Origin of the sequence: Sediminibacterium goheungense (genome assembly GCF_004361915.1) — a bacterium.
Taxonomy (GTDB): Bacteria; Bacteroidota; Bacteroidia; order Chitinophagales; family Chitinophagaceae; genus Sediminibacterium; species Sediminibacterium goheungense.
In genome coordinates, this window is the sequence record NZ_SNWP01000010.1 from 1 (window position 1) to 115,343 (window position 115,343).

102 protein-coding genes, 2 tRNA genes and 1 other RNA gene (1 of these 105 running past the window's edge) are annotated in these 115,343 nt (G+C 41.4%); 52 read left to right on the plus strand and 53 right to left on the minus strand.

What is annotated here, in order from left to right:
- Positions 1–164 precede the first annotated feature (164 nt).
- Positions 165–572, minus strand: coding sequence for a Dabb family protein (locus tag BC659_RS00010; protein ID WP_133472535.1), 408 nt, complete (start codon positions 570–572; stop codon positions 165–167).
- Positions 573–712: 140 nt separating this feature from the next.
- Between BC659_RS00010 and BC659_RS00015 the strand changes: the two genes are divergently transcribed.
- From BC659_RS00015 to BC659_RS00045, 7 genes are all read left to right on the plus strand, one after another.
- Positions 713–1,408 (plus strand): response regulator transcription factor, encoded by a 696-nt coding sequence (locus tag BC659_RS00015; RefSeq protein WP_133472536.1) that lies wholly within the window; start codon positions 713–715, stop codon positions 1,406–1,408.
- Positions 1,408–2,799 (plus strand): sensor histidine kinase, encoded by a 1,392-nt coding sequence (locus BC659_RS00020; protein WP_133472537.1) that lies wholly within the window; start codon positions 1,408–1,410, stop codon positions 2,797–2,799. The genes BC659_RS00015 and BC659_RS00020 overlap by 1 nt, the downstream gene beginning before the upstream one ends.
- A gap of 262 nt (positions 2,800–3,061) precedes the next feature.
- Positions 3,062–4,444 carry an HAD-IB family phosphatase gene (locus BC659_RS00025; protein ID WP_133472538.1) on the plus strand — a complete coding sequence of 461 codons (1,383 nt, stop codon included), beginning with the start codon at positions 3,062–3,064 and terminating at the stop codon, positions 4,442–4,444.
- 71 nt (positions 4,445–4,515) lie between these two features.
- Complete coding sequence (locus tag BC659_RS00030; protein WP_133472539.1) at positions 4,516–5,385, plus strand: universal stress protein; 870 nt, start codon at positions 4,516–4,518, stop codon at positions 5,383–5,385.
- 10 nt (positions 5,386–5,395) lie between these two features.
- Complete coding sequence (locus tag BC659_RS00035; RefSeq protein WP_133472540.1) at positions 5,396–7,027, plus strand: tetratricopeptide repeat protein; 1,632 nt, start codon at positions 5,396–5,398, stop codon at positions 7,025–7,027.
- An 81-nt stretch (positions 7,028–7,108) separates the two neighbouring features.
- Positions 7,109–7,582: a 23S rRNA (pseudouridine(1915)-N(3))-methyltransferase RlmH gene (locus BC659_RS00040; RefSeq protein WP_133472541.1), complete on the plus strand. Its 474-nt coding sequence runs from the start codon at positions 7,109–7,111 to the stop codon at positions 7,580–7,582.
- A gap of 196 nt (positions 7,583–7,778) precedes the next feature.
- Positions 7,779–8,417, plus strand: coding sequence for a rhomboid family intramembrane serine protease (locus tag BC659_RS00045; protein WP_133472542.1), 639 nt, complete (start codon positions 7,779–7,781; stop codon positions 8,415–8,417).
- Here BC659_RS00045 and tilS read toward each other — a convergent pair.
- The 3 genes from tilS to hutH form a co-directional block, all read right to left on the minus strand.
- Positions 8,405–9,760, minus strand: a complete 1,356-nt coding sequence (gene tilS / locus BC659_RS00050; protein WP_133472543.1) for a tRNA lysidine(34) synthetase TilS — start codon at positions 9,758–9,760, stop codon at positions 8,405–8,407. The two genes, BC659_RS00045 and tilS, sit on opposite strands and share 13 nt — an antisense overlap.
- Positions 9,761–9,888: 128 nt before the next feature.
- Positions 9,889–11,550: a glutamine--tRNA ligase/YqeY domain fusion protein gene (locus BC659_RS00055; protein ID WP_133472544.1), complete on the minus strand. Its 1,662-nt coding sequence runs from the start codon at positions 11,548–11,550 to the stop codon at positions 9,889–9,891.
- A gap of 130 nt (positions 11,551–11,680) precedes the next feature.
- Positions 11,681–13,174, minus strand: coding sequence for a histidine ammonia-lyase (hutH, locus tag BC659_RS00060; RefSeq protein ID WP_133472545.1), 1,494 nt, complete (start codon positions 13,172–13,174; stop codon positions 11,681–11,683).
- 160 nt (positions 13,175–13,334) lie between these two features.
- Here hutH and BC659_RS00065 point away from each other — a divergent pair.
- The 7 genes from BC659_RS00065 to BC659_RS00095 all read left to right on the plus strand — a co-directional run bounded on the left by BC659_RS00065 (position 13,335) and on the right by BC659_RS00095 (position 21,442).
- Positions 13,335–13,408: transfer RNA gene (locus tag BC659_RS00065), tRNA-Arg, on the plus strand.
- Positions 13,409–14,305: 897 nt separating this feature from the next.
- Positions 14,306–14,794: an asparaginase domain-containing protein gene (locus BC659_RS00070; protein WP_133472546.1), complete on the plus strand. Its 489-nt coding sequence runs from the start codon at positions 14,306–14,308 to the stop codon at positions 14,792–14,794.
- A gap of 230 nt (positions 14,795–15,024) precedes the next feature.
- Positions 15,025–16,743 carry a sensor histidine kinase gene (locus BC659_RS00075; RefSeq protein WP_133472547.1) on the plus strand — a complete coding sequence of 573 codons (1,719 nt, stop codon included), beginning with the start codon at positions 15,025–15,027 and terminating at the stop codon, positions 16,741–16,743.
- Positions 16,740–17,480, plus strand: coding sequence for a LytR/AlgR family response regulator transcription factor (locus BC659_RS00080; protein ID WP_246027052.1), 741 nt, complete (start codon positions 16,740–16,742; stop codon positions 17,478–17,480). Before BC659_RS00075 ends, BC659_RS00080 begins: the two co-directional genes overlap by 4 nt.
- Positions 17,481–17,689: 209 nt before the next feature.
- On the plus strand, positions 17,690–19,870 hold the full coding sequence (locus BC659_RS00085) for a T9SS type B sorting domain-containing protein (RefSeq protein WP_133472548.1): 2,181 nt from the start codon (positions 17,690–17,692) through the stop codon (positions 19,868–19,870).
- A 123-nt stretch (positions 19,871–19,993) separates the two neighbouring features.
- On the plus strand, positions 19,994–20,674 hold the full coding sequence (ung, locus tag BC659_RS00090) for a uracil-DNA glycosylase (RefSeq protein WP_133472549.1): 681 nt from the start codon (positions 19,994–19,996) through the stop codon (positions 20,672–20,674).
- Between the two features lie 9 nt (positions 20,675–20,683).
- Positions 20,684–21,442, plus strand: coding sequence for a lysophospholipid acyltransferase family protein (locus BC659_RS00095; protein WP_133472550.1), 759 nt, complete (start codon positions 20,684–20,686; stop codon positions 21,440–21,442).
- A gap of 198 nt (positions 21,443–21,640) precedes the next feature.
- Here the strand turns inward: BC659_RS00095 and BC659_RS00100 are convergent, their stop codons facing one another.
- On the minus strand, positions 21,641–24,304 hold the full coding sequence (locus tag BC659_RS00100) for a putative LPS assembly protein LptD (RefSeq protein WP_246027053.1): 2,664 nt from the start codon (positions 24,302–24,304) through the stop codon (positions 21,641–21,643).
- Between the two features lie 103 nt (positions 24,305–24,407).
- Between BC659_RS00100 and BC659_RS00105 the strand changes: the two genes are divergently transcribed.
- The 4 genes from BC659_RS00105 to nhaA are packed head-to-tail and all read left to right on the plus strand — an operon-like array spanning position 24,408 to position 29,299.
- Positions 24,408–25,346: an N-acetylmuramoyl-L-alanine amidase family protein gene (locus tag BC659_RS00105; RefSeq protein ID WP_133472552.1), complete on the plus strand. Its 939-nt coding sequence runs from the start codon at positions 24,408–24,410 to the stop codon at positions 25,344–25,346.
- A gap of 56 nt (positions 25,347–25,402) precedes the next feature.
- A complete protein-coding gene (locus BC659_RS00110; RefSeq protein ID WP_133472553.1) occupies positions 25,403–26,404 on the plus strand; it encodes an MlaD family protein in 1,002 nt (333 codons plus the stop codon).
- Entirely contained in the window at positions 26,404–28,056 is a 1,653-nt protein-coding gene (locus BC659_RS00115; RefSeq protein WP_133472554.1) for an OstA-like protein, read from the plus strand. The genes BC659_RS00110 and BC659_RS00115 overlap by 1 nt, the downstream gene beginning before the upstream one ends.
- A gap of 31 nt (positions 28,057–28,087) precedes the next feature.
- Positions 28,088–29,299 carry a Na+/H+ antiporter NhaA gene (nhaA, locus tag BC659_RS00120; protein ID WP_133472555.1) on the plus strand — a complete coding sequence of 404 codons (1,212 nt, stop codon included), beginning with the start codon at positions 28,088–28,090 and terminating at the stop codon, positions 29,297–29,299.
- A 243-nt stretch (positions 29,300–29,542) separates the two neighbouring features.
- On the opposite strand, the gene prfB is transcribed toward nhaA, so the two are convergent.
- From prfB to BC659_RS00145, 5 genes are all read right to left on the minus strand, one after another.
- Positions 29,543–30,641 (minus strand): peptide chain release factor 2 gene (gene prfB / locus BC659_RS00125; protein WP_425470272.1). Its coding sequence is split into 2 segments (ribosomal slippage): positions 29,543–30,580 and positions 30,582–30,641, totalling 1,098 coding nucleotides; the frame shifts between segments, so codons are not numbered across the junction.
- 93 nt (positions 30,642–30,734) lie between these two features.
- An RNA gene (gene rnpB, locus BC659_RS00130) (RNase P RNA component class A) lies at positions 30,735–31,119 on the minus strand.
- A gap of 119 nt (positions 31,120–31,238) precedes the next feature.
- Positions 31,239–32,267, minus strand: coding sequence for a Smr/MutS family protein (locus BC659_RS00135; RefSeq protein WP_133472557.1), 1,029 nt, complete (start codon positions 32,265–32,267; stop codon positions 31,239–31,241).
- Positions 32,268–32,406: 139 nt separating this feature from the next.
- Positions 32,407–34,116 (minus strand): amino acid permease, encoded by a 1,710-nt coding sequence (locus BC659_RS00140; RefSeq protein WP_133472558.1) that lies wholly within the window; start codon positions 34,114–34,116, stop codon positions 32,407–32,409.
- Positions 34,117–34,186: 70 nt separating this feature from the next.
- Positions 34,187–35,152, minus strand: coding sequence for a polyprenyl synthetase family protein (locus BC659_RS00145; RefSeq protein WP_133472559.1), 966 nt, complete (start codon positions 35,150–35,152; stop codon positions 34,187–34,189).
- Between the two features lie 104 nt (positions 35,153–35,256).
- Between BC659_RS00145 and BC659_RS00150 the strand changes: the two genes are divergently transcribed.
- Positions 35,257–35,733, plus strand: a complete 477-nt coding sequence (locus BC659_RS00150; RefSeq protein ID WP_133472560.1) for a hypothetical protein — start codon at positions 35,257–35,259, stop codon at positions 35,731–35,733.
- 74 nt (positions 35,734–35,807) lie between these two features.
- Here BC659_RS00150 and ftsY read toward each other — a convergent pair whose 3' ends face one another.
- The 7 genes from ftsY to BC659_RS00185 form a co-directional block, all read right to left on the minus strand.
- Complete coding sequence (gene ftsY / locus BC659_RS00155; RefSeq protein ID WP_133472561.1) at positions 35,808–36,773, minus strand: signal recognition particle-docking protein FtsY; 966 nt, start codon at positions 36,771–36,773, stop codon at positions 35,808–35,810.
- 84 nt (positions 36,774–36,857) lie between these two features.
- Positions 36,858–37,031 carry a DUF4295 family protein gene (locus BC659_RS00160; RefSeq protein ID WP_133472562.1) on the minus strand — a complete coding sequence of 58 codons (174 nt, stop codon included), beginning with the start codon at positions 37,029–37,031 and terminating at the stop codon, positions 36,858–36,860.
- Positions 37,032–37,033: 2 nt separating this feature from the next.
- A complete protein-coding gene (rpmG, locus tag BC659_RS00165) occupies positions 37,034–37,216 on the minus strand; it encodes a 50S ribosomal protein L33 (RefSeq protein WP_133472563.1) in 183 nt (60 codons plus the stop codon).
- A gap of 30 nt (positions 37,217–37,246) precedes the next feature.
- Complete coding sequence (gene rpmB / locus BC659_RS00170) at positions 37,247–37,483, minus strand: 50S ribosomal protein L28 (RefSeq protein ID WP_133472564.1); 237 nt, start codon at positions 37,481–37,483, stop codon at positions 37,247–37,249.
- A 325-nt stretch (positions 37,484–37,808) separates the two neighbouring features.
- On the minus strand, positions 37,809–40,367 hold the full coding sequence (locus BC659_RS00175; RefSeq protein ID WP_133472565.1) for a M14 family metallopeptidase: 2,559 nt from the start codon (positions 40,365–40,367) through the stop codon (positions 37,809–37,811).
- 87 nt (positions 40,368–40,454) lie between these two features.
- Positions 40,455–40,832, minus strand: a complete 378-nt coding sequence (locus BC659_RS00180) for a retropepsin-like aspartic protease (protein ID WP_133472566.1) — start codon at positions 40,830–40,832, stop codon at positions 40,455–40,457.
- Positions 40,833–40,934: 102 nt separating this feature from the next.
- Positions 40,935–42,560 carry an ABC-F family ATP-binding cassette domain-containing protein gene (locus BC659_RS00185; RefSeq protein ID WP_133472567.1) on the minus strand — a complete coding sequence of 542 codons (1,626 nt, stop codon included), beginning with the start codon at positions 42,558–42,560 and terminating at the stop codon, positions 40,935–40,937.
- Positions 42,561–42,919: 359 nt separating this feature from the next.
- On the opposite strand from BC659_RS00185, the gene BC659_RS00190 reads away from it, so the two are divergent.
- Positions 42,920–43,696 carry a LytR/AlgR family response regulator transcription factor gene (locus BC659_RS00190; RefSeq protein ID WP_133472568.1) on the plus strand — a complete coding sequence of 259 codons (777 nt, stop codon included), beginning with the start codon at positions 42,920–42,922 and terminating at the stop codon, positions 43,694–43,696.
- A 1-nt stretch (position 43,697) separates the two neighbouring features.
- Here BC659_RS00190 and BC659_RS00195 read toward each other — a convergent pair whose 3' ends face one another.
- From BC659_RS00195 to BC659_RS00205, 3 genes are all read right to left on the minus strand, one after another.
- Entirely contained in the window at positions 43,698–45,800 is a 2,103-nt protein-coding gene (locus BC659_RS00195; protein WP_162847304.1) for a tetratricopeptide repeat-containing sensor histidine kinase, read from the minus strand.
- Positions 45,801–46,142: 342 nt separating this feature from the next.
- Positions 46,143–47,087, minus strand: a complete 945-nt coding sequence (tsaD, locus tag BC659_RS00200) for a tRNA (adenosine(37)-N6)-threonylcarbamoyltransferase complex transferase subunit TsaD (protein ID WP_246027092.1) — start codon at positions 47,085–47,087, stop codon at positions 46,143–46,145.
- 125 nt (positions 47,088–47,212) lie between these two features.
- Positions 47,213–48,463, minus strand: coding sequence for an ABC transporter permease (locus BC659_RS00205; RefSeq protein WP_133472571.1), 1,251 nt, complete (start codon positions 48,461–48,463; stop codon positions 47,213–47,215).
- Positions 48,464–48,784: 321 nt separating this feature from the next.
- Here BC659_RS00205 and BC659_RS00210 point away from each other — a divergent pair, with 321 nt between their 5' ends.
- From BC659_RS00210 to BC659_RS00225, 4 genes are all read left to right on the plus strand, one after another.
- On the plus strand, positions 48,785–49,450 hold the full coding sequence (locus BC659_RS00210; protein WP_133472572.1) for a succinate dehydrogenase cytochrome b subunit: 666 nt from the start codon (positions 48,785–48,787) through the stop codon (positions 49,448–49,450).
- Between the two features lie 111 nt (positions 49,451–49,561).
- Entirely contained in the window at positions 49,562–51,535 is a 1,974-nt protein-coding gene (locus BC659_RS00215) for a fumarate reductase/succinate dehydrogenase flavoprotein subunit (RefSeq protein ID WP_133472573.1), read from the plus strand.
- Positions 51,536–51,675: 140 nt separating this feature from the next.
- Positions 51,676–52,026, plus strand: a complete 351-nt coding sequence (locus tag BC659_RS00220) for a four helix bundle protein (RefSeq protein ID WP_133472574.1) — start codon at positions 51,676–51,678, stop codon at positions 52,024–52,026.
- A 64-nt stretch (positions 52,027–52,090) separates the two neighbouring features.
- Positions 52,091–52,837, plus strand: a complete 747-nt coding sequence (locus BC659_RS00225) for a succinate dehydrogenase/fumarate reductase iron-sulfur subunit (protein WP_246027054.1) — start codon at positions 52,091–52,093, stop codon at positions 52,835–52,837.
- 126 nt (positions 52,838–52,963) lie between these two features.
- On the opposite strand, the gene BC659_RS00230 is transcribed toward BC659_RS00225, so the two are convergent.
- The gene (locus BC659_RS00230; RefSeq protein ID WP_133472576.1) at positions 52,964–53,476 is read right to left on the minus strand and encodes a DUF4199 domain-containing protein; all 513 of its coding nucleotides are present in this window, start codon (positions 53,474–53,476) and stop codon (positions 52,964–52,966) included.
- A 121-nt stretch (positions 53,477–53,597) separates the two neighbouring features.
- Positions 53,598–54,059 (minus strand): response regulator transcription factor, encoded by a 462-nt coding sequence (locus BC659_RS00235; RefSeq protein ID WP_133472577.1) that lies wholly within the window; start codon positions 54,057–54,059, stop codon positions 53,598–53,600.
- Between the two features lie 60 nt (positions 54,060–54,119).
- On the opposite strand from BC659_RS00235, the gene BC659_RS00240 reads away from it, so the two are divergent.
- Positions 54,120–54,839, plus strand: a complete 720-nt coding sequence (locus tag BC659_RS00240) for a tRNA1(Val) (adenine(37)-N6)-methyltransferase (RefSeq protein ID WP_133472578.1) — start codon at positions 54,120–54,122, stop codon at positions 54,837–54,839.
- 76 nt (positions 54,840–54,915) lie between these two features.
- Here BC659_RS00240 and BC659_RS00245 read toward each other — a convergent pair whose 3' ends face one another.
- Positions 54,916–56,115: an NAD(P)-dependent oxidoreductase gene (locus tag BC659_RS00245; protein ID WP_133472579.1), complete on the minus strand. Its 1,200-nt coding sequence runs from the start codon at positions 56,113–56,115 to the stop codon at positions 54,916–54,918.
- A gap of 149 nt (positions 56,116–56,264) precedes the next feature.
- Here BC659_RS00245 and hscB point away from each other — a divergent pair, with 149 nt between their 5' ends.
- Complete coding sequence (gene hscB, locus BC659_RS00250; protein ID WP_133472580.1) at positions 56,265–56,756, plus strand: Fe-S protein assembly co-chaperone HscB; 492 nt, start codon at positions 56,265–56,267, stop codon at positions 56,754–56,756.
- Between the two features lie 84 nt (positions 56,757–56,840).
- Here hscB and BC659_RS00255 read toward each other — a convergent pair.
- Positions 56,841–56,924, minus strand: a tRNA-Leu gene (locus tag BC659_RS00255).
- A 165-nt stretch (positions 56,925–57,089) separates the two neighbouring features.
- Here BC659_RS00255 and BC659_RS00260 point away from each other — a divergent pair.
- The 3 genes from BC659_RS00260 (at position 57,090) to BC659_RS17170 (ending at position 59,254) form a co-directional block, all read left to right on the plus strand.
- Positions 57,090–58,358, plus strand: a complete 1,269-nt coding sequence (locus BC659_RS00260; RefSeq protein WP_133472581.1) for an aminotransferase class V-fold PLP-dependent enzyme — start codon at positions 57,090–57,092, stop codon at positions 58,356–58,358.
- A 94-nt stretch (positions 58,359–58,452) separates the two neighbouring features.
- Positions 58,453–59,007, plus strand: a complete 555-nt coding sequence (locus tag BC659_RS00265; protein ID WP_162847305.1) for a sigma-70 family RNA polymerase sigma factor — start codon at positions 58,453–58,455, stop codon at positions 59,005–59,007.
- A gap of 13 nt (positions 59,008–59,020) precedes the next feature.
- Positions 59,021–59,254, plus strand: coding sequence for an anti-sigma factor family protein (locus BC659_RS17170; RefSeq protein ID WP_484346117.1), 234 nt, complete (start codon positions 59,021–59,023; stop codon positions 59,252–59,254).
- Between the two features lie 157 nt (positions 59,255–59,411).
- Here BC659_RS17170 and BC659_RS00275 read toward each other — a convergent pair whose 3' ends face one another.
- The 6 genes from BC659_RS00275 to rpsO all read right to left on the minus strand — a co-directional run bounded on the left by BC659_RS00275 (position 59,412) and on the right by rpsO (position 65,752).
- Positions 59,412–60,074: a YdeI/OmpD-associated family protein gene (locus tag BC659_RS00275; RefSeq protein WP_133472583.1), complete on the minus strand. Its 663-nt coding sequence runs from the start codon at positions 60,072–60,074 to the stop codon at positions 59,412–59,414.
- 279 nt (positions 60,075–60,353) lie between these two features.
- Entirely contained in the window at positions 60,354–61,157 is an 804-nt protein-coding gene (locus tag BC659_RS00280; RefSeq protein ID WP_133472584.1) for a M48 family metallopeptidase, read from the minus strand.
- Positions 61,158–61,474: 317 nt separating this feature from the next.
- Positions 61,475–62,134 carry a glycerol-3-phosphate 1-O-acyltransferase PlsY gene (gene plsY, locus BC659_RS00285; RefSeq protein ID WP_133472585.1) on the minus strand — a complete coding sequence of 220 codons (660 nt, stop codon included), beginning with the start codon at positions 62,132–62,134 and terminating at the stop codon, positions 61,475–61,477.
- Positions 62,135–62,214: 80 nt separating this feature from the next.
- Complete coding sequence (gene prmA, locus BC659_RS00290) at positions 62,215–63,027, minus strand: 50S ribosomal protein L11 methyltransferase (protein WP_133472586.1); 813 nt, start codon at positions 63,025–63,027, stop codon at positions 62,215–62,217.
- A gap of 149 nt (positions 63,028–63,176) precedes the next feature.
- The gene (pnp, locus tag BC659_RS00295; RefSeq protein WP_133472587.1) at positions 63,177–65,324 is read right to left on the minus strand and encodes a polyribonucleotide nucleotidyltransferase; all 2,148 of its coding nucleotides are present in this window, start codon (positions 65,322–65,324) and stop codon (positions 63,177–63,179) included.
- A 155-nt stretch (positions 65,325–65,479) separates the two neighbouring features.
- Positions 65,480–65,752 (minus strand): 30S ribosomal protein S15, encoded by a 273-nt coding sequence (gene rpsO, locus BC659_RS00300; protein WP_133472588.1) that lies wholly within the window; start codon positions 65,750–65,752, stop codon positions 65,480–65,482.
- Between the two features lie 269 nt (positions 65,753–66,021).
- Between rpsO and BC659_RS00305 the strand changes: the two genes are divergently transcribed.
- Positions 66,022–66,927, plus strand: coding sequence for a ribonuclease Z (locus BC659_RS00305; protein WP_246027055.1), 906 nt, complete (start codon positions 66,022–66,024; stop codon positions 66,925–66,927).
- A gap of 101 nt (positions 66,928–67,028) precedes the next feature.
- Here the strand turns inward: BC659_RS00305 and BC659_RS00310 are convergent, their stop codons facing one another.
- From BC659_RS00310 to BC659_RS00335, 6 genes are all read right to left on the minus strand, one after another.
- Positions 67,029–68,165, minus strand: coding sequence for an alpha/beta hydrolase (locus BC659_RS00310; protein WP_133472589.1), 1,137 nt, complete (start codon positions 68,163–68,165; stop codon positions 67,029–67,031).
- Positions 68,166–68,352: 187 nt separating this feature from the next.
- On the minus strand, positions 68,353–68,982 hold the full coding sequence (gene lolA1, locus BC659_RS00315) for an outer membrane lipoprotein periplasmic chaperone LolA1 (protein WP_162847306.1): 630 nt from the start codon (positions 68,980–68,982) through the stop codon (positions 68,353–68,355).
- Between the two features lie 117 nt (positions 68,983–69,099).
- Positions 69,100–71,691 (minus strand): FtsK/SpoIIIE family DNA translocase, encoded by a 2,592-nt coding sequence (locus BC659_RS00320; protein ID WP_133472591.1) that lies wholly within the window; start codon positions 71,689–71,691, stop codon positions 69,100–69,102.
- A gap of 91 nt (positions 71,692–71,782) precedes the next feature.
- Positions 71,783–72,172, minus strand: a complete 390-nt coding sequence (locus BC659_RS00325) for a DUF423 domain-containing protein (RefSeq protein ID WP_133472592.1) — start codon at positions 72,170–72,172, stop codon at positions 71,783–71,785.
- On the minus strand, positions 72,165–72,671 hold the full coding sequence (locus tag BC659_RS00330) for a shikimate kinase (protein WP_133472593.1): 507 nt from the start codon (positions 72,669–72,671) through the stop codon (positions 72,165–72,167). The genes BC659_RS00325 and BC659_RS00330 overlap by 8 nt, the downstream gene beginning before the upstream one ends.
- Positions 72,672–72,777: 106 nt before the next feature.
- On the minus strand, positions 72,778–73,962 hold the full coding sequence (locus BC659_RS00335) for an acyl-CoA dehydrogenase family protein (protein WP_211340679.1): 1,185 nt from the start codon (positions 73,960–73,962) through the stop codon (positions 72,778–72,780).
- Positions 73,963–74,201: 239 nt separating this feature from the next.
- On the opposite strand from BC659_RS00335, the gene BC659_RS00340 reads away from it, so the two are divergent.
- The 5 genes from BC659_RS00340 to BC659_RS00360 all read left to right on the plus strand — a co-directional run bounded on the left by BC659_RS00340 (position 74,202) and on the right by BC659_RS00360 (position 79,052).
- Positions 74,202–75,122, plus strand: coding sequence for a DUF4097 family beta strand repeat-containing protein (locus BC659_RS00340; RefSeq protein ID WP_133472595.1), 921 nt, complete (start codon positions 74,202–74,204; stop codon positions 75,120–75,122).
- 160 nt (positions 75,123–75,282) lie between these two features.
- Positions 75,283–75,699, plus strand: coding sequence for a YciI family protein (locus BC659_RS00345; RefSeq protein ID WP_133472596.1), 417 nt, complete (start codon positions 75,283–75,285; stop codon positions 75,697–75,699).
- A 35-nt stretch (positions 75,700–75,734) separates the two neighbouring features.
- Positions 75,735–76,949: a cation:dicarboxylate symporter family transporter gene (locus BC659_RS00350; RefSeq protein WP_211340680.1), complete on the plus strand. Its 1,215-nt coding sequence runs from the start codon at positions 75,735–75,737 to the stop codon at positions 76,947–76,949.
- A gap of 149 nt (positions 76,950–77,098) precedes the next feature.
- Complete coding sequence (locus BC659_RS00355) at positions 77,099–78,073, plus strand: glycoside hydrolase family 43 protein (protein ID WP_133472598.1); 975 nt, start codon at positions 77,099–77,101, stop codon at positions 78,071–78,073.
- 76 nt (positions 78,074–78,149) lie between these two features.
- Entirely contained in the window at positions 78,150–79,052 is a 903-nt protein-coding gene (locus BC659_RS00360; protein ID WP_133472599.1) for a pirin family protein, read from the plus strand.
- 88 nt (positions 79,053–79,140) lie between these two features.
- Here the strand turns inward: BC659_RS00360 and BC659_RS00365 are convergent, their stop codons facing one another.
- The 5 genes from BC659_RS00365 to BC659_RS00385 all read right to left on the minus strand — a co-directional run bounded on the left by BC659_RS00365 (position 79,141) and on the right by BC659_RS00385 (position 85,218).
- Positions 79,141–79,791, minus strand: coding sequence for a hypothetical protein (locus BC659_RS00365; protein WP_133472600.1), 651 nt, complete (start codon positions 79,789–79,791; stop codon positions 79,141–79,143).
- Positions 79,792–79,886: 95 nt separating this feature from the next.
- The gene (locus tag BC659_RS00370) at positions 79,887–80,606 is read right to left on the minus strand and encodes a VIT1/CCC1 transporter family protein (protein WP_133472601.1); all 720 of its coding nucleotides are present in this window, start codon (positions 80,604–80,606) and stop codon (positions 79,887–79,889) included.
- Between the two features lie 260 nt (positions 80,607–80,866).
- Positions 80,867–81,820, minus strand: coding sequence for an alpha/beta hydrolase (locus BC659_RS00375; RefSeq protein ID WP_133472602.1), 954 nt, complete (start codon positions 81,818–81,820; stop codon positions 80,867–80,869).
- A gap of 329 nt (positions 81,821–82,149) precedes the next feature.
- Positions 82,150–82,512, minus strand: coding sequence for a hypothetical protein (locus tag BC659_RS00380; RefSeq protein WP_133472603.1), 363 nt, complete (start codon positions 82,510–82,512; stop codon positions 82,150–82,152).
- 171 nt (positions 82,513–82,683) lie between these two features.
- Positions 82,684–85,218 (minus strand): S9 family peptidase, encoded by a 2,535-nt coding sequence (locus tag BC659_RS00385; RefSeq protein ID WP_133472604.1) that lies wholly within the window; start codon positions 85,216–85,218, stop codon positions 82,684–82,686.
- 244 nt (positions 85,219–85,462) lie between these two features.
- Between BC659_RS00385 and kynU the strand changes: the two genes are divergently transcribed.
- Positions 85,463–86,740, plus strand: coding sequence for a kynureninase (gene kynU / locus BC659_RS00390; protein ID WP_246027056.1), 1,278 nt, complete (start codon positions 85,463–85,465; stop codon positions 86,738–86,740).
- Positions 86,741–86,939: 199 nt separating this feature from the next.
- On the opposite strand, the gene BC659_RS00395 is transcribed toward kynU, so the two are convergent.
- Positions 86,940–87,311 carry a GxxExxY protein gene (locus tag BC659_RS00395; protein ID WP_133472605.1) on the minus strand — a complete coding sequence of 124 codons (372 nt, stop codon included), beginning with the start codon at positions 87,309–87,311 and terminating at the stop codon, positions 86,940–86,942.
- A 207-nt stretch (positions 87,312–87,518) separates the two neighbouring features.
- Between BC659_RS00395 and BC659_RS00400 the strand changes: the two genes are divergently transcribed.
- Positions 87,519–88,127 (plus strand): SGNH/GDSL hydrolase family protein, encoded by a 609-nt coding sequence (locus BC659_RS00400; RefSeq protein ID WP_133472606.1) that lies wholly within the window; start codon positions 87,519–87,521, stop codon positions 88,125–88,127.
- 75 nt (positions 88,128–88,202) lie between these two features.
- On the opposite strand, the gene BC659_RS00405 is transcribed toward BC659_RS00400, so the two are convergent.
- Positions 88,203–89,141: a metallophosphoesterase family protein gene (locus BC659_RS00405; protein WP_133472607.1), complete on the minus strand. Its 939-nt coding sequence runs from the start codon at positions 89,139–89,141 to the stop codon at positions 88,203–88,205.
- 82 nt (positions 89,142–89,223) lie between these two features.
- On the minus strand, positions 89,224–90,036 hold the full coding sequence (gene pyrF / locus BC659_RS00410) for an orotidine-5'-phosphate decarboxylase (protein WP_133472608.1): 813 nt from the start codon (positions 90,034–90,036) through the stop codon (positions 89,224–89,226).
- Between the two features lie 159 nt (positions 90,037–90,195).
- On the opposite strand from pyrF, the gene BC659_RS00415 reads away from it, so the two are divergent.
- Complete coding sequence (locus BC659_RS00415; protein ID WP_133472609.1) at positions 90,196–91,275, plus strand: tryptophan 2,3-dioxygenase family protein; 1,080 nt, start codon at positions 90,196–90,198, stop codon at positions 91,273–91,275.
- Between the two features lie 254 nt (positions 91,276–91,529).
- Positions 91,530–94,334 carry a M16 family metallopeptidase gene (locus BC659_RS00420; RefSeq protein WP_133472610.1) on the plus strand — a complete coding sequence of 935 codons (2,805 nt, stop codon included), beginning with the start codon at positions 91,530–91,532 and terminating at the stop codon, positions 94,332–94,334.
- 103 nt (positions 94,335–94,437) lie between these two features.
- Here BC659_RS00420 and BC659_RS00425 read toward each other — a convergent pair whose 3' ends face one another.
- The gene (locus tag BC659_RS00425; RefSeq protein WP_133472611.1) at positions 94,438–95,310 is read right to left on the minus strand and encodes a sulfurtransferase; all 873 of its coding nucleotides are present in this window, start codon (positions 95,308–95,310) and stop codon (positions 94,438–94,440) included.
- 283 nt (positions 95,311–95,593) lie between these two features.
- Between BC659_RS00425 and BC659_RS00430 the strand changes: the two genes are divergently transcribed.
- Positions 95,594–96,310, plus strand: coding sequence for a hypothetical protein (locus BC659_RS00430; protein WP_133472612.1), 717 nt, complete (start codon positions 95,594–95,596; stop codon positions 96,308–96,310).
- 105 nt (positions 96,311–96,415) lie between these two features.
- Here BC659_RS00430 and BC659_RS00435 read toward each other — a convergent pair whose 3' ends face one another.
- Positions 96,416–97,051 carry a hypothetical protein gene (locus BC659_RS00435; RefSeq protein WP_133472613.1) on the minus strand — a complete coding sequence of 212 codons (636 nt, stop codon included), beginning with the start codon at positions 97,049–97,051 and terminating at the stop codon, positions 96,416–96,418.
- A 344-nt stretch (positions 97,052–97,395) separates the two neighbouring features.
- Positions 97,396–98,307 (minus strand): alpha/beta fold hydrolase, encoded by a 912-nt coding sequence (locus BC659_RS00440; protein ID WP_133472614.1) that lies wholly within the window; start codon positions 98,305–98,307, stop codon positions 97,396–97,398.
- A gap of 291 nt (positions 98,308–98,598) precedes the next feature.
- On the opposite strand from BC659_RS00440, the gene pruA reads away from it, so the two are divergent.
- Positions 98,599–100,230 carry an L-glutamate gamma-semialdehyde dehydrogenase gene (pruA, locus tag BC659_RS00445; RefSeq protein ID WP_133472615.1) on the plus strand — a complete coding sequence of 544 codons (1,632 nt, stop codon included), beginning with the start codon at positions 98,599–98,601 and terminating at the stop codon, positions 100,228–100,230.
- Between the two features lie 256 nt (positions 100,231–100,486).
- On the opposite strand, the gene BC659_RS00450 is transcribed toward pruA, so the two are convergent.
- Positions 100,487–100,999, minus strand: a complete 513-nt coding sequence (locus tag BC659_RS00450; RefSeq protein WP_211340681.1) for a fasciclin domain-containing protein — start codon at positions 100,997–100,999, stop codon at positions 100,487–100,489.
- 212 nt (positions 101,000–101,211) lie between these two features.
- On the opposite strand from BC659_RS00450, the gene BC659_RS00455 reads away from it, so the two are divergent.
- The 8 genes from BC659_RS00455 to BC659_RS00490 all read left to right on the plus strand — a co-directional run bounded on the left by BC659_RS00455 (position 101,212) and on the right by BC659_RS00490 (position 106,979).
- Positions 101,212–101,682 (plus strand): hypothetical protein, encoded by a 471-nt coding sequence (locus BC659_RS00455; RefSeq protein WP_133472616.1) that lies wholly within the window; start codon positions 101,212–101,214, stop codon positions 101,680–101,682.
- Between the two features lie 173 nt (positions 101,683–101,855).
- The gene (pdhA, locus tag BC659_RS00460) at positions 101,856–102,851 is read left to right on the plus strand and encodes a pyruvate dehydrogenase (acetyl-transferring) E1 component subunit alpha (protein ID WP_133472617.1); all 996 of its coding nucleotides are present in this window, start codon (positions 101,856–101,858) and stop codon (positions 102,849–102,851) included.
- Between the two features lie 39 nt (positions 102,852–102,890).
- The gene (locus tag BC659_RS00465) at positions 102,891–103,580 is read left to right on the plus strand and encodes a YfgM family protein (protein ID WP_133472618.1); all 690 of its coding nucleotides are present in this window, start codon (positions 102,891–102,893) and stop codon (positions 103,578–103,580) included.
- Positions 103,580–104,071: a 6,7-dimethyl-8-ribityllumazine synthase gene (gene ribH, locus BC659_RS00470; RefSeq protein WP_133472619.1), complete on the plus strand. Its 492-nt coding sequence runs from the start codon at positions 103,580–103,582 to the stop codon at positions 104,069–104,071. The genes BC659_RS00465 and ribH overlap by 1 nt, the downstream gene beginning before the upstream one ends.
- 12 nt (positions 104,072–104,083) lie before the next feature.
- Complete coding sequence (locus BC659_RS00475; protein ID WP_133472620.1) at positions 104,084–104,800, plus strand: (Fe-S)-binding protein; 717 nt, start codon at positions 104,084–104,086, stop codon at positions 104,798–104,800.
- An 18-nt stretch (positions 104,801–104,818) separates the two neighbouring features.
- The gene (locus BC659_RS00480; RefSeq protein ID WP_133472621.1) at positions 104,819–105,229 is read left to right on the plus strand and encodes an EVE domain-containing protein; all 411 of its coding nucleotides are present in this window, start codon (positions 104,819–104,821) and stop codon (positions 105,227–105,229) included.
- Between the two features lie 203 nt (positions 105,230–105,432).
- Positions 105,433–106,305, plus strand: a complete 873-nt coding sequence (locus tag BC659_RS00485) for a DUF4349 domain-containing protein (protein ID WP_133472622.1) — start codon at positions 105,433–105,435, stop codon at positions 106,303–106,305.
- On the plus strand, positions 106,272–106,979 hold the full coding sequence (locus BC659_RS00490) for an SIR2 family NAD-dependent protein deacylase (RefSeq protein ID WP_133472623.1): 708 nt from the start codon (positions 106,272–106,274) through the stop codon (positions 106,977–106,979). The genes BC659_RS00485 and BC659_RS00490 overlap by 34 nt, the downstream gene beginning before the upstream one ends.
- Before the next feature lie 31 nt (positions 106,980–107,010).
- Here the strand turns inward: BC659_RS00490 and BC659_RS00495 are convergent, their stop codons facing one another.
- On the minus strand, positions 107,011–108,243 hold the full coding sequence (locus BC659_RS00495; RefSeq protein ID WP_133472624.1) for a nucleoside recognition domain-containing protein: 1,233 nt from the start codon (positions 108,241–108,243) through the stop codon (positions 107,011–107,013).
- 167 nt (positions 108,244–108,410) lie between these two features.
- Between BC659_RS00495 and ychF the strand changes: the two genes are divergently transcribed.
- The 3 genes from ychF to BC659_RS00510 all read left to right on the plus strand — a co-directional run bounded on the left by ychF (position 108,411) and on the right by BC659_RS00510 (position 111,813).
- Positions 108,411–109,514 (plus strand): redox-regulated ATPase YchF, encoded by a 1,104-nt coding sequence (gene ychF, locus BC659_RS00500; RefSeq protein WP_133472625.1) that lies wholly within the window; start codon positions 108,411–108,413, stop codon positions 109,512–109,514.
- Between the two features lie 176 nt (positions 109,515–109,690).
- Positions 109,691–110,824, plus strand: a complete 1,134-nt coding sequence (locus BC659_RS00505) for an NAD(P)/FAD-dependent oxidoreductase (RefSeq protein WP_133472626.1) — start codon at positions 109,691–109,693, stop codon at positions 110,822–110,824.
- Between the two features lie 170 nt (positions 110,825–110,994).
- Positions 110,995–111,813: a glutaminyl-peptide cyclotransferase gene (locus BC659_RS00510; protein ID WP_133472627.1), complete on the plus strand. Its 819-nt coding sequence runs from the start codon at positions 110,995–110,997 to the stop codon at positions 111,811–111,813.
- Here BC659_RS00510 and BC659_RS00515 read toward each other — a convergent pair.
- The 4 genes in view from BC659_RS00515 to BC659_RS00530 are tightly spaced (at most 13 nt apart) and all read right to left on the minus strand, a layout consistent with a single transcriptional unit that may run on beyond the window.
- Positions 111,800–112,702: a class I SAM-dependent methyltransferase gene (locus BC659_RS00515; RefSeq protein WP_133472628.1), complete on the minus strand. Its 903-nt coding sequence runs from the start codon at positions 112,700–112,702 to the stop codon at positions 111,800–111,802. The genes BC659_RS00510 and BC659_RS00515 overlap by 14 nt on opposite strands.
- A 13-nt stretch (positions 112,703–112,715) precedes the next feature.
- Positions 112,716–113,234: a hypothetical protein gene (locus tag BC659_RS00520; RefSeq protein WP_133472629.1), complete on the minus strand. Its 519-nt coding sequence runs from the start codon at positions 113,232–113,234 to the stop codon at positions 112,716–112,718.
- A 9-nt stretch (positions 113,235–113,243) separates the two neighbouring features.
- The gene (locus tag BC659_RS00525; protein WP_133472630.1) at positions 113,244–115,001 is read right to left on the minus strand and encodes a hypothetical protein; all 1,758 of its coding nucleotides are present in this window, start codon (positions 114,999–115,001) and stop codon (positions 113,244–113,246) included.
- A gap of 10 nt (positions 115,002–115,011) precedes the next feature.
- Positions 115,012–115,343, minus strand: partial view of a tetratricopeptide repeat protein gene (locus BC659_RS00530; RefSeq protein ID WP_133472631.1) — the final stretch only. It continues 2,710 nt past the right edge of the window; 332 of the gene's 3,042 nt are visible here — the last part of the coding sequence; its start codon lies off the right edge, out of view; it ends in the stop codon at positions 115,012–115,014.

Here is a 115,343-nt window from a genome sequence, read left to right on the forward strand (position 1 = left end):
GTCAATGGTCAATGGTCAATGGTCAATGGTCAATGGTCAATGGTCAATGGTCAATGGTCAATGGTCAATGGTCAATGGTCAATGGTCAATGGTCAATAAATGAAACTCGAGCCTGACGATCAATATTGTGCAAACACAATATTTTTTTCATTCACCATTCACCCTCAGATATCCATCGCATCGTACACGACTACTTTCGCCCATAAATGACTGTAGTTCTGCACAAATGCCTGATGAATGGGATGATCCTGATAAACTTTTTGTCCGGCCGTATCTTCAAAAAACATGACTTCCGATACATCCCAGCTATTATCAATTACCTCTCTTTTCTCTGTACTGGCCGGATAGCCAATATGAAACTGTCTAATAGTTGGTATGGCTTTCAGGCTTTGTAATCCTTCCGCTAATTTTTTTCGGTCCTCGACCGAACCTGGCTTTTTAAGCCAGAAAAAAACATGGTGTATCAGCATTCTTTGTTCCATTTCTTTAGGGAGAATATTGGCTGAAGCAAGTGTACCCAAACCTGCTAAAGCAGTTTTTTCTAAAAAGTTACGTCTTGATGTATCTGTCATTTCAGAATGATTCATTCATTTTCAGTAAATTTAAAGAATCTGTATGATGAACGAAGGTTTTCTCATTTAATATTAGAAATACATTAGAAAATCGGCCGGTCAGCAGTATTCAGTAAATTGCCTGCTGTAAGTATAGAATTATGACAGATGAACGCAAATTATTAATCGTTGAAGATGAGAAAAAAATTGCAACCACTTTAAAGAAAGGGTTGTCCGAAAACGGCTATCATGTAGATGTTGCTTTTGATGGACTAATCGGTAAGCGTCTTTTTGACTCCAATGATTATGACCTGGTGATTCTCGACATTAATTTACCAGGCATGAATGGTTTTGATCTATGTAAAGTCATTAGAAACAGTAATCAGCAGATACCCATTATCATGCTCACTGCCATGAATACCACGGAAGACAAAATCGAGGGCTTCGATACAGGTACAGATGATTACATGATTAAGCCATTTGAATTCAAGGAACTGCTGGTAAGAATAAGGGCTTTATTAAAACGAACCATGAATCAGCAGCTACCAACAGGTAATATCCTGAAAGTTGCAGATTTAGAAATGAATTTGGATACCAAAGAGGTGGCTAGAGCAGGCCAACCGATCACACTTACAGCCAAAGAATTTCAACTGCTGGAATATTTTATGCGCAACAGAAATCGGGTACTATCAAGATCCGACATTGCTGAAAGGGTTTGGGAAATAGATTTTGACACACAAACCAATGTAATTGATGTGTATGTAAACTACCTGCGGAATAAAATTGATAAAAAATTCGATACACGCCTCATACATACACAGGTAGGTATGGGCTATATCATGAAAGAACCTTCCTGATGAAAATCAAATACCGGATAGCTATATTGTTTACTGCACTGGTTACATTGATACTACTCTTTGTGTGCATATCTATATATTATTTTTCGAACCTCAACCGGGAATTAGATTTCAGACGCCGTATACGAAACAGGGCATTATCAACTATCAGCCTCCTGGTAAAAGTAGAAGGCATGGATAAAGCACTTTTAAAAAGAATCGATGAGAATACGCTCATCTCTTTAAAAGAAAAAAGCGTTGTGGTTTATGACAATAATAACCGGGAAATTTACCACTTCAGAGATGAAGGAGTAGGTTATGAAAGACCCGGTATTGATATTCTTAATAAAGCCCGGGAAAGCGGTGAATATATTTACAGTACTGGACATAGGGATGCCATTGCTATATCCTATAAATCTGGTACTCAACAATATGTGGCAGTTGCGGCATCATATGATGAAATGGGATTAGAAAAATTGGCACAATTAAAATTTATACTTCTATTAAGTTTTGTGAGTGGGTCATTAATTACTTTTTTATCTGGTCTTATTTTCTCATCCAGACTTGTACGACCGATTAAAAAAATAACCAATGAGGTGAATGAGATTTCTTCCCAGAATCTATCCAGAAGAATCATGCTTGGAGAAACCAAAGATGAATTGTATGAGCTTTCTTATACCTTTAATCAGTTGCTGACGAGGTTACAGGAATCTTTTGAAATTCAACGAAGGTTTATTGCCAATGCCTCACATGAATTATCCACCCCTCTCACATCGATTTCAAGTCAGTTAGAGATTACTTTACAAAATCAAAGAAATGCAGAGGAATACCAGCAAATTATTCAGTCGGTATATGATGATGTAAAAAATCTGAACCGATTAACACGGAGCCTGCTTGAACTGGCTAAGGCGAGCGGCACTTCAGACGGTATGGAGCTTACCCTAGTAAGAATGGATGAAATGCTGATGAAATTACCTGTAGATCTGCACAAAACAAGCGACCGATATAAGGTAGAATTAGATTTTGAAACTTTTCCTGACAATGAAGACAGCCTGCTGGCTTTTGGCAATGGCGACCTACTGGAAAGTGCCATTAAAAACGTGGTGTTGAACGCCTGTAAATATTCAAATAATAATACTGCAAATGTAGCATTGAAATTCTCTGATAACCAACTGCATATTATCGTTTCAGACAATGGTCCGGGCATACTAAAAGAACACCAGTCTCTGATTTTCCAACCATTTTTCAGAAGCGAAAAGAGTAACTCACCTGAAGGTTTTGGCCTTGGCTTATCCCTGGCATACAGAATCATCAAATTACACAAAGGAAATATCAGTTTTGAGGAAGCCAGCCCCAACGGCAGCATCTTTACCATTACCCTACCAATCGCCCGCAACTTCCACTTGATTTAAATGAAAACCCCTTTAGGCTAAGCTGATCGAAAATTTTCAAGAGGTCTTTTCTAATTTTATTTTAATCTGTTACTAATCTACCCTTAATAAACTGTATACATATTGCAGTCAAAATATTTAACACTGTTATTATTTGCTCAGGGTTTAGTTTAAAGCCGCTCTTTTCTAAGAGTGGCTTTGTTTTTACACCTCCATTCAATTATAATACCCTTCTAATTTCCCCCTAATTCCATTTTAAGGGTAAGGATTCATTTTTGTTGGCATGATAACGATTATAATACCGGCTTTAAATGAAGAGAAGACCATTGCTAAAGTGGTAAACTATTGTTGGTCGAAACCATTGGTATCCGAAATAATAGTGGTAGACGATCAGTCGTTCGATAAAACCGTACAATATGCCACAGAAGCCGGTGCGAGGGTTATTACCAGTACCAGAATCGGCAAGGGAGCTTCTATGAAGGACGGTATGTTATGTGCCCAAAACGAAATCATTGTTTTTCTGGACGGGGATATTGACCCTTATCCTGATAAAATGATAGAACAGATGACAGCCCCCCTTATTCATAATGAATATGATTTCATTAAGGCCACATTTTCACGCAACAGCGGCCGTGTAACAGAATTGGTAGCAAAGCCGCTATTATCCATGTTTTTCCCCGCCCTCTCCCATTATTCACAGCCACTGAGTGGTATGATAGCCGGCAGAAAATCTTTTTTTGAAAAACTGGAATTCTTTAATGACTATGGAGTAGACGTTGGTATACTCATCGATATGCACAATCAGGGCGCACGCATAACCGAAATTAACATCGGATACATTGAAAATGATAGTAAACCATTGCACGAACTGGGTAAAATGAGTAAGGAAGTAGCAAGCGCCATTATTAAAAAAGCCTTCTCTCAAAATAACAAAGCCGTTTCAATAGAAGAATTTCAGTCTATCAATATCATACGCGATCAGATGGAAATAGCCTTTTCAGAACAGTTAAAAGATGCCAAAAAAATGGTAGTTTTTGACATGGATGACACTATATTGAAAGGACGCTTTGTAGACTGTTATGCCAATCAGTTCGGCTTAACAGAAACCTTACTGGATATCAGAAAAAAAATCACCGATAGTACGCTTCGAACCAAAGCCATTGCACAGCTTTTTAAAGGCAGGCATTTTGGAGAATTGATAGAAATCATCAATTCAATAGCATTGATTCCTGATGTGCAGGAAGTAATCACAAAACTACATGAGCGGGGTTATGTTGTAGGTATAATTACCGATAGCTATGACTTTGTAGCCAATCATATAAAAAATAAAATAGGGGCCGATTTTTTTCTGGCCAATGAGCTGGAGTTTTCTAATAGTAATGCAACCGGAGAAGTAAAGATTCCTTCATTTTTCTTTCACCATGACAACAGCTCCTGCCTGCATACACTTTGCAAATCGAATGCATTGGATCATATTTTACAAAAATACGATATCGAGCATGGCAATTGCATGGCAATTGGTGACAGTGAAAATGACATCTGCATGGTTAAAAAAGCTGGCTTCGGGGTGGCTTTCCGTTCAAAAAATGAATACCTGAAACAAACAGCGGATTTATTAATTGAGTCGGAATCATTCAGTCCTGTACTTGCATATGCTCTACACTAACATTCTAATATGCTTCTAATATGAGTTTAATAAGTGGTTAATCACGTAACAGTAGGTTTGAATATTCATTAATGGCAACATTCAAAAACATATTAATACCGGTTGACTCACTTTATAATGCGCAGATCGCTGCTGAAAAAGCACTCGAACTGGCAGATTCAGCAGATACCACCTTATTTCTTGTTGCCACCATTCGTTTTGATTCTTTGTCACAAAAACTACTTTATACAAGCATCCCATTTCAGAAAAAAACTTATCTGGAAAGAAAGGAAGCTTTTATCCTGAAGAAACTGGAAGCACTCAAGGAAAGAATACATAGGATTTCATCCCTAACAAAAACAGAAACGATGATTATCACTGAAACAACCATCAGCGATAATCTTTTACTGTACGCACAGGATAAAAATATTGATCTGGTAATTGCAACTAAGGAAAAATATCGGCAGGGCTTTTCTTTTTTTAGAAAAGACATAGCTGAAGATCTCGCCAGAAAAGCTAATCTGGCAGTACTCACTGTAACAAAAGGCTGTTTGAATCATCCCATTAAAACAATCGTACTACCCGTTACCTCTTTTGTTCCTGAAAGAAAGATCGAGATGGCACTGGCTTTTGCCAGGCAATTTAATGCGCATATTCACCTTATCACAATGCTCGACAACAATGATATTAGCACCAAAATCAGGATCGATGCATTTTACCTGACTTACAAAATATTAGCCGAATCAGGCCACTCACCACAATACAAAATACTACATGGAAGCGATTCTGATTCAGCACTGGTAAGGTATGCGAATCAGGTAAAAGCAGATATGATACTGGTAAATCCGGAAAAAAAGAAAATACTTCCGGTTTTTTTCCACGGAAAAATAACAGATATGATTCAGCCTTTTTCGGCACTACATATACTCACTTTGAAACCTTATTTGAGAAGAAGTATTTAAAGCAAATTTTATGAAACGGCTCCTCATTATGGCTATACTCCTGTTAGCCACAGGAATTTTGTTTGCTCAGTCAGCCGATCAGGCCGAGGCAGGAAAAAAATTATATGTCTATGAAAGGTATACCAGTGCAGCTCAGCTACTCCATAACGCTGTGACCGAAAACCCATCAGATATCAATGCATGGTTCTGGCTCATAAAAACACATCTTGCAGCGGGGCATACAGACAGTGCCTTAGTTACCAAAGAACAAATACCTATGGCAGTGGCAGCTCTACCACTGGGTAAAATATTGCAGGGTGAAGTATTATTACATAAAGGCGATTCTGCAAATGCCATCGCATTGTTTACAGAAGCGATTGGCACAAAAAGGAAAAAAGATCCCTTCCTGCAATGGGCAGCCGCAAGGGCCATTATTGATGCCCCAAAAGGCAACCTCCTACAGGCTATTACATTGTTAGAAAACGCAGCTGACAGAGACAAAAAAAATGCAGATATATATATTGCCATTGGAGACGCCTACAGAAAGTTATACGACGGATCATCGGCCGTAAAAGCATATCAGGAAGCTATTGAGGCAGATAATAAAAATGCTTACGCGTATTATATGACCGGGAAAATATACCAGACACAAAATAATGTAGAGGTATTTACCGAATACTACAACAAAGCTATTCAGGCTGATCCGGATTTTGCACCGGTATATTACCCGCTTTATTATTATTACTATTTCAGAGATGTAAACAAAGCACTTGAATATCTTCGATCCTATATTACCAAATCAGACTACAGCATTGAGCACGACTACATGCTAACAGACCTATATTTTGTTTCAAAAAAATATAAAGAAGCTATCCAGACAGCTGAGCAGATTTTTACCAAAAAGGAAAGCCCTATCAAACCACGTCTTTACAAACTAATGGCATATAGTTACGATGGGCTGGAAGACTATAATAATGCAGAGAAATGGATGAAAGACTATTTTGACAAAGAGGCTGATAGTAACTATGTATCCAAAGACTTTGAATTGATGGGAAAGATAGCTGCTAAAAACAAAGCAGTAACAGACGCCGCGGTATGGTATGAAAAAGCTTTTCAGCTAGAGAAGGATTCCACCCTAAAACTGGATTACGCAAAAAAAATCACAACTTTTTATAAAGAACAAAAAAATTATGCGCAACAGGCAGCATGGACGGCACAGCAATACAAAATAAACAAGGGCTTTAACAATGTTGATCTTTTTAACTGGGGCGTCGCCTATTATAACGCCAAAGAATATACCATGGCAGATAGTGTATTTGGCATGTACGCAACCAAATACCCTGATCAGACATTTGGTTATTACTGGCGCGCAAGGTGCAATGCAGCCATAGATACTGCCATGGAAATGGGTATTGCCATACCACATTATGAAGACATGATTGAGGTTGCCCTGAAAGACACTGCCAATGCCAATAACAAAAAATGGTTGATACAGGCATATGGATATATTGCTGCGTATCGGGTTAATGCAGAAAAAAAATATGATGAAGCGCTGGCGCTGTACGATAAAATACTGGCACTTGACCCAGCCAATGACGATGCAGAAAAGTACAAGGAAATACTGGAAAAAATGAAAGCCAGCCAACCGGATGGTACCAAATAATTGGGTTTACTAAGGTTTATATATAAGGCCGGAACATATTGTTCCGGCTTTTTTGTTACAGGAGTCCCCTAACTTTATCGCATGAAAATTCAACTCTGGTCTGTTGGAAAAGTACATGAGTCATATGTAAAAGAAGGCATTGATGATTTTACCAGAAGAATTGCCAATTACTTTCCTGTACAGTGGCAGATCATACCCGTTCCCAAGCAGGCAGCAACCCTCTCAGAGTCTGCCTTAAAGAAAGCAGAAGCCGCAGCCATATTATCGCAGCTGGAAAAAGACGACTATCTGGTATTACTCGATGAAAGAGGCAAACAATTCAGTTCCCCTGAACTGGCAGATTTTTTACAGAAAAGAGCCAATGAAAGCACCCGTACCATTGTTTTTTTAATTGGCGGAGCCTTCGGTGTTGATGAAATGGTTGCAAAAAGAGCCAACACCGTCTGGTGCCTGGCTAAACTGGTTTTCCCGCATATGCTCGTCAGATTAATCCTGGCCGAACAATTATACAGGGCCTGCAGCATTTTGCGGAATGAAAAATATCACCATAGCTGAGAGCTATGAGCTCTGAACTGCCAGCTTCTAGCTTTTAGATAAACTTAAAAATACTGTTTTCGATGTGTAAGCTGTTATGTTTTAAAATACTCCAAGCCGAAAGCTAGTAGCTAATGGCTAACTGCTATTAGCTGCCTCAAATAAGTAAATTACAAAACACAGTCCTGAGTTCAAAAGAATTATCTAATTTAGAAATATGTTTAGCATCACCGTACTGATACTTATCATCACCTGTGTCATTTCATTTACTGCTTTCTCTAACCAGAAAGTAATGGATGACCTGATTTTTTACCCCCCTTCTATTACAAATAGAAATCAATGGTACCGGTTTGTAACGAATGGATTTATTCATGCTGATATTACACATCTGGCTTTCAATATGCTTTCTTTTTATATGTTTGGAGAGTATGTCGAAAAATATTTCAACGACCTTTTTGAAGACAAAGGACGGATACTGTTTATGGCTATGTACCTGACAGGATTGATTATTTGCCTCATCCCTACCTATCTGCAGAATAAAAACAATTATCATTACCGAAGTCTGGGTGCTTCCGGGGCTGTATCAGCAGTTGTATTTGCAGGTATTTTTCTGGAACCCAACATTAAAATCGGCCTGTTTATTCTTCCGCCGATTATTCCGGGTTTTATTTTCGGACCATTGTATCTGGGCTTATCTGCTTATATGGCCAAAAGAGGGGGCGATAATGTTAATCACTCCGCACACTTCTGGGGTGCCGTATGGGGTGTTGTATTTGTGATCGTAAGTTGTTTTTTGCTTAGCAGCTTCAACCCTATCCTTAACTTTATTGAAAGTATCAAAGCTTATTTCTCGTAGGTTAACTTTAGTTTTTGTTGGGTATGATCAGTTATTCTGAATCGATGATCAATCCGCATGCCCAGCACCCAGATTATTTTTTTGCCGGACTCAAGTACCCATACTTTTTCTTTTTCGGTTTTCGACAACTTAAGGTCACTCAAAAACCGGCTGATTTTCTTTTTCCCGGGCATACCCAATGGATAAAAATAATCCCCCTGTTTCCATGGACGCAGCAATAATGGATATACCAGCTCATCTGCATTAATAAGTGCGAGATGACTGGCATCAGGTATTTGTGTTGAGGTAGTATGCGATATTTGCAATGAGCCTGCAGCAAATTCAATAGATACATCGCCAGGTTCAATAGGAATTAGCATCTGCTGGTGATCGTTAGCCTGTGGCGCAATAATCATCCAGTTACGGTTACGTATCACTCGATGGGTTTGCGATGATATATAACTGCTATTATCTGCATCCAGTAATTTAATGATTTCAAAAGTCTGCGATGAAGTAAAACCGAATGGTTTTAACAGCTCATAGCTAATCGTGACCAAAGGCTTTACCTGTTTCCATAAAAGCACCGGAATATGATATTCATCGCCTTTTTTTTCCAGTAAGGAAGCTATGGACGCGTTAACAGCAGCTTTGTATATAAGTTCCGCTTCCTTTAACCTGTTGATGGTATGCAGGAGATTATTCTCGGCTGAAGGAAATACTTTTTGAATCCCCGGGATCAATTCATTTCTAAAATAATTTCTTGTATAATCATTCGAGGAATTGGAAGAATCTTCGATATATTTCAACTGATGCAGTTCTGCATAGATTTTGAGTTCCTCTTTTCGGAAAGAAAGCAGCGGTCTCACAATTTTATCCCGGAAGGGTTCCATACCGGTAAGTCCATGTAAACCCGTACCCCTGAAAAGATTCATTAATACAGTTTCAATATTATCATCTGCATGGTGTGCCACAGCTATATACACCCGCTGATCATTTTTATTAATCTGAACCCTGGCCCTGGTTTCTTCAAACCATGCATACCTTAATTCACGTGCCACTTCCTGAACGGAAGCTTTTTTTTCTTCTACAATAGTTGCGGTATCAAACCTTACCACATACAGTTCTTTGCCATATTGTGCAGCCAAAGACCTAACAAACTGTTCATCTCTTTCACTCTCCGCCCCTCTTAATTTGAAATTGCAATGTAAAACAGAAAAATCAATCCCGGACTTAGCCACCAGATCCATCAATACAACACTATCCACACCTCCACTCACAGCCAGCAGCAGATGCAGCTGCGAAGGCAACTGATGCGAAAAATGCTGTTTCCACCATTGTTGTATGAAGTTTGGTGATAGTTGCATATGATGTTAGCCCTTGGTAACTAGCTTTTAGCTTTTAGCAAGAGGTTGGTGATATAATATTGTTTTATTGGAAGCGACCATTTCTTCAAGGTACTTCCCCTTTAAATCTAAAGGCTAAAAGCTAATAGCTAACTCTTCTTCTGTTCTTTAGCCCAGGTATCTTTCAAGGTAACGGTTCGGTTGAATACAAGTTTCTCGGGTGTACTATCTTTATCTAAACAGAAATAACCCTTACGCAGGAACTGATAACGATCTTCCGCTGAATCCATCGCCAATGCTGGCTCTGCAAAAGCATTCGGTATTACTTCCAATGAATCGGTATTAATATGATCTTTAAAATCCCCTTCTGCATTCCCTACATCTTCCACTTTAAACAAGCGGTCGTACAGGCGTACTTCTGCATGAACTGCATGCTTGGCACTCACCCAATGAAGGGTTCCTTTCACATTGATTCCGGATGTATCGGATCCGCTTTTACTTTCAGGAATATAAGTACAATGCAGTTCTGTAATATTACCAACAGCATCCTTCACTACTTCATCACAACGGATAATATAGGCACTTTTTAAACGAACCATTTGTCCCGGTGCCAACCTGAAATATTTCTTTGAAGGCACTTCCATGAAATCATCTTTTTCTATGAATAGTTCATTACTGAATGGGATGTCACGGTTGCCTGCATTCAGATCTTCCGGATTGTTTTCGCTGCTCAGCATTTCTGTTTCGCCGTTATGGTTGGTGATGATCACTTTTAAAGGATCAAATACCACCATCCTGCGCACAGCAATTTTATTAAGGTGCTCGCGAACACAGAATTCCAGCAATCCTACATCGATCAGGTTATCTCTTTTGGCAATACCGATACGATCGCAGAACTCACGAATGGCAGGAGCTGTATAGCCTCTCCGGCGCATACCACTGATGGTAGACATACGGGGATCATCCCAGCCATTTACAAAACCTTCGTTTACCAGTTGCAGCAACTTACGCTTACTCATAACTGTATATGTCATGTTCAAACGTGCAAACTCGTATTGTTTCGACGGAAATATACCTAGTTGTTCAATAAACCATTCGTATAAAGCCCTGTGCGGAATGAATTCGAGGGTACATACGGAGTGGGTAATATTTTCAATCGCATCGCTCTGTCCGTGCGCAAAATCATACATCGGGTACACACACCATGTATCGCCTGTGCGGTGATGGTGTGCATGTTTGATACGGTAGATGATGGGATCACGCATATGCATATTCACATGACCCATATCGATTTTAGCACGTAATACTTTCTCCCCGTCTTTGTATTTGCCATCACGCATTTCGGCAAACAAGGTCATATTTTCTTCGACAGACCGATCACGAAACGGACTATTGGTACCAGGCTGTGTAGGTGTACCTTTCTGCATGGCTATTTCTTCACTTGTACTATCATCCACATAAGCCAGCCCTTTTTGAATCAGTTGCACGGCAAACCCATACAACTGCTCAAAATAATCTGAAGCATAACGTTCTTCGGCCCACTCGAAACCCAGCCAGCGAACATCATCTTTGATACTGTCTACATATTCTGTATCTTCTGTAACAGGATTCGTATCATCGAAGCGGAGATTGGTTTTACCACCATACTTCAAAGCCAGTCCGAAATTGAGACAAATGCTCTTGGCATGACCAATATGGAGGTATCCGTTGGGTTCTGGAGGGAAACGGGTAACGATGGAACTGTATTTTCCGGATTTCAGATCTGCTTCTACGATCTCTTCAATAAAATTCAGGCTCTTTTCTTCTGACATACGACGCTATTAGGGGCACAAAGTTAAGCTTTGTATAGCATCCCTGTTTCTGATCCAGAAATGATTTAGCCACAGATTCACAGATTATGTATCGAAAATCTGTGAATCTGTGGCTAAAATCCGGTTTACGTTATAGTTGGTAACGATTTACAAAATCAATGGCTTTTTTCATATCGTCATGCAACACCCTGTCCTGCTCATTAAAACTCACAAGGGCCCGAAACTCCTGAACAATTTTTTCTACAGCTTTCCCGCTTTGCTGCGGCCTTCTGAAATCCAGCGCCTGTGCAGCACTCAGTAATTCTATAGCGAGTAGTTTCTCTACATTCTGTATTACCCGGTAACATTTGGTAGCGGCATTGGCACCCATGCTCACATGGTCTTCCTGGTTATTGGAGGAAGAGATGCTATCTACCGAAGCAGGTGTACAAAGCTGTTTATTTTCACTCACAATACCTGCGGCCGTATACTGAGGAATCATAAAACCGGAATGTAGCCCCGGATTTTTTACCAGAAACAGGGGTAATCCCCGCTGCCCGCTGATCAACTGATAAGTGCGGCGTTCAGCAATATTGCCAATCTCGCTCATGGCAATCGACAGATAATCCAGTGTAATTGCCAGTGGCTGCCCGTGGAAATTACCTCCGCTAACAATCATATCATCCTCGGGGAAAACATTGGGGTTATCGGTAACAGAATTGATTTCACGTATAAAAACAGAGAGTACATGTGCAAATGCATCTTTGGAAGCCCCATGTACCTGGGGAATACAACGGAAAGAGTATGGGTCCTGCACCTGTTCTTTTTTCTTTTGTGCTATCTCACTATCAGACAGGTAACCGCGTAAAATTTTTGCTGTATTTACCTGTCCTTCATGGGCCCTGATGGCATGAATATGTTCATCAAAAGGTTCGGTAGTACAATCAAATGCATCAAAGGAAACGGCGCTTATCAGGTCGGCCATAGCCAGCAGGTGTTCAGCTTTTTTCAGGCAGTATAAACCATAAGCACTCATAAACTGTGTTCCGTTTATCAGGGCCAGGCCTTCTTTACTCTGCAACTGAACCGGCTGCCAGCCCAGTTCTTTAAATGCATATGCTGAAGACATGCGTTTACCCTGGTAATAGACTTCACCTAAACCTATCAGTGGCAGGCTCAGGTGACTCAAAGGCGCCAGATCGCCGGATGCTCCCAGTGAGCCCTGCGTATAAATAACGGGTAATACATCATGGTTGTACATTTCCATCAAACGTTTCACCGTTTCTATCTGTACACCGCTATGACCATAACTGAGCGATTTTATTTTAAGCATCAGCATCAGTTTCACAATATCGCGGGGCACTTCTTCACCCAATCCGCAGGCATGAGAAACCAGCAGGTTATATTGCAGCTGACCGATCTGGTCATTGTCGATTTTTACATTCTGGAGAAAGCCAAAACCGGTATTGATACCATAATAGGTACGGTCTTTTTCAGCCATTTTGCGGTCCAGATAGTCCCTGCAGGCCAGAATGCGTTCATGGGCATCAAAAGTGATGGAAATATGCTGATCAAAGTCCAGCAGATTCTTCACCTGGCTAAAATGCAGCCATTTACGGTCTAAGGGCAGGTAATTATAACTCATGAAGCAATCCTTTGCCGCAAAGTAAGGGGGTTTTGCCGGAAGGAAAAGAGAAAGGCAAATCATTTGACAAAGTGGCAATTTTTCCCTTATTTTGCGCCTCTGAAATGGAGCCAGTAGCTCAGTCCGCCTTAGGCGGAAGCAACTAGCAAACAAAAGCACTGGACCGGTAGCTCAGCTGGATAGAGCAACTGCCTTCTAAGCAGTAGGTCATTGGTTCGAATCCAATCCGGTTCACGAAAGCCTCACAGATTGTGGGGCTTTTTTATTTACGGTAGCTCAGATGGATAGAGCAATCCGCCTTAGGCGGATAGGTCATTGGTTCTCCCGCCTTAGGCGGGACAATCCGGTTCACAAAGCCTCACAGATATGTGGGCTTTTTTATTTACGGTAGCTCAGATGGATAGAGCAATCCGCCTTAGGCGGATAGGTCATTGGTTCTCCCGCCTTAGGCGGGACAATCCGGTTCACGAAAGCCTCACAGATTGTGGGGCTTTTTTATTTACGGTAGCTCAGATGGATAGAGCAATCCGCCTTAGGCGGATAGGTCATTGGTTCTCCCGCCTTAGGCGGGACAATCCGGTTCACAAAGCCTCACAGATATGTGGGGCTTTTTTATTTACGGTAGCTCAAATGGATAGAGCAATCCGCCTTAGGCGGATAGGTCATTGGTTCTCCCGCCTTAGGCGGGACAATCCGGTTCACGAAAGCCTCACAAAAAATGTGGGGCTTTTCTTTTTGTGGTAGCTCAGTCCGCTGTGGTGAAAGTATACCGATTCACCAAGGTATTCAGAATTGCTATTTTATTGCCAGCAACACAGCTTAAAAGCCTTACTATTTTATGGATTATGATAAAACAACCCCCACAATATTGACCATCAAGATCATTTGTAAATCTCCCAAATTTTTCGTATCTTAAAAGATAGCTGACAAGCTTTCGGAGCCTTTCCGAGCAGTTGTTGTGTCACTCACTTCAACGTCCTGTTCTTTACTGTATATAATTTCCCGAACAAATCATTTCGCAGGTACAAATACCCTTATCCTCCAGATAAATAAGTCTTTAAGGCAGGCTACTTCGGTTTTATGTTACACTGAAAAAAGAATACTTAATTTCGCAACTCAATCTTCATTGCTATGATCCGCATTTTTGCCACCGGTGGTACATTCGACAAGGAATACAATATGCTTACAGGTGAACTCTTTTTTAAAGATACCCACCTGGATGAATTGTTACAAAAAGGCCGCTGTATGGCTCCCGCCACCATTGAGACACTGATGATGATCGATAGCCTCGAAATGAATAACCAGCACCGCAATACCATCGCAGAACATTGCAGGAACTGTGAAGAAGATAAAATCATCATTACACATGGTACCGATACCATGACAGAAACCGCCAGCTTTCTGGCAGAAAGATTTACCAATAAAACCATTGTACTAACAGGCGCCATGATTCCCATTAAGTTTGGTAGTTCCGACGGACTCTTCAACCTGGGCTGTGCCATTGCTTTTGTACAAACGCTTACACCGGGTGTGTATGTTGCTATGAATGGAAGGATATTTAAAGCGGGAACGGTTTGGAAGAATAAAGAATCGGGGTTATTCGAAGAGAGACTGGGATAGGCAGGATGAAACGATGGACTTTGATGTGTTTACGATTTACAACTCTTGTTTCACTCAGATAATTACCCTTGTTGTACAAGGGGCTAATACCTTTAGGTGGTTATAACTTGCAATTAAAAAATACTGAATACTGCTAAGGGATTCCAAATTCTAAGTTGATATTACCAGATACTCATCTCCTGATGTAAAGAAGTTATATTTATACAGTTTTGTTGTCTAAACAATCTGGTATGAAATATTTACTTAGTTGCGGGATATTACTCCTTTTTTCCTTCACAGCTAATTCGCAGGTTAGCGACACTGTGCGTAAACCTATCTTCCCTTTTAATAATAACTGGGAAAAAATGATGGAAACGGATCCTGCAGATAAATGGTTCAGGTTTTCTTCTGCCAATCAGTCTTTTCAATTATTTGAACGTCTGGCTAAACCACTTAATAAATCTGCTGCTGTAACGGGTTATCATGGTAATGCAATATTATCATGGTTAAACGGACAGGATTTTTTTGAACTGGCCGCAGCAGGTATTACCAAAGCTAACGCAGACTCCTTCTTATACCATGTTGTTGTGAATGATAGCTTCGAAATTGTTCCCTGGCAACATCCATCCACCTTTCATAGCAATAAGAATGGAACTTATGCTTATCTCGGGAAATTCACTTCCATCAATAAGCTGATCAAACTGGAAATATACCATACCGGACAGTACTATGATAAAAAGATGCTTTATTTCAATAATCTCTATACACCGAAGCCTGAAATCGCACACGCTACGCTGTTCTATAACGACAGGTATTTATCCAGGCCTCACCAACAACACTATATACCAAGGAGTAAACAATCAGAACTGTATGGATATACAGTAACCATACCCAAGAATCTTACGGGTAAAGAAAAACTAAGCAAACTGGAAATCAATCATCAGTCTTTTGAATGGTCAGACAGTATCAACCATATTAAGGTATCCATGAAACCTACCCTGTTAAATGAAATGTACCATGTTTACCTTCGACACTTCAGCAATCAGCAATCAGACACCATACTCATTTCCAATAAATGGAACCTTTCTTCCTATAGTAAAAACCCGGAATTGATGATCAATGCTGCTGACTTTAAAAGACCCGGCAATTATGAGGTAATTATCAGAGCGGAAGTGCCGGAAGAGTTTAAACACAATACTTTGAATGCACAAGCCAGTTTTTTCTTTACCGTAAAGCCATCGGCTATCGTTCAATTCAGTCCCAAACAGGCAATCATGTACACAGCTTTTCTGGCTTTTATCGGCGGAACGGGTTTCTTTTATTATCGTGGCAGAAGCAGGCGTCAACTCGAAAAGAAAAAACAGGAAAAACAAATCGTTTCACTGCAGTTGCAGGCTGTTAGATCGCAACTCAATCCTCATTTTATGTTCAACTCCTTATCAGGTATACAAAACCTGATGCATAAAAATGAAACTACCAAAGCAGGCAATTATCTATCCCGTTTTGCACGTATTACAAGACATATTTTAAAAGCGTCGGATAAGGAAATGACGGGTTTGGAAGAGGAAATCAATTTAATGAATGATTATTTACTCATGGAGCAATTGAGGTTTGGGTTTCAGTACACCATTACTGTAGATGATACGATCGACAGATTACATACCGATATTCCTGCCATGTTATTACAACCACTGGTTGAAAATGCAGTAAAACATGCAGTTTCCGCACTCGGTGCTGAGGGAAACATTGAAATTGGTTTTACAAGAAAAGAACAGCACTTAGTAATCTATGTAAAAGACAATGGCAAAGGGTTTACCCAGGCTTCAGTTACAGAAGGCCATGGCCTGAAACTCACCAGAGACCGTATTCATTTATTGAATACTTTGTATCCGGAGAACCCTATTCATTTCGATATTGTTCTCAGTAAAGATGGCTGTATTTGTAAAACAGAACTCAATAACTGGCTATGAGTATCCGATCCTTTATTGTGGATGACGAAAACCACAATATTGAAAACCTTTCTTACTTACTAAAAACGCACTGCCCGGAAATTGAAGTAGTGGGTGCTTCCATGCAGGTAAAAGATGCGATCATTTCTATTCAGACACTACATCCGGAACTTCTATTTTTAGACATCCGGCTGAACCAGGAAAGCGGGTTCAATTTATTGCAACAGCTGACGGATTATGAAATAGAAGTGATATTTATAACCGCTTATGATGAATATGGTGTACAGGCCATTAAATATGCTGCTCTTGATTATTTACTCAAGCCACTTGATTCAACAGAGTTGATCCTTGCGGTTCAGAAAGCCATCAGAAAACTATCTTATAAAAAGCAAAATGAACAGTTACGCTTTCTCATACAGGAATTATCATCTTCCAAAGTAAAAAAGATTGCCCTGCCCATGCAGCAGGAAATCAGGTATGTGGAAATAGATGCGATCATTCGTTGCGAAGCCAGTAATAATTACACCCAGTTTTTCCTCAGCAATGGTGAAAAAATACTGATGGCAAAAACATTGAAGGAATATGCAGATATGCTCCCCCCTGCCGATTTCTTTCGCACCCATCAGTCGCATCTGGTCAACCGCCACTACATTAAAAGCTGGCTCAAAGAAGACGGCGGCATCCTTTTACTCACCGATGGCACTACCATTCCGGTTTCCAGGATGAACAGAGAAAGGGTCAAAAAACAGCTATTTTAACTCGTAGCTGCAAGTCTAGGCAGCAATTTTACCCCTGTGGAACATTTTCTACTCCAATCATCCTCATTTGGTGAATGATATTCGTTTTTTTCGTAATTTTCATATTCAGTCTGTTGGATTCTGAAACCCTGCCCCGAAAATCCACCCTATGCATCCAATCAGCAGTATTTACTGTCTGTTGTGTTGAATTCTTGTTAAGCAGCTAATTCATGAAAGGATTGAATGGTTTTACTGGCATCTTATGGAGACAAACGGTAGCTATACTGATTGTCGTATTTTGCATGAGCCTCACAACCGTTCAGGCACAATGCCCTCCAAATATTGGTTTTGAAAAAGGAAGTTTTGAGAACTGGGAAACCCTGGCTGGCAAAATTGACAGAGACGGTAAAATCAACCTTAGCCTGGTATCTCCCGACCCAACCAACCACCGGATTTTTAGTGCTGCCACCAATGCAAAAGAAACTGATCAATATGGTGAATTCCCGGTTGTTTGCCCAAATGGCAGCGGTTACTCTGTAAAACTGGGCATGGAAGCAGGAGGATCAGATGCTTTTGGGCTTTATTATACATTCACAGTTCCACAAACAAATGCAGATTACAGTCTGATATACAATTATGCCGTGGTGCTGGAGAATCCAACCCATCAGCCACATGAGCAACCGCTATTTGCTGTAAAAATTTTCAACGTTACCGACAATAAATATGAGGATTGTGGATCCTTTCAATTTATTGCATCCGGCAATCTGCCGGGTTTTAAGCTTTCCAACGGGTCGAGGCCAAATGTTTTTTATAAAGACTGGGCGCCGATTACACTCAAATTGCTCAACTACGCGGGCAAAACACTGAGACTCGAATTCACTGTGAATGATTGTACACTCGGTGGGCATTTTGGTTACGCATATATTGACATCAATGAGAATTGCACCACTCCTATTACAGGAAATGTATTGTGTAATAATGTACCTAAACTTACCCTTACCGCACCCTATGGTTTTATGGGTTACAGATGGTTTACAGAAGATTTCTCCAAAGAACTTGGTAAATCCAACACATTAAAAGTTAGTCCTGCTCCTGCTCCCGGCACAAGACTGGCACTGGAGATTGTACCCTATCCCAATCAGGGTTGTCTGGACACACTTTATACTACGGTTATGAAGTCGGATGACCCTTTCGATTTCGTACTCAAAGCAAATATGGAAGCCTGTGAAACGCCCGGGCTGGATATTACTGCACCATCGCTCACGCAAGGCAGCACACCCGGTATGGTTTTCAGTTATTTTATGGATGATGATGAATCGATTTTTGTATCCAATCCTAAAAAAATTGTTACACCGGGTACTTATTATATCAAAGCGGTAAATACAGCAGGTTGTACCGATACGAAACCTTTTGACGCGCTTGTGAGAAAAAATCCGGTCATCAAAGTAAAAAGCGAACTGGCTGAATGTATACCCAATACCATTAATCTTACACTTCCTGCTATTACACAGGGTAGCGACCCTGGTACTATATTTAGTTATTGGGAAGATGAGAAAGCCACAAAAACATTTGCCAATCCTTCTGTGATCAGTAAATCCAGTACCGTATTTCTGAAAGGAACCAATCAGTATGGTTGTACCAATACACAAGCTGTATATGTTTCTGTAACCGCACCGCCTGTGCTGGTTACAAGAGATTTTACCGCCTGTGGGCAGTTATTGTTTTCGTCTGTGAATCCCATAGCAGGAAGTGATGTCAGCGCCACAGCCAGTTATTGGAGTGATGCTGCTTTAACTCAATCGATCTCATCAGATTATCTCTTTACACAAACCACCGACTATTATATAAAACTGAAATCGGTAGCAGGTTGTGCCGTTTCAAAAGCTGCCAAAGTAACCATTAACCCCATTCCGGAATTTACGGTTACACCGCCGGCTTCTGTTCGCATACCACAAACCATTAATCTTGCCAATACGGTACCGTCAAGTACCAACTGGACTTATACTTACTGGGAAGACAGTGCCGCAACAAAGCCCCTGTTAAATCCGCAACGGATTATTAAATCGGGTACTTATTATATTAAGAGTACCAATGTGTATGCCTGTTCAGCTACCTACCCTGTTCAGGTAGAGATACAGGATGCCCTTATTCTTCCCTCGAATATCTTCTCACCCAATGGAGATGGCATTAATGATACCTGGTTAATTCCTTTGATTGAATATTACCCGGATTCGCAGATTGAAATATTTACCCGTAATGGTCAGTCTGTTTATAAGTCGAAAGGTTATGCACCTGTATGGGATGGTCGCTCAAATGATGGCAGGGTTGTTCCTGTTGGCGTTTATTATTATGTGATCAAACAGAATGCAAAACAGAAACCAGTTTCGGGCACTGTTACCGTAATTTATTAGTTACCCTGCATTGTATCTATTCATCTGATAAGTTTTGTTCGGGTAATAAACTTGCTTTCTTCCCTTCTCTCTGCGAAAAACCTTCTATTGTTTCTGTATTTTCGCCAACAATCTGTATCTGCCATGGATGTTAAGATAGAAGCTTCCTGGAAAGAAGTGCTGAAAAATGAATTCACCAAACCCTACTTTTTACAGGTAGCCACCCACCTGAAAACAGAAAGGGCAACAGGTGCTGTAATTTATCCGCCAGGGCAACTTATTTTCAATGCTTTTACCCTTACTCCATTCGATAAAATAAAAGTGGTGATACTGGGTCAGGATCCCTATCATGGGCCAGGACAGGCACATGGACTGAGTTTTTCTGTGCCTGAGGGTATCAAGCCCCCTCCTTCGCTGGGCAATATTTATAAGGAATTACAACAGGATATTGGTATGCCGATACCTGCTTCTGGCAATCTGACCAAATGGGCTGAACAAGGGGTTTTATTACTCAATGCAGTACTCACGGTAAGAGCCAATGAACCCGCAAGCCATGGTAAAATTGGCTGGATGGATTTTACCGATGCGGTGATCAGAAAAATATCTGATCAGAAAAAAGGCATTGTTTTTTTACTATGGGGCAGATTTGCACACGAAAAACAGGTGCTGATTGATGAAACCAAACACCATGTATTAAAAGCAGCACACCCATCTCCTTTTAGTGCGGATAAAGGCTTTTTTGGATGCAAACATTTTAGCCGAACCAATGATTTATTAATGAAACAGGGACTTTCTCCCATAGACTGGAACATTTCAAAAGATTAAAAAAATGCAATGAGCCTGAAACAACCTGCAAAAACAGCTTTATGGAAATTGATTATCGGACGAATCTTTGCCGTTTGGGCATTGGTACTTTTTATAGCAACCATGATTCCGTCCATTGTATTTTACCTGCCCTGCTTCCTGCTCAATGATCCTGCAAAAGCTTACTGGCACAGGCATGTATCAAGGGTATGGATGTGGATTTACCTGCATCTTATAGGTTGTCCATTATCCATAAAAGGAAAGGAAAATTTTGTACAGCATACAAACTATGTGGTCATCTGTAACCATAACAGCCTGATGGATGTTCCGGTAAGCACCCCGTTCATGCCACGCGCCAATAAAACCATCGCTAAAAAAAGTTTTGCCAAAATACCTGTATTCGGATGGATCTATACTTTCGGGAGTGTATTGGTTGACCGTAAAAGTGATGAGAGCAGGCGCCGCAGTTATGATGAAATGAAAAAAATGTTAGCCATCGGACTGGATATGGTGATTTATCCGGAAGGTACCCGCAACCGTACAAACGATCCGCTTAAAAGCTTTTATGATGGTGCATTCAAACTAGCAACCGATACAGGCAAACCCATTTTACCGGTGGTATTGTTTCATACTAAAAAAGTATTACCTGCAAATATTTTTTTCTACCTCATGCCTCACTCACTCGAAATGCATTTCCTCCCCGCAGTTGCATCAGAAGGTAAAACGGCCACCGCTCTGAAAGAGGAATTGTTTGAGCTCATGTGGAAGTACTATGAAGACCATAGCTGATCGCGGATGGATGATGGCGGATAGCATATGGTAAATGGTGTATGGCTTATAGCATATAGTTTATAGCTTATGGATCATAATTAACTGGTTACTGGTACTGTACAATCCATATAGCAAAACATCCTATTATCTATCAGCCATATGCCATAACCCTATCAGCTATCGGCTATTTGCTATAGGCCATCAGCTATACGCTAATTAAAACCTCGAGTTAGAAAAAGTTCTGCTTCTGTTAATACGTAAATCACGCAGGATACCTGACTTCGGATTGATGGTAATATTAAAGGAACGGTAGAGACCAATGGGTGTAACGTTTATAGACAATTGCCAGCAATGCATTTCACGCGTAATAAACATGCTTAACTGCTCCAGTTTCCTGTTCTTGACATCCAGTCCGCCAGTACCCCCCAATTTCCATTTTTCAGTCAGGCTGAAATCTCCGTTAAAGCTTACAGAAGAAAAAGTCTGTGTTTCAAAACCCGAATAATCCGGTTTTAAAACCCTGCTGAAATTGAGTGAATAAGAAAGCGAAAGTGTCCAGGGAATATTAAAATCAGTAAACTCTGCCGGATTGGCCCTGGCGAACTGTAATTGTCTTTGCTGCTCATCAGGTGTCATAAACGGATCAATGGGTATGTCTTTTTCTTTCCCATCAGAGCCATCTTTGGATTTACTGGAGAAGGAAGTTGAAATAGCCAGGTTACCACTGGTGATACGACCAAAACGTAGCTTTTTAAAATCAACAGCAAGTTGCTTTAAACGATCCCCTTTTGCACTTACATCATAGGGGTCAATATTCATACCCGCTGTAATATTGATGGTGTTGAATAGGGTACTACGGGCATAGAAGTTAAAATTACCCAGTGCAAAACTATCTGCCAGTAAATTGTAGGATGAGTTAAATCCAAAACCATCAATTAACTTGATCTTCCTGGTGGCCTTGCCGGAACTGTCAGATTTATCTTTCAGTTTCATCTCCAAAAGGTTATCGATACCAAATCCAATACCACCAAATGCGCCTTCAGAAAATCCGGGTATGATTCCACCGTCGAACTGTGAGAACCGAAGTTTACGGCCGGTACTGTCTACCTGTGTATCATAAAAATATTTCGCAGCCATATCTGGGCGATAACTCAGCGATAGACTGGGGCGAACTTCATGTCTGATAATCTTTGTATCCTTCGATTTCAACGTATAAGTACCAAACACACGTGTATTCAGACTGATACCAAATGCCATTTGTCTGGCTGTGTAAAAACCCCGCTGAATAGAAGTATCTACTTTTTTAGCCGTATTGTTCCAGTTCCTGAAAATGCGTTGTCCGTACCAACGTTCCTCAAAAGATACACTGGGTGCTACCGTTATAGGGCCGAGTGAAGGAAGGGAAAGCGTAATGGGAATATTATGCTGTGCACCCCACTGAAGCGTATCCAGCATTCTGCGGATATTAAAAGCAGTATCATAAAATGACAACTGATTCTGAATATTACCGCTATAGCCAATGCCTATTTTTTCGTACCATTTTCCTGACCCCACCTGGTCTTTTTTCTGGAAGGGGTAAAAAGTCACCACATTAAAGTTAACCGTTGGCAAATTCAGGTTTACCAAACGGGTATTATTGTTCTGGTTATGATTGGCATTTACAGACAGGTTATACTTACCTCTCCAGTCTTTTGTATAGTTGATAGACGAGCTCAGCTGGTTCTGAAAATTCTGGTAAGGATTATTCAGTAATAACTGATTAAAACGTGTGCTACCAAAATTCACATTGGCAGAGAAACTGGTTCCGGGTCTGGCCCTGCTATCCCTGCTGTGTGACCAGTTGATCATGAATGAACGTGTTCTCGTAAACTCATCTTTTGAAAACCCACTCCTGTTTAATAGTCTGGAATTCTGAATGGTGAGGTTCAGGTTACTGGTAAACTTATATCTTTTTAAAAAGCGGGAGTTGAAGTTAACCATATACCCGCCATAGGAATACAGATTGGCCCGGGTTGTGAGATCCAGGTAATTATTAAACATGAAATAATATCCGATGCCTTCAAGTCCCAATCCAAAATCTTCGCTCGCTGTAAATGCTGGTGCAATAAAACCTGATTGGGGACCTTTGTATAATGGAAATATACCGAAGGGAATACCAATGGGCATGGGTACCCCTTCAAATTCAGGGAAAGCTGCACTGGAAATACCCATTTTGTTATTGATAATTTTCATCCTGCTGGTTCTGAAAGCAAAATGCGGCGTATCGAGGTTGCAGGTGGTAAAACGGGCCTTACTGGCAAATGCTTCATCGGCACTTATTTTTTTCAGTACCTGTGCATTTACATAGATCTCCCCTTCCTGAAAAAAGGTATTTACGGTTCGGCCTTTGTTTGTTCGCATATCATAGGATATGGAATCGCTTACCGATTTGAGTTCACCCTGGATAAACTGGGGCTTGCTTAAAGGGTTACCGCTGGTATCGAGTGAACCATAGGCTTTTACCATCTGCGACTGCTGATCGTAACGGATGGTAGCGGCTTCCATCTGCAGGTCTTTATAAGTGGTTTTCGCCTTCCCATATAAAAGGAACTCACGGGTATCAATAATCAGTACACCAGAATCGGTAGCGGAATAATTGATCGGTGCGTCGATAGAATCTTTAGAAATACGGAGGGTATCTGTTTTAGCCACCAATGAATCTGTTGTCTTTTTTTGTACCAGGCTGTCTTTTTTTCTGGTGCTGGAATCTTTCAGGTTCTTAACGGGGATGGTATCTTTTGCTGCGAAACGCACTGTTTGCTGATAAAAAACAGCGGAGGCATTGGCTTCCTTAAGAAATGTTAATATGAGCAAATATCCACACGCAACAATAGGAAGCATGGTTTTTACGTTAATTTTACAGCGTTTGCGCATATTCACCTGACAAAAATAGTGTTTGAAGCGTGTAAACCGAACTCTGGCTATAATCCTTTAACGAATTGATATGATGCGTGTTAAATATGCTGCTTTTGTTTTGTTAAGTTTTGGGATTACTTTTTTGTGTTCTTTCAGTACAGAAAAGGGTAAACCCCAGCAAAAACAGGTGCTCAGGAGGATTATTGTGGATGCCGGACACGGTGGTGAAGATGTGGGTGCCCGTGGCAGGTATTCTACAGAAAGCCAGATTTCACTGGAGGTAGCTTTAAAACTGGAAAAAATGCTCCAGGAAGCCCTGCCCGATGTAGAAATCGTGATGACCCGAAGAACCGATGTGTTTCATTCGGTAATCCAGAAGGCTGATATTGCCAATCAGGCCAAAGGCGATTTATTTGTTTGTATCCACGTAAACTCAGCAGCTGCCTCCAAACGCAGAGAATTCATAGGCTATAAAACCATTACCGTAAAAAGAAAGGGGAAAACCGTAAAGCAAAGGGTGAAAGACTATCGCACATGGACCATACCCAATCCTGCCATGGGTACGGAAACTTATATTTATGGGATTGATAAAACCGATGAAAGAAAGGCAGTAGCCAGTGAAGGACTCGATGAATACCTCGACAGCGTTTCCATGAAAATACTGGAAGCCCGCAGAAAAACAGATGCCAACGACCCTACCAAGACGATGTTGGCCAATATACTTACCCAACAATATTTCCAACGTAGTGCCAAACTCGCCATGACCATTGAAGAAGAATTTCAAACCGTGGGGCGTATCAGCCGAAAGGCACAGCAGCGAAAAAAAGGTATCTGGGTTTTGCAGGCTGTAAATATGCCCGCAGTACTGGTAGAAACCGGCTTTATCTCTAATCCGGACGAAGAGGATTATCTGAATAGCGAAAAAGGACAGATGGAAATTTGTCAGGTAATAACCAAATCGATCCGTATTTATAAAAACTCACTGGAAAACCAGGCTGGTATCACGGGGGCCGGCAGTAGAAAATAAACCGGTTTAACAGCCTTTACAGAATCCTTACACCCAAGAAACCTTAGTTTTGTGATATGAAGATATCGAACGAAACAAAAGTGGGCGCATTGACGGCAATAGCCATCACTTTGCTGATCCTCGGATTTAATTTCCTGAAAGGAAAAACCTTATTCAAAACCGGCAATTTCATTTATGCCAAATACACCGATACCAAAGGTATCATGGTTTCAAATGGCGTATTCATCAATGGCTTTCAGGTAGGTTCCGTATACGATATTGAAAATGCAGATGCTAACCTTTCTGCCATTGTGGTAGCTATTAAGCTGAAAGACAATTACAATATCCCCAGTAATTCTGTGGCATCCATCAAGGAAAATCCATTGGGTAATGCCAGCATAACCATTAGTCTGGGTGATGCACCTACCTATGTGAAGTCGGGCGATACCATTCTCACTTCTTCTTCTGCCGGTTTATTAGGTGATGTCATGAACAAACTTGGGCCTGTTGGTGATCAGATTAAAGCCACTGTTGGTTCCTTAGACAGTGTACTTAAAAACATCAATACCATTTTTGATCCGGCTACCAAAAACAACCTACAGGAAGTTATTGCGAATATCAATAAAACAACCGCAAGTCTGGTGGTATCCTCAGCCTCCATACAGTCCATGCTGAACCAGCAAACAGGTGCCATTACTGCGTCCATGAATAATGTAAACAGCTTCACAAAGAACCTGGCCGACAATAATGAAAAAGTAACCCGCATGCTCAGCAATGTGGAGAAGACTACCGAGAACTTATCGAAAGCGGATATCGATGGAACGGTTGCACAATTGAAAAATTCCATAGAAACACTGAATAGCATATTAGCAAAAGCTTCTTCAACAGATGGTTCATTGGGTAAGCTCCTCAACGACAAAACACTGTATGATAACCTTAGCAATACCGTAAGAAGCGCCAATATTCTCATGGACGATCTTCGCGTACATCCAAAACGATACGTAAATATTTCTGTGTTTGGAAAGAAAGACAAAACAGGTCCGTTAATGGCTCCCTTAGACTCTACGAAGCTTAAATAATGATACGCAAACGAATCGGTTATTTTTTATTATTAGGCTTTTTGGCAGGCAGTTCTCTTATGGGTAGTGCACAAACTGCCAATGCTCCTGTTACAGATACCACCAAGGCTGTAACGGGTAGTTTATTGGAAATACTGCATGCAGACAGCTACAATATCAAAAAACTTGATTCGTTGAACCAGTTCATTTCTTATACAGGTAAAGTGATTATGAAACAGGATAAAACCCTGTTTTATGCCGACAGTGCGGTTTTAAATTTGATCACAAGTGTGTTTGAGGCTTTTGGCAATGTACATATCAATGATGCAGATAGTGTACATACCTATGCGCAATACCTTAAATACCTGGCAAAAGAAAAAAAAGCATTCCTGAAAAAAAGGGTCAGGCTTACCGATGGCAAAAGCACACTTACCACAGATGAACTGGAGTATGATGTTACCGTAAAAATCGGCACCTACCTCAAAAATGGTAAAGTAGTCAATGAAAAAACAACGTTAACCAGCACGGAAGGCTATTATTATGGCGACACAAAGGATATTTATTTTAAGCGGAAAGTTGTATTGATTAACCCTGATTATCGCATTAATACAGACACCCTTCAGTATAACACGGAAACAGAAATAGCCACTTTCACCAGTCCAACCACTATCCGAAACGACAAAAAACTGGTCATCAAGACCAAGGATGGTTTTTATGACCTGAAAAAGAAACGAGCTGAGTTATATAAGCGTTCGATCATAGACGATAGTACGTATACCATGACAGCCGATGAAATGGCTATTGACAGCATCAGTGGCTTGGGAGAATTCAGGGGCAATGCGGTGTACAGGGGCAAAGATTCAGCTAAAGGGTTTGACCTGATTGCCAATAATATCAAGACCAATAACAAACGCAATTCCTTACTGGCTACGCAAAGCCCATTGTTACTTTTAAAGCAGGATCGTGATTCTATTTACATTGCAGCAGATACCTTTTATTCAGCCAAACTATCTGACCTGCTTAAAATAAAATCGGTTCCAAGGGTGAGAGATAGTGTAGATTTTATTTTTTCTGAAGACAGTACCAAAGAAGATAGTACCGATAAATATTTTGAAGCTTATTATCATGTAAAAATATACTCCGACTCTATGCAAAGTGTGGGCGATAGTTTGTTTTACGCTTTGAAAGACTCTGTATTTCGTTTATTTAAAGAACCGGTGGTTTGGGCTCAGGAAAACCAGATCAGTGGAGATACCATTTACATGTACCTGAAAAATACCAAACCGGAGCGATTACAGGTATTTGAAAATGCGCTGGCTTTGAGTAAGGTAGACAGTTCTGTTTACTTTAACCAGGTAAAAGGAAATTCGATCAATGCTTATTTTGATACAACCGGGCAGATTCATTTTCTTCGTTCCAAGGGTAATTCAGAAAATGTATACTACGGCGTTGATGAGCAGAAAAATTTTATCGGAGTCAACAAAAACAGTTCCGATGTTATCGAAATAAAATTCGATAATGGTAAACCAAAACGCGTGGTATTTATCAATGCAGTAGATGGAACCATGTATCCGATGCGACAGGTTAATCACGATGAAATAAAATTGCGTAACTTTAGGTGGTTAGACAACCGTAGACCAAAAAGTAAATTCGACATTCTTTCCGGTCAGTAAACTTCCCCTGATAAAACTGTAAATTAGAAGTATGATCTTACCCAAGTTTGTACATACCCGTTTATTGCATCCATTAAAACAGTTTATTCATGACAGCAGGGCCATTGGTATCATTCTGCTGACCTGTACAGCTGTTTCATTGATAGCTGCCAATCTGGGCGACTGGGGTGAGGTTTACAGAAACATGTGGAACATTTCATTTGACGGAACCACCGGACATCATCTTCATCTTGGATTTTTATCCTTACCCAACTCCCCTCTGCTGGTCATTAATGATGCACTGATGGCATTGTTCTTTTTTCTGGCAGGCATGGAAATTAAAAGAGAACTGGTTACCGGTGAACTTGCGTCACTTAAAAAATCAGCTTTACCGGTTGCCGGTGCCATTGGAGGCATGCTTGCTCCGGCTTTGTTATTTGGTCTTTTCAATAAAGGAACAGCTTATATGCATGGTTGGGCAGTACCAACCGCTACAGATATTGCATTCACCTTAGGTATTGCATCTCTTTTGGGTAAACGTGTACCGGTAGCTTTAAAGATATTCCTCACAGCACTGGCAATCATTGACGATCTGGGAGCCATTGTTGTGATCGCCCTGTTTTACGGTAGTGAAATAGCAATAGGCTATCTGTTGGGTGCTATTGCAGTCGTTGGTTTGTTATGGTTCATGAACAAAAGAAAAATGACTTTTGGTATCTGGCACTGGTTATTGGGTATTGCACTCTGGTATTGTATGTTCAACTCAGGTATACACGCCACAGTTGCCGGGGTTATTTTTGCATTTATGGTTCCGGTTTCAAAACTGGAAGATTTTGAATTAAAATTTCATACTCCGGTATATTTTATTGTGATGCCCATTTTTGCGCTGGCCAATACAGCTATTGGCTTACCTGAAAACAGTTTACATGCTTTAAACAGTAGTTTGAGTTGGGGTATTATCGTCGGACTTTGTATCGGCAAACCACTGGGTATTACGACTGCCTGTTACCTGCTTGTATCCAGAAAACTGGCTGAGCTTCCCTCCGGCACCAACTGGTATAAAATGATCGGAGGCGGGTTGTTGGCTGGTATTGGTTTTACCATGAGTATTTTTATCTCAACCCTTGCATTTGTGAGTCCGGCCGAACAGGATATCGCAAAAATTTCTGTATTACTCGCATCATTGATTGCGATGCTGAGTGGCTATATATGGCTGAAGAAACAGAGAAACAAGGAACATGAAATAAGGAATCAGGAAGTATAAACCTGCTTTCACTTCTTACGATGAGTATTATTTATAGCTGAGGAAACAGAGGAACAGGAGAACAGAGAAATAAGGAATACGAAATATGGAATCAGGAAGTATAAACTTGCTTTCTTTTCTTACGATGAGCACTATATATGGCTGAGGGAACAGAGGAACGGGAGAACAGAGAAATGAGGAATATGAAATAAGGAATGAGAAAATATCATCACTTTCTTATTCCTTATTTCATATTTCTTATTTCTAATTTCCCTCCCCTCCTTCTTTCTCCATCATCAGATAGGCTTTGATAAAGCCATCAATCTCGCCATCCATTACCGGGCCTACATTGCCTACTTCATAATCGGTGCGGTGATCCTTGATCATTTTATACGGATGGAAGACATAGCTTCTGATCTGACTGCCCCATTCTATTTTTTTCTTATTGGCATTGGTTGCATTCATGGCTTCCTGGCGCTTGCGTAACTCCTCTTCATACAAACGACTTTTCAGCATTTTAAGGGCCAATTCACGGTTTTCGCCTTGTGTGCGTGCCTGCTGACATTCCACAATAAAACCACTTGGTATGTGTTTCAGCCTTACAGCCGTTTCTACTTTGTTTACGTTTTGTCCACCACTACCTCCACTTCTGTAAAAAGCCCATTCCAGATCTCCGGGATTCACGTTGATTTCAATACTATCATCTATTAATGGATATACAAATACAGATGCGAAAGAAGTATGTCTGCGCGCATTACTATCAAAGGGTGAAATACGAACCAGTCGATGTACACCACTTTCTGCTTTTAAAAACCCATATGCAAAATCACCATCAAATTGTAGTGTGGCACTTTTAATACCTGCACCATCACCTTCCTGGAAGTCAAGCTCTGTTACTTTCCATCCTTGCTTATCTCCATACATTCTGTACATACGGAGCAGCATTTCAGCCCAGTCCTGACTTTCTGTGCCACCTGCGCCGGAATTAATCTGGACAATTGCAGGCAGTTCATCTTCGGGTTTATTAAGTGTACTTTTGAATTCGGCGTCTTCGATTTGCGTTAATGCATGCTCATATGCCAGTTTGGTTTCTTCTTCTGAAGCATCGCCTCCTTTCCAGAAATCAAACAATACAGCAAAATCTTCAACGGCTGTTTCTACCTGTTTATACAGGCGAAGCCAGTATTCATTTACTTTAATTTCTTTCATGATAGCCGTAGCACGGGCATTATCATCCCAGAAGCCGGGTGAAAGAGAGAGTTGACGGTCGGTTTCTACTTTGTAATTTCTGTTATCGACGTCAAAGAAACCTCCTCAGGACAACTACACGGTCCCTTAAAATTTTAATTTGTTCTGCTGTCATAGTATAATCTTTGATTGCATGATTTTTTGATCTTTGATTTTTTAAGATGAATCATTTATTCAAATCAAAAAATCAAAGATCAAAAATCAAAAATAAACCATAAGTCTCGTAAGCCGGATTCTGTTCCTACACCATCATTTATCTTGTCACAACATTACTGTTGTGATCTTGCTGCCTACCCTGGAACCCTCTCGCCTAAGGCGAGATCGAACGAGCCGCTCTCAAAGATTCCTATACATGGCATTACAGCACCCAAGGTTTACCCTTCCGTCCTGTTACCAGAACGGAACGTGAGCTCTTACCTCACATTTTCACCCTTACCCCATCTCGCCTGAAGCGAGACAAGACGGTTATTTTCTGTGGCACTTTCTCGCCCCCACAGTACTGTGGGGGGCCGGCTATTCACCGGTGGGTCGCCCTATGCTGTCCGGACTTTCCTCCCCCGCAATACTGTGGGGGCGATGGTTCGAACCTATGGAAATACAAAGTTAACTGAAAAAAAGGAGGAGTAAAAGAATTCAAAAATCAAAAGGCAAAATTCAAAAAATACATCTCCTGCTTTTTGAATTTTGCCTTTTGATTTTTGGATTTGTATCATTAATACTGAAAAAAGATCTCCGTAGCCCCATAGCCAAAACGGGGATCATACTGATTAATAAAATTTTTCACCTCTCTTTTGGTTTTGAGAATATCATGTATTTCTTCCCGAAGCCTGCCTGTACCTACACCATGAATTACAATCAAAGAAGGCTGCCGGTGTGCAATCGCCAGATCGAACCATTTTTCAAATTCAGACAACTGGATACCAACGATTTCGATATTACTGAGCTTTTCATAGTTATCAGTCAGTTTTTCAATATGAAGATCAATGACTGAGCGTGCAGGTGGCAGATGCTGACGTACTTTAGATGCATCATATATCTTATAGCCCTTACCAGATAATTTAGAGAGGTCTACATAATCTTCTTCCACCTTGTCAGGATACACATCAAATAACTGATAGGAAATAGTAGGTTCATTGTTTTCCTTCATGGCTTCTATACGCTGAAACAGTTGCTTGGGCTTTAGTTTCAGTTGAGCCTCGAAATGAGCTGCTTTCTTTTTTTCGGGTTGGATTAATGAAAAATCAATGGAAAAAGAAGGGCTATCATTCACCGCTTCAAATGCAATATCATGCAGGTAAAAATCGTGAAAACCCTGTACCTGATTGGTTAATTCGAAATTTAATTCCTGTGCAAATAATTGCTTATATATAAACTGATAAGATTGTGGTGTTTTATTAACAAGATGCACTTTTAATACATCAACCACTTCATCATTGAAGTCGTCCAGTGAAAATTTAGGTATCAGGGATAGCCAGACACCATCTGCCACTTTAATCTGGTTGGGTTTGGGTTTCTCTTTGGGAATCTGGTCTATGTACTGCTTAGGTGCCGTCTTTTTTTCTTCTGTCTGTTTCTTTTTGGTGAACCTGTAGAAATAGGGAAAATCAATCTGATCCATGTATGCTGGAAACTTCACGCCCCTAACCTCAATCATCACCATTTTATCGTTGATGAGTTCTATGACCCTTCCCTCCTCATTGCTATGTAATACAATGATTTCGTCACCTACCTGATATTTCATACTGCAAAAATACGAATTAGCTTATGTAATCTCTAAACAATCGGGAATTCATAATGATCAAGAAAACCACAGATACTCAGATTATATTCATCCTAATCTGTGTATCTGTGGCTGATTATTCTTCCTGGATCCAACCAGACTAAGCTTTTTCAGGACTATTTAACACACTGTTTTTACGTCCATAAAAGAAATAGATCAGTAAGCCGAGTGTCATCCACATAAAAAACCAGGCCCAGCTTACAGCGGGTATTTCAATCATCAGGTATGCGCAGGTAAACACACCCATGATGGGTATAAAAGAGTAGTTACGAAGAAAGGTTAGTACACTCAGTACAATCGCAATGATGATAAATACAATAAAAAGTATCTCCTGGTAACCTTCAGTTGAAAGGTTATTGATGGCCAGTTGTAATCTTTCTTTGGTAAGAAAAATAAATATGAGTGTTAGTGCAGGAACAATCCATTTCCCGTTGATATACGGAAGATTAAATTTACCAGGTTCTTTTTTTACCGGTGGCAGTAACAATACGCCACCTGATACCAGCACAAATGCAAATAAAGTTCCGATACTGGTAAGATCTGTCATAATACCTGATTCAATAAACAATGCGCCTGTTGCTACAATGATTCCTGTTACGATTGAGGCAAAAACAGGCGTATTGTATTTTGGATGGATTTTCTGGAAACGTTTGGGTAATAATCCATCGCGGCTCATGCTCATCCAGATACGGGGTTGTCCGAGTTGAAACACCAGCATTACAGATGTTGTGGCCACCACCGCACTTATCGAAACAATTTTTTCAATCCATGGCGCCCTGTTCTCAAATACAAAAGCCAGCGGATCATTCACATCTTTGAAATTGGCATAGTTTTCCATACCGGTAAGTACCAATGCAATTAATATGTACAAAACTGTACAAATCACCAGTGAATAGATCATCCCTCTTGGCAGATCACGTTGCGGGTCTTTACATTCTTCGGCTGTGGTAGATATGGCGTCAAAGCCGATATAGGCATAAAAAACAGCAGATACCCCTTTTAATACGCCTGTGAATCCATTAGGCATAAAAGGTCGCCAGTTATTGGTATCAACAAAGAAGGCCCCGGCAATAATTACAAAAATAATCACCGCCACTTTGAAGATGACCATGGCATTGGCTGTTTTTTTACTCTCTTTAATACCGATAATCGTGATCCAGGTAATCAGTACCACCACCATAAAAGCGGGAAGATTAAAAAAGATATGCTTTCCTGCAACCACTGGCGCACTGTTGTAAGCATCAATGGCAAAACGATAAGATTCCAGTTGTACAGGATCCGTAATATTACCTGCAGCCATGGCATTGGTCGCTGTGGTAAATGCATTCGAAGCAGTAAGTGGGTCTACCAGTAACCAGTCTGGCAGGTGTATATTAAAAATATGTACCAGCAGGTTATTAAAATATCCACTCCATGAAATGGCCACTACAATATTTCCAATGGCATACTCTAATATCAGAGCCCATCCAATGATCCATGCGATCAGTTCACCAAAAGTTACATAAGAGTAAGTATAAGCACTACCTGCTACAGGCACACGGCTGGCAAATTCAGCATAACAAAGTGCTGAAAATCCGCAGGTAACAGCTGTGATGATAAAAAGTAAAGATATCCCCGGGCCTCCGTCATAAGCAGCGCCACCTATAGTAGAGAATACACCGGCACCTACTACTGCGGCAATACCCAGATAGGTAAGATCACGAACGCCTAATACCTTTTTTAAGCCTGTACCATGTCCATCTGAATGGCCTGCAGCTGCTTCCCGGGTAATTTTATCAATTGATTTTCTTCTGAAAAGAGAACCTGACATAGGGTTGGGTTTTGGTGTTGGTTGAATCTTTGGTTATATTATTGAACAGGTACAAGATAGTCCAATCCTGTTAATATTCTCTTTGAATCAGGAAATTGGCAAGTTCCTGTAAGGGCTCTTTGCGTACAGATCTTACGGCAATCGCATCCAGATGAGCAAGTGCTGTCTGCAGATATTTATCCTTTAATGATTTAGCCCATTCATCGATATTACAATCACGGAATATAGCAAGTATTCTTTCTACTTTATCAGCCGGATTTTGCTGCATCAGCTTTTCCAGTTCTTTACGCTGATCAGGTGTGGCTACTTCCAATGCATGTAAAAGAAGGAATGTTTTTTTATTCTGACGGATATCGCCACCCACATCTTTACCAAATTTCTCAGGATCACCGAAAGCATCAAGGTAATCATCCTGTACCTGGAATGCGATACCCAGATTTTTACCGAAATCGTACAGGTGTCTGCAATTACCCTCACTCGCCCCGCCGATAATGGCACCCATTTCAAGACTGGCAGCCAGTAATACCGAAGTTTTCAGGCTGATCATCTGTATATAGGCATCCAGTGATACTGATTCCATTTTTTCAAAATCCATATCCAGTTGCTGTCCTTCACAAACTTCTCTTGCCGTTGTATTAAAGAGGCTGAGAATACGATGCAGATATTGCGGGTTGATTTTATTAAGGTATTCATAGGCCCTGATCAGCATTACATCACCCGCCAGTAAAGCCGTACTTTCTCCATACCTGATATGCACGGTTTCCATTCCCCTCCGCAAGGGAGCCTGATCCATGATATCATCATGTATCAACGTAAAATTATGAAACAGTTCTATGGCGGTGGCCAGTTGCCAGGTATCCGCATGTATCTCATCAAACAATTCATTACCCATTAAACACATCACCGGACGAATACGCTTACCGCCCCAGGACAGAAAATATTCATTGGGTTCATACAGACTTGAGGGTTGTTCGGGAAAATGTCTGACTGCAAAATGATTCCCGAAATCTGTTACTAAATCTTTAAAACTGCGCATAATACAAACCTAAATATAAAAGCAAAAGCAACCTTAACTATTCCTTGAAGAATGTGAGGATTATTTTTGGCACGATTTTATCTAATAAGACAAAAAACACTGTTATGAAAAGAATAGTTCTGTTTACCCTGATTGTTTTTACCGCTTCTGTTGCCATGGCACAGAGCACGGGTTCAACCTACAAAACCGCTTTGGGTGTGAAAGTATACCCAGGTGCTATTAGCGTGAAACATTTCGTGAAAACTAATGCAGCCGTTGAAGGGCTTGGCTATATTTCCAATGATGGTTTTCGCCTGACAGGTCTTTATGAGTACCATGGTGATTTTACCGGTGTTGAAGGACTGAAATGGTATGTGGGTGGTGGTGCACACTTAGGTGTTTGGAGCGATAACTGGCGCAACCGTTATCCTACCAGAAATGATGGACTTGCCATTGGTGTGGATGGGGTTTTAGGTATCGACTACAAAATAAAAGGAGCTCCCTTAAACCTTAGCTTCGACTGGCAACCCTCTTTCAACTTCATCGGCTACAACTATTTTGAAGGTGGCTGGGGAGGAATTGGAATAAGATATACTTTTTAAAATAAGAAACAGAGGAATAAGGAATAAGAAATGAGAAAGTGCTATTTCCTTTCTCATTTCTTATTCCTTATTTCTTATTTATCGGTTATTCTAAACAGGCTGTCTACAAACTCATGTTTATTAAAGATGATCAGGTCATCTATTTTTTCTCCTACGCCTATGTACTTTACAGGGATTTTGAACTGATTGGCAATGGCCAATACTACGCCGCCTTTTGCAGTACCGTCTAATTTAGTTATAGATAAGGCTGTTACTTCTGTAGTAGCAGTAAACTGACGGGCCTGTTCCAATGCATTTTGTCCGGTTGATCCATCTAATACCAGCATTACTTCATGAGGGGCATCCGGGATTACTTTCTGTATAACACGTTTAATTTTACCCAGTTCATCCATTAGATGAAGCTTGTTGTGTAAACGACCTGCTGTATCAATAATTACTACATCAGCATCACGTGCTACAGCACTCTTTACCGTATCAAATGCTACGGCGCTCGGGTCTGATCCCATAGCCTGTTTTACAATGGGTACACCTACCCGTTCGCTCCAGATGGTTAGCTGATCAACCGCTGCTGCACGAAAGGTATCAGCAGCCCCAAGTATCACTTCCTTACCTGCTTTTTTATAGTTGTGTGCTAGTTTACCGATGGTAGTTGTTTTACCTACCCCATTCACCCCTACCACTAAAATTACATAGGGCTTCTTTCCTTCGGGTATCTCAAAATCTTTGTACGAAAAATCAGGAGCCTCAACTAGCATATCCTGAATTTCCTGTTGCAGTAGCTGATTGAGTTCTGTCGTATTTACATACTTATCCTGCTTAACCCTTTTTTCAATTCTTTCGATGATGGCCAGTGTTGTATCAATACCCACATCTGCTCCTACTAATGCTTCTTCGAGCTGATCCAGTACTTCATCATCCACAGTGCTTTTTCCAGCAATGGCCTTGGTTATTTTTGAAAGAAAACCCTCCTTGGTTTTTTGTAAACCCTGGTCCAGACTTTCCTTTTCTTTCTTCCCGAATAATTTATCAAAGAATCCCATAGGAGATGGTTTTATAGCTTCGATTAAATACAAAAAGCCTTCCCGTTGCAGAGAAAGCTTTTAATATGATTAGCATGAGAAAAACTATTTCTCAGACATGTAATCCTTCACCTTGTCTTTGTGCACAATTGCCTCTTTAAAGGTATATGCACCTGTTTTGGGACTGCGTACAGCCCTGATAACTTTAGTCCAGTTCTTAGCTTCAGCGGCTGCTTTCTGGTCTTTTACTTTCGCGTTTTTGGAAGCTGCTTTTGCCATGATTATTTAATTTCTTTATGAACAGTTACTTTTTTCAAAATGGGGTTGAACTTTTTCAGTTCCATACGCTCAGGCGTATTTTTCTTGTTTTTGGTAGTGATATAACGGCTTGTACCGGGCAGACCTGTAGTCTTATGCTCTGTACATTCCAGAATTACCTGTACCCTGTTACCTTTCTTTGCCATTGTATTAGGTAGTTTTTTCTTGTTGTTTAATTAGATCTTAGCTCCCTGGGCTCTCATTTCTTTGATCACAGTCGCTAAACCGTTTTTGTTGATGGTTCTTAAAGCATCAGTAGACACCTTCAGGGTTACCCAACGGTCTTCTTCAGCAAAAAAGAAACGCTTCTTCTGTAAATTTGGTAAAAAACGGCGCTTGGTCTTAATGTTTGAGTGAGAAACACTATGCCCAACAATCGGCTTTTTTCCAGTAACCTGACATACTCTTGCCATGACTCAATTTTTTTCGGGACGGCAAAGGTAGGGAAATGCACCAAATTATCCATACAAAAACCGCTTTTTTTGGGAAATTTGTTCACATTCCCCTTGAAAATTTGATTTAGACTTTCAGTTTATCCACAATCGAAGGTCAGGAAGTCCGAAAGTCGGGAAGTCTGAAAGCCGTTTACTATATACATATGAAAAAATAAATCTTGTATTGATCGTTGATTTACTGATGTTTTTGTGATAGTTTACGATTACAAAAACATCAGTAAAATCTTCTTTCAGTCTTCCCGACTTCCGGTCTTTCGGACTTATGATCCTGACGAAGGAAGCACTACAACCTGATAATATCCCCAAAAAATACCGCATTCATAAACAGCTTGGAAGTACCCAGCCAGAATGCCCTGAAATTCAGGTTATCGACCATTGATATCACTTTCCCTCTTCCTACCCCGTCAATATTAATCGCTGCTGTTTTTTTAACCACTTCTTTGTACCCTCTGTACAAATAACCACTCTGAAGGGGGTTTTCTGTATACATCACGGGTGAATCGTAAGGATTATTGTTCTGGTCCATGAACAGGGTATTCGATTTAAATATGCTTACCGATGGATCGCGATAACCATAAGCAAGTGGATGGGTTAGATCAAGTTTTGCCTCAAAAAGAGAGCCTGCCATATCTTTTGCTCGCATTTCATCTGAGCGGAGATAATAGGGTAATTGTAAGGTCGTATCTCTTTTTTCATCTGCATTTTTAAAAATCACCTTTGTGAATCCATTTACAGAAAGCCATTTGGTGGCATCTTCGGTAGCAATCAGTGTACCGCCTGCACTAATCCACTCTCTCAACTTATCCTGAGCAGGCTTACTGAGGTTATTATAAGAACCTGAGGGCATGATGATAACATTGTACCGATCGGCATTGATGCTGTTGAAACGATCCACATCCACAATGCTCACAGGAATATTATAACGGATATCGATCATATGCCATATTTCACCTACATCTGTGGCACTGGTGCCATTACCGCCAAACATCATAATTTTTGGCTGTTTTACATTGTTAAGACTGGCACTTCCCAGATCAATTCCACCAGCTGCCAAACCCGTTGGTAAAGCAAAAACCTCTACGCCTGTACCAGCAGCTTCCGTGCCGATGAGGCCAGCCAGTTCTTTTCCTTTTAACGCCTGTGTTGCAGCAGGTATTACAATGGTGCCATATTCAAAAGATTCCTCCTTACCATCTACCATCATTTTGAATTTCTGTGTAGCTACTTTAGCCTTGATACCTTTTGTCTGCAAACGATGTAATACTTTGGGGGCATTATAATCATCCCAGCGAAAAGCATAGGCGGTTGCATTCTGAGACAAATTCATTAAAGGTATACTCAACGGTACGGCATTGATCACTTTAGCCCCCAGCAATTGATCGTAGCTGGTTTTCACTTCTGCAGTTGGCATACCAAAAGCCAATGACATGGTCCATGCAGTGACATCATAAAAAAGACTGTCTTTGTATTCAAATGTTTTCTCAAAAACGGTTTTAATGATTTTAAACTGCTGCTGACTGGCAGGAATTACAAAGGCTTTACCTGCTTTAAATTGTTTACCATCAGCTGCATAATCCTGTTTAAGACTGAAGATATCTACCTGATGGCGCAACAGCATTTGAATAAAGGTTTGTGTACGTGTATGATCATACTGATCGCCAACCACAAAAGCTTTAACCGGGTAGGCGGCTGATTCCTTCTCAACTTCTTTGAAAAAGTCGCGTTGAAACTTCAGCATATCTGTACGCAGCGATTTTGCAGCTGCAAGTGTTGACAAGGCAGCTGTAAATTGATTTCTGATGGTAAAGGGAAAGGTAAGTAGTCCGTTTTCTGTTTCCTGTGCATGCCCCCGGCTGCTTGCCTGCTCAAACAGAATACCTACCCCACCATTGATATCAGGATAGGTAGATCCTTTTCCATAATAAAAATCATCGTAGCCTTCTTTGGTAAAGTACAAGGATCCGATGCTGTCGAAATATTTAGCGTGGAAATTACCGATGGCTGCAGTAAGCTCCTGATTTTTTGCAGGGGTATTTGGGTTTACACGTGAGGGTACACCGGGTTGAAAAAAGAAAGATGCATTACTGCCCATTTCATGGTGATCTGTCAGAATATTGGGTTTCCACTGATGAAACAGTTGCAATCTGTTCTGGCTCTCCCTGTGTTGCGCAGGTAACCAGTCTCTGTTTAAATCAAACCAATAATGATTGAAACGTCCACCCGGCCACACTTCATTAAATTCTCTCGCCTGCGGGTCTGCTACCATTGTCTGGCTCTTATGCATATTGGCCCATGTGGCAAAACGGTTCAACCCATCCGGATTAAAAGAGGGGTCCAGAAGAATCACTGTTTTATCAAGTAATGCCTCTATTTCTGGTCCCTGGGCGGCCGCCAGATAATAAGTCGTTAATAAAGATGCATTAGATCCGCTGCTTTCATTTCCATGAATACTATGTCCTATCCATACAACAACAGGCATGTCATTTATATTGAGATTCCCGGATTTATCGGCCTGCGTTAACTGCACATGCTGTTGCCTGATCTGTTCCAGGTTCTGCTGATTTTTGGGAGAAGTAATCACCAGTGCCAGTTGCGGCCTTCCTTCATAGGTTGTACCAAGTTGCTGTATTGTTACCCTGTCTGAGGCTGCATCTACGGCCTTCATATAATTTACCAGACGGTCGTGTGTTACATGCCACTCCCCTACTTCATGCCCGATAACAGAGGATGGCGTGGGTATGGCAGCATTGTAGCTTACATTTTTAGGGAGGTAATAACTGAGTTCCTGTGCATAGGTGATGGTGGTTACCATGACCGCAATAAACAGTAGCATCTTTCTCATGATAAGTATTTTGGGCACTCAAGATAATGAAAACAAAAAAGCCATCCGCAAGTGGTGGATGGCTGGGTGAAATAGTTATGCAGGTATTTAAATCAGCTGCATTTTCATCACTTTAGGATCAACATGCACTGTATCATGTTCGAAATCCAATTTGATGCGCCATTTCTGCATGGTAGCTGCACCTATTACTGCTTCTTCCGTCAATCCCGGCACTAATAGAAATTCGTCACTCACAACCACATCTTCAATCCAGAAATCGACGATTACACGGTGTGTCACTTCTATGCGTTGCCCCTCACTGGCCGTAGCAATATATCTTGGAGTTGGTAATTTTTCCTTATTCGCAATCTGATCAATATATGCCGGATGAATGCAGGATAAATTAGCACCACTATCAAACAATGAGTATAATCTTCTCTCACCTTTTGAACCAACAAATAACAATGGAAGCTTTATAACTGACATAAAAAATGGTTGTTTTATGCTAATGTAACTACCATTAACCATAAAACAACCATTCAGTAAAATTTTGCGGTAAATACGCTACCACACTACATCTCAGGCGTATTACGCATACATTTCCTCTCTTAATTCCTTCACTCTTTTGTCTTCCATGTATTCATCGAAAGTCATCAGACGATCTATGATTCCTTTGGGTGTTAATTCAATAATTCTGTTCGCCACGGTTTGCATAAATGTATGGTCATGCGATGTTAACAATACAATACCCGGGAAACTGATACAACCTTCGTTAAAGCTCTGGATACTTTCCAGATCAAGGTGGTTGGTTGGCTGATCTAATACCACCAGGTTAGGATTCTGCAGCATCATGCGGCTTACCATACATCTCACTTTCTCACCTCCACTCAGCACATTTGTTTTCTTCATGATATCGTCGCCACTGAACAGCATTTTTCCGAGGAAACCACGGATGAATGGTTCATCCGCATCTGTTACATGTGCAGGCACAAACTGACGTAACCAATCCATCAGATTAAGACCTTCTTTAAAAAATTCATTGTTTTCTACAGGCAGGTAGGCTTTTGTGATGGTAGTGCCCCATTCAAACTTTCCGGCATCGGCCTGCGCATTGTCATTAATAATTTCAAAGAAACTGGTAACCGCAAGCGGATCCTTACTCAGAAAAGCAATTTTCTCTCCTTTATTGATGCTGAAATTTACTTTATCAAAAAGCACACGCCCGTCTACCGTTTTTTTAAGGTTCTCAATATTCAATATCTGGTTACCTACTTCACGTAATGGCTGGAAAATGATACCAGGGTATTTTCTGTTGGAAGGTTCAATTTCTTCAATGGTCAGTTTCTCCAATGCCTTCTTTCTGGAAGTAGCCTGCTTACTTTTGGAAGCGTTTGCAGAGAAGCGGGCAATAAAGTCGATCAATGCCTGACGTTTTTCTTCCACTTTCTTATTCTTATCATTGATCTGACGGCTCATTAACTGAGATGACTCATACCAGAAGGTATAGTTACCCGTGAATACTTTTATTTTAGAGCGATCCACATCAGCCACGTGGGTACATACGGTATCCAGAAAGTGACGGTCGTGACTCACTACCAGTACAATGTTTTCGTAGTCTGCCAGAAAGTTTTCAAGCCACCCAATGGTTTCAATATCCAGACCGTTGGTAGGCTCATCGAGCAGGAGGATATCAGGGTTACCAAATAAAGCCTGGGCAAGCAAGACCCGCACTTTCATGTTAGAGGGAATATCCTTCATCAGGCTTGCGTGCATATCATCTTTAATGCCCAGACTACTCAATAAGGTAGCCGCATCACTTTCTGCCGTATATCCACCCATTTCACCAAATTCAGCTTCCAGTTCACCTGCACGGATACCATCTTCTTCAGAAAAATCTGCTTTGGCATAAATCGCTTCTCTTTCATGCATGATGGTCCACATTTTCTGGTGGCCCATCAGTACCGTATTCAATACAGTACACTCATCAAATTCAAACTGGTTCTGCTTAAGGAATGACATCCTTTCACCAGGCGTAATTTCTACGGTCCCTTTATTGGGTTCAATCTCGCCGCTCAGGATTTTAAGAAAAGTAGACTTGCCGGCTCCATTGGCCCCAATTACACCATAACAGTTACCCTTTATGAAATTGATATTTACTTCATCGAACAATACCCTTTTACCATAAGCCAGGGTGATATTTCTTGCGCTGATCATTGCTTTTCGTTGTTTTCAGGGCGCAAAATTACGATTAAAGCATGGATTTTTACTTTGTTTTTCCTGAACCTGTGTCCCGGCCCCATAAGATTATGTTTATGCTATTATGCTGCAACTGAATGTCGCAAGTAGAACGATATTTGTTTTCGTAACCCTGACAGTCTCCTTTGATAAAGAAAACTTTAATGAAAAGGGTTGCCGATGACTTGCCCGTCAGACTTTGATAAAAAAATATATATAAGATTTATACTTTACAGATATCCATGGGTAAAGTTTATAATCTGGATACAAAATTCTTTTAATCAACAATTTACATGTTCTTATATTTACACCTACTAATATCCTGATTTAGAAAAACGATGTACACCGCCATCATTACCGACGATAATATAATTGAAAGAGACGCTTTATTTTTTCACTTATCCAAAATAAAAAATATCACTGTCATCGCCTCCTGCAATAACGGAGAAGAAACAGCAGCCTTATTACAAGTACAATCGGCAGATATTGTGTTTTCCGATATAGATATGCCTCGCATGAATGGCATCGATTTATTAAAAGGCATCAGTAAACCTCCGGTATTCATTTTTATTTCGTCCTTTCCAGAATATGCTGCTGAAAGCTATAATCTTGACGCAATTGATTATATTATAAAACCTGCCAGTTTTGAACGCGTAAAAAAAGCAGTTGACAAAGCTATTGAGTATATTGAAATCAAGAATAATACAAAACTCTATAGTGAGAAATTCGATCCAGAGAATCAAATTTCTGAATTTGGAAGCCGGCTTTCCACAGATGAATTTTTCTTTATCAAAGAGAACAACAATTATAGCAAACTTAACATCCAGGACATCACTTATATTGAAAGCATGGGCGATTTTTCAAAAATCCATATTAACGGACAAAAAAAATCGGTTGTATTGGTCAGTTTAAAAAATATTGAAAGACAGTTATCACCCAAAATATTTAGAAGAATTCATCGACAGTATATCATCAATTTACTACAGATAGGTTCCGTTACTAATACGGAAGTGCAACTATTGGATAAAACCATAATTCCGATCAGTAGTTCTTACAGACAAAGCCTGATAGAGTCTGTAGTGGAAGGAAAACTGTTAAAAAGATTCGGCGATTAATTTATACAACTTTTACTGCAGGAAGTTGTATGGTAAAAACGGTTCCTTTATTCAGTTCACTTTCTGCCTTCATTTCTCCATTCATCATTGTTACAAAAGACTTGCAAAGAATGAGACCGAGTCCGTTACCTTTCTCCTGTCCCGTTCCCCTTGAGCTTTTTACAGAATGAGAACCCGCACTATTAATCAATACTACTTTTTGATCTTCCATGCCGATTCCAAAATCTACCACGGAGAGCGTGCTGTATTTTTCATCACCCACTGAAGTAAGTGTAATCTTTCCCTGTTTATGACTAAACTTTATTGCATTCGTTAAAAGATTCCGAATAACAGATGCAAGCATCTCTTTATCAGCCATCATACATATATCTTCTCCTATATAATTTTCAACTGTCATCTCTTTTTGCTCCATTGTTTCTCCGAGTGTCGACAGCACTTGAATAGTTATTTCACGCAGATTTACGGGTTCAAAATTCGGCTTAAAGCCATCTATCTGACTGGTAGCCCATTTGAGCAGGTTATCCATCAGATTCTGTGTATAACCAAGTGAATTTTTCAATTGACCTGCATACAGTTTCATTTTATCCTGCGAAATACCATCCTGTTCGAGCAGGTGCGTAAAGGAAATTAATGAATTGATGGGAGTACGCATATCGTGACTAAGTGTGCCGAGTACCTGATCCTTTACATGTATCAACTCTTCCAGTTCTTTTTTTTGCACACTGATAATCGCATTGAGTCTTTTCCCTTTTCGCTGACTCTGGTAAATAGCTGCTGCAGTTCCCAGTAATACCAATACAGCAATCAGAAAAATCAGGTTAAGGTTTCTATTATACTGCAGTTCAAGTTGCTGGTTGATAATCTGCTTTTGCGTAATAGCTTTTTCAAAACGGGTACGATCCTGCTGTAATTGAAAAGCATCTGCCTGTTGACGTGCTTCGTTTTCTAATTTCGACTGTTCCTGTAAAAACAATAAGCGTTGAAGGCTTTTTTCTTTCTCTGCCAGCGCCAACTGATCTTTCTGTCGCTCGGCAAGTAATACCTGCTGCTTCAACTCTTCCGCCATTAATTGCCTGCCGTATTTGTATTCTCTATCTCTGATATCTATATCAAGTCTTAATTGCTGTCTTGTAATTTCTTTTTCCTTCTCCTCGCCATATAAGCTGTCCCTTACAGCAATATGTTTCCTGAAAAAAAACAGTGAACTATCAAAGCTTTTTTGTCTTTCAAATAAATAACTCATTTGCTCATATACAGATTTCAGGGTTCCGAGAGTACGGTGTTTTTCTCCTACAGCAATTGCAAGCCTGAAATAATGCAGGGCGTTTTTATCATCCTCCAGTTTTATAAAATGTAAACCCACCTTATAGAAATTCTCTGCAGTTACAATATATTCTTCATGTGATACATCTATCTCCATTGCTTTTTTTAAAACTACAAGCGCCTGTTCTGTATCACCCTTTCTATCATACACTTCACCCATATCAGCGAGAATGGCAGAAGCAAGTCCGGGATCATCTTCTTTAAATGCAATGGGCAAAGCCTTATTTAAACCCGCCAACGCCATATTGTATTGAGCAGAATAAGGAATACCCATTTTTGTCAGTTCTGTTTCTGTTGCACGCATGTAAGCCAATGCTATTGCCTGTTGGGCCACTGCAATTCCTCTTCCTCCCGGATCTTCTTTTTCAAATGCTGCAAGTGCACGCTTCATATATTGCAATGCTTTTTCTATCTGATTCAGATCGAGGTAAATCAATCCGATATTCATGATACAGCTATTGATACCATCTGAATTTCCGATCTGTTCAAAAATCGTTAGTGATGCCTGATGCTTTTCCAGCGATCGTACATAATCTTTAATATCCAGGTATAATGCCCCCATGTTCAGGAGCACACCAGCCTGACCCCGTATATTATGGCTGGCAACACTTACATCATATGCTCTCTGATAGTAAGTAAGGGCTTCAGCATAACGTGACTTCCCATGATGTAATCTTCCTGCCCGTTCATATACATCGTATAAGGCAATATTCAGTTTAAGCTGCTTTGCAAGATTGGCTGCACTGTCGATGTATAGCACAGCAAGATCAAACCTTTGCATGTTTCCATACTGACGGAATATATTTCTGTAGTGAATTATTTTGAGGGAATCTCTGATAGTGTATGTTTTGTTTACCTGTAATAAACTATCCAGCCTTTTTTGTTGGGCCAAAGCAGAAAATACAATCAATAAACAAAAACAGAGCGTGAGCCATTTCTTAGCAACCATATTTATTCAGCGATAAATCAGTAATGAGAATAGAAAAAAGAAATGGAGAGGGCATTATATGGCAATGATAGCCAGATGGATACAGATTCATTTTTCGCAGCAGTTTCCGGCAAGGTAATCGATTTCTGATCGTTGTCTGCTTAAAAAAAGATTTAAAATCAGCCTGTAGAATGTTTACCATGCTGCACGGGCACTAGGACCGGCATCCAGTTCAACAAACTGCTGGTCGAGGTATTTGTAATAAGCTGTAATAGCGATCATGGCAGCGTTATCAGTACAATACTGAAAAGCAGGAATGTATGTTTTCCAAACATACTTAACGCCGGCTTCCTGTAATGCCTTACGCAGACCACTATTGGCGCTTACCCCTCCAGCTATACAAATATTTTTGATCCCTGTTTGCTGAACAGCCTTCTTCAGTTTTTTGATCAGTATATTAACGATGGTGAATTGAACAGATGCACATAGATCATTCAGATGCTGTTCTATAAAACCGGGTTCCTGTTTCTGAAGAAAATAGAGTACGGAAGTTTTTAATCCGCTAAAACTAAAACCTAACTCCGGCACCTGTGGTTCAGCAAAACTGAATGCCTTTGGATTACCTTCTTTTGCATAACGATCTATCAATGGCCCCCCCGGATACGGCAGTCCTAACAGTTTGGCTGTTTTATCGAAAGCTTCCCCTGCTGCATCATCAATTGTTTCACCTATCACTTCCAGTTGAAGCGGAGTGTGTGCAAGAACAATCTGGGTATGTCCACCACTTACGGTAAGGCATAAAAATGGAAAAGATGGTGGATCATCACCGATCAGATTAGCCAATACGTGCGCCTGCATATGATGCACCCCGATTAATGGTTTATTCAATGATAAAGCCAGTGATTTGGCAAACTGTGCACCGACCAGCAAACTACCAATCAATCCAGGTGCCTGTGTAAAGGCTATTGCATCAATAGATAACAACTCATTTTTGGCAATATTGGCGGCAAACAGGGCCCTATCTACAACAGGAACAATGTTTTGCATGTGCGCACGGCTGGCAAGTTCAGGAACCACACCACCATACTGTTCATGCACCGTTTGATTGGCGATAAAATTGGACATGATTTTACCATCCACACATACAGATGCAGATGTTTCATCGCAGGATGATTCAATGGCCAATATGGTAACCGGTTTGTTGATGCAAAAAAATTAGTGTTCAGAAAGATCGCAAAATTAACTGAATCAAAGATGCAAATGGATTATTTCGTGCGGATAGCCACTACAGGATCCATTTTTGCAGCAATGGATGCCGGAATAATACCGGAAATAATACCCAACCCGATACATATACTTAAAGCCAGTATGATAATATTAGGTGCAATGTAAATAGGGAAAGGAAGTACAGCACTCAGCACCAGCGACATTATCCATACCAATGCAAGACCAATCAATCCACCGACGATACAGAGAAAAGCACTTTCGAGCAAAAATTCAGTGAGTATGGTTCTTCGTTTGGCACCAATGGCTTTTTTCAACCCTATCTGACTGGTTCTTTCCCGAACTGTAACAAACATGATATTGGCCACACCAAAAGCACCTACAATCAGACTCAATCCTGCAATGGCCCATCCGCCTGCACTTACCTGTCCAAAAAAGCCACCTACCTGCTCACTGAACTGGGCCACATCATTGCAGGAAAAATTATTCTCTTCAGCCGGACTCAGTTTTCTCAATTGACGCATAACACCTATCAATTCATCCGCCAGGGCTTTTGAGGGTATGTCTTTTTTACCCTGTACCATAATAAAAGGGCTGCTGTAATCAGGATTATAAACGCTGGCAAAATAGCGGTAGGTAACAATCAGCGACTGATCATAATCAAAACCTCCAACAAAACTCTGTCCCTGTTTTTTTATCACACCAATCACATTCACACGCTTGCCATTGTACGACACCTGTTTGCCTACAGCTTTTTGCGGATTACCAAAAAGCTGTTCTGCCACCACATATCCAATGACGCCAGAAGTGGTGCCGCGTAGAAATTCAGCTTCATTAAGGTAACGGCCATATTCAATATCAATGGTCTGGATGGAGGTAAATTCTTCCGTTATACCATAAATATTTACATTACTCAGGATATTGTCCTTATAGCTCAGGTTTACGTTGTTGGAAACAAAAAAGCAGAGATTACTGGCCAACTGGCTTTTGGCTTTGATAAAACGCATTTCCTCCACTTTCATATTGGGGCGCTTCATGTATTTCCACCAGGGGTAATCGGGGCCACCGCCGCTGTAATCCCATTTATCAATATATATGGTATTGTTACCAAAAGCTTTTATATCATTCTGTACTTTTCTTTCAAGGCTATCTACGGTTGCCAGTACGCCGATAATGCAGAATATACCAATGGTAATGCCGAAAAGCGATAAAAAGGTACGCAGCTTATTGACGCGCAACTCCTGTAACGCCATCCGGAAACTGTTCCACAATATATTCAGCAGTTTGAACATATACCAAATGTAAGTGGAGATTGTGGATAGAGAAACTAAATTTTATGGGTGGAAAGGAAAGTCAGGGAGACCGGAAGACAGAAAGTCCGAAAGATGACTCATTTAGAGACAAAATCACCTTATGTAAAGATACAAATCTTCCAACAAATACACATTTCTTCCGGACTTCCGGTCTTCCCGACTTTTCAACTACTTTACTGAACCATTTCTACTTAAACATTGTTTATCAACATAAAAGAATAAAACTTTTTACGTTTTCGGAAAATGCTATTACGTTCTGTGCTATTTTTGCAGCGATTTCCTAAACTATAAACTTGCAATATGACCTGGAAACAAGTATTTACCTCATCTGTTGGAAAGAAGCTGGTCATGGGATTTACTGGTATTTTCCTGATTTTATTTTTGATTGTACATGCCGGATTGAATGCCTGTATATGGGCCATGGATGGTGGTGAAATGTTTTTACACGCTGCTCATTTTATGGGCTCCAACTGGGTACCCCGTATCCTTGAGATAGGATTGTTTGCAGGGTTTATCTTACATATTATTCAGGGCTACCTGCTAACCGTAGAAAACCGTAAGAAAAGATCGGTTGGATACGCGGTCGCCTACAGCGATGGTAGTAAATGGTATAGCCGAAGCATGGGCTTGCTGGGCACTTTGATTCTCCTTTTCCTGATCATGCATATGTCGCATTTCTGGTTCCCTAACCGTTCTAATCAGGGTTTCCTGTTAGGACCGGAAATTAACCTCTATGAAAAAATGCAGACAGAGTTCAGCGTGCTGTGGGTGGTAATATTATATGTGGTAGGCTGTATTTCTCTTGCCTATCACTTAGCGCATGGATTCCAGAGTGCTTTCAAAACACTTGGTGTGCATAATAAAAAGTACAATAAATCACTGACCGCCATAGGATATGGATTTTCCATTATCGTACCATTGGTATTTGCCATGATGCCGATCAGTTTTTATTTTAAATGGGTGTAGTAAAGTCAAAAACCAAAAGTTAAAAGTCAAAAAATTACTTCGGTAAGCTGAATGGATATTCTTTTTGAGTTTTGAGTTTTGAATTTTTAGTTTTCATTAAAATCGTCTCGTATGCTGAATGCGAAAATTCCTGCCGGGCCATTAGAACAGAAATGGACAGATTACAAAGGGCACTGTAAGTTGGTGAATCCAGCAAACAAGCGTAAGCTGGAAGTGATTATTGTGGGTACTGGTCTGGCTGGTGCCTCTGCTGCAGCTTCACTGGGTGAACTGGGATATAAAGTAAAAGCTTTCTGCTTCCAGGATTCTCCCCGTCGTGCGCACTCTATTGCTGCCCAGGGAGGTATCAATGCCGCCAAAAACTATCAGAATGATGGTGACAGTGTATTTCGTCTTTTCTATGATACGATTAAAGGAGGCGACTATCGTGCACGCGAAGCCAACGTTCATCGTCTGGCAGAAGTAAGTGCCAATATTATAGACCAGTGTGTGGCACAGGGTGTTCCCTTTGCACGTGAATATGGTGGTTTACTGAGTAACCGTTCATTCGGTGGTACTCAGGTACAAAGAACTTTTTATGCCGCCGGACAAACCGGTCAACAGTTACTGATAGGCGCTTACCAGGCCCTTGAGCGCCAGGTTGCACTCGGCAATGTGAAAATGTACAGCCGTCATGAAATGCTGGAAATCGTTAAGATTGATGGCAAGGCCCGTGGTATCATTGCCCGTGACCTGGTTAGCGGTGAACTGGAACGCCATTTCGGACACGCAGTACTTCTCTGTTCCGGTGGTTACGGTAACGTGTTCTACCTCTCTACCAATGCTATGGGCAGCAACGTTACTGCAGCATGGAAGGCTCACAAACAGGGTGCTTTGTTTGGCAACCCCTGTTTTACACAGATCCACCCTACCTGTATTCCGGTGAGCGGCGATCATCAGTCTAAACTTACCCTGATGTCTGAGTCGCTGCGTAACGATGGGCGCATCTGGGTGCCTAAAAAGCAAAATGATACACGTAAGGCTACCGATATACCTGAAGAAGAAAGAGATTACTATCTCGAAAGAAGATACCCGGCATTTGGTAACCTCGTTCCCCGTGATGTTGCTTCCCGTGCTGCCAAAGAAAGATGTGATGCAGGTTATGGTGTAGGATCCTCTAAACAGGCAGTATACCTGGATTACGCTTCCGCTATTGAACGTTATGGTCGCACAGAAGCCAATAAACAAGGTAAAAACAATGCCAGCCTTGAAGAAATTATCGCCATGGGTAAAGAAGTGGTGAAAGAAAAATATGGTAACCTCTTCGATATGTATGAAAAAATAACCGGAGAGAATCCATATGAAGTACCCATGCGCATCTACCCTGCCGTACACTATACAATGGGTGGATTGTGGGTTGACTATGAACTGCAGACAACCGTACCCGGTTTGTATGCACTGGGTGAAGCCAATTTCAGTGACCATGGTGCCAACCGCTTAGGCGCATCTGCACTGATGCAGGGCCTTGCCGATGGTTATTTTGTAATACCTTATACCATAGGTAACTATCTGGCCGATGAAATCTACAGCAAAGCCATTGCTACCGACCACCCTGCTTTCGCAGAAGCGGAAAAAGCAGTTAGCGACAGGATTCATCAGTTAATGAATATCAAGGGTAAACAGTCTGTAGAAAGCTTCCACAAGCGTCTGGGTAAGATTATGTGGGATAAATGTGGCATGGCCAGAAATGAAGAAGGATTAAAACAGGCCATCGCTGAAATTCAGGCATTGAAAAAAGAATTCTGGAGTGATGTACGTATTCCGGGTGAAATCAATGGCATGAACCCTGAACTCGATAAAGCCAACCGCGTTGCCGACTTTATTGAACTGGGTGAACTGATGTGTCTCGATGCGCTGAATCGCAAAGAAAGCTGTGGCGGACATTTTCGTGAAGAATCACAGACCGAAGAGGGTGAAGCATTGCGTGATGATGCCAACTATATGTATGTAGCCGCCTGGGAACACAAAGGTGAACACCAGTGGGAACTGCATAAGGAAGCGTTGAACTATGATGTGATTAAGCCTAGCCAGCGGAATTATAAATAATTTGAAAATGTGGCAATTTGGAAATTTGGAAATTAAATTGCCCTTTATCAGATCATTACTAGTAAGTCAGGCGAAGCGGGAGAGTAAATTTGAATTGATCGTAAATTGAAATTTATTTCAATAACTTTTAATTCAAATTTATGAGAGGTGATAGAGATAATTTGATCGTGAGGAAAGCCATTACGTTTTCTTTAAAGATCATAAGATACACAGAAGTTCTTGAACAAAACAGGAAATTTGTAATTGCTAAACAGTTGCTAAGATCTGCTACTTCTATTGGTGCAAATGTATGTGAAGCACAGAATGCAGAGAGTAAAGCTGACTTCGTTCACAAAATGAAGATTGCTTCTAAAGAAGCTAGTGAAACTTTATATTGGCTGATCTTATGTGAACGAAGTGATGGCTATTATTTTGATGTTCAGATTAGAAATGATGCTGATGAAATCATCAGGATTCTTTCAAAAATAATCTCTACTTCAAAAATGGCTTAACTGCTTTCATTTTCAAATTTTCAAATTTTCAAATTTTCAAATTGTTACCATGGAACACTACGTTATGAATTTGAATCTCAAAGTGTGGAGGCAGAAGAACAGTGCCAGTAAGGGAGAGTTCAAAATGTACAGGGTTGAAAATATTTCTTCAGAGATGAGTTTTCTGGAGATGTTTGATGTGTTGAATGAGCAACTGATCCGCGATGGCGAAGATCCGGTTACTTTCGACCACGATTGCCGTGAGGGTATTTGTGGTGCCTGTTCTATGTATATCAATGGCAAGCCCCATGGTCCATGGCAAGCCAATACTACCTGTCAGCTGCATATGCGTGCTTTTAAAGATGGCGATACCATTGTTGTTGAACCCTGGAGAGCCAATGCATTTCCTGTGATCAAAGATCTCATGGTAGACCGCAGTGCATTTGACCGTATCATTCAGGCAGGTGGTTATATCAGTGTAAACACAGGTAACGCCGTTGATGGTAATGCCTTACCCATTGAAAAAGATAAAGCCGATGCTTCCTTCGCTGCTGCCATGTGTATTGGCTGCGGTGCCTGTGTAGCAGCCTGTAAAAACAGTTCGGCCATGCTGTTCCTGAGTGCCAAGGTATCGCACCTCGCACTGTTACCACAGGGCAACCCCGAGCGCAAATCGCGTGTGATGAATATGGTGGCACAGATGGATAAAGAAGGTTTTGGTGCCTGTACCAATACCGGTGCCTGTGAAGCTACCTGTCCGAAAGAAATTTCTATCAGCAATATCGCCCGATTGAATCAGGAGTATTTGATGGCGGGGCTGACTGCTGAATAAGCTGCTAGCTACTAGCCGCTGCTAGCTACTAGCTTTTTAAAAGCATCCGGTGAACCGGATGCTTTTTTATTTTGTGTAGTAAGCTTTTCACTAGAAGCTAGCGGCTAGAAGCCCGTAGCTCAAAGCTTATTTTTTCTTCAGAAAAAAAGCGCTGATGAGCGATACTACCAGACCTACGGGTAATATTTCCATATAAGTAATAAGGGCATTGAAAAAGGGATTTTTGTACATCTTATTAAATCGAGCCATTTCAGCTGTTTGTTTGGCCAGCTCAGCTTCTGTTGCACCAGCGGCTTTGGCTTTGGCCAGTGTTTCGGCAGCATATTTTTCTGCAAAGTCCGTAAACACATAAAAATATTCGATCAGCCAGGTTACCACATAGAAAGTAGAGGCAATCAGGGCAATCAGGATACCGATGGTAAAGGCCTTACCAAAGCTGATAAGACCGTTATTGTATTTATCACGAAAAGTTTTTACCCCTACGAAAATGAAGATAAAAGCAAGGATCATGGAGGCATAACCATAGATCATTCCATTTTCGAAATCACCGGTACTTTTAAAATACAGTGTTGACAATACCATCAGCGTACTAACAATCAAACCGCCGATAATACCATTAATGAGAACTACTTTTTTCATAAGCGTTGTTTTATTGGTTTTGATGAATGAACCGCAAAATCGGTCTGGTGCAGAAAATACGGTTCATACTTTCGGGTGATTTTAGTTTTTTACCCCTGTTTTCACCCTTTGGTACCTTATACTATGGAATAATACCCAGTGTTCTGGCTTTCTCAATGGCCTGCGCTCTCCTACCCACTTCCAGTTTTTCGAATATCCGCGACAGATGTGTTTTGATGGTATTGGGCGAAACATACAATTGCGAAGCCATTTCCTGGTTACTATAACCCGTCGCCATCAGTTCCAATACTTCCAGTTCACGAAAGCTGATACCCAGTTCATCAATCATAGACTGATTGCGAATAAACGCTGCAGTGCTGTCCCGATAAATGATGTTCTCCTGTATCTCTGTTTTTACCCTGGGACGTGTGAGCTTTTTCGATAACCAGATACCAACAGTAAGAAATATGACTGCTATCAACAGCGCATACACCATGAATGCATGTTCATACAAAAGGTATTTCAGCTCCATCCAGCGTAAAAGGGCCAATAATACAGCTAGACTTATACCATATCCTATAATGAGCCGGTTCTTTCTGATCATATTATCACTGCCTTGCTCCTAAGATAATAACTAAGCGGCAAAGCTGCCTACCTTTGCCAAATGCCCAATGACTATTTTCAGTTTAAACAGTTCCGCATAGAGCAGCAGAAAGCAGCCATGAAAGTATGTACGGATGCCTGTTTATTTGGTGCGTGGGTAACCAGTAAGACAAAAGAAAACAAGTACGACAAGGATTCAAGGGCACTGGATATTGGAACAGGTACAGGCTTACTGGCACTTATGCTGGCTCAGCAATTTGAGGGACATATCGATGCTATTGATATAGATGCAGATGCTGCTACGCAGGCAACCGAAAATGCTGAAGCCAGCAACTGGCGAAACAGGATATCGGTACACCATGCAGCCATCAATACATGGTCTCAAACCCATTATAATCTGTTGCTCTCCAATCCACCTTTTTTTGAACAGGACCTTAGGAGTCAGGACCAGCAAAGAAACCTGGCTTTACATGATACCGGACTTACCTTAGAAACACTCTGGGAGCATGTGATACGATGTATTCATCCGGATGGATTATTTGCAGTGCTCTTACCTTATCACAGACTTGCTGATTGTTTGGCACTGGCGGCCAAAAATGATTTTTGGTTACATGAACAGGTTTCGGTTCATCAAACAGACAAGCATGGGCCTTTCAGGGTGATGCTTTTATTCGGGAGAGAAAAGAAAGTTCCTGTTGAAGGAACTATGTTGATTAAAAATGGAGGTGCTTATACAACGGCTTTCACAGCTTTGTTACAGGATTATTATTTGTATTTGTAACATTATATTGCCACTGAAAGCACAGAAGTCCACAGAATCGTTCAGTGTATTTCTTTGCTTTCAGTGGCAATAGATTTTATCGGGTCGCATAATCCGACAGGTAGGTAAAATGCGATGTGAGTTGTCCGTTTTGCAGAATGGTGGCGCGCTGAATGGTTTCAGCACCTCCTTTCAATAAATCTTCCAGCACATATTTGATCAACTGTTCACCAAAATATTTACTGGCATCACGTGGTAATTCATTGGGCAGGTTGCCCACTGCCATTACATCAACACCGCCAGGAAGGTAGGGTGCTGTTTTGGTAAAACTATTTTTATCAACCCCATATACCGGATCATCGATAGTGGCATCGCCAAGGTTACAGGGCACACTGCCACCTTTATCATCAGTAATATCTGCGATGGTCTGGATACGGAAGGCCAGGTCCTGTAAATCTTTCATTTCAAATAAACGGGGAATCTGATGATCCCAGTAAATACCATTCATGAGTATATCTGTATGTGCATAATACTGCCTGAATACACAGTTATATTCATCAGGATGGGCATGAAAATGATCTCGCTGGTAGGTTCCATTGATGGTATGGCGATAGAGATTGGCACCTTTCAGGTGTACATATACCGGATAACTGAATGAGCGGTCCATGTATTCATCCGGTTCTACTTCCTGAACATCCATCAGGTTCATAATTTCCAGTATACCATGTGCCACACGGCCACTACCGGTAACCGCTATTTTAATATTGGGTAATTTGAGACCGAAATAGGTATGAATAAGTTGACGATAATCTTTTACTTCCACCACCCTGTTCAGGTGATAAGCCCCTGTTCGGTTACCATAACACATGATGCCATTGTGTGCACCTACAATACCTGCAAAAAAACCAAAACCGATAATGCGTTGTCCGTCTTCATGCTCAAGGCACTCATAATCGATCAGGGTGATTTTTTTATCGATCATGGCATGCATCAATCCACGGTTATAGGGTTGTTTCTTTTTGGTATGGGAAAAGAAAAGATAGGTTTTATCAGGAAGCAGCATATCCACAGGTACCTCTTTGATACCCAGTAAAATAGAACAATCCGATAGGTCTTCGGTTACTTCAATACCGGCATCTATATATTCCTGGTCGCTGAAACAGCGGTTGGGTGAACTTTGTACCTGTATTTTACAGTTGGGCAAATGCTTCTGCATCCACTTACACTGCCCCGGCGTAAGTGCCACCCGGTTGTCTGCCGGAATTTTTCCCTCTCTGATAAGTCCGATAACAAGCATTCGACTAATTTTGTGGCAAGATAGTGAGAAGTCCGAAAGTCGGTGAGTCCGGAAGTCTGAAGATCAGTATTATATATTTACCTTTCTTCCGATACAAAGTCCCCCTACTTTCCGTCTTTCGGACTTACGGACTTTCGGACTAAAATACTATGAACCATTTCGAACTATTCAACCTGCCCATCAGCCTTTCGATAGATACCAGTGGTCTGTCGAAGCAATATTTTGAACTGCAGCGCAAATACCATCCAGACAGGTTTGTACAGGCTTCTGCTGCTGAGCAGGAAGAGGCTTTGCAGGTATCGGCACAGGTAAACAAGGCTTTTAAAACATTGAAAGATCCGGATGCTACCCTTCAATATGTATTACAGTTAAAGGGTTTATTGGAGGAAGAAGAAAAATACCAGCTTTCTCCCGATTTTCTGATGGAAGTGATGGAATTGAATGAGGAAATGGAAGGAGGCATGACAGATGCCATTCAATCAAAGATTGATCAGCTAAAAAAAGAATTATATGCCGATGTGGAAACGATTATTACAAATTATCAGGAAGGTGTTACTACCGAAAAAGAGTTGTTGCAGGTGAAGGAGTATTATTTTAAGAAGAAGTATATTGACAGGATGGTGGATAATTTGATAATTTGATCCACCTGAGGCGGATTGTGAATTTGAAAATTGGAAAATGAATTTTACCCATAAAAAAAGCAGTGATGAATCACTGCTTTTTTGTGCCCAGAACAGGAATCGAACCTGCACTACCTTGCGATAACCAGATTTTGAGTCTAGCGCGTCTACCAGTTCCGCCATCTGGGCATTGGGGTTGCAATATTAGGGAAAGAATCTGAGAAACTCGCAATAATACCAGCTAAAAAACCGGGCATTTGACATAAAGGAACATTTTCCACCTGTTCATAAGCTTCATCAATAATTTTTACCTCCCATGCAAGAAAACTGTACTTTTCAGTACAACTTTACCCAATGCATAAACGCGATTTCCTGAAATCAATCTCTCTGGCGGGGCTTGCCCTACCCTTAAGTTCCAACGCTATGAATGAATGGATCAACCAATACCAGGAATTATCTCCTGCTGAAATTGCCGATGATGAAAATTTCTGGTCCGTCATCAGAAGCGGATACAAACTGAAACCCGATTATATCAACCTGGAAAATGGTTATTATAATTTCCTGCCCGAAAATATTCTCGATGCCTATATCAAAAATATCCGGGAGGTTAATTATCAGGGCCCCTACTATATGCGTACGGTGCAGGGCGATAACAAAAAGAAAGCCAATGCCGCGTTGGCCGAACTGGCAGGTTGTACTGCCGAGGAACTGGTCATTACCCGTAATACCACCGAATCGCTTGATACCATTATCGGAGGCTTCCCCTGGCAAGCGGGCGATGAAGCCGTGATGGCCGCACAGGATTATGGAGCCATGCTCGATATGTTTACACTGGTGGGCAAAAGACATGGAGTGGTCAATAAGGTTATCTCTCTTCCCCACAATCCCAAAAGCGATGAGGAACTGGTGCAACGCTATGCCAATGCCATCACACCCAAAACCAAGCTACTCATGGTTTGCCATGTAGTGAATATTACCGGTCAGGTAATGCCTGTGAAGAAAATCTGCGATATGGCCCATAGCAAAGGGGTGCAGGTATTGGTTGATGGCGCTCATGCATTTGCCCAACTCAATTTCAAAATACCCGAACTCAACTGCGACTACTATGGTGCCAGTTTACATAAATGGTTAAGCGTACCCCTAGGTGCCGGCTTACTGTATATAAAAAAGGAACATATTCATACAACCTGGCCCCTGCTCGGACCATCAGAAGGAGAAGACAAAAGTATTGCCCGACTCAACCATACCGGTACGCATCCCGTGGCAACCGATATCACCATACCTTATGCCATCGAACATTATAAAATGATTGGTGCCGAAAGAAAACAGGCCCGCTTACAATACCTGCAGCAATACTGGCTCAAACAGGTGAAACAGTTGCCGAATATTATCATCAACACCCCTGACGATCCGGCCCGTTGTTGTGCCATTGCAAACGTGGGTGTGAAGGGGATGAAACCTGCTGACCTCGCAGCCAGCTTACTAAATAAATATAAAATTTACACCGTAGCCATCGATCGTCCGGAAGCCAATGTTCAGGGTTGCCGCATTACCCCTAACCTGTACACAACCACAAAGGAACTCGATACGCTGGTGGCAGCACTCAAAGAACTGGGATCCTGATTTTTGATTTTTTGATCTTTGATTTCTTGATTTATATTACAGCATCTTTGATCCTTGCCAAATGATAAAATCAAAGATCAAAAAATCAAACTTTATGCTTTCTCCCGACAAATGGGTTTCCAATTACGCTGATATGCTTTTTGCATATGCCCGACCGCGGGTGAATGATGCACAGGTGGCTGAGGATCTTGTGCAGGAAACTTTTCTTAGTGCGTGGAAAGCGAGAGAGGGCTTTAAGGGTGAGGCTTCGGAAAAAAGCTGGTTGTTCACCATCCTTAAGAACAAGATCATTGATCATTACCGTAAAAAAGGAAAAGACCTGATTCAAACAGGTAATGATAAGGATGCTACTGATATTTTCTTTGACCAGCATGAACACTGGACCGATCAGGATGGTCCTTCCAACTGGGGCACCGCTGCCAGTGACCCCTTGCAGCAGAAAGAGTTTTATACGGTTTTTGAAAAATGTAAGAAAAAGCTACAAACGCTGCAGCAATCTGTATTTATCATGAAGTACATGGAGGATTTGAGTGCAGATGAAATCTGTAAGGCACTGAACATTACACCGTCTAACTATTGGGTATTGATTCACAGAGCCAAGCTGGGATTGAGGGCCTGCCTGGAAAAAAACTGGATTCAGCTTCCCTAACAACCTTATAACCATGGGATTATTTAGTATTACCTGTAAAAAAGCAACTTATCTCTCCTCGAAAAAGGAAGAGGGTAAACTAAGCTGGATAGAAAAAATTCAGTTGAGCTCTCATTTGGCCATCTGCAGCTTTTGTAGATTATTCGAAAAACAATCACAAATTATTGCTCATCAGGCCAAACATGTTGAGTGTACGGATAAACTTTCTGAGGAGGCGAAGAGCAAAATGAACTGGGATAAACTATGATTTGAGGGATGAACAGGATAGACTTTTATCATACTTCTATCTTAGCATCATAGCTATCCGAGTAAAAAAATGTCGAATGACTATTCATCATCCGACATTTAATATAAAAACTTTCTTATTCTTTATTTCGTATTCCTTATTCCTTATTTTCTATCTTTTATTTCTCCGAGGGATTTTTCTTACCAGCGAGTAATTTTTCCAATGCTGTTTCCAGTCTACGCTGTTTGGTTTCTTCTTTTTTGGCTCCCTGTATCCACGTTACGTATTCTTTCTGGTTGGTAAATGATAATGAGCTGAAAAACTCTTTGGCTTCCTCATGTTTGGTGAACAGTCTTTCCAGTTCAACCGGGGCCACTACCAGTCTTTTTTCGAAGTCGACACCCATTTCATGACTTTTCACTTCTGAAAAAGCACGTGAACGGTTAGGGATTTTCTCGGTTTTCTTGAAACGGATTGCGCTCCATACATGATCCAGTGCCACCATTCTAACCGACTCATATTCCTTTTTGGTAAGACAATCCCAACTGCAATCACGGTTCAGGTCGCTAACGATCTTACTAGTGGTTTTGGGATAGGCTACCCATAGCTTACTATCTTCATGCAGTGCAGGAATTACCTCGCACAATACATTATTCAACTGCTGCTGACTGATAGCAAATACCAATGCAAAATCCACCTTTTTGCTTTTCAGCAGAGGGGTTACATTTTTGGCGTAGGTTAACTTGGCAAACTGTTTTTCGATAGCTGAAGGAAGCCCCTGAATCAACAGGTTCTTCTCATCCTTCAACTGCAACTTTTCCAACACGGTCTGATTTGACATGCCTAAAAACAAATTAGCAGGATGAACAAAAGGAATGCAAAGTTAAAAAAATGTTACTGCTTTCCGCAAACAATTGGTGGGTATTTTGTGTTTTGACCGATTTTTTAACAGAAAATGCCCGTAAATACTATTTTATATGAACAAAATATAATATGTATGGGCGGGTCCGGGAGTCCGTAAGTCCGCAAGACCGGAAGCTATTTTCCTACGAAGGCAAATTTTCAGCCCCCACCTTACTCACTACTGACTACTCACCCTTTGACCATTCACAACTCACAATCACTTCTTATAAAACTGCTTCACGGTTTCCTCCATAATCTTCTCTAGCTCAGCGATGCGGGTTTCATCGGCGGGATGGGTACTGAGGAACTCTGGTGGTTTGTTGCCGCTGCTGGCTTTCGACATACGTTGCCAGAAAGCAATGGCTTCCCGTGGGTCGTATCCGGCCAATGCAGAGAACATGAGGCCTAGTTTATCGGCTTCCAGTTCATTTTTCCGGCTAAAGGGTAGCATAACACCGATATTGGTACCGATACCATAAGATGTCATAAAGAGGTTCTGTGTTTCTGCCGGCTTGGATGAAAGAGCTGCCGAAAGGGCAAGGCCTCCCATTTGCTGAAACAATCCCTGACTCATTCTTTCATTACCATGGCGTGCCAATGCGTGTGCTACTTCATGTCCCATTACCACCGCCAATGCCGCTTCGTTTTGGGTTAAAGGTAAGATGCCTGTATACACTACAATTTTACCTCCTGGCATACACCAGGCATTGGGTTCTTTGTTATTGACAAGGTTCACTTCCCACTGAAAGCTTTCCAGTTCCTTACTCAATCCTTTTTCAGCATAGTACTTTTTAATGGCACCGATGATATTATTGCCTACCCTGCTTACCATGGCAGCATCTTTATTTGCCGCAGGCACAGCGGGGTTGGTGGTCATAAACTCCTTATACTGGGTAAATGCCATGGCCTGTACTTCAGATTCAGGTATGAGACTTAACTGGTTTCTTCCCGTTATGGCATTACGGTGACAGCTGCTGCTTATTGTTACAAGTACAATTGCAATAAGAAACATTCTTTTCATCGTTATAAATTTTGAATTACACATATCTTCAAAGTTAGCAAACATGCAGGCCCGGCTTTTATAGCTTTCCCGTAATAACTTACAAGAATCGGTTCATAGTCTGCTCCATGCTTCAACCGATAAAAGGCATTTTCTTGTAAGCCTCGTAAATCTATTGGAATATAGAAAAAATCCTGCCAAAGATAGCTTATCGTGAATGGTGAATGGTCAATGGTGAATAATCGACCACCATTAATCAGTAAAATAGTAGAGGGTGAGTAAACACTAACCAGCTTAGCTATTCAAATTGACAATTCACGATCAAATGATTACAAAAATCAGTTTTTAAACCTGTCGCGGCGAAGGCGGCGGCGGTCGCGGTGGCGGAGGATGGGCACTTTGCTTTCTGTTCCTTTCAGGATGCGCGAAATATTTTTCTGATGGGTTAGCACTACCATGAGTGCAACCAGTACGGCAAATATGCGGTAGAGGGTTTCTTCCTCATTGAAAATAAATAGAATGAATACCATAAATGATATACCCGCCAGAATAGAACTCAGGGATACGAATCGGGTGAGGTATAATACAATCAGGAAAACACCGATACAACATAAAGCTACCAATGGCTGGATGGCAACGGCCATCCCTAATAAAGTAGCCACCCCTTTACCCCCCCGGAAATTAGCCCAGACAGGGAAAATATGTCCCAGTACCGCAGCCAGTCCCAGCCCGATCATCAGGTTGGTTCTGTCCCACTCATTGGTGAGGTAATATGGTAAAAGGATATAAAGAGAGGTAGCGATTACGCCTTTGATCACATCCACCAGCATTACAAAGCTTCCCCATTTGGAGCCCAGTACACGAAAGGTATTGGTGGCGCCGGCATTACCACTGCCATAGTCGCGGATATCAATACCAAAAAATGATTTGCTGACCCAAATAGCGGTGGGAACCGATCCAATCATATAAGCCAGAGCAATGAGCAATAGTTCATTCATCGGGGGGTGGTTGAAGTTTGGAAGTACAAATATACTTAAAATGAAGATAATGATAACTTAACATACCCCAATGGGGAAAATTAGCCCCTGAGTCGCATGGCTATCCACGCCCCTTTTTGGATGGTTTTGATATGCTGCCAACCCAATGGTTTACAGGCGGTTATTATATCGTTTTCGTCCTCCAGCAGCAAACCACTCAGTATGATCTCTCCGCCAGGTATGACAGATTTAGCAAGTAGTGGCAGGTTATCAAGGATGATGTTCTTATTAATATTTGCAATTACAATTTCATATGGCTTATCAACAAAAGCAGTATCATTCTTTTGAATATCAATACATTGACATTTGTTTATTAAAGTATTTTCTGAAGCATTCTCTACGCACCAGTCGTCATAATCCACGGCCAGTATTGCTGTAGCTCCCAGTTTTTCAGCGAGGATGGCCAGAATACCGGTTCCGGTTCCAAAATCAAACACAGTTTTATCCTGAAAATCAATCTCCCGCATCAATTGCATCACCGAAAATGTAGTGGCATGGTGACCTGTACCAAAGCTCATTTTGGGGGTAATCACAATTTCATGCTGGATACCGGTAAGGGGCGCATGAAAGCCTGCCCTGATTCCCACAAAATCATCTACCAGCACGGGTTCAAAATTTGATTCCCAGACTGCATTCCAATTTTCTTTTTTAATAATTGATTTAGAATAACTTAGATTCATTTGCTCAATTATTTGCTTTAATTCATTTTCATTGAATTTCTCTTCTTCAGCATAAGCTTTTAACGCTGTTTCCGATTCTTCAAAACCATCAAAACCAGCTTCTGCCAGTTGGGCAATCAATAACTCACGGATACTTTCTTCTGTTACGGGAATGAGGATTTGGTAATGATTCATTGAAATTTGAAAATTTTAAAATTATGGGGGGACATCCGCCTGTGGCGTTGAGTATATGGTGATGAATGGGTGGTTACAATAAGACCTCCTGATGTTCAGGAGGTCTTATTTCGATATTCAATATTCGTTATTCAATATTACTCGGTTCTTCAGGCTTCTTCTTCGCGGGGCTTTCCACCTTCAGGCTTCGGCATCAGTGCTTTGCGGCTGAGTTTGAATTTACCTGTTTTGGGGTCAAGACCCACCAGTTTCACTTTTACCATATCGCCTTCGTTGAAGAGTCCTTCCATGCTTTCAAGGCGCTTCCAGCTGATTTCGCTGATATGCAGCAAACCCTGTTTGCCTGGCATGAATTCCACAAAAGCACCAAATTCCTTGATACCTTTTACCGGACCTTCATATACATCTCCAACCGTAGGTGTTGCAGTAATACCTCTCACCCATGCTACTGCTTTATCAACAGATTCTTTATTGGCTGAGAAAATGCTTACTTCACCGGTATTGCCTACTTCTTCGATATTGATAGTAGTGCCGGTTTCGCGCTGAATCTCCTGGATTACCTTACCACCAGGTCCGATTACCGCACCGATAAATTCTTTGTCGATGATGAGTTTCACCATACGTGGCGCATGTGGCTTCACATCCGGACGGTGTGCAGGAATACATTCATACATAGCATCCAGGATATGTAAACGACCCTTACGAGCTTGCTCCAATGCTTCGCGCATTACATCCATGCTCAGACCATCTACTTTGATATCCATCTGAACACCACAGATACCATCGCGGGTACCGGTTACTTTAAAGTCCATATCACCCAGATGATCTTCATCGCCCAGGATATCCGTCAGGATTGCATATTTACCATCTTCACGGGTAATCAATCCCATAGCTACCCCACTTACGTGTTTAGGTACAGGTACACCTGCATCCATCAGCGCCAGTGAACCGGCACAAACGGTAGCCATTGATGATGAACCATTACTTTCCAGAATATCACTCACCACACGTACAGTGTATGCGTAGTTGCTGCTATCAGGCATCATCTGCTTCAGCGAGCGCATGGCAAGATTACCATGCCCTACTTCGCGACGGCTCTGACCACGCATCATTTTCACCTCTCCGGTGCTGAATGGCGGGAAATTATAATGGAGATAGAATTTAGAATCTACTGATTTGGCTGCACTTTCAACCAGCAGGTCATCCAGTTTGGTACCGAATGTTACTGTGGTGAGCGACTGTGTTTCGCCACGGGTAAACAATGCTGAACCATGCGGTGTTGGCAATGGATCTACTTCCATGGCCAGCGGACGTACCTCATCGAGTTTACGGCCATCCAGACGGAAACGGTCATCGATGATCATGCTGCGAACTACTTCCCATTTCAGGTCTTCATAGTATTTCTTGGCAAGTTTTTTATCCAGATCGGAAATATCTTCTCCCAAACTGGCGATCAGTTCATCTTTCAATGCACTGTAGGCATCGCTACGTTCGTGTTTGGCAGAACCTTTGCGTGAAATTTCATACACACGGTCTTTGGCAAAAGCATATACTTTCGCTTTCAGCTCCTCATTCTGCTCAGGTTTTTTATAATCGCGCATGGTTGTTACACCTTTCTTTGCTCTTAATTCTGCCTGTGCCTTGATATGAACACGGATGGCATCATGTGCCAGTTCCAATGCTTTTACCAGATCAGCTTCGCCACATTCTTTGGCTTCACCTTCCACCATCATCAGATTCTTTTCCGTAGCTGCGATGATGAATTCCAGGTCAGATTTCTCTAACTCAGAACGTGTGGGGTTAATGATAAACTGACCATCTACACGGCCAATTCTTACTTCACTGATGATTTCTTTAATGGGAATATCTGAAACAGCCAGTGCAGCTGATGCAGCCAGACAAGCCAGTGAATCGGGCAATACTTCTTCATCACTGGAGATAAGGCTTACGAGTACCTGCACATCGCAGAGATAATCTTCTGGAAATAATGGACGTAATGCACGATCGATCAAACGGCTGGTGAGAATTTCATAGTCGTTCAGACGGGCTTCACGCTTAAAAAATGAACCGGGAATACGGCCTGCAGAAGCAAACTTTTCCTGGTAATCAACACTCAAAGGGAAGAAATCCTGTCCCTCCCTGGGTTCTTTATTGGCAACAACAGTGGCTAAAAGCACACAGTTGCCCTGACGCACGGTAACGGCGCCATCTGCCTGACGGGCCAGTTTACCGGTTTCGATGGTAACGATGCGGTTGCCACCGAGATCAAAACTGACACTGATTGGTTGTGATAACATAATTCTTTTTTGTAGTTGGGATCAGGCTGTACAGGCGGGAAAAGTACAACATACCCCGGTTAGGAAATGATCAGAAATCAGGTATTGACACAAATAACTATTCCCAACCGTTCAAAAGTACCAGTTGGGAATAGCATGTATCATAGACTGAAAAATTATTTTCTCAGACCCAGTTTCTCGATCAGTGCACGATAGCCCTGCAGGTTATTTTTCTGCATGTATGTAAGCAAACGCTTACGCTGGCCTACCATCTGCATCAGACCACGGTGAGTGGAATAATCTTTTTTATTGGCTTGTAAGTGCTTTGAAATGTGGGCAATACGCTCAGTCAGCATAGCTACCTGTGCTTCAATTGAACCCGTGTTAGTGGCTTTTCCACCAAATTCAGCAAAAATGCTGGCTTTTTTTTCTGTTGTTAAATGAGACATCTGAAAATGTTTAATAGACTCCGGAATGTTTTCCTCTTATTTTTTATCGGCTGCAAAGGTAGGATATATCAGCCAAAATTGATAATTTTATGAACTGAATTTTACCCCCCTCTGTAGTTCCGGTTTTTCATCGGCTATTTGCTGCTATAAATCCGGCCTTTTTATTGCATGCCTGTCCTGACATTTACAGGAACAAGAAAGCAATTTATTGATTTTCAACATAATAGCGTTTATTTTGTCAGAAATAAACGAATCGTCAACCTGGGTTCATGATGTTTGGAGTAACCATATTGGGCAATAATTCTGCGCTTCCGGCGTACGACAGGCACCCGACTGCCCAGGCTATAACCCTTCATGAACAGGTTTTTTTGATTGATTGCGGCGAAGGCACCCAAATGCAGTTGGCCCGTTATAAGGTGAAAAGAGGGCGCATCAACCATATTTTTATCTCTCATCTGCACGGCGATCATTATTTCGGTTTGATAGGGCTTATTACCAGTATGGGGCTGTTGGGCCGGGAGCAGGACCTTCATATTTACGGGCCGCCACCATTGCTGCAGATCATCGAATTACAATTGGATGTAGCGTCTACTACCCTACCCTTTCAGCTTATTTTTCATGGACTGGAACAGGAAGGACTTATTCTGGATCATCCTAAATTTTCAGTGGAATGCTTCAGTACCATGCATCGTATTCCCTGTTTCGGTTTTATTATCCGGGAGAAAAAGAAACCCCGGAAAATAAACCGGGATGCTGCTGTTGCCGCCAATATTCCGGCAGTTTACTACGAGCGACTAAAAAACGGGGATGATTATGAAACCCGGGATGGACAGGTTATCAAAAACGAAACTGTTACCTATCCTAATACGCCCGGTCGCAGTTATGCTTTCAGTGCCGATACCATTTATGATCCGGCTATCGCTGAAAAAACAAAGGGCGTTAACATGCTGTATCATGAAACTACTTACCTGAAAGATCTTGAAGAACGCGCTGCTGCCCGTTTTCATTCTACTACGGTACAGGCTGCTACCATTGCAAAAAATGCCGGCGTTCAGCAATTGCTTATCGGACATTTCAGCAGCAAATATGAAACCCTAGACGCCTTTCTCACTGAAGCCCAATCCGTTTTTCCCAACACACAACTTGCGATGGAAGGGACAACCTATTTAATTTGATCCCTCCTTCGTCGGGATGACAATTTACAATTTGGAAATACATTTTATGAAGTATCAGTGATGACCTACTGTGATAAAACTACCTCCATTTCCAAATTATCTCATTTCCAAATTGTACTCATCCACTTATAAAAATCACCAAACTCCTGTTTCCAGTAGGTTTCATTGTGCTGGCCAAGGGGATTGATGACGGTTCGGATGATGAAGCGTTGTTTTTTTTGAAGGATATCACTCATTTTCTGCAGATTGGGTACTGCATTGGAGGCTTCTTTACTGCCTGTGTAAAGATAGAATGCCGGCATGGATGTGGTGGTAAAACCTTTCGCCAACTGATAGATATCGTTACTGAGTTGGAACGAAGGTGAAAATACACCGGCACCTCCGAATACATCCGGATATTGTAATACGGTGTATAAACTGATGAGTCCGCCCATACTGCTACCCAGCACAAAATTATTTTCCGCCGATTTATAGGTACGGTACTTACTATCGATATAAGGCTTTAGTGTTTTAGCCAGAAATTCAGCATAGGCCTTGCCCTCACCTTTACCAAACTGTGGATGATCCCATGGATTGTATTCATTCATTCTTTTATCACCGGCATGATCAATACCCACTACGATGCATTCTTTTTTTAGCTTTTGTTGCAATGTATCCAGACATTCGTCTACACCCCATTCACCCGCAAAAGCTGTCTGATCATTGAAAAGATTTTGTCCGTCCTGCATATACAGTACAGGATAGTTCTTACCGGAAGTGGTATACCCTTTGGGGAGGTAGATCCAGATTTTTCTTTTTCGGTTGAGTTGGGGTATACTGAATGCCGTATCGATGATACGCACCTGCGGACTGGCGCTATATCGTTTGGGTTTATCGGGATATTCATCTTTCCATCCGGGAATATCAAATTCGAGACTGAGGTCATTGTTTACTTCCAATACCCGGTCTGCAATATCGCGACCATCGGATAAGGTTTCTACTTTATCAAAACCACCTCGGGTAAATTTAAAGGCATAAGTACCCGGTGCCATATTCTTTAATACAATACTCCGCCGTGAACCACCAAAAGGCTTCAACTTATAATTCTCGTCTTTAGGATTCCAGTTATTGAAATTACCAGACACATAAATATCGTCATTAGCTTTTGTGGCAACCGTGTTTACAATCAGGCGAACAGAGAATTGTGCCTGGGTTTGAATGGTTAGCAAGAAAGCACATGCTGTTATAAATCGTTTCATACAATTAAAGTACGAAACAGAACGGGCTTTGTTGCTTCTGAATGGTTAAAATCTTTTCTTTCCGTTGATTGATGTCCGGCGCCAGAAATGAAGAATTCGTTCCTGATACTTGATACTGGAGAAAAAGAAAAGCCACAGATGGGCAGATTCTTAATCTGTGCATCTGTGGCTAAATAAAATCAATTATTTAATCCAGTATTTCTACGTCCTTCGGATATTTTGAAGGATTGAACACAAAGAGATTATCAGCAAGGTTTTTATTGGGAACAATATTGGTAAAACTTACCTGTACAGTATTGTTTCCTTTATCAAGAATAACTGCACGGGTGATCATGTTTTTTATTTTGTCAACAAAAATGTTCACTTTAGAGAAATTCTTTCTGCTATCGATCGGCTTCATTTCAATCTCATGAACATTTCCTTTTGTTGCGATTAAACGATAGGTAAAGTCCTTATCATAAGAACCGGAAAGAATTTTTTGAGGTGTAAGGGTTTGTCCGGCATCCTCTACTGCTGAAACGGTGATGGTTTTGCTGCCATCAAAATTGTATGTTTTGGCGCCATCGCAAAGAATTTCTGTTTTGCCTTCCTTCAACACATATTTCTCTCCTTTTGTAACGATGGTACCAGTTTTCGTACCATTGTTGACCCCTCTGCTTGAAACTGATTTTATGCTAAACCCAGCAGAGATTGTTTTATAAGTTTTTACTGTTTTACTTACCGCATCCAGTATTTTCTTTGCATTAGGGTCATTCTGAGCCTGAACCTGAAATACCATCGCCAATATCACCAAAGCAACCGAGTATAATTTCTTCATTCTTTTCATTTAAGGGCGCAAATATAAGTTTTACTGTTTTGTATGACAGTTTGTGGGCTGAATAGTTTAGAGGAACGGTCTCAGATATTGTTATAAATCGGTGAAAATGAGCCTTTCTTACATGGAATCCAGAAATTCCTGCAATTCCATATCAGTTTTAAATAATACTTCCCTTGCTTTACTTCCCTGGTTAGGTCCTACCACACCTGCCGCTTCCAGTTGGTCCATCAAACGGCCTGCACGGTTATAGCCTAATTTCATTCTTCGCTGTATCAGTGAAGTTGACCCCATCTGGCTCTGTACAATCAATCTTGCTGCATCTTCAAAAAGCGGGTCACGTTCACTGGCATCAAAATCACGGCCATCCATTTCCTTTTCATCTACATACTCAGGTAACAGAAAGGCTTGCGGGTATCCACGCTGATCGCCGATAAATTCACAAACATTTTCCACTTCAGGGGTATCTACAAATGCACACTGCAATCGGGTAATCTCACCATTATAACTTACCAGCATATCACCCTTTCCAATCAATTGCTCAGCTCCACCTGCATCGAGAATGGTTCGGCTGTCTATTTTACTCGATACCTTAAAGGCGATACGTGCAGGGAAATTGGCTTTAATGGTACCTGTAATAATATTTACGGAAGGTCGCTGCGTTGCAATGATCAGATGTATACCAATGGCCCTTGCCAGCTGTGCAAGGCGGGCTATCGGCATCTCCACTTCCTTACCTGCTGTCATGATCAGATCCGCAAACTCATCAACTACCAGCACAATAAAAGGCAGGTACTGGTGCCCCTTTTCAGGATTGAGTTTTCGGGCAGTAAATTTCTCATTGTATTCACGGATGTTTCTACAACCAGCTTCTTTCAGCAAATCGTAGCGATTATCCATTTCTATACAGAGAGCATTCAGTGTATGCACTACTTTCTTGGTATCTGTAATGATAGACTCTTCTTCGCCGGGTAATTTGGCCAGGAAATGCTTTTCAATCACACGATACAAACTCAACTCCACTTTTTTAGGATCGACCAGTACGAACTTGAGTTGAGATGGATGTTTTTTATACAAAAGAGAAACCAGAATCGCATTTAATCCCACCGATTTACCCTGCCCGGTAGCACCCGCCATTAGCAGGTGTGGCATACTGGCAAGGTCTACGATAAAGTTTTCGTTGTCGATTTTCTTACCAATCGCAATGGGCAATGAGAAGGCATTGGATTGAAATTTCTCACTTGCCAGCAAGGTTTTCATACTCACCACTGTCTTGCGTACATTCGGCACTTCAATACCAATGGTTCCTTTTCCGGGAATGGGTGCTATGATACGGATACCCAGTGCAGCAAGACTCAGCGCGATATCATCTTCCAGGTTTTTTATCCGGCTGATACGAACACCCGGTGCCGGTACAATCTCATATAAAGTTACGGTAGGTCCAACAGTGGCTGCAATACGCTGGATAGCGATATCGTAGTTTTTTAAAGTAGCAATGATCTGGTTTTTATTTGTCTCCAGTTCGGTAGGGTCATGTACAATCTTTTCACTGCCATGCGTTTCCAGCAAATCAAGTCCTGGATACTTATAGTCTTTTAAATCAAGGGTAACATCATATTTGGTATTGAGCTTACCAGGCACCGGTGCAGGTGCAGCCTCCTCTTCCACTTCAGGTGTTTCATTGATCTCCAGTTCCAGTCCTGTGTTGTCAATATCTGTTTTTTTAACCGGTGCCGGCGGAATCACATTGATCAAAGGCTCAGGCTTGCTGATCACTTCCTCTTCAAAAACAACGTTCTCCTCTTCTTCCTCCTCATCCAGATTATCATCTTCATCCTGCTCATCCAGGTCTTTTTCGGTAACATCAAATTCATTCATCGGATCAGTCTCTTCTTCTTCCTGTTGCGGCATAATCACCACCACGCCTGATCCTTCTGATTTGAGTTTATTGGGTGCTGCAATTTTTTCTTCTACAACGGGTTGTTCGACAATATCTGCGTTCTCATCCCACTCCTGCCTTACGGCTACTTCATCATCAATCGATAACTTAAAATCATCTTCATGCGCTTTGGCCGTATTTTTTCCCAATTGCCAGTCGGGAATCGTGAATGTAGGATTGAAGCGCCAGATAACATAACTGAATACGGAGAGTAGTAACAATGCACCAGTGCCAATATTACCAATCCACTTTACAAACCACGCATTCAGTAATTCACCTACCCCACCACCCCAAGAAAAAGCACTGGCCCTTGATACAAAAGCAAAAGCCATACTCAGCACCACCAATCCTACGATCATATAACGGAGGTTTCTTACCAGGCTGAATATTTTTTTACCAAATAACAAATTGGCGCCCAACACGAAAAAGAAGCTACATAAGAGATAGGATGCAAGACCAAAGCCTTTATAAAAAAGTGTATGTGCCACATAGGCCCCCAATACACCCAATAGATTATTTACTTTTACATCATCAGTCGCAAATATGCGGATACCAAACTGGTGAACCTTATCCTGGTCTTCCTGCCAGGTGAATAAATAGGAGGTAAAAGCTACAAATAAGAAGATGGTCAGCAATAAGCTGGAGGCACCGAGTATTTTGGTGGTACGTTCATCTTTCACCACTTCCGTTACCGTTACCTCGGGTTCTTTATCGGGGTTCAGCTCTTCCGGGCTCGGCGGTGGCGGCGTTTTCTTCTTCAAGCGATTTGCCATGAAAACAAATATAAGCTATGCTGTAGCCTGCATAGCAAACTGCACACTGATGTGCAAAACTGATGAAACCAGGTGGAGTTTTCCACCAATCTTATGCCCCTTTACTCAATCCTAATGCGAGACATATCCATCCGGCCACCAGTAAACTACCTCCTAATGGCGTAATCGGCCCCACCCAGGAAAGCCCCTGGATATTGGCAGCAGATTTATACGTAAGCAGGTAAAGAGAACCGCTAAAAAGAATCATCCCGGCTATAAACAAATAGCCAGCCGCTTTCATGAGTGAAGGGCTACCCGAGGCAAACACCATGGCAGTAAGGATCAATGCAAATACATGGTAAAACTGGTAACGAACCGCCGTTTCAAAAGTAACCAGTGAGTCGGGTGTCACAATTTTTTTTAATCCATGCGCGCCAAAAGCACCCAAAACAACGGAGAGTGCGCCCAGAAATGATGCCGTTACCAAAAAACCTTTATGCATACAGTTGAATTATTTTTTTGAATGCCAAATCACTGATTTCCTTACCTGTTAAACGATGCTGTGCTTTTTCGTATATGGGCGTCCGTTCCCTGAGTTTATTCTCCAGATAGGCTTTTAATTCATCTTCCCCTAATGAGCGAATCAGTGGACGATGCTCCTTACCCGGCTGTAATCTCTCAACCAATGTTTCAATGGGTTCATCGAGCCAAACAGTCACGCCATTCCTGTTCATCCAATCCATATTATCATGGAAACATGGCGCTCCGCCACCTGTAGCCAATACAAAAGCCTTTTTTTCTCCAAACCAACGTAAGATCTTGGCTTCAGTTTTCCGGAAATAGTCTTCCCCTTCTTCTTCAAATATTTCGCTGATGGTTTTTTCTTCATGCGATTCAATAAGAAAATCGAGATCGTAACCACCCGTTTTTAATTTCTTAGCCAGTTGTCTGCTCCAGTAAGATTTACCAGAACCCATCATACCTATGAGGAATAGTTTCATTGTTGATATTTAGTGAGTAGTGAGTAATGAGTAATGAGTAGTGAAAAAAAGGAGAGAAAATTAATATCGAAGCCCTCCTTACTCACTACTGACTACTCACAACTCACTATTTAAAAGCATTCAATCCCGTAACATCCATACCTGTTATCAGCAGGTGAACATCATGGGTACCTTCGTAAGTAATCACACTTTCCAGGTTCATCATATGACGCATAATGCTGTATTCGCCGGTGATGCCCATACCACCGAGCATCTGTCGGGCGTCTCTCGTAATATTGGTAGCGATTTCACAACTGTTTCTTTTGGCCATACTTACCTGCTGAGGGGTAGCTTTCCCTTCATTCATCAACACACCCAGGCGCCATACCATCAGTTGAGCCTTGGTGATTTCTGTAATCATTTCAGCCAGTTTCTTTTGTTGCAACTGGAAACCACCGATCGGACGATCAAACTGCACACGTTCCATACTGTAGCGCAATGCGGTATCATAACAATCCATAGCTGCGCCCAATGCCCCCCAGGCTATACCGTAACGGGCTTTGGTTAAACAACCCAATGGACCTTTTAAACCTGTTACATTGGGAAGAATATTGACTTTGGGCACTTTTACATTATCAAACACCAATTCGCCCGTAGCAGAAGCCCGAAGGCTCCATTTACCGTGTGTGGTGGGTGTGGTAAAACCTTCCATACCCCTTTCAACGATGAGGCCCTGTATGATTCCTTCTTCATTTTTTGCCCATACCACCGCTACCTGTGCAAAAGGAGCATTACTAATCCACATTTTAGCACCATTGAGTACCACATGATCACCTGCATCTTTGAAATTGGTCATCATTCCTGCCGGATTGCTACCATGATCAGGTTCTGTTAGCCCAAAACAACCCAGCCATTCGCCACTTGCCAGTTTGGGCAGGTATTTTTTACGTTGTTCTTCGTTACCATATGCATAAATAGGATACATCACCAGACTCCCCTGCACACTGGCCGTGCTTCGAACACCACTGTCGCCCCTTTCCAGTTCCTGCATCATAAGACCATAGCTGATATAATCGAGTCCGCCCCCACCATACTCAACAGGTACGGTTGGACCAAAACATCCCAGCTCACCCATCTGTTTTACAATATGTTGCGGAAATTCTGCCTTTTGGGCATAATCTTCGATGATGGGAGAAATTTCTTTCTTCACATAATTTCTTACCGTTTCTCTGATCAGCTTATGTTCTTCAGATAATAACTCATCTAACTGATAATAATCTGGCGATTGAAATAGATCGGTTCTGGCAGCCATGCGGATAATAATTTTAGTTCGTTAGGTAGGTCGCCTGTTTACCCGGCAAAAATAAGGGTTGCGGCTCGTACCCCTCTGTTTTGTGCAGCGATTATTTATTTCACACCAGATTCTTTTTGAGCCATCAGCAATGCTGCACCGTTTCACCTACCGCAATTTTCAGCTATAAATTGCGAAATCAGCTCCGCCTTTCCAACCTTTTGCAGATTCAACACTCTTACTGAAAAAGCAATGCCTGCATGAAAAAGATCATTACCGTTTTCAGCCTTTTACTGGCAGTCACTTATACCATCCACGCACAGGACACTTATAAATGGGCCGTAACCAAACAAAAGGATTTCAATAAAACCTATCCGATAGGCTCAGCTGTGATTAACCTGAAAAATCAATTTGGGAAGATGGAAATCAGGCACTGGGAAAAAAATGAGGTAAAACTGGAAGCAACTATATTAGTATCTACGCAGGAAGAAGCCTATGCCAATATTTTGCTTGATATGATACAGATTGTAGAAAAAGCAGATACTGATACGATTAGCTTTAGAACACAGATTGGTGATGAAAATAAAGGATGGAGCACCAATCAAAGTAATAAAATGTCAATTGATTATATTGTTTACCTACCTGCTTCTGCAAAACTGAAAGCACATAACAGTTTTGGGCCGATGCAAATAGGCAACCATAACGGTGAGGCTGATATACAAAGTAGCCATGGTAGCTTAACAGCCGGTCATCTTTCCAATATCAGATCTTTAAAAATAAATTTCAGCAAGGCCAGAATTGGGAAACTGGGAAAAACTGAAGCCGATTTCCGACATTCCAGTATCGATATTGAAGAACTTACCGGTGATATAAAAGCAACGGTTACTTTCTGTAACAGTCTCGATATACCCGTTAGCAGTACTGTTAAAAACATTGACATCAATACCAGCCATACCAGCATTTATTTATTATTACCCAAAAGCATGGGCGGCGAATATGATATCGCAACCACACATGCTACCGCCTCAGGCAAAGGGAGTTTTGAACTTCAGGAAGAGAAGAAATCAGACAATCTCCGTAACCGTGCAGATTTCAACCATCACTATACCGGCAAACTGGGCAATGGCGGTGATGCGAAAATTAATATCAAAAGTAATTTTGGGAGTGTGAGGTTGTTGTAAAGAGTCCGGAAGTCATAAAGGCCACCCTTCCTTCGTCAGAATGTCCGAAAGAATACTGTATTCATGGTTTCTCTTTCGGAATTTCTGACTTCCGGACTTTCCGACTTCCTGACGAAGGAAGGACGGACTTTCCTTATCTTTCCCTCTCAAACCCACTGCTATGAAAAAGGGAATACTTTTTTTATTGGTGACGCTGTTTACTACGATGGTTATGGCGCAAAATAATCAGGGTTCTAAAAAACCGGAAGAACAAATCCGTAAATACTGGTTTGTAATGCTGATCAAAGGGCCGAACCGTAATCAGGACTCTGCTACTGCGGCAAAAATACAAAAAGGGCATATGGACAATATGGACCGACTTTATAATGAAGGAAAACTAAAAGTAGCCGGACCGTTCGGTGATGGAAAAGACTGGCAAGGGATTTTCATTTTTGATTGTGCAACCAAAGAAGAAGTGGAAACCTTATTGAAAACCGATCCTGCTATTGCAGCAGGGCGACTCATCTACGACCTTCGGCCATGGTATACTGCCCCGATTGGCAGTTTTGTACCCGGCAAACCTAAACAGGCACATTAAAGCCTCTTCACGAAAACTTTATTAATAGCATTATTTTGGATACAGTTACGCAAAAAAAATCCTGGTACCATACAGTACTCACCAACCTTACCTTCTATGTACTCATTGCCATTATTGCAGGCGTACTGTTAGGACATTTTGCACCAGCCACTGCCATCAAAACAGAATGGATCGGTAAAACGTTTGTGAATATTATTAAACTGTTTATTGCACCTATTATTTTTCTTACCATTGTCCTGGGCATCAGCAGTATCGGCAATCTTAAAAAAGTAGGGCGCATCGGGATTAAATCACTGATTTATTTTGAAGTGGTTACCACACTGGCATTGGGTATTGGCATTGTAGTAGCCTTACTCGTACAGCCCGGTAATATAGATCGTACAGGTCTTGACTTACAGGATGCCAGTAAATATACCAAACAGGCAGGCAGCAGTTTTAACTGGATCGAATTTTTCAAGGCCAACCTTACTTTACAGGTTTTATTGGTAGCTATAATTGTCGGTATTCTTTTTAACTATTCCAGACATCGACTGAAACTTATTCACTTCTTTGGCCGTATTTCTCACTATGTATTTACAGCATTGAAATATGTGATGTACCTGGCGCCACTCGGTGCTTTTGGGGGTATGGCATATACGATTGGTAAATTTGGTCTGCAAACACTGGTGCCCCTTGCCAAACTCATGGCATGTGTATACCTGACCATGTTTGTTTTCATTTTTTTCATACTGGGTAGTATCATGCGTTACTATGGTTTCAGGATCAGTAGTTTTTTAAAAAACATCAAAGAAGAATTACTGATCGTACTAGGCACTTCTTCCTCAGAAGCCGCGCTACCCTCAATTATGCGGAAGCTGGAAAAAATGGGTTGCAGCAAATCGGTGGTAGGACTTGTGATTCCTACCGGCTATTCTTTTAACCTTGATGGCACTTCTATTTATTTATCGATGGCGGCTATCTTTCTGGCTCAATTGTACAATATACACCTGAGTGCCGGAGAGTTATTAACCATACTACTCATCTTAATGCTTACTTCGAAAGGTGCTGCAGGCGTTACCGGCAGCGGTTTTATTGTACTGGCTTCTACCCTTGCGGCCATTAAAACCATTCCATTGGAAGGACTGGCCTTTTTATTGGGTGTAGATAAATTCATGAGCGAAGCACGTGCTATTACCAATATCATAGGTAATGGTGTAGCAACATTGGTGATTGCAAAGAGCGAGAAAGAATATGTGGAAGAGAATGTATGATGGCGGATGTCAGATGTTAGATATGTGAAACTGAATAAAGGATGATTGTTTATTCTTTATTGGTGAAAGATAACGCTGTCCCCCATCATTGAATATCCTACATAAGTACTTTCATAGGTATATTTGTTATCATCAACAAAAGCAAATCCATGCTTAGGAAAATTATCTGTCTTACTCTTTTTTCCATATCGCTATATCAATATGTACAGGCACAGAAAAAAAATGCCGGCAATCCGGTTATCGAAGGATGGTATGCCGATCCAGAAGGGGTAATATTGAATAATCAATACTGGATCTTTCCAACTTTCTCAGCCCGCTACAAGGATCAGGTGTTTATGGACGCCTTCTCGTCTTCTGATATGGTAAACTGGAAGAAACATCCCCGCATCATCGATACCAGTATCATTAAATGGGCCTATATGGCGATGTGGGCACCTTCCGTTGTAAAAAAAGATACCCAGTATTTCCTCTTCTTCTCTGCCAATGATATCCAGAGTAAAAAAAGAAATGGTGACAAAGATGATCATAATGGCGGCATCGGCATTGCTGTGGCTTCTAAACCAGAAGGACCTTATAAAGATTATCTGGGTAAGCCATTGATTAATCAGTTTTACAATGATGCACAACCTATTGATCAATATGTATTTCAGGATAAAGATGGTGAGTATTATATCATCTATGGCGGCTGGGGCCGTTGTAATATCGGTAAACTGAACAAGGATTTCACCGCATTGGTTCCTTTTGAAAATGGCGAACTGGTTAAGGAAATAACCCCCAGGGGGTATGTGGAAGGCCCCACCATATTTATCAGAAACGGCCTGTATTATTTTATGTGGTCTGAAGGTGGCTGGACCAATGGTACCTATAAAGTAGCTTATGCCAGGTCATCCAGCTTATTTGGCCCTTTTGAAAGAGAAACCACCATACTGGAATCTGATTCCAGTGTGGCTACCGGTGCCGGACATCACTCTGTAATGAACATACCAGGTACAGATGAATGGTATATCGTGTATCACCGAAGACCTATTCCCAATCTGGGTCGCGACCATCGGGTTACCTGTATCGACAGGTTGTATTTTGAGGCAGATGGTAGTATCAGAAAAGTCAAGATGAGTTTAAACTAGGATGATCAGGATAGAACATATGATATACAGGATTTTATTTCGGATGAATTTGTTATTGTAAGAGTCAAACATTTTTATGCAATCAAATATTGGATTGATTTTAGAAGAGAAAGCTGCTGATATCGGCAATTTTATCGTGGGCAGGTTATTACCGTTCAGGCAAAAAAGAGCGGTTGGTCCATTTGTGTTTATTGACCATATGAAGCCCACCTGTTTAAAAGATTACCAGAATATAGACATCCCCCCTCACCCACATATTGGCCTATCTACTTTAACCTATTTGCTGGAAGGCTCTATTTTTCATAGAGATAGTATGGGTATTGCCATAGAAATAAAAGCTGGCGAAGTAAACTGGATGACGGCCGGCAAGGGTGTGGTACATTCAGAAAGAACACCGGAATATTTACGTAAGGCGGATAAATTTCTACATGGTTTTCAAATCTGGATTGGTCTACCCAAAGAACTTGAACAGTGTGAACCAAGCTTTCATCATATCGACAAAGAAGCCATTCCAGTTTGGGAGGAAGATGGCATTGAATATAAATTGATTGCAGGAGAGATTGACGGTAAAAAATCACCGGTTCCTGTTCACAGTCCTTTGTTTTTCTTGGAGATCAAAACCAATGACCAGAAAAAAATAAATATCGGATCAAAATTATTCGGGGAAGTGGGTATGTATGTATTGGATGGAACCGTAAAAATAGAGGGTAATGATTATGGAACTTCTCAGTTATTGGTTGCCAAAAACGCCAGTCTCTGTGAGTTTGAAACCAATGGCATAACCACTTTATACTTATTTGGTGGAGAGCCTTTTACAGAAGAACGATTCATTTACTGGAACTTTGTAAACTCGGATAAGAACATGATAGAGCAGGCGAAAAATAACTGGAAGAACCAGAATCTGGATGCTTTTCCGAAGATTCCGGGTGATGATGAAGAGTTTGTTCCGTTGCCGGAATTGCGTACTCAAAGCCAATAATGCTTATAATTAACTTTAAAAAAAATGAGCACAGAGATATCTAATATTTCATGCAAAAAATAACCGGAAGAATATTTTTCTTAAGCCACTATTTACCGCTTCCATAAGAATCACCTGGCGAAGCAGCACCAACACCCGCCAATGGAACTGCTGACCCTTCATTATGTTCATCATACATTCTTTTTGCCAATTGCATTTTGGCAAGAGCATCTTCAATTTTAGACAATGCCCCGGTAATACCTGTTGGGTCAATATTACTAATAAGACTTAAAGCCTGAGATGTATATTTTCGCACATCTGATCTTTCATCAAGTTGTTCCTTGAAACGAAAAAGGTTTTTCAACTCTCTTAAATGCCCTATAGCTTTTTTCTGGTCCGCATCCAAAATAGGTTCATAGCCCTGAGCTATCATTGAGGGTGTCATACCTGAATATTCAACTACCTTTATCGCTGCATCAAAACCTTTTTGTGTAGCATCAAATCTTTGAACAACACCTTCACTACTTGTGCTTTTTCGCTCTGTAAATTTTACACTTTTATCAGCAAATTCGTTGGCCATGATTTGTAATTGTGCAGCCTGTTTATTCTTAGGCGCGGCATCTACCATTGCCTGTAATTTATCCTGTAGTAGTTGGGTTGGATTTATTGTTTTACTGGTATTTGAGTGAGCCCTTACAGATGTATTATGTGCTGACGCACGATTTGAGCTACTGTTGTTTTGGGATTTTTGGATCTTCATAAGTGTATATGTCTCTTTACCAATTATAGTAATATAAGTTAACGAATTATCTGACTATTTCAATTATGCTGAAAATGAGCATTTCGCTTTACCAACTACACTTTTACCCCAAACAAATACCCCACCACCGCCGATATTACCATCGCAATGGTACCCCAGATCACAATACGTAAAATGGCTTTACGAATAACTGACCCACCTGTTTTGGCGGCTACAGCACCGAGTATAATCAATGATAGAATGGTAAAGCCATAAAGGAAATATTCCATTTGCTGTACGGGTGCGAATACGGTTACCAATACCGGCAATAATCCACCAGCCGTAAATGCGGCACCGGAAGCAAAAGCTGCCTGTATGGGGTTGGCCTGACTAACTTCATTGATACCGAGTTCATCTCTTACATGTGCACCTAATGCATCAACTTCTGTAAGTTCCTTTGCTACCTGCATGGCCGTTTCTTTTTTGAGGCCCCTTTTTTCATAAATCTGAGCCAGTATCTGTAATTCTACTTCCGGCATTTCTTCCAGCTCCTGTTTTTCCCGGGCAATATCAGCTTTCTCGATATCCGTCTGAGAACTTACCGAAACATATTCACCTGCTGCCATTGACAATGCACCAGCTACCAGACCTGCTACACTGGCCAGTAAAATAGGATCACGGCTGGTACTAGCGGCGGCCACACCGATCGCAAGGCTCGAAACAGATATAATACCATCATTAGCCCCCAGCACAGCTGCACGCAGCCAGTTACTCCGGTGTATGTAATGACTTTCTAAATAATTATCGATGGTGATATTCTTGTCTGCAGTTGCCATGGCTTAAGAATTGAGCTGACGATATAATGAAAGTTAAGAACTAAAACCCAGAAAAATCAATCCTCTTAAATGGGAGGAGACTTAATCCGAATTTGCAGGAGTATTTTCTCTGTCTGTCTGATTGGCTGAGAAGGTTCACCGCAGCGAACATAAGAACGCAAAGGTTATATAGAGAATTCCAGATTATACGTTTTTACCTACTAGAGATCAACGAGCCCTATTTTCGATGTCGCATATTAGCGGAATAACTGAACCGACTACTACTTCGATAAAACAAAATCTGCGATCAGCTTCACCAACTCTTCATTAACAGGCAAAGACGGATTGCTGTATGATGCTGCATTTTCAGTCTGTCCACCCTGAATCGTTTTTAATACATGGTTCATGTTTTGAATGAGTGCCAGTTTTGATCCGGCTTTTGCAGCAGCTAGCGCTTCGGCATCTGCGGTTGTTATCTGCAAATCGCTCGTACCCTGAACAATCAATACCGGCATAGTAAGTTTTGCTATTTCAGTAACTGGATTGTACTTAAACCATGAGATCATATAGGGTTGCACACTGGGGCGGAAAAGCGTATACAACATGGGGCTCACATCCTGCACTGTTTTACCCTTTACCAAACTATCAATAATAGTGTAAGAAGGGTCTTTAACCATAGCAGGTTGAGCAGCTAACTGATCTTTCAGAATGCGATCTGCAGCTTTTCCAGCACCCGCAATGGATACAAATCCGTCTACCCTACCGGCTGCTGCAATCATGCCAATAAGTGACCCTTCACTATGCCCAGCAACAACTACTTTTGAAAACCGTAGATCTTTTTTTAGGATATCAATCCACGCTACTACATCCTGAATATAATCATCAAAACGGAGATCCGCTTCCTGTTTACCGGCAGCTGCACTTGCTGCTATACCCCTTTTATCATACCGAACAGATGCAATACCTTTTGATGCCAGACCTTTTGCCAACATATGAAGGCTTTCATTTTTCATCATCGGGTTATTACCATTTCGGTCTGTAGGACCAGAACCCGCAATGAGCAATACTACGGGAATTTTACCATTACTAACAGGCAGCATCAGCGAACCCATAATGGTACCACTTGCGGTTGAGAGATTAAAAGGTAATTCGGTTGATGCTGTATCGGAAAAGGAACGCGCCTGAACAGATGTAAAGGCCATCACTAACGATAAAAACAACAGCTTCTTTTTCATGGAAATCTTTAAATAATTAAATCAACAGCATCCGTTCCAGGCACAAAATACATGATACATGTTTTAAGGCTGATAATAGTAATCCAATTACTATTCGCCAAAAAACCATTCAATCCTTGTACATTCAGCACAAACAAAACAGGAAGCCGATTTATCTGCCCAGTCAATTCCCCAAAAAGTACTGCTTGCCTTATTCAACTGAGCTTGGGTAACCCAGAATAAGTTATGCTGGCAATGTGGGCATATCAAGGGTTTACCATTGATCTTTACAGACTCGGGAACATCTTTATCCTTATTAAACAAACCCATTACTTAGTCAGTTGAAACATTTAGAAATCCTGTTTTGTTAAAACATACTTATCTGTATCACTGTATTTCCTTACAAAACCATTCCATTGCTTTTCTGCATCTGCTGCTGTAGGATATGTATTCAGATCGGAGGTACAACCTGCCTGGTTTTTACAGTCTCCATTTACTTTGTCTGCCCAGGCTTTGGTGAGCACTTTGATTCTTTGCACATCGTTGGGCATCTGCTTTATGTCAGTATATATGGCGTATTGTTTTCCTTCTACGCTTTTTTGATTAACAGCACGGGATGAAAAAAAATAATACACGGTATTATTCCTGGTAGCCACAGCCGTGTCACTCAAAGCGCAAACTGCCAGACAGCAGCATAACATGATCAGTTTCATAGATTCAATGTTTACATGAAGAAATTAACAGAGGGACATTTACTAATATACGAAATATTTTGAATAAAACAAAAAACGCCCCCTTTCAGCCATAAAAAAACTGCGGCCCCATAAGGACCGCAGTCACAAAATCTTTCTTATTTCTTATTCTATATTTCTTCTTTCCTATTTCTAATTCCGCCTTCCGCCGCCTGCTCTTCCGTTCTGTTCTACTTCTTTGTTCATTTCTTCTATATCGGTTTCTGTACGGCCCGTTTTATCGCCCAACAGGTGTTCTGCAAAATAATCAGCCTGTCTCCAGAAGAAATATTCAGTCATATCACCATAACCATGTCGCTGACCGGGTAATACTACCAGGTCAAAACGTTTATTGGCACGGATCAATGCATTCGCCATACGGATGGTATTGGCAGGGTGTACGTTATTATCGATATCACCATGCGATAACATCAGTTTGCCTTTCAGGTTTTTAGCGATATCGGGGTTCTTTTCAATGCTATAGAGGAATGAAGTATCTCCTTTATCACTGATCACTTCTTTCACACCATGGTGCTGCTCACTCCACCATCTGTTATACACAGAGTTGTCGTGGTTACCCGCAGATGATACGGCTACTTTAAAGAAATCAGGATATACCAGCATCGCAGCGGTACTCATAAAGCCTCCACCTGAGTGACCATGGATACCTACACGGTTGATGTCAATATATTTATAACGATCTGCCAGTTGTTCAGCTACTGCTTTTTTATCGGCCAGACCATAATCACGCAGATTACCATAACCAAAATTGTGGTACCATTTGCTACGTGCAGGGTGACCACCACGGTTACCAAGGGTAATAACAATAAAGCCCATTTGCGCCAAACGATCGGTTCTATCGAAACCACGGCTGAAAGCCTTGTTTACAGCTTCTGTCTGAGGGCCGGGATATACGTATTCAATCAGCGGGTATTTTTTGGTACTGTCGAAATCAAAAGGTTTGTAGATGGTACCATAGATATCGGTAATACCATCATCTGCTTTTGCCTTGAATATTTCAGGGAACTTATAACCTGCAGCAAACAGAGAAGAAAGATCTGCTGTTTCCAGATCCAGTACTTTTTTACCTTCTGCATTGTACAAAACAGATTTTGGAACCGTATTTACGCGGGAATAGTTATCAATAAAGAAACTATTACCATCATTCATACGCATAGCATGATCGAAATCACCTGCATTCAGCAATTTCATACCTGTACCATCGAAATTAATACGGTACGCATGCAGGTAATAAGGATCCTCACCGGCTTCTTTACCATTGGCAGAAAAATACAGCACTCGTTTGGCTTCATCTACGCCCAGAATATCTTCACAATGGAAAGCACCAGTGGTGATCTGATTTTTCAGCTTACCATTTTCATCGTACAGGTAAAAATGAGCCCAGCCATCACGCTCGCTCCAGTGAATAAATTCTTTTCCGCCATTCACCAGTGCAATCTGGTTTACTTCGATAAAACTGTTAAAGCGTTCTTCCACCAGTGCTTTTACAGTACCGGTAGCCACATCAACCACACATACATCTATACGCTTTTGGTCACGGCCCGTGCGGGTCATATAGAATTTATCTTTGGTACCCAGCCATACACTTGGTCTCCAGTCATCATCACGTGTATTTACTTTGGCAGGTGCAGCCCATGTACCCAGGGTCTGGTCTTTAAAAGCAGATACATTTAATTCTTTTGAGGTTTTATTAGCAACATCAAACAGGTAAAGGTGATCAACCGGCGCTTCTTTTTCACCTGGCATCCAGTATTTATAGGTCTCCAATGTTGGGCGCGGACTGGCTACACTATTAATTACCCAGAGATTTTTCACTTTGCGGTTATCAACACGACGCATCGTAAAATATTTTGAATCGGGTGACCATAAAGCAAATACAGGCTTTCTCTTCTTGGCTTCTTTTTCTTTTTCATCATCTGTCATTCCACTACCAGAGAGGTTGCCATCATTGTAATAACCATACCCGTCGATACCATCTTTTGTGAGTGCATATTCTTCGATGGTTGAATCATTTTCATTCTTAAGTGCCTTTTCATAATTCACTTTATCCATCCAGTATACATTGTAGTTCTTACCGAATACAATTACATTACCATCAGGAGAAATATTGGCCCAGTTAGGTTTTCTCTTTGGTTTTTTGAAATCAGGCAGTTCAATCAATTCTCCTGTAGTAAGATTGTATTCAAAATAGAATACTTTCTTGGCAGGTGATGAAGCTGCAGCAGCTCCCGCAGCACCACGTCTGCCTGTAGTAGCAGAATCTTTTTTCACCTCATCCTGTGTACTTTTCACTTCAAACTGAATCCAGTTTTCATCGCGTACAAAACGCATACTGTCCAGACCCAGATTCTGTGCATCAAAAGGATCTTTTACCACACGCGTGATCTTGGCTGCCAGGTCTGCATTATCAAACAATACCTTTTTCTCTCCTTTTACAGGATCCACGATGTACCACTTTTTACCTTCTGTGGTTTCATACATGTACCAGAATTTGTCGGAATTTTTTAACCAGTGTGGGTCAACGCTGGTACTGAAAATCATTTTACCCAGTTTCTTGGGAGAAAAACGGGCAGCCAATGCATAATTGGCCTTTGTGACGGGTGTTTGTTGTGCAATAGTGGCAAATGCAAACAGCATGCATACTGACAACAGCATGAATTTTCTCATACAGTTTCTAAGTTTTTGGAAGTCTGAAAATTAGGCCAAAGCGATCAATTCACCGACGGATATTGATAAAAATTCGGTGAAGATCGTTTTTCAGTCCCTGTTAAGGGCATATAAGCACCGGCTACACAACGCTGCCAACAGGTTTTTGCTACTGGGTTTCTGACGCAGGAAGGCACCGTGGAGAGCCAGCGGACGGAGACTTACTACAGGGTTAGAGTAACCCATGCAATTACACTATTTTAGCATGAAAATAGATACGATGTTTGCTTTCAGTACTGATATAGGTTATGCCCTAACCGCCGATGCCAATGATGAACTTGCCCGTTTTAAAAAGGAATTCCATTTCCCACAAAAAGATGGAAAAGATGTCATCTATTTCTGTGGTAATTCATTGGGGCTGCAGCCCCGCCATACTGCTGCTGCTATCGAAACCGAGCTGGAGAGCTGGCGTAACTATGCTGTAGGCGGCTATTTTGGTGGTACAAATCCCTGGTTATGGTACCACCAGTACTGCACACCTGCATTGGCAAAAATGATGGGCTGTAAGGAAGATGAAGTCACCGTAATGAATGCCCTTACCGTTAACCTGCATTTACTGATGCTGAGTTTTTACAAACCCACTTCTTCCCGTTTTAAAATTATGATGGAAGCTGGAGCCTTCCCTTCCGACCAATATGCAGTGGAAACACTGGTTAAACATTTTGGGCTCGACCCCGACAAAGCCATCATTGAAATCAGTCCTAGGGAAGGTGAAAAACTATTACGTAAGGAAGATATCCTGCAAAACATAGAACAGCAGGGGGAAAGTCTGGCCATGACTTTATTTGGCGGCATCAACTATTATACCGGTCAGTTATTTGATATGGCCGCCATCACCGAAGCAGCACAAAAGGCAGGCGCCATTGCTGGCTTCGACCTCGCCCATGTTGCCGGTAATATACCTATGCAATTACATGATGTAAATATTGACTTTGCAGTTTGGTGCAGTTATAAATACCTCAATGCAGGACCAGGCGCCGTTGGTGGTGTATTTGTACATGAAAAACATGCTACCAACGCTGCCACACCCCGTTTGGCTGGCTGGTGGGGCAATGATGAAAAGACCCGTTTTAAAATGGAGAAAGGTTTTGTTCCCAAAACCAATGCTACCGGATGGAACATCAGCACATCTCAGGTATTTAATACGGTTTGTTTGAAAGCGTCTCTGGAACTTTTTGAAGCAGCAGGTATAGAAAGACTACGTAAAAAAAGTATTCACCTTACGGCTTACCTCGAATACTTATTAAAGCAACTGACACATATTAATTTTGAAATAATTACCCCTGCTGATCCCGAACAGAGAGGTGCACAGTTATGCTTATATTTTAAAGAAAGGGGTAAAGAAATTCATGATAAGATGATCAGCAGCGGCATTATAGTAGACTACCGTGAGCCAGGAGTTATCCGTGTGGCACCCGCGCCTATGTACTGTAGCTTTGAAGATGTGTATCGTTTTTATGAGATACTGAAGAATAATTTTTAATTTCTTTTATGTTTTGCAGTCTCTCTCAGTATAATCTCTTTCTTGATCTTTGATCACTTTACCACTGAGTTTCACGGAGCAAGGCCGGGGTTACACGGAGGTTTGCGAAAGAACTGTGTGCATCTCAGGTATTTTGGATGTATGTGGTTTGAATACTTTAATTTCTTGACAGGCAGTTATGAATATGATTTTCATTGATTTAATAAACAATACGTTTGATTCCATTCTTCAGTGAGTTTACATGAAAGTTGAGTAACAAACCTATTTTACAATTACTTAATTTCAGATACGTTATCATTTGTGCAATATGTACATCCGTGAAAGATTCTACAGCCTTCACTTCGACTACAATCAATCGATTTACTAGAATATCTATTCTGTATCCAGTATCAAGTTTTATTTGTTTATATACAAGTGGCATCGCAACCTGTCTTTCGGCCATAAAACCTTTCTCTATCAATTCATAATGTAAACAGGCTTCGTATGCAGATTCAAGCAGTCCAGGCCCAAGATTACTATGAACCAGGTATGCTGCTTTTAATATTTCACTTGTTAATAGTTGATGCTCCATTTTTTTTTGATCAAATCTACAGTATGCAAATACGATCCACCCGCTCCCCAACAAGCACTTCGTCCTTTATACTATTATCAAACAAACCTCCGTGCAACTCTGTGTCAAACCCTGTGTAACTCAGTGGTGATAGTTACTCTATTGTTTTATCCACATCATTACTTAATAACAAACCTTTATCTTAATAGAGTTTTCTATATTTATACCATGACTCGTCATTATTTTAGTTACCTCGCTTTGGGTGATTCGTATACGATTGGTGAATCGGTTCCTTTACATGAGGGATTTCCTTATCAGGTGGTTCAAATATTACGGAAGAAAGGTTTACATTTCCACGCCCCGGAAGTGGTCGCTAAAACCGGCTGGACCAGTTTCGAGCTTGCAGATCATATCCTGCATACCCAACTCAATGAACAATACGATTTTGTAAGCCTCCTGATTGGGGTAAATAACCAGTACCGTGGTTTACCTGTTGCAGACTTTAGAGAAGAGTTTGATTACCTGCTCAAAAAAGCCATTCATTTTGCAGGCAATAAACCAGAGCGTGTTATTGTATTATCGATACCCGATTGGGGCATCACACCTTTTGCTGCCGGAAAAGACAGTAAAGCCATCAGCGAAGCCATTGACAACTTCAATCAAGTATGTGAAGAAGGAACAAAAAAACTAGGCGGACATTTTATCAACATCACAGCACAAACACGCATGGCCAAAGATGACAGCAGCCTACTTGCCAGCGATCAACTCCATTATTCCGCCAAATCACATGCTGTGTGGGCGGAGCAGGTTGTGAAGATTATTGAGAAAACAATTTGAGAATTTGATCCGCCTTAGGCGGATTGAAAATGAAATAGGGGCTACAGATAACGACTTCATTTCCAAATTTCCAAATTATCTCATTTTCAAATTATACTCCATCATCTTTCTATTCACGCTCCCGTCTTTAAAAAATTCAAATAGTGCATAGGCAGGTGCAAAACCCTTAAATGCACCACCCCACCAATTGCCACTGACAGCACCATTACAATAGTAATGAATACCACGATATTCAACCATATCCTGTAAATGGATATGTCCGCTCAGGCAACAGCGAATATTTTTATAAGAGCGGAAGAGTTCCGTTAGTTTAAAAGAATCTGTATGCAATAAGGCCCGCGAAATTTTCCTGTCGCCATTGTCTTCCGTTTTATCGAAGAAAAATCCAGATACATACGACACGATGGGAATATGCGATGCAATACAGATATGCATATCGGCATCTGTTGATTTGAGTTCATTCTCGAGCCATTGCCACTGTTCCTCATCAATTTTGGCGATATAGCCACCATTGTTTTCATGGGCACTGTCGAGTATGATAAATTTCCAGTTATTTTTGGTGAAACTGTAATACCTGCCGGGCATCTGATGCTGCTGTACCGCCCATGCCTTATTATAAAGCGGATCGTTTTTTATCTCCGGTTCTGTCATCTGCCAGCCCCAGGCATCATGGTTACCGATACAGTGGTAAATGGGTAATCTGTTTTCTGCCGTGAGGATTTTGTTCCATAGATCCCACTGTTCCTGCACTTTGGCTTTTGTTGCTTTCATGGCATCCATGATGGCATCGCCACCATTCATAATAAAGTCTACAGAAGGTTTGAGCGCATTTACATGTTTAAACGCCTGCTGCATACCACGCTCAGGTACTTCTCCGGTTTTTACATGTACATCAGAGATAAATGCTACACGAAAAGAGGGTTTGGCATTTGTTTCGGCAGCAGCAGCCAATGGCAGTGCGGCAACAGCAGCGGCAGATAAAGATCCCTGCTGCAAAAATTTTCTTCTGTTCATGGACTGGGATTTTCAGGATGATAAAGATATACTTTCATGAAAGTAAAAAAACCAGGGTATTTTCTTTATCCGCTGATCCTTCCTATGAAAGATAGATAGACATTTCGGTCTGGTATTCCTGTGCCATTTTTTTAGCCGCGGCTGCATAATCTTCGCCACTACTTGCAAAAATGACAGCACGGCTGGCATTTACCAATAAACCGGCATCTTTATTCAATCCGTATTTAGATACTTCTTCCAGACTACCTCCCTGTGCACCAACACCAGGCACGAGCAGAAAATGATCGGGTATGATGCTACGTATATATTCGAGGTCGCTGGCTCGGGTAGCACCTACCACAAACATTAGGTTCTCAGGTGTTCCCCACTCACAGGTGGTTTGCAATACCTGCTCATATAACTGTTTACCATTTTTATGCTCCAGTGGCAATCGTTGAAAATTAAAACTACCTGCATTCGAAGTAAGTCCGAGTACAATGGTCCACTTATCCTTGTATTCCAGAAAAGGGCGCACGCTGTCCTCACCCATATAGGGTGCTACAGTTACCGCATCAAAGGGTAATACTTCAAAAAAAGTTTTGGCATATTGAGCCGAGGTATTACCAATATCTCCCCTTTTGGCATCGGCGATGGTAAAATGGGTATCGGGAATATACGCCAGTGTTTCTGCCATGATTTCCCAGCCTTTCAATCCCTGCGACTCATAAAAAGCAGTATTGATTTTGTATGAAACACAATGATCTTTTGTTGCATCAATAATGGCTTTATTAAAAGTCAGTACTGCATCAGGTTGTCCTTTCAAGTGAGCAGGAAGTTTTTCAATATCTGTATCCAGTCCTACACAGAGATAAGAACCTTTTTTTGTAATCTGATCGATCAGTTGTTGGCGGGTCATGGCGCAAAAATAAGAAATTAAGCCTGCCCTGAGCCGCCCAAGTAAAATCTGAAAGTCACCAATACTGCAACCCGATTTCCAGATTCCTTATTTCTTATTCCATATTTCTCTGTTTCTCTGTTCCTCTGTTTCTCTACCTTCGCCAAAAGCTTGCTTTTTATGGAAAAACAACCAATGTATTACGGAACCTATCTTGGCTTGGACAAAGTATTGAATGCGCAGCATCCTGTAAGTTTTGAAGCGGGCAATGAACCTGCACATGATGAAATGCTATTTATCATCATTCACCAGGCATATGAATTATGGTTCAAACAGATATTGTTTGAACTGGATTATATCACGGGCGTTTTCAGCAAAGAAAAAATCAATGATAATGCAGAAGATATGAACCTGGTTCGTCACAGGTTACGCAGGATCATCCAGATTCTTCAGTTACTGAATAAGCAGGTGGAGATTCTCGATACCATGACACCGTTAGATTTTCTCGAGTTCCGCAACCTGCTCACACCTTCCTCCGGTTTTCAGAGTAAGCAATTCAGGCTGCTGGAAGCCAGACTGGGACTGGAAATCGACCACCGCCACCACAAAGACTACTATAAAAGAACCAATGAGGGCGGTTTTACCCGGGAGGATTATCAGCATATTACCGCTATAGAAGAAGGACATAATTTACTTGAACTGGTAAATAGATGGCTGGAGCGTATTCCTTTCTTCCGCGAAGATTTCTGGACTGGTTATAAAGCTACTACAGCCGGTAAACACCATCCATTCTGGAATGATTACCGAGCCGTTTATGAAGCCGGATTGACTGAAAGAGAAAAAAATAAAATTCACGATTTCGATCTTGTTTTCTTTGAACAGAGAGCTGCACATTATACCGATGAGCAAGCTACAGCCATGAAAACACTTTTCTCTCCTGCTGCATTGCGTTCAGCCTTGTTCATTATGCTGTACCGAGATTTTCCTCTTTTCCAGACTTCTTATCAGGTACTGGATGCACTAATAGAAATAGATCACCTGATGAGCAGTTGGCGCCATAAACACCTTGTGATGGTAAGGCGCATGATCGGTATGCGTGTGGGAACAGGTAATACATCCGGTGCCGGTTACCTGGAAGGTGCCATGAGCAAACATTTTGTATACAGGGATCTTTCAGGGTTATCCACTTACCTGATTGAAAGAAAAAAATTACCTGCATTACCAGATGCTTTGATCAGAAATCTGGGATTTCAGCTTTGATTAATTTGAGAATTAGACAATTTGAAAATTTGAAAATAAGGAAGCTATTATTACTTAATGATCTGTAGAATAGGCAATTCTGTTTTTTTTGCGAAGCAAAAATCTCTTAGATTTTCAAATTTTCAAATTGTCTAATTTTCAAATTATTTCAGTAATTTAGTAGTATCCCCCAACCGCGCTTTTGCGGACTATATAAGCATTGTACATACAGGGCATGGCGCTGTGTGTTTATCGTTCAATTTAAAAAACCTTGCATGATGTTGCGCATCAAACAGACTTTGTTGTTATTACTTGTAGCTGTATTTGTACAGGCACAGGTTGGACTTGACCAGAAACTGGGTGTTGATCCAAAAGTTAAGATCGGTAAGCTGAGTAATGGACTCACATATTACCTGCGTAAAAATGTGGAGCCGAAGAACCGGGCCGAATTACGACTGGTAGTAAATGCTGGCTCTATTCTTGAGTCGGATCAGCAATTGGGGCTTGCCCACTTTGTGGAACATATGGCTTTCAATGGCACCAAAAATTTCAAGAAACAGGAATTGGTAGATTTTCTGGAAAAAAGCGGTGTGAATTTTGGTGCAGACCTGAATGCCTATACCAGTTTCGATGAAACCGTGTATGAGTTACAGGTACCTACTGATAGTATGCAGGTATTTAAAAAAGCCATGCAGATTCTCGAAGACTGGGCCCACCAGGTAAGTTTTGAACCCGTTGAAATTGATAAAGAAAGAGGGGTAATTGTAGAAGAATGGAGACTTGGACGTGGTGCTGATGCACGTATGCGTGACAAATATTTTCCGATTATCCTCAAAGGTTCTCAATATGCCAAACGCATTCCCATTGGCACCAAACAGAGCATTGAAAAATCACCTTACAGCCAGCTTACTAAGTTTTACAAAGACTGGTACCGTCCAGATTTACAGGCAGTGATTGTGGTGGGAGATATTGATATTGCAGAAACCGAACAAATGATTAAAGATCATTTCGGGAAAATTCCTGCGGCAAAAACCCCACGCCCCAGAACAAAATTTGGCGTGCCTTCTTTTCCGGAAACACGCACATCGATACTCACCGATCCTGAACAACCCTATAATGTGATACAGGTATATTACCTGAGACCTGAAATTCCGCAGTCAAAAACAGAAAAAGAATACCGGGCCAGTATTGTACGCAACCTGTTTAACCAGATGATGAGCAGTCGCCTGGAAGAAATTGCCCAGAAACCAGAAGCGCCTTTTCTTTTTGGCAGCAGCAGTTATGGTTCATTCATTGGCGATAAAGATGCTTTTAGCCTGGTAGCTGTAGCCAAAACAGCCAAAGAGATTTCAGCTTCTGTTGAAACACTCTTAAGAGAAAATGAAAGAGTAAAGCAATTCGGTTTTGTGCAAAGTGAGTTGGATCGTGCCATAAAATCTACCCTCTCCCGTTTTGAGAATATTTATAATGAAAGAGACAAAACGAAATCTGCAGAACTGTTACAGGAATATATACGCAATTACCTCAAGGGTGAAACCATTCCCGGAATAGAAAAAGAATTCGAAATGCACCAGAAATACCTGCCAACCATTCAGTTGGCAGAAGTAAATGCATTAATCAAACAATGGATCACGACACAGAACAGATCGGTGGTCATCACAGCCCCTGAAAAAGACAAGGCTGATATGCTCACTGCTACACAGGTTACTGCCCTGCTGAATAAACCACTGGGGCCATTAAAACCATATGAGGATAAAGTGGTGAAAGGTGCTATACTACCTGTTCAGCCTGTTGCGGGTAAAGTGGTCAATGAAAAGAAATATCCATCCATTGAAACCACTGAATGGACCTTATCAAATGGTGCCAGGATGATTCTGAAGCCTACCAATTTTAAAAATGATGAGATCCAGTTCTCTGCTATCAGTTGGGGCGGCACTTCTTTGTACAGTGATAAAGATTATGTAAATGCATCTACCGCTTCTGGCGTAGCCCAGTTCGGAGGAATCGGCGACCTGGATATTCAGAGTCTGCAAAAAGAAATGGCCGGTAAAAACTGTTTTGTATCGCCTTCTATTGCCAACTATATGCAGGGACTCAATGGAAACAGTACCACCAAAGACCTGGAAACAGCGATGCAATTACTGCATGGTTACTTTGTGGCACCCAGAAAAGATGCCAATATGTTTGAGGTACTGAAACAGCAGATGCAGGTACAGATGACCAATAAAGACAAGGACCCAGGTTCTGTTTTTGCTGACTCTGTAAACTATATCATGGGTAATTACCACCCAAGAAGAAAACCCTTCACTTTAGAAAGTATCGGACAACTGGATTTGGATCGTGCCTTTGATATTTACAAAGATCGTTTCAGCAATGGTGGCCAGTTCCTGTTCACTTTCGTGGGTAATTTCAATCTCGATACCATGAAAATGCTGGCTGAAAAATACATTGCCTCTCTGCCGACTTCTGATAAAAAAGAAACCTGGAAAGATGTAGGTATCCGATACCCCAAAGGACAGGTTAACAAAACCATCAGAAAAGGTAAGGAAGCCAAAGCAAGTGTACGTTTATACTTTACAGGTGAAGTAAATGAGATCAATGAAATGGATGAAGTACAACTGGGACAGCTTACCAAGGCACTTGCTATAAAACTGAGAGAAGTTTTAAGAGAAGATGCGGGTGGTGTGTATGGTGTAGGTGTGAATGGAGGCTTTAGCCGTGAGCCGGTAAAAAGTTACAGTATTGGTATTCAGTTTGGTTGTGCACCTGAAAACGTTGACAAACTGGTTGACCTTGTGATGGAGGAAGTTAAAAACACCAAAGCCAATGGTGTACCTGCGGTAAATATTGAAAAGGTAATAGCCGAGCAAACACGTAGCCTTGAAAATGATGTGAAAGAAAACAGCTACTGGCGCTACCGTCTGGAGCAAAACTTTTTCCGCAGCACCGACCCTACAGACATTTTGAAAGCAGGCGACAAGATAAAACTGCTTACAGTAGATAAAACGAAAGAACTGGCCAATCGCCTGTTCAATGAAAACAATATGGTTAAACTGATCCTTTTACCGGAACAGCAGTAACCCGGCGGCTATCACTGCACCCTCATATTCTCTGCTGTAAATCAAATCTTTCCCGAGGAGATATACCTGCAAAGAATATGAGGGCATGCAGATAGTGGCAATGTTATTGACGGGTTTTCTCCATTGGGAGTTCCGGCAAGCGGCTCCATTCCTGTAAAGAACCGTCATAAATTTTCATCGGATAACCGAGTATTCTTCCTGCCAGGTAAACCACACTCGCGGTTTGCCCGATAAAGCAATAACCAATCATTTCCTTTTGCTTATCCTTATTAACGGCATTGAAATAATTCGTTAACTGCACCACTGGTTTGAACTTAGTGGTACTATCAATCAAATCAGGATAAGGCAGGTTAAGGGCTCCGGTAATATGTCCGTCACGAGGATTACCTGTAACATCTCCATCATAAAATCTTTTCAGCCGGGCATCCACTACCAGTTTATCTGCCCCTGCCAATGCTTTCTGTACATAATTTTTATCTACCAGCAATTGCTGATACCTGGGTTCAAAATTGCCTTTGACTACAACAGGTGAAGCTCCCATTTCTACTGGCAAGCCAGCCCTTTTCCACTCTTCCAGTCCGCCATTGAGCAGGCTCACTTTACCATAAAGTCCCAGATGTTCAAGGGTAAGAAACATCCTTGCTGTTACCGTAAGATCGGTACGGGTATAGGCCAGCACCACCTGTGTGTTTTGATGGATGCCTAAGGCCTGTAGTGTTTTTCTGGCAGATGCCAGATCAGGCGCATTGAAATTACCTTCGGGTGAATGGGCTCCCAACCAATCGGGCCAGAGAAAATGCGCTCCGGGAATATGTTCTGTTTCAAAATCGAGACGAAGAAAATTGGTCTGCAGTATCACCAGGTTTTTATCCTGTTTATGCTCCTGCAACCATTCGGGGCTTACCAGAATGGGGTTCGGTTGTGCATAGATAGCAGTTGATGCAGCAACAGCCACTACAAGCAGTATATAGCGCATATAAGAGTTTTAGAGGTTTAAGCTACAAAACTATATGGAGAGGTGATGTTAAAACTGAAGAATGGAGTGGCGTGAATGGTCAATGAAAGAAGGGTGAATAGTGAGTAGTCAGTAGTGAGTATTGAGATACTTGGTCTACAGACTGCTCACTACTCACCATTGACCATTCACCCCCCTGCGTCTTTTCACAGTTGCAGCATCTAAATAGGTTTATTAATTTTAATATATGAAGCCTATTTTATTCTTCAGCATGGCTTTTTGCCTTCTTCTATGTACTAAGCTTATGGCACAATCTGATCAGCTTACAAAGATCAGGGCCGTACAGGCTGTTAATATCTGGCCGGTTTCAATCAATGGCGAATCGAATGATACACTGGTTTATTTTTTTCGAAATGATACCGTTTTACTGAGAACCTCTCATACTTCCCGGCATATGTTTTACTCTGCCGATCAGGAGGAACCTGACAGCATGTTGGTAACCAACATTTATCGCTATTTTCTTTATAAAAAAGGAGCAACAAAAGGACAATGGCTGGAAGATTACAAGATTTCACCAGATAAATTTAACGATACAGAACTGGTAGATTCAGTGCTGGCTAATAAACAAGGTTATTTTGCTACGCCTTTAGCAGAACTGATTCAACATGATAGCATACAATTAATCCATACTAAAACGATTGATCAGCAGATAGAGAAAACATATATCTTCAATAAACACCGACATCTGAAAGGTGCAGATACATTGATTTTGGGATTTCATCCTGGCTTTAAACAGACTGAATTTCGTTTTTACAACTACCAACCTCCTGAAGAAAATATGGTATTGAATAGTGTTCGGATGATTATTCAATGTGATGAAGCCATACAAAAGAATATGCCCGAGTTCGCCCTCATGAAATTTCATCATTACCTGAGTGAAGTATCTCCCGCTATCATTGCAGAAGCGGAAAAATACTTTGCACTTTTTCGAAGCCTCAAGAGCACAGCTTCAGGGCAATGAGAAAAGGGAAGGGTGAATGGTCAATGGTGAATGGTGAATAAAGATGAATGAGTTGTCAGTAGATTAGCCTTCCGTACTCACTACTGACTACTGACTACTGACTACTCACCGCTCACTCTTCTTAGCTGGCTTTTCATTATAACACAGAAAGCTTTCATTCCTAAACCCTATCAAAGCGAAAATCTCGAAAATAATTTTACAAAGAATGACTTTTACCTGTGAAAGAATCTCGGTTTTATCACCGGTAAGCGACAATGTAAGGCGGTTTCCACTTGCTGATAGCTGAAAGCCTAAGCTTTTCAGTATTGTTAATTGATCTTCATAAAATACCCACTTCTTAAGATGCTCATGAATGTCGGGCATGGTAATGTTCAGGGTATTCTTTGTATAGCTGAATTGCAAAATCAGGTTTTGTTGCTGACTGAGAACCAGCTTCAGGTTTTTGATTTCTTTTTTCAATAATCGTTCCAATGTTTCATCGAAAAAAGTTTGCGGAACCGATGAAGGCGTTTGTTCAATTGGCACCTGATGAAGTTTTCCCAGTTCTTCCTGCCCCTCTCTTACCCACCTTTCCAGTAAGTCTTTCATATAAGGATCCGTTTCAGATTCGCGTTGTTTTTGAACCCGCTTCAATCGTCTTTGTAAAGAATCTTTCTGATCATACAATGGATCTTCTAAATTGTGTAGTTTTCGCAACCTTCTGTTTACCTCATACAAGGCTTCAGATTTATAATGAGCCATCAAGTATTCTTTTTCGCTGAGGTACACTTCTATATCTTTTTGAAGCTGCGCTTTTTCTTCTTCGTATATTGAAATTAAAAGTGAGAGCTGACTATCCACTATAGCATGTATTTGTATGGTTGTTGCGAGCCTCCACCTTGGCAAAATGAGTGGGACGAACAAAAAGCATCCTCCAACCATTCAAATATAATAAAATATAAGCATGCATCAAAACCTATATTTATATTAAAATTGAGAGTCAGGAGTGATCATATTGATTATATTAAAAAAGCTATCTCAAATAATAAAAAACACTCACTACTCACTACTCACTACTGACTACTTACTACTCCCCCTCTCTTTCCTCATTTCAACAAACTTCTCAGCAATGGAAAAAAAACCGTTGGTCTTTCAACCCAGGGAAAATGGCCACTCCGTTCTATATAGGTTATTTTTGAATCAGCAAGGCGAAGGTTCATGATTTCCTGTGTACCATCATTAAGAAAGTCCTGTCTTCCCTGAATAATATTTACCTTTTTTTGTAAGGCGTATGCTTTTGTTGCGATATCCCATTTCCAGAAACCCGGTTGATCGAAATACGCATTGAAAAAATCATTGCTGAAAAAAATAGTTTTCTCAAGTACTGGTATAGAAGAAAGGAAAGAGGTGATTTTCTTTTTGTCGAAAAAATAAGATTTGAGGAAGATAGCCTGCATCTTAAATTCTTTATCAACCGCATTCAGACTTGTATCAGCCCCGATATTACCCACTGTGGTCATATCCTGATCGGTAAGCCGCATCATGGCATTATCATTCGAATAACGCTGGAAACGATTATCGGTACCAATGCTTGATACCAGAATGATTTGGCGAACATGTTGGGGGTATTGAATGGCATAACTCAATCCAAAATGGGTACCATAACTATGCCCTATTACCGTCCAACTACCGATGCCTAATTTTTGCCGTACCTTTTCTATATCAGCAACTACTTTATCAGGATTTACCCAACCTGTATCAGGTTTACGGTACTGAGATCGGCCCGTTCCTTCATAATCAATGAGAATGCACTGATAGCCAGGCAAAGAATCGGCTATAGCCCGCATATAATAACTTGAAAATCCGGGACCACCCTGTAAAAGTACCAACGGTGCTCCTGTTCCTTTGGTATAGAAATGGAGATACCCACTTTTAAGAGGTATAGAATCATGTTTGTACTGTGCAGACAGTTTAAAAAAGAGAAAAATGAACGTACTCAGGGTTACTAATTTGCGCATGATATATAGATAATTTATTTTAAATATAGGAAGGAATGAAGAGTCTAGCAGATATTGTTTAGTTCATGTAGAAAAGACAGGCAGCTAATCTTAATTCCTGTTTTGCTTATACCATGCATTTGTGAGCCATTTAAATTCTTTCGAGGATTTTTAAAAACTTCGAGGGTATGTTTTTGAGATATAAGCTTTGTGAGCCTTTTGCTCATCAGTCATTCAAATTCCTGTTTCTTATTCCTTATTTCGTGTTCCTTATTCCATATTTCCTACCTTGCAGCTTCAAAATTTAGAAACATGAGCTTTGGTACTTTTTCCTATCCCATTCCGGCCAATGAGCCTGTTAACAGTTATGCACCCGGCACACCTGAAAAAGCTGCTTTAAAAAAAGCCCTTGCCGACCTGAAAAAGAAAGAAATCGATATCCCCATGTATATCGGTGGCAAGGCCGTTAAAACGGGTAATAAAGTGGCGATCCATCCGCCACACGAGATTAAACATACCCTTGGCTATTTTCATGCGGGTGAAGAGAAACACGTGAATCAGGCTATCGATGCAGCTTTAAAAGCCAAAGATGCCTGGACTGCTATGAGTTGGGAAAACAGGGCGCATATTTTCCTGAAAGCTGCCGACCTGCTGGCTACCAAGTATCGCTATACTATGAATGCAAGTACCATGCTCGGACAAAGCAAGAATGCTTATCAGTCTGAGATTGACAGTACCTGTGAGTTGATTGACTTTTTACGTTTCAATGTGCACTTTTTAAGTGAGATCTATAAACAACAGCCTGTATCGGCCCCAGGTATGCACAACCGTATGGAATGGCGTGCGCTTGAAGGATTTGTACTGGCGGTTACACCTTTTAACTTCACCGCTATCGGTGGTAACCTCCCTACCTCGGCTGCCATGTGCGGTAACGTAGTAGTTTGGAAGCCTGCCAATACGCAGATTTATTCTGCACAACTGTTTATGCGTATCCTGAAGGAAGCAGGATTGCCTGATGGTGTCATCAACCTGATTTATGTTGACGGACCTACTATTGGTAAAGTTTGTTTCAATCACCCTGAATTTGCCGGTGTACACTTCACAGGCTCTACCGGTGTGTTTAACAATATGTGGAAAGTAATCGGTGAGAATATTGCTAAATACCGCTCTTACCCCCGCATTGTTGGTGAAACCGGTGGTAAAGATTTTGTGATTGCACACTCCAGTGCCAATGTGGATGCAGTGGTTACTGCACTTGCCCGTGGCGCTTTTGAGTACCAGGGACAGAAATGTTCAGCTGCTTCACGTGCTTATCTGCCCGATAATATCGCGGCGGAAGTAAAACAGAAATTAGTAGCTACGCTGAAGACCATGAAAATGGGTACGGTTGAAGATTTCAGTAATTTCATCAATGCAGTTATTGACGAGAAAGCTTTTAACAGCATCACCAAATATATCGACGGTGCTAAAAAAGATAAGAAAGCGAAAATCATTGCCGGCGGTAACTACAGTAAAAAAGAAGGCTACTTCATTGAACCTACTGTTATTGAAACCACTGACCCGAAATACAGAACCATGTGCGAAGAAATCTTCGGCCCGGTATTGACCATTTACACATATAAAGCTGCCGATTTCGAAAAAACACTGGACCTTGTTAACAACACTTCTGCCTACGCTTTAACAGGTGCTGTACTGTCGCAAGACAGGGCTGCCGTTGAACTGGCTACCAATAAACTGCGTAATGCTGCTGGTAATTTCTACATCAACGATAAACCAACCGGTGCTGTTGTGGGTCAACAACCTTTTGGTGGTGCAAGAGCTTCCGGCACCAATGATAAAGCCGGCAGCATGCTCAACCTGTTCCGTTGGTTAAGTGCCCGTACCATAAAAGAAACCTATAACCCACCAGTTGATTACAGGTATCCGTTTATGAATGAAGCGTAGATAATAAGGAATAAGAAATAAGGAATATGAAATGGAGAAGTTAGCGCCTTTGTTTTTGTTTAGATTTCTGTGCTAATTTTCACATCGATTATAAAAACGCTAAATGAAAAAAGCCTCCATAAGGAGGCTTTTTTTTCATGCACATGAGAAATAAAAATCAAAATAAACACATCCTCTGATTACTAATTCCTACCCATACTTTCTTCTTTCATATTTCTTATTTCATATTCCTTATTTCTTATTTCTTATCCTTATTTTACTTCGGTAAAACAACGCCATCAATTACATGGATCACGCCATTGCCAGCTTTCAGATCGGTAGCTGTAACGGTTGCAACACCACCATTTTCATCTGTCAGAATTACTTTACCATCCTTGAGTGAAGCAGTTAATGAACCACCGCTAACTGTTTTTACAACGGCTTTACCTTTACCATCTTTGATAGCTTTGATGACAGCAGCAGCATCCAGATTTCCGGCTACAACATGGTAAGTCAGTACTTTGGCTAACTGAGCTTTGTTTTCTGGTTTCAATAAATTATCAACAGTACCAGCAGGTAATTTAGCAAAAGCGTCATTTACCGGAGCAAACACTGTGAATGGACCAGCACCTTGTAGAGTTTCTACCAGTCCGGCAGCTTTAACAGCAGCAACCAGTGTAGTGTGTGCTTTAGAACCTACTGCTATGTCTACAACAGTTTTCTGAGCAGATACGGTTACAAATGCACCCATTAATAGTGCGAAGGCAAAAGAGAAAAATTTCATTTTCATTTTTATAGGTTTTGTTTCTTGGGTATTACTACAGGCAGTAACATGAAAGAGTTCAATCCTTTTTTTCTTTTTTATTTTTTTAACAGCATCGTTTAACAGATATGATCATAAAAGTTTAATCCTTTCAACACAAATAAAATCTGCCTATAAACCTGTGGATCGGAGAACCAATCAATTTTTACATTTGTTATGAATAAAAAGTAGTTTTCAATATGGCAAACCCGAATATTGAGCTGATAGCAGCGCTGAGAACCACCGCTACCCGTTTAAAAAATGGAGCACCCTATGCCTGGGGTAACCATGGTGCCTGCAACTGCGGCAATCTCTTGCAGGTAATAACAGATTTATCAAAAGAAGAAATACTTACGTATGCCCATTCGGGCATCGGTGAATGGACAGAACTGGCGGAAGACTATTGTGGTGTTACCAATGCACCCGTTAGTCTTTTACTAAAAAAGTTACAGGATGCGGGGCTAACCCCTACCGATATTCACCACCTCGAATACCTCGACGACCGGCAGGTACTCAATGCCCTTCCCGGTGGCTTTCGCTGGCTCAAACGCAACCAGCGTGAAGACGTTATTCTCTATTTTGAAACCTTTGCCCTATTACTGGAAGATCAGTTGATTGAATCGGTACCGCTACCAAAAATGGATTTTGAGATCGAGGAAATGGTTATTTGAGTCCGGAAGACCAAAAGTCGGAAAGACCGGGTACAATTTTGTGCCCCGCCATTTCGCCCCACTTCCTCATTTCATATTCCATATTTCTTATTCCTTATTTCTTATTCCCCTCCGGGGCTGCTCATTCATTTTTGCCACATAACCCCTATATTTGCTCCTCAAAATTTGACCAAGTGCCAACCAAATTTTCTAAAGAAACTTATCTATACTGGTATGAGCTGATGCAGCTTATCCGTCAGTTTGAACTGAAAGCCGAGGAAATGTATAAAATGGCGGGTAAGATCCGTGGTTTTTTCCATGCCTATGTAGGCCAGGAAGCCATTGCTGCAGGCTGTATGACTGCTACCCAGCAGGATGACCCCTTTATTACTGCCTACCGCGACCATGGTCTGGCCCTGGCAAAAGGCGTTAGTGCCAATGCCTGTATGGCTGAACTGTATGGTAAAGCAACCGGTTGTGCGAAAGGAAAAGGTGGTAGTATGCACTTTTTCAGTGTGGAACACAAATTCTTTGGTGGTCACGGTATTGTAGGTGCCCAGATTGGTACCGGTGCAGGACTGGCTTTTGCCGAGAAATACAGGGGTTCACAGAATGTGGTACTCTGCTATTTTGGTGATGGTGCTGCCAGACAAGGTATGCTCCATGAAACCTTTAACCTGGCTATGACCTGGAAACTACCAGTCATTTTCATCTGCGAGAATAATAACTACGCCATGGGTACTTCTATTGAACGTACCAGTAACGTAACCGATATCTATAAACTGGCAGATGCGTACGATATGCCCGCTGATAAAATCGATGGTATGTCGGCTGAAGCTGTACACGAAGGCGTAGCAAGAGCCGTAAAAAGAGCGAGACAGGGCGATGGGCCTACCCTGCTTGAAATGAAAACCTACCGATATAAAGGTCACTCGATTTCTGATCCCCAGAAATACCGTACCAAGGAAGAGGTGGATGAATACAAAGAACAGGATCCGCTCACACAGGTGCGTAAAACCATTCTGGACAATGGTTTTGCTACAGAAGAGTTCCTGAATGCCATTGATACCCGTATTGATGCCGTGGTGGAAGAAAGCGTTCGCTTTGCAGAAGAAAGCCCATGGCCCGATGACAGCGAAGTATTAAAGGATGTGTATATCGATCAGAACTATCCATTTATTGTAGATTAATTTTCAACCAACACATAATAACCCGAATAATTTTCTCCCATGAGTGATAAGCACGAAGTGACGCAAGAACATCAGCCCCTGGCAAAAGCGCAGGGTTTCTGGCAACAATACCAAAAAATAATTATCGGCGCTGTTGCCGTTGTAGTAATAGGTATTGCCGGCTGGTTTGGTTATAACGAATACATCGTTAAGCCAAAGGAAGAAAAAGCGGCTGAAGCTTTATTCAAAGCAGAAGAGTATTTCCGTATGGACTCTTCTAACCTGGCACTGAATGGTGATGGTCAGACCCGCGGTGCACTATACGTTATTAAAAATTTCAGTGGTACCAAAGCTGCCAACCTTGCACATTTTTATGCAGGTGTAAGCTACCTGAAACTGGGCGACTTCAATAACGCCGTTAAGTACCTGAAAGATTTCTCAACCGATGCAAAACAGATTCAACTGTTGGCCTATGGTGCATTGGGCGATGCTTGTGCTGAGCAGAACAAAACCGATGATGCGATCAGCTACTATAAAAAAGCGGGCAGCACCTTTGATAAAGACGATAATAACTCTGCTGAATACCTTTTCCGTGCAGCACTCCTGCTCGAAACAAAAGGTAAGAATGATGAAGCATTGGCGCTATACAAGGAGATCAAAGAAAAATTCCCTAAAACCGATAAAGGTTTTCAGGCCGACAGATATATCTATCGTTTAAGCATTGAAAAAAACGACCTGGGAGCTAACTAATGGCAACAAAAGGAAATACCTCAGTAAACAAAGGCATCCCTACCCTAAAGGATGCCTTTGTTGTTATCGTTAAAACCGAATGGAACGCGTATATCATCAATAAGCTGGAAGCTGGGGTGAAGAAAGTGTGCAAGACACAGGGGGTCAAGGTTACCAGCATTGTGGTACCCGGGGCGGTTGAAATTCCATTTGCGGTAAAGAACCATTATGCTTACAGCAAACAATTACCCGATGCCTATATAACACTGGGCACTGTGATTCGGGGCGACACCCCGCATTTTGATTATGTGTGTAAATCTGTAACCGATGGTGTACTGCAACTGAACCTTAGCCTCGATGTACCTGTTATCTTTGGAGTATTAACAGTTGACAATGAACAGCAGGCTATAGAAAGAGTGGGTGGCAAACATGGACATAAAGGAGAGGAAGCTGCTATTACAGCTATTAAAATGATTGCATTGAACCGTAAATTGATGAATCAAAAGTCCTGACATTCAACTCACATGCGTGTACAAATCTTTATACCCTGTTTTATAGACCAGCTCTACCCTACTGTTGCTTTCAATATGGTAAAAGTATTGGAGAAAGCAGGTTGCGAAGTAAGCTACAATGCTAACCAGACCTGTTGTGGGCAGCCCGCCTTCAACGCTGGTTTCTGGGGCGAGGCGAAAGATGTTTGTAATAAATTCATGCAGGACTTCAGCGGAGCTGATTATATCGTTGCACCGAGTGCCAGTTGTGTAGGTTTTGTAAAAAACTATTACAGTAAACTCTATGAACAATCCGCACAACAGCAAGCCGCAAAAAAAATCAGCAGTCGCATTTTTGAATTGTCTGATTTCCTGGTCAATATTCTCAAAACAGAAGACCTTGGTGCCAGTTTTACCGGCAAAGTAACCTATCACGACAGCTGTGCGGCATTACGTGAATGTGGACTAAAGCAGGAACCCCGTAAACTCCTGCAACATGTGAAAGGATTGGAACTGGTGGAGATGGCTGACAATGAAACCTGCTGTGGCTTTGGTGGTAGTTTTGCGGTTAAGTTTGAACCCATCAGTATTGCCATGGGCGATCAGAAAATTACGAATGCAACTGCTACAGGTGCAGAATATATCATCAGTACTGATATGAGTTGCCTGATGCATATTGATGGTTGTATAAAACACAAAGGCACCGGGTTACAGGTATTGCATCTGGCAGATGTACTCGCTTCATTCTAAATCATTCAACCTATTTGTATGGCTTACTGGCTCATTAAATCTGAACCCTTTAAGTATAGCTGGGATCAGTTTGAAAAAGACAAATCCACTTTCTGGGATGGTGTTCGCAATTATGCCGCACGCAATAACCTGCGTGCCATGAAAAAAGGTGATCTGGCTTTCTGGTACCACAGCAATGAAGGATTGGAAATTGTGGGTATTGCGAAAGTGATCAAAGAAGCGTATCCCGATCCTACCATTGATGATGAAACCTGGTCGGCAGTTGATTTTGCTCCTTTTAAAAAATTGAAAAAGCCAGTCGGACTTGCTGAAATCAAGACTGATAAAAGACTTGCCAACATGGCACTTGTACGTCTGGGCCGTTTATCTGTACAACCTGTTACAGATGAAGAATGGAAAATTATCATGGAACTTTCCGGTACTAAATGATTCCCCCTTTGATGATCCCCGTTCACCCCTGTTCACTGCGGTGAACTTACCCGAATATTCACCGCAGAGAACGGAGGAAACGAAGATTGCGCAGGGTTATCTTTTAACAGATTTTATTGGGTTACTTTCCTGTGGTCTGTGGTATTCATAGCTACAGGCCTGTGCATTTTTTTCTTCACTGCATCTCATTAAAAACAAAATTTATGAAGACCATCCCCTACATGGCCTGTGTGGCCATACTGCTATCTATTGCCTGTAACAGATCAGGTGCCGATCAACTAAAGGAGAAAACAACTACTGCAGATATTGAGCTTACGGAAGTAGCAACTGTAGATACAGCCTATACGCCACCGCAAATGGTACCCGATGAATTACAGAAAGAAAAAACAACTGATCCTCCTAGTTTTCAGGATTGGGATAAAAAATTGATCAAGACTGCCAACATTACTGTTGAAGCCGGCAACTATAACCGCTTTGATCAGGATATCAGATCAACATTGAAGAAATACGGAGCCTATATTGCTGCAGAAGAGCAACTTTTTTCTGAAGACAGAAAACAAAACCTGATGACCATTAAAGTACCGGTTATCTATTTTGAATCATTGCTGGGTCATGTAGGTACTGACAGCAATCGTATTGTACAAAAAAATATCAGTACAGAAGATGTTACGGCTGACATGTATGACAGCAGGTCGAGAATAGAGGCCCGGAAAAAAATCAGGGATCGTTATGTTCAGTTATTGCAACAGGCCAAAAAAATGGATGATGTATTAAAAGTGGAGCAGGAAATCAATGCTATACAGGAAGAACTCGAATCGGCTGCCGGCAGGCTCAATTATCTCTCACACCAAACTTCTTACAGCACCATCCACCTCACCTATTACTCTTTACTCACAGCTATACCTGAAACGCAGAAACCCAATGCAATCTGGCCACGCATCAAAGAAGGTCTGGCTGATGGCGGTAATATTTTACTGGAAATAATTCTCTTTGGTATTCGTTTATGGCCCTTAATTTTAATAGGCCTACTAATTGGCTTCTTATGGAAACGAAAACTTCAGACCGTCAAAAAATAAAACCCAAACTGGTGGTACTCACAGGAGCCGGTATCAGTGCAGAAAGTGGTATCAAAACTTTTCGCGACAGCGATGGACTCTGGGAGGGCCACGATATTTATGAAGTGGCTTCCCCCAAGGGCTGGAAGAAAAACCCTGCACTGGTACTTGACTTTTATAACCTCCGCAGGAGAGATATTGCTGCTGCACAACCCAATGCAGCTCATAACGGGCTTGCGGATCTGGAAGCTGATTTTGATGTACATATTATTACCCAGAATATCGATGACCTGCATGAACGTGGTGGCAGCAGTAAAGTGCTTCACCTTCATGGTGAGATTTTTAAAATGAGGAGTGAATACGACGAATCATTGATCTATGATATCAGGGGTGATATACAGTTAGGGGATACGGCTGGAGACGGGCATCAGCTCAGACCCTATATTGTATGGTTTGAAGAACCTGTGCCGATGATTTCCGAAGCAGCAAGCATTACCTCACAGGCCGACATTTTTGTGGTCATTGGCACATCGCTGGTGGTATACCCTGCCGCGGGCTTACTTGAAATGGCACCGAAGCATATTCCCAAATACATCATCGACAAACATATACCTCAAACGGGAGCCATACCCAATCTTACCCGTATTGAAGCCACAGCATCGGCAGGTGTTGCGAAACTGAAGCAGCTATTATAAGAGCCGTTAGCTATTAGCCATAGACCACAGGCTAATGAAAGAATATATATCCGATGATGATGGCCATGATAACGCCTATGATATCTGCCAGCATACCTGCCCAGATGGCGTAACGCACTTTCTTGATACCTACACTACCAAAATAAAGGGCGATGATATAAAAAGTTGTATCGGCTGAACCCTGGAAAGTGGAAGCCAGTTTACCCACAAAAGAATCAGGACCGTGTACCTGCATGGCATCCAGCATCAATCCCCTTGCCCCACTGCCACTGAACGGCTTCATGATGGCAACAGGCAATGCAGACGTGAAATCGGTATTGACACCTGTCTGCATCAACAGCCATGTTATGCCTTCTACCATATAACCCAATGCACCACTATCGCGGAAAATACGGATGGCCACCAGCATACCAACGAGGTATGGAATGATTTTTATGATTACATCGAACCCACCTTTGGCGCCCTCAATGAAGGCATCAAATACATTTACCTTTTTCCATACGGCACCCAGAATAATGGTTACCACAATTAACAGCAAGAGCAGGTTACCTGTTATTTTACTGAATACTTCTCTTTGTTCCGGAGCCATACCCTGTACCCAATATAACATGAGCGCCACCAGCAACAGCATGCTACCGATCCAGCCCAGCATTACACGATCCCATTTTAGCTTCTGCTTAAAACCAACCACAAATATGGATGCCAGTGTGGTACAAATGGTAGCCAGCACCAGGGGTATGAAAATACTGGCTGCTTCTTTGGAACCTGCTGCAAGCCGGTATGAAATAATGGTTAACGGAATGAGAGTGAGTCCACTGGTATGTAATACCAGAAACATGATCTGTGCATTGGAGGCTTTCTCTTTATCCGGATTAATCGACTGCAGTCCTTCCATGGCTTTTAACCCAAAGGGTGTAGCCGCATTATCCAGCCCCAGCATATTGGCACTGAAATTCATAACCATTTGGCCCATTGCAGGGTGTTTCTCGGGTACTTCCGGAAACAGACGCTTCAAAAAAGGGTTCAATATTCTCGCCAACCAATTAATGGCACCTGCTTTTTCGGCAATATTCATCAATCCCAGGAAAAAGACCATGGCGCCCGTTAAAGGGAATGCCACATCCACCACAGAACTTTTAGCACTGTCGAACATACCATCTACCAATGTCTTAAAGATATCTGTATCGTGCAGGAAAATAAACTTATACAGCGCAATCACAAACGCAATCACAAAAAATGCGATCCATACAATGTTAAGGGCCATGGGGTTGAATTAGAAGGTGAAAATAGTGAATAGTGAGTAGTGAGTGGTCAGCAGTGAGTAAGAAACTTTAGAATTATGATCGTTTCCCCATCTACTCACTACTCACTGTTAACTACTCACTAATCTCCCCCTAAAAACGCTATATTTGCGGCTCGAAAAAATGGATTATGGCTTTACAAGCAGGTATTGTAGGTTTACCCAATGTTGGAAAATCAACACTTTTTAACGCAGTCAGCAACAGCGCAAAGGCTCAGGCGAGTAACTATCGTTTCTGTACCATTGAACCCAATGTGGGTTTGGTGGATGTACCCGATGAGCGTTTGGCAAAACTGGCTGAACTGGTAGTTCCCAACAGAATTGTACCCACGCAGATGGAGATTGTAGACATTGCAGGTCTTGTAAAAGGTGCCAGTAAGGGTGAGGGTCTGGGTAATAAATTCCTGGGGAATATCAGGGAAGTAGATGCCATCATCCATGTGATCCGCTGTTTTGAAGATGAGAATGTATTACGTGATGAAGGTGCCATCAACCCTGTTAGCGATAAAGAAATCATTGATACCGAACTGCAGTTGAAAGACCTGGAAAGCGTAGAAAAGAAAATGCAGCGTGTAGAAAAAATGGCCCGTGTAGGTACCGATGTGAAAGCAAAAGCTGAATTTGAAATACTCTCCCGTTGCAAAGCACACCTCGAAACCGGAAAAAGTATTTACTCATTAGGCTTAAGCAAAGAAGAAAAAGCAGCAGTTGCTGATCTTTTTCTCTTAACAGACAAGCCTGTTCTTTATGTGGCGAATGTTGATGAAGCCAGTATGCATACCGGTAACAAATTTTCTGAGCAACTGAAAGCGGTTGCCGCTGCTGAAGGCGCTGAAATGATTGTGATGTGTAATAATATTGAGGCACAGATTGCAGAAATGGAAGTGGAAGAAGACAAGCTCATGTTCATGGAAGAATATAAAATGACAGAACCTGCCCTGAACAGATTGATCCGTAGTGCTTATAAACTCCTGAACCTCGATACTTACTTTACGGCCGGCGTACAGGAAGTAAGGGCATGGACCATCCATAAAGGATGGAAAGCTCCTCAGGCTGCCGGTGTGATTCATACTGATTTTGAAAAAGGTTTTATCAAGGCTGAAGTAATTGCTTACGACGATTTCGTAAAATACGGCAGTGAAGCTGCCTGCAGAGAAAACGGCAAACTCAGGATTGAAGGAAAAGAATACATCGTAAAAGACGGGGATGTAATGCATTTCCGGTTCAACGTATAATTACACGTAAAAAACTGCCGGCTTTTAGTCGGCAGTTTTTTTTTACCACAGGGTTTCAAAGAGTGGCACAGAGGTCTTATGATGAATTTGTCTGGATAGATTGTGCCTTCATTTCGATGAAAGCACAATTCAGCTTTCTTACAAAAAAATCAATCCTTACTTAGTAAATTTGTCTCATGGCTAGCTTGTCAATCTGGGAACAGGAATCGTTTTATGCGCCCCATGATATCATTATTGTAGGTGCAGGTTTAATGGGTCTATGGACAGCCAAAGAATTGCTGGAGCGCAATGCATCTCTCCGTATTCTTATCCTTGAAAGAAACACCACGCCTTTGGGTGCCTCTACCCGTAATGCAGGCTTTGCCTGTTTCGGAAGTCCGACCGAACTGATGAGCGATTTAGAAACCATGGGTAGTAAAGACATGCTGGAAGTGGTTGAAATGCGGTATAAGGGCATTGAAAAGATTAAACAGCATTTTCCTGATGATCTTATAGGTTTTGAGCATTGTGGTGGTTATGAGTGTATCAATAAGGATTCACGCTATTGGCCGGCATTAGATGACAGGATCAGTCAGTTAAATAAATTACTCAAAGACATTACCGGTCAGCGTTCAGTTTTTACATACGCAGGCGATCAACTTCAGGGGCTAGGATTACAAAATTTTGATACCCTGATAGAGAACCGAACAGAAGCTGCCTTGCATAGCGGCAAACTGGTACAGGCACTTACACAGCTTTTATTGAAAAAAGGTGTTACGATCTTATCGGGTTTTGCTGTAAAAGAATGGCATAGGCACCCCACCTATTTTGAAGTGATTGGAGAACAGCAGGCATCTGTTAAAGGTACCCAACTGATATTTTGTACCAATGCATTCAGTAATGTCCTGCTGGATACCGCTGTGGTTGAACCCGGCCGTGGACAGATCATACTCACTTCTCCTATTGACCATCTACCCATGATCGGCACTTTTCATTTTGACGAGGGTTATTATTACTGGCGTCACCTGGGCAACCGTATTTTACTAGGTGGGGGCAGGAATGCAGACTTTTCAGGTGAAAACACAACAGATTTCAAGGGATCAGATCTCATCAGAAATACATTGGCTTCTTTTCTTAGCAGACATTTAGCACCTTCGCTGCAATACACCATAGAACATGCCTGGAGCGGCATTATGGGTTTTACGAAAGATAAGCGTCCATTTACAGGCTATGTAAAAGAGGGTGCTTACCTTGCCATTGCCTGCAATGGTATGGGTGTGGCGCTTACCCCCGTTATCGCAGAAAAAGTAGCAGCCGACATCCTTGCCTGATGCTGCTCAACCTTTTTTCTCCCCTTCTCCCCGCAAGAAAAAGTTATAACAATAGCTCTATTATACATCATAGAAAGATTTCTCCCGGAAGAAAAGGAGAATGGCTCACTTATCCTCTTTAACAATCAGATTACTGTTGATTCCTTATTTTTAGCCTGAATTTTACAACCATGAAACTATCAACCATACTGGCAGCCATTATTTTATTGAGCAGTTGTGGCGGTCAAAAAGACAATGGAGATGAAGGAAATAATAAGAGTACTGCTGCCATACCTGCACCCACCAATCTGAATTATTCGATTGTAAAAGTGTACCCGCATGATACCAGTTCCTATACACAGGGATTAATCTGGCATAATAATACATTATATGAGGGTACTGGCTTGGAAGGGGAAAGCCGATTAATGAAAGTAGATCTTATATCAGGTAAATACAACCAGAAAATAGAGCTTGCAAAAGAATATTTTGGAGAAGGAATTACCATTTTCAATGATAAAATCTACCAGCTTACTTATCAAGAGCACAAGGTTTTCGTGTATGATCTTACGACATTCAAGAAGATCAAAGAATTCGATTGGAACATGGAAGGATGGGGCCTGACCCACAATGGGAAACAGTTGATTGTTAGCACTGGAAGTAGCAATCTCTACTTTGTAAATCCGGAAACTTTTGCCATTGAAAAAACAGTCGGCGTTTATGATAACAATGGATACCTTGCCAGTCTGAATGAACTAGAATATGTAAATGGGCAAGTGTATGCGAATGTGTATTATAAGGACTGGATTGTAAAAATCAACCCTGAAACAGGGCTGGTAGAAGGACGTATAGACTTAGCAGGTTTGTTACAGAAAACCAATCAGCAGGTTAATGAAGAATATTATATCTCTCAAGGATATGTACTTAATGGTATTGCTTATAATGCCTCCAGTAATAGCTTCTACATCACCGGAAAAAAATGGCCTGCTTTATACGAAATCAAACTAAACTAAGTACATAGATCAGCGAACTGCAGCGTCGTTTATCGCCCAATGTGGTGAGGTTTGACCCTAATCCTTTTAATAAGGCTCCTGGTAAATTGGAGCTCCCATTTTTATATTGTTCGCTTAGCATTGATACATAAAAAGCATCAAACCACATCGGATACATGGATTGTATGGTAAACCCTTCCAGTTCTGCCAGTTTCTGCATACCTGCCGGAGAGAAATGATACAGATGTCTGGGCACATCCCAGGCGGCCCAGTATTGTCCATATACTTCTCCATCCCTGCTTGTATAATTCGGCACAGCAATTACCAGTTTCCCGGTGGGCTTAAGTAACGCTTTAAACTGTTTGAAATAGCCATGCAGGTCGTGCACATGCTCAAGTACATGCCAGAGTGTAATAACATCAAAAGCGTTCTCTGGCAAAGTATATATATCTTCTGCTGAGCGCAGTTCAATACCATATTTGGTTCTGGCATTTTCTCTTGCAATGTTATCTGGCTCTAATCCGGTTACCTTCCAGCCGGCTTGAAGCATGGTCGCTGCAAAAGCACCTGTACCTGCTCCTATGTCCAGCAGTACTCCCTGTTTTTGTCTGCAAACACGCTGAATCATTCTTCGCTTACTACCCAAGGTATAAGAACGCACCCAATGGTATAAACGATTAATCAATCCTTTGGCTGTATCAGAATGAGATATATACTCAGCAGATTGGTAATACGGACCTATATGCATCAAATCAGGAGCCGATTGTGTAAAACGATTGGTACAATCAGCACAATGCCATATTTCAAATGAACGATGGCTTACGGTATAATCTTTGGCCGCTAATACCGGATGTATGGCTTTGCTGTAGCAAAAAGGGCAATGCTGATAATTGATCAAAGATTCACTCATTCCATTCAAAACTTTAAAGATAATGATAAGCGATGGCAGCAATGCCTAATAATAAAAAGATGATGGCATATATCCACCAACCGGAGTCGGTCTTCGCTTCATCAGCTGTTTCTTCTGTTGTATCCACCTGCCAGATATGTCCCTGCGGAAGTTCAACCGATGTGGGTCCCAAATGAGTTGTCAGCGGTTCAAAATGGTATTCCCCAGCTTCGGTTTTACGCAATAATCCCATAAAGGGTAATTCCGCTGTTGCTTTTTGGGTAAGCTGATCTTTTACAGACTTTATCCATTCATTAAATGTACCGATCACCGTTACCTCATCTGTTTCAGTTTCCTGTGCCAGAAAAAGAAACAGAATTTTATCTGCCTGGACGGCCTGCTGCTCAAAATGCAACTGATAGGTGGGTGATAAGAGTGCTGTACCGGATGCATCTATTGATGCCGGTTTACGTTGAACGGTAAATTGACCAATTTCGGGTAGGCCAAGATGACCGTTTAAAACAAGGTATTTGTACAATAATTCCTGAATCATGTATCCGGTTTACCGGAACGAATATACAACTCCGCCCAAAACATTCAATCCCAATACCTCATATTGATTCCAGCGCTGGTATTTATTATTCAATACATTATTGAGCTGCACCCAGAGATTCAGCTTAGGCATCACCGAAAACTCAGCTCCCAGGTTCAGGTCAGCAGCTGGTTTTAGTTTAAATGTATTTACATTACGGTCGCGGTATTTGCTACCATCCCAGAAAAACATATCTGCCTTTAACTGAAGATCTTTTAACACTTTCCACTTAAGCGATCCGGTTAGTTCAAATGGTAATAACCCCCATGGCTCATAAGATGGCATATTGGAAAAACGGCGGAAAGTAACACCTGTCAGCAAGGACAGTTTTTCCTGTAGCGTATACCCCAACTCACCGTGTATCTGCACCACGTTCATGGTAGATTCATATAAAACATTAAAAGTCTTCCCATCTCCCACCGAATTGGGGAATACAGGTTGGTTATTCAATTGCTGGAACGACAATCTTGCCCTGTAAGTGAGATGATTACCTGCCGACCCCTTAATACCCGCATACTGTTCCATTACTCTGGTATTCATCAGCATGAGCATTGGCGTATATACCCATGGATTAAACTCGGCAATACTTCTGTAACTGTTTTTATTAAAATAACCCTGCCAGCCTGCTTCCGCTACCAATGGGGTTTCAGGTACTTTTACTTCTGCGGTTATATTGGGCAAAGTGGCATATTTGCTATTGTCCCACGATGGTCTGATACCGGCAGATAAACGGAAACCATTGCTGACATATTCTACGGATGGACTTACATAAAACAGGTTATTGGTTTGCTTAAAACGTGTGCCAATACCCAATACTTCAAAATCTGTTTTTGCAATATCAGCGGTAATTCCCAGGTCGATGGCGAAGTGTTCTCCAAATTTTTTCTTTAAAGGAGCATTTAATACTGCATTGTATTCTTTATTAGAACGGTTATCGCTGAAATAGTGCAGGGTTAGTCTGGGTGCATAGGTAATATTGAAAGCATTGGCTTTTTTATTGCGCAGCCCCACTTCTATGCCTGCATGGTTAAATCTTCTTAGCAATGATTCTTTTGAAAAACTGAACAATGATGAATCATAACCATAAAAATATCGGGTGGTATTTTTATACCAGGCCTTGGTGGTCCACTCATTGTTATGATTGGTATTGAAAACTGATAATACGCTTAGTCCCAGATTAGCATATTGCTGTGCAAACAGGTTCCCTTTATTAGTAAGGTAGTCGGCTGTAACAATGGTATTACTCTTTACACCGTCTCCAAAGGAAAAAGCGCCTGATAATAAAAAGCTATTGAAATTACCTAATCCCACTTTCACAGCATGGTCATTCTGCCAATGGAAGCCGGTATCTACCGGTAAGGCCAGTGGACGTATGGGTACAGGCTGATAAGAGAAAAAGAGATTCTGAGAAGGTACAGCATAGGTTACCGGCGTTCTGGATGAATCTACAAAAGGAGAAGCAGCTGTAAAATTGATCTTCGCTGCATTCTTTAAAGAAGGTTTGAAGGCAGAAGTTACCGTTACCACTTTCGGCGCCAACGTATCACCCAATGCCTCACGGTTTGTTTGTGCTGCTGCATTTTCTTTGGCGGTTTCTGTTACTTTCTTCACAGATACCGTTTTTTTAGGCTTCGCTTTTCGTGTAGTACGTTTGCGCTGTGCATCAGATGATACGACCGTAAAAAGCATTACTGCCAATAAAATTCCTTTATATGCTTGATGAATCATGTAAGCTGATTTATTCTTGATCTACCTTGTTAACTTTATTTTTCTCTTCCAGCACCTGTGCCAGCTTTTGCTGTGCTTCTGCTTTCAGTTCCTGAATTGTACCGTTGTCTACGATACTTTTATAAGTAGCTTCTGCATTAAACAGGTCTTTCTGTTTAAAATAAATATCGCCGAGTAATAAATAACTTTTAGTGACCCAGTACTCATAGGATCCTGATTTTTTAATCACTTCAAATGCTGCTTTTTCAGCATCGGCCAGCTTTTCCTGTTGAAACAGAATTTCTGCTATACGGTACTGCGATTCAGCTCCGTATTCTGATTTACCGGTTGCCATCACCTGTT

Coding starts and splice junctions, on each gene's coding strand:
- BC659_RS00010 (WP_133472535.1), bottom strand. CDS start 572: ATGACAGATACATCAAGACGTAACTTTTTAGAAAAAACTGCTTTAGCA.
- BC659_RS00015 (WP_133472536.1), top strand. CDS start 713: ATGACAGATGAACGCAAATTATTAATCGTTGAAGATGAGAAAAAAATT.
- BC659_RS00020 (WP_133472537.1), top strand. CDS start 1,408: ATGAAAATCAAATACCGGATAGCTATATTGTTTACTGCACTGGTTACA.
- BC659_RS00025 (WP_133472538.1), top strand. CDS start 3,062: ATGATAACGATTATAATACCGGCTTTAAATGAAGAGAAGACCATTGCT.
- BC659_RS00030 (WP_133472539.1), top strand. CDS start 4,516: ATGGCAACATTCAAAAACATATTAATACCGGTTGACTCACTTTATAAT.
- BC659_RS00035 (WP_133472540.1), top strand. CDS start 5,396: ATGAAACGGCTCCTCATTATGGCTATACTCCTGTTAGCCACAGGAATT.
- BC659_RS00040 (WP_133472541.1), top strand. CDS start 7,109: ATGAAAATTCAACTCTGGTCTGTTGGAAAAGTACATGAGTCATATGTA.
- BC659_RS00045 (WP_133472542.1), top strand. CDS start 7,779: ATGTTTAGCATCACCGTACTGATACTTATCATCACCTGTGTCATTTCA.
- tilS (WP_133472543.1), bottom strand. CDS start 9,760: ATGCAACTATCACCAAACTTCATACAACAATGGTGGAAACAGCATTTT.
- BC659_RS00055 (WP_133472544.1), bottom strand. CDS start 11,550: ATGTCAGAAGAAAAGAGCCTGAATTTTATTGAAGAGATCGTAGAAGCA.
- hutH (WP_133472545.1), bottom strand. CDS start 13,174: ATGAGTTATAATTACCTGCCCTTAGACCGTAAATGGCTGCATTTTAGC.
- BC659_RS00070 (WP_133472546.1), top strand. CDS start 14,306: ATGATCCGCATTTTTGCCACCGGTGGTACATTCGACAAGGAATACAAT.
- BC659_RS00075 (WP_133472547.1), top strand. CDS start 15,025: ATGAAATATTTACTTAGTTGCGGGATATTACTCCTTTTTTCCTTCACA.
- BC659_RS00080 (WP_246027052.1), top strand. CDS start 16,740: ATGAGTATCCGATCCTTTATTGTGGATGACGAAAACCACAATATTGAA.
- BC659_RS00085 (WP_133472548.1), top strand. CDS start 17,690: ATGAAAGGATTGAATGGTTTTACTGGCATCTTATGGAGACAAACGGTA.
- ung (WP_133472549.1), top strand. CDS start 19,994: ATGGATGTTAAGATAGAAGCTTCCTGGAAAGAAGTGCTGAAAAATGAA.
- BC659_RS00095 (WP_133472550.1), top strand. CDS start 20,684: ATGAGCCTGAAACAACCTGCAAAAACAGCTTTATGGAAATTGATTATC.
- BC659_RS00100 (WP_246027053.1), bottom strand. CDS start 24,304: ATGCTTCCTATTGTTGCGTGTGGATATTTGCTCATATTAACATTTCTT.
- BC659_RS00105 (WP_133472552.1), top strand. CDS start 24,408: ATGATGCGTGTTAAATATGCTGCTTTTGTTTTGTTAAGTTTTGGGATT.
- BC659_RS00110 (WP_133472553.1), top strand. CDS start 25,403: ATGAAGATATCGAACGAAACAAAAGTGGGCGCATTGACGGCAATAGCC.
- BC659_RS00115 (WP_133472554.1), top strand. CDS start 26,404: ATGATACGCAAACGAATCGGTTATTTTTTATTATTAGGCTTTTTGGCA.
- nhaA (WP_133472555.1), top strand. CDS start 28,088: ATGATCTTACCCAAGTTTGTACATACCCGTTTATTGCATCCATTAAAA.
- BC659_RS00135 (WP_133472557.1), bottom strand. CDS start 32,267: ATGAAATATCAGGTAGGTGACGAAATCATTGTATTACATAGCAATGAG.
- BC659_RS00140 (WP_133472558.1), bottom strand. CDS start 34,116: ATGTCAGGTTCTCTTTTCAGAAGAAAATCAATTGATAAAATTACCCGG.
- BC659_RS00145 (WP_133472559.1), bottom strand. CDS start 35,152: ATGCGCAGTTTTAAAGATTTAGTAACAGATTTCGGGAATCATTTTGCA.
- BC659_RS00150 (WP_133472560.1), top strand. CDS start 35,257: ATGAAAAGAATAGTTCTGTTTACCCTGATTGTTTTTACCGCTTCTGTT.
- ftsY (WP_133472561.1), bottom strand. CDS start 36,773: ATGGGATTCTTTGATAAATTATTCGGGAAGAAAGAAAAGGAAAGTCTG.
- BC659_RS00160 (WP_133472562.1), bottom strand. CDS start 37,031: ATGGCAAAAGCAGCTTCCAAAAACGCGAAAGTAAAAGACCAGAAAGCA.
- rpmG (WP_133472563.1), bottom strand. CDS start 37,216: ATGGCAAAGAAAGGTAACAGGGTACAGGTAATTCTGGAATGTACAGAG.
- rpmB (WP_133472564.1), bottom strand. CDS start 37,483: ATGGCAAGAGTATGTCAGGTTACTGGAAAAAAGCCGATTGTTGGGCAT.
- BC659_RS00175 (WP_133472565.1), bottom strand. CDS start 40,367: ATGAGAAAGATGCTACTGTTTATTGCGGTCATGGTAACCACCATCACC.
- BC659_RS00180 (WP_133472566.1), bottom strand. CDS start 40,832: ATGTCAGTTATAAAGCTTCCATTGTTATTTGTTGGTTCAAAAGGTGAG.
- BC659_RS00185 (WP_133472567.1), bottom strand. CDS start 42,560: ATGATCAGCGCAAGAAATATCACCCTGGCTTATGGTAAAAGGGTATTG.
- BC659_RS00190 (WP_133472568.1), top strand. CDS start 42,920: ATGTACACCGCCATCATTACCGACGATAATATAATTGAAAGAGACGCT.
- BC659_RS00195 (WP_162847304.1), bottom strand. CDS start 45,800: ATGCAAAGGTTTGATCTTGCTGTGCTATACATCGACAGTGCAGCCAAT.
- BC659_RS00205 (WP_133472571.1), bottom strand. CDS start 48,463: ATGTTCAAACTGCTGAATATATTGTGGAACAGTTTCCGGATGGCGTTA.
- BC659_RS00210 (WP_133472572.1), top strand. CDS start 48,785: ATGACCTGGAAACAAGTATTTACCTCATCTGTTGGAAAGAAGCTGGTC.
- BC659_RS00215 (WP_133472573.1), top strand. CDS start 49,562: ATGCTGAATGCGAAAATTCCTGCCGGGCCATTAGAACAGAAATGGACA.
- BC659_RS00220 (WP_133472574.1), top strand. CDS start 51,676: ATGAGAGGTGATAGAGATAATTTGATCGTGAGGAAAGCCATTACGTTT.
- BC659_RS00225 (WP_246027054.1), top strand. CDS start 52,091: ATGAATTTGAATCTCAAAGTGTGGAGGCAGAAGAACAGTGCCAGTAAG.
- BC659_RS00230 (WP_133472576.1), bottom strand. CDS start 53,476: ATGAAAAAAGTAGTTCTCATTAATGGTATTATCGGCGGTTTGATTGTT.
- BC659_RS00235 (WP_133472577.1), bottom strand. CDS start 54,059: ATGATCAGAAAGAACCGGCTCATTATAGGATATGGTATAAGTCTAGCT.
- BC659_RS00240 (WP_133472578.1), top strand. CDS start 54,120: ATGCCCAATGACTATTTTCAGTTTAAACAGTTCCGCATAGAGCAGCAG.
- BC659_RS00245 (WP_133472579.1), bottom strand. CDS start 56,115: ATGCTTGTTATCGGACTTATCAGAGAGGGAAAAATTCCGGCAGACAAC.
- hscB (WP_133472580.1), top strand. CDS start 56,265: ATGAACCATTTCGAACTATTCAACCTGCCCATCAGCCTTTCGATAGAT.
- BC659_RS00260 (WP_133472581.1), top strand. CDS start 57,090: ATGCATAAACGCGATTTCCTGAAATCAATCTCTCTGGCGGGGCTTGCC.
- BC659_RS00265 (WP_162847305.1), top strand. CDS start 58,453: ATGCTTTCTCCCGACAAATGGGTTTCCAATTACGCTGATATGCTTTTT.
- BC659_RS17170 (WP_484346117.1), top strand. CDS start 59,021: ATGGGATTATTTAGTATTACCTGTAAAAAAGCAACTTATCTCTCCTCG.
- BC659_RS00275 (WP_133472583.1), bottom strand. CDS start 60,074: ATGTCAAATCAGACCGTGTTGGAAAAGTTGCAGTTGAAGGATGAGAAG.
- BC659_RS00280 (WP_133472584.1), bottom strand. CDS start 61,157: ATGAAAAGAATGTTTCTTATTGCAATTGTACTTGTAACAATAAGCAGC.
- plsY (WP_133472585.1), bottom strand. CDS start 62,134: ATGAATGAACTATTGCTCATTGCTCTGGCTTATATGATTGGATCGGTT.
- prmA (WP_133472586.1), bottom strand. CDS start 63,027: ATGAATCATTACCAAATCCTCATTCCCGTAACAGAAGAAAGTATCCGT.
- pnp (WP_133472587.1), bottom strand. CDS start 65,324: ATGTTATCACAACCAATCAGTGTCAGTTTTGATCTCGGTGGCAACCGC.
- rpsO (WP_133472588.1), bottom strand. CDS start 65,752: ATGTCTCATTTAACAACAGAAAAAAAAGCCAGCATTTTTGCTGAATTT.
- BC659_RS00305 (WP_246027055.1), top strand. CDS start 66,022: ATGATGTTTGGAGTAACCATATTGGGCAATAATTCTGCGCTTCCGGCG.
- BC659_RS00310 (WP_133472589.1), bottom strand. CDS start 68,165: ATGAAACGATTTATAACAGCATGTGCTTTCTTGCTAACCATTCAAACC.
- lolA1 (WP_162847306.1), bottom strand. CDS start 68,982: ATGAAGAAATTATACTCGGTTGCTTTGGTGATATTGGCGATGGTATTT.
- BC659_RS00320 (WP_133472591.1), bottom strand. CDS start 71,691: ATGGCAAATCGCTTGAAGAAGAAAACGCCGCCACCGCCGAGCCCGGAA.
- BC659_RS00325 (WP_133472592.1), bottom strand. CDS start 72,172: ATGCATAAAGGTTTTTTGGTAACGGCATCATTTCTGGGCGCACTCTCC.
- BC659_RS00330 (WP_133472593.1), bottom strand. CDS start 72,671: ATGAAACTATTCCTCATAGGTATGATGGGTTCTGGTAAATCTTACTGG.
- BC659_RS00335 (WP_211340679.1), bottom strand. CDS start 73,962: ATGGCTGCCAGAACCGATCTATTTCAATCGCCAGATTATTATCAGTTA.
- BC659_RS00340 (WP_133472595.1), top strand. CDS start 74,202: ATGAAAAAGATCATTACCGTTTTCAGCCTTTTACTGGCAGTCACTTAT.
- BC659_RS00345 (WP_133472596.1), top strand. CDS start 75,283: ATGAAAAAGGGAATACTTTTTTTATTGGTGACGCTGTTTACTACGATG.
- BC659_RS00355 (WP_133472598.1), top strand. CDS start 77,099: ATGCTTAGGAAAATTATCTGTCTTACTCTTTTTTCCATATCGCTATAT.
- BC659_RS00360 (WP_133472599.1), top strand. CDS start 78,150: ATGCAATCAAATATTGGATTGATTTTAGAAGAGAAAGCTGCTGATATC.
- BC659_RS00365 (WP_133472600.1), bottom strand. CDS start 79,791: ATGAAGATCCAAAAATCCCAAAACAACAGTAGCTCAAATCGTGCGTCA.
- BC659_RS00370 (WP_133472601.1), bottom strand. CDS start 80,606: ATGGCAACTGCAGACAAGAATATCACCATCGATAATTATTTAGAAAGT.
- BC659_RS00375 (WP_133472602.1), bottom strand. CDS start 81,820: ATGAAAAAGAAGCTGTTGTTTTTATCGTTAGTGATGGCCTTTACATCT.
- BC659_RS00380 (WP_133472603.1), bottom strand. CDS start 82,512: ATGAAACTGATCATGTTATGCTGCTGTCTGGCAGTTTGCGCTTTGAGT.
- BC659_RS00385 (WP_133472604.1), bottom strand. CDS start 85,218: ATGAGAAAATTCATGCTGTTGTCAGTATGCATGCTGTTTGCATTTGCC.
- kynU (WP_246027056.1), top strand. CDS start 85,463: ATGAAAATAGATACGATGTTTGCTTTCAGTACTGATATAGGTTATGCC.
- BC659_RS00395 (WP_133472605.1), bottom strand. CDS start 87,311: ATGGAGCATCAACTATTAACAAGTGAAATATTAAAAGCAGCATACCTG.
- BC659_RS00400 (WP_133472606.1), top strand. CDS start 87,519: ATGACTCGTCATTATTTTAGTTACCTCGCTTTGGGTGATTCGTATACG.
- BC659_RS00405 (WP_133472607.1), bottom strand. CDS start 89,141: ATGAACAGAAGAAAATTTTTGCAGCAGGGATCTTTATCTGCCGCTGCT.
- pyrF (WP_133472608.1), bottom strand. CDS start 90,036: ATGACCCGCCAACAACTGATCGATCAGATTACAAAAAAAGGTTCTTAT.
- BC659_RS00415 (WP_133472609.1), top strand. CDS start 90,196: ATGGAAAAACAACCAATGTATTACGGAACCTATCTTGGCTTGGACAAA.
- BC659_RS00420 (WP_133472610.1), top strand. CDS start 91,530: ATGATGTTGCGCATCAAACAGACTTTGTTGTTATTACTTGTAGCTGTA.
- BC659_RS00425 (WP_133472611.1), bottom strand. CDS start 95,310: ATGCGCTATATACTGCTTGTAGTGGCTGTTGCTGCATCAACTGCTATC.
- BC659_RS00430 (WP_133472612.1), top strand. CDS start 95,594: ATGGCACAATCTGATCAGCTTACAAAGATCAGGGCCGTACAGGCTGTT.
- BC659_RS00435 (WP_133472613.1), bottom strand. CDS start 97,051: ATGGCTCATTATAAATCTGAAGCCTTGTATGAGGTAAACAGAAGGTTG.
- BC659_RS00440 (WP_133472614.1), bottom strand. CDS start 98,307: ATGCGCAAATTAGTAACCCTGAGTACGTTCATTTTTCTCTTTTTTAAA.
- pruA (WP_133472615.1), top strand. CDS start 98,599: ATGAGCTTTGGTACTTTTTCCTATCCCATTCCGGCCAATGAGCCTGTT.
- BC659_RS00450 (WP_211340681.1), bottom strand. CDS start 100,999: ATGAAAATGAAATTTTTCTCTTTTGCCTTCGCACTATTAATGGGTGCA.
- BC659_RS00455 (WP_133472616.1), top strand. CDS start 101,212: ATGGCAAACCCGAATATTGAGCTGATAGCAGCGCTGAGAACCACCGCT.
- BC659_RS00465 (WP_133472618.1), top strand. CDS start 102,891: ATGAGTGATAAGCACGAAGTGACGCAAGAACATCAGCCCCTGGCAAAA.
- ribH (WP_133472619.1), top strand. CDS start 103,580: ATGGCAACAAAAGGAAATACCTCAGTAAACAAAGGCATCCCTACCCTA.
- BC659_RS00475 (WP_133472620.1), top strand. CDS start 104,084: ATGCGTGTACAAATCTTTATACCCTGTTTTATAGACCAGCTCTACCCT.
- BC659_RS00480 (WP_133472621.1), top strand. CDS start 104,819: ATGGCTTACTGGCTCATTAAATCTGAACCCTTTAAGTATAGCTGGGAT.
- BC659_RS00485 (WP_133472622.1), top strand. CDS start 105,433: ATGAAGACCATCCCCTACATGGCCTGTGTGGCCATACTGCTATCTATT.
- BC659_RS00490 (WP_133472623.1), top strand. CDS start 106,272: ATGGAAACGAAAACTTCAGACCGTCAAAAAATAAAACCCAAACTGGTG.
- BC659_RS00495 (WP_133472624.1), bottom strand. CDS start 108,243: ATGGCCCTTAACATTGTATGGATCGCATTTTTTGTGATTGCGTTTGTG.
- ychF (WP_133472625.1), top strand. CDS start 108,411: ATGGCTTTACAAGCAGGTATTGTAGGTTTACCCAATGTTGGAAAATCA.
- BC659_RS00505 (WP_133472626.1), top strand. CDS start 109,691: ATGGCTAGCTTGTCAATCTGGGAACAGGAATCGTTTTATGCGCCCCAT.
- BC659_RS00510 (WP_133472627.1), top strand. CDS start 110,995: ATGAAACTATCAACCATACTGGCAGCCATTATTTTATTGAGCAGTTGT.
- BC659_RS00515 (WP_133472628.1), bottom strand. CDS start 112,702: ATGAGTGAATCTTTGATCAATTATCAGCATTGCCCTTTTTGCTACAGC.
- BC659_RS00520 (WP_133472629.1), bottom strand. CDS start 113,234: ATGATTCAGGAATTATTGTACAAATACCTTGTTTTAAACGGTCATCTT.
- BC659_RS00525 (WP_133472630.1), bottom strand. CDS start 115,001: ATGATTCATCAAGCATATAAAGGAATTTTATTGGCAGTAATGCTTTTT.